Source organism: Lysinibacillus sp. SGAir0095 (assembly GCF_005491425.1).
GTDB lineage: Bacteria > Bacillota > Bacilli > Bacillales_A > Planococcaceae > Ureibacillus.
On record NZ_CP028083.1, the window covers coordinates 1622060 to 1737402 of the forward strand.

The 115343-nt window shown below is 37.4% G+C and carries 109 protein-coding genes and 1 other RNA gene (2 of these 110 running past the window's edge); 105 read left to right on the forward strand and 5 right to left on the reverse strand.

The features are described from left to right. The 33 genes from C1N55_RS07970 to tcuA all read left to right on the forward strand — a co-directional run. Positions 1–19, forward strand: partial view of an MBL fold metallo-hydrolase gene (locus C1N55_RS07970; RefSeq protein ID WP_137728325.1) — the end only. It extends 929 nt beyond the left edge of the window; only the last 19 of its 948 coding nucleotides appear in the window; its start codon lies off the left edge, out of view; the stop codon is at positions 17–19. A gap of 19 nt (positions 20–38) precedes the next feature. Continuing rightward, entirely contained in the window at positions 39–731 is a 693-nt protein-coding gene (locus tag C1N55_RS07975; RefSeq protein ID WP_137728326.1) for a 3-oxoacid CoA-transferase subunit A, read from the forward strand. Then, positions 728–1402, forward strand: coding sequence for a 3-oxoacid CoA-transferase subunit B (locus C1N55_RS07980; protein ID WP_137728327.1), 675 nt, complete (start codon positions 728–730; stop codon positions 1400–1402). Before C1N55_RS07975 ends, C1N55_RS07980 begins: the two co-directional genes overlap by 4 nt. After that, positions 1399–2154, forward strand: a complete 756-nt coding sequence (locus C1N55_RS07985) for a GntR family transcriptional regulator (protein ID WP_137728328.1) — start codon at positions 1399–1401, stop codon at positions 2152–2154. The genes C1N55_RS07980 and C1N55_RS07985 overlap by 4 nt, the downstream gene beginning before the upstream one ends. A 287-nt stretch (positions 2155–2441) precedes the next feature. Next, positions 2442–3548 (forward strand): FAD-dependent oxidoreductase, encoded by a 1107-nt coding sequence (locus C1N55_RS07990; protein WP_137728329.1) that lies wholly within the window; start codon positions 2442–2444, stop codon positions 3546–3548. A 166-nt stretch (positions 3549–3714) separates the two neighbouring features. Further along, complete coding sequence (locus C1N55_RS07995) at positions 3715–4635, forward strand: alpha/beta hydrolase (protein WP_137728330.1); 921 nt, start codon at positions 3715–3717, stop codon at positions 4633–4635. A gap of 228 nt (positions 4636–4863) precedes the next feature. Further along, the gene (locus C1N55_RS08000; protein WP_137728331.1) at positions 4864–5835 is read left to right on the forward strand and encodes a TAXI family TRAP transporter solute-binding subunit; all 972 of its coding nucleotides are present in this window, start codon (positions 4864–4866) and stop codon (positions 5833–5835) included. Next, entirely contained in the window at positions 5822–6292 is a 471-nt protein-coding gene (locus C1N55_RS08005) for a DUF1850 domain-containing protein (RefSeq protein ID WP_137728332.1), read from the forward strand. Before C1N55_RS08000 ends, C1N55_RS08005 begins: the two co-directional genes overlap by 14 nt. Positions 6293–6294: 2 nt before the next feature. Further along, positions 6295–8295, forward strand: coding sequence for a TRAP transporter permease (locus C1N55_RS08010; protein ID WP_137728333.1), 2001 nt, complete (start codon positions 6295–6297; stop codon positions 8293–8295). A gap of 321 nt (positions 8296–8616) precedes the next feature. Next, positions 8617–9591 carry a fumarylacetoacetate hydrolase family protein gene (locus C1N55_RS08015; protein ID WP_137728334.1) on the forward strand — a complete coding sequence of 325 codons (975 nt, stop codon included), beginning with the start codon at positions 8617–8619 and terminating at the stop codon, positions 9589–9591. Between the two features lie 68 nt (positions 9592–9659). Next, positions 9660–10517 (forward strand): alpha/beta fold hydrolase, encoded by an 858-nt coding sequence (locus C1N55_RS08020; protein ID WP_137728335.1) that lies wholly within the window; start codon positions 9660–9662, stop codon positions 10515–10517. Positions 10518–10559: 42 nt separating this feature from the next. Beyond that, entirely contained in the window at positions 10560–11759 is a 1200-nt protein-coding gene (locus C1N55_RS08025) for an acyl-CoA dehydrogenase family protein (protein WP_137728336.1), read from the forward strand. 119 nt (positions 11760–11878) lie between these two features. Continuing rightward, the gene (locus C1N55_RS08030) at positions 11879–12868 is read left to right on the forward strand and encodes a VOC family protein (protein ID WP_137728337.1); all 990 of its coding nucleotides are present in this window, start codon (positions 11879–11881) and stop codon (positions 12866–12868) included. Between the two features lie 41 nt (positions 12869–12909). Further along, positions 12910–13389 carry a flavin reductase family protein gene (locus C1N55_RS08035; RefSeq protein ID WP_137728338.1) on the forward strand — a complete coding sequence of 160 codons (480 nt, stop codon included), beginning with the start codon at positions 12910–12912 and terminating at the stop codon, positions 13387–13389. 17 nt (positions 13390–13406) lie between these two features. Next, positions 13407–14198 carry a 2-keto-4-pentenoate hydratase gene (locus tag C1N55_RS08040; protein ID WP_137728339.1) on the forward strand — a complete coding sequence of 264 codons (792 nt, stop codon included), beginning with the start codon at positions 13407–13409 and terminating at the stop codon, positions 14196–14198. Further along, a complete protein-coding gene (locus C1N55_RS08045; RefSeq protein WP_137728340.1) occupies positions 14195–15073 on the forward strand; it encodes an acetaldehyde dehydrogenase (acetylating) in 879 nt (292 codons plus the stop codon). The genes C1N55_RS08040 and C1N55_RS08045 overlap by 4 nt, the downstream gene beginning before the upstream one ends. 14 nt (positions 15074–15087) lie before the next feature. Beyond that, positions 15088–16095 carry a 4-hydroxy-2-oxovalerate aldolase gene (dmpG, locus tag C1N55_RS08050; RefSeq protein WP_137728341.1) on the forward strand — a complete coding sequence of 336 codons (1008 nt, stop codon included), beginning with the start codon at positions 15088–15090 and terminating at the stop codon, positions 16093–16095. A 487-nt stretch (positions 16096–16582) separates the two neighbouring features. Then, positions 16583–17785 (forward strand): MFS transporter, encoded by a 1203-nt coding sequence (locus tag C1N55_RS08055; RefSeq protein ID WP_137728342.1) that lies wholly within the window; start codon positions 16583–16585, stop codon positions 17783–17785. 16 nt (positions 17786–17801) lie between these two features. Then, positions 17802–18539 carry an SDR family NAD(P)-dependent oxidoreductase gene (locus tag C1N55_RS08060; RefSeq protein WP_137728343.1) on the forward strand — a complete coding sequence of 246 codons (738 nt, stop codon included), beginning with the start codon at positions 17802–17804 and terminating at the stop codon, positions 18537–18539. Between the two features lie 12 nt (positions 18540–18551). Then, entirely contained in the window at positions 18552–19379 is an 828-nt protein-coding gene (locus C1N55_RS08065; RefSeq protein ID WP_137728344.1) for an SDR family NAD(P)-dependent oxidoreductase, read from the forward strand. Positions 19380–19679: 300 nt separating this feature from the next. Next, complete coding sequence (locus C1N55_RS08070) at positions 19680–20636, forward strand: VOC family protein (RefSeq protein ID WP_137728345.1); 957 nt, start codon at positions 19680–19682, stop codon at positions 20634–20636. A 28-nt stretch (positions 20637–20664) separates the two neighbouring features. Beyond that, positions 20665–21465 carry an FAD synthetase family protein gene (locus tag C1N55_RS08075; RefSeq protein WP_137728346.1) on the forward strand — a complete coding sequence of 267 codons (801 nt, stop codon included), beginning with the start codon at positions 20665–20667 and terminating at the stop codon, positions 21463–21465. A gap of 12 nt (positions 21466–21477) precedes the next feature. Then, positions 21478–22371 (forward strand): isocitrate lyase/PEP mutase family protein, encoded by an 894-nt coding sequence (locus tag C1N55_RS08080; protein ID WP_137728347.1) that lies wholly within the window; start codon positions 21478–21480, stop codon positions 22369–22371. Further along, on the forward strand, positions 22368–23789 hold the full coding sequence (locus C1N55_RS08085) for an FAD-binding protein (RefSeq protein ID WP_137728348.1): 1422 nt from the start codon (positions 22368–22370) through the stop codon (positions 23787–23789). Before C1N55_RS08080 ends, C1N55_RS08085 begins: the two co-directional genes overlap by 4 nt. A gap of 17 nt (positions 23790–23806) precedes the next feature. Beyond that, a complete protein-coding gene (locus C1N55_RS08090) occupies positions 23807–24535 on the forward strand; it encodes an SDR family NAD(P)-dependent oxidoreductase (RefSeq protein WP_137728349.1) in 729 nt (242 codons plus the stop codon). 24 nt (positions 24536–24559) lie between these two features. After that, the gene (locus C1N55_RS08095; RefSeq protein ID WP_137728350.1) at positions 24560–24997 is read left to right on the forward strand and encodes a GlcG/HbpS family heme-binding protein; all 438 of its coding nucleotides are present in this window, start codon (positions 24560–24562) and stop codon (positions 24995–24997) included. A gap of 15 nt (positions 24998–25012) precedes the next feature. Beyond that, a complete protein-coding gene (locus tag C1N55_RS08100; RefSeq protein ID WP_137728351.1) occupies positions 25013–26410 on the forward strand; it encodes an FAD-dependent oxidoreductase in 1398 nt (465 codons plus the stop codon). Between the two features lie 27 nt (positions 26411–26437). Further along, entirely contained in the window at positions 26438–27283 is an 846-nt protein-coding gene (locus C1N55_RS08105) for an aspartate/glutamate racemase family protein (RefSeq protein ID WP_137728352.1), read from the forward strand. Between the two features lie 319 nt (positions 27284–27602). After that, positions 27603–29441 (forward strand): XylR N-terminal domain-containing protein, encoded by a 1839-nt coding sequence (locus C1N55_RS08110; protein WP_137728353.1) that lies wholly within the window; start codon positions 27603–27605, stop codon positions 29439–29441. 254 nt (positions 29442–29695) lie between these two features. Beyond that, entirely contained in the window at positions 29696–30889 is a 1194-nt protein-coding gene (locus tag C1N55_RS08115; RefSeq protein ID WP_137728354.1) for an acyl-CoA dehydrogenase family protein, read from the forward strand. A 116-nt stretch (positions 30890–31005) separates the two neighbouring features. Then, complete coding sequence (locus tag C1N55_RS08120) at positions 31006–31968, forward strand: VOC family protein (protein ID WP_137728355.1); 963 nt, start codon at positions 31006–31008, stop codon at positions 31966–31968. A gap of 17 nt (positions 31969–31985) precedes the next feature. Next, positions 31986–32825, forward strand: a complete 840-nt coding sequence (locus tag C1N55_RS08125; RefSeq protein WP_137728356.1) for an alpha/beta fold hydrolase — start codon at positions 31986–31988, stop codon at positions 32823–32825. 24 nt (positions 32826–32849) lie between these two features. Then, a complete protein-coding gene (gene tcuA, locus C1N55_RS08130; RefSeq protein ID WP_240758409.1) occupies positions 32850–34367 on the forward strand; it encodes an FAD-dependent tricarballylate dehydrogenase TcuA in 1518 nt (505 codons plus the stop codon). A 37-nt stretch (positions 34368–34404) separates the two neighbouring features. On the opposite strand, the gene C1N55_RS08135 is transcribed toward tcuA, so the two are convergent. Together C1N55_RS08135 and C1N55_RS08140 are read right to left on the reverse strand one after the other, a co-directional pair. Then, entirely contained in the window at positions 34405–34632 is a 228-nt protein-coding gene (locus C1N55_RS08135; RefSeq protein ID WP_137728357.1) for a hypothetical protein, read from the reverse strand. Positions 34633–34849: 217 nt separating this feature from the next. Continuing rightward, positions 34850–35818: an asparaginase gene (locus tag C1N55_RS08140; protein WP_137728358.1), complete on the reverse strand. Its 969-nt coding sequence runs from the start codon at positions 35816–35818 to the stop codon at positions 34850–34852. 84 nt (positions 35819–35902) lie between these two features. Here C1N55_RS08140 and prsW point away from each other — a divergent pair, with 84 nt between their 5' ends. The 36 genes from prsW to C1N55_RS08320 all read left to right on the forward strand — a co-directional run bounded on the left by prsW (position 35903) and on the right by C1N55_RS08320 (position 69356). After that, a complete protein-coding gene (gene prsW, locus C1N55_RS08145) occupies positions 35903–36577 on the forward strand; it encodes a glutamic-type intramembrane protease PrsW (protein WP_137728359.1) in 675 nt (224 codons plus the stop codon). Between the two features lie 239 nt (positions 36578–36816). Beyond that, positions 36817–37584 carry a spore cortex-lytic enzyme gene (sleB, locus tag C1N55_RS08150; protein ID WP_240758479.1) on the forward strand — a complete coding sequence of 256 codons (768 nt, stop codon included), beginning with the start codon at positions 36817–36819 and terminating at the stop codon, positions 37582–37584. 12 nt (positions 37585–37596) lie between these two features. Next, positions 37597–38886 carry a PepSY1/2 domain-containing protein gene (locus tag C1N55_RS08155; protein WP_137728361.1) on the forward strand — a complete coding sequence of 430 codons (1290 nt, stop codon included), beginning with the start codon at positions 37597–37599 and terminating at the stop codon, positions 38884–38886. A 179-nt stretch (positions 38887–39065) separates the two neighbouring features. Further along, positions 39066–39725 carry a flagellar brake protein gene (locus tag C1N55_RS08160; RefSeq protein WP_137728362.1) on the forward strand — a complete coding sequence of 220 codons (660 nt, stop codon included), beginning with the start codon at positions 39066–39068 and terminating at the stop codon, positions 39723–39725. Positions 39726–39775: 50 nt separating this feature from the next. Beyond that, positions 39776–40039 carry a hypothetical protein gene (locus C1N55_RS08165; RefSeq protein WP_168193823.1) on the forward strand — a complete coding sequence of 88 codons (264 nt, stop codon included), beginning with the start codon at positions 39776–39778 and terminating at the stop codon, positions 40037–40039. Further along, complete coding sequence (gene cmk, locus C1N55_RS08170; RefSeq protein WP_137728364.1) at positions 39979–40653, forward strand: (d)CMP kinase; 675 nt, start codon at positions 39979–39981, stop codon at positions 40651–40653. The genes C1N55_RS08165 and cmk overlap by 61 nt, the downstream gene beginning before the upstream one ends. A gap of 127 nt (positions 40654–40780) precedes the next feature. Then, complete coding sequence (gene rpsA, locus C1N55_RS08175) at positions 40781–41926, forward strand: 30S ribosomal protein S1 (RefSeq protein ID WP_137728365.1); 1146 nt, start codon at positions 40781–40783, stop codon at positions 41924–41926. Positions 41927–42488: 562 nt separating this feature from the next. Next, positions 42489–43799: a ribosome biogenesis GTPase Der gene (gene der, locus C1N55_RS08180; protein ID WP_137728366.1), complete on the forward strand. Its 1311-nt coding sequence runs from the start codon at positions 42489–42491 to the stop codon at positions 43797–43799. 22 nt (positions 43800–43821) lie between these two features. After that, positions 43822–44832, forward strand: a complete 1011-nt coding sequence (locus tag C1N55_RS08185; protein ID WP_137728367.1) for an NAD(P)H-dependent glycerol-3-phosphate dehydrogenase — start codon at positions 43822–43824, stop codon at positions 44830–44832. Between the two features lie 74 nt (positions 44833–44906). After that, on the forward strand, positions 44907–45167 hold the full coding sequence (locus C1N55_RS08190) for a DUF2768 domain-containing protein (RefSeq protein ID WP_240758411.1): 261 nt from the start codon (positions 44907–44909) through the stop codon (positions 45165–45167). 67 nt (positions 45168–45234) lie between these two features. Beyond that, positions 45235–45987 (forward strand): hypothetical protein, encoded by a 753-nt coding sequence (locus C1N55_RS08195; protein WP_137728368.1) that lies wholly within the window; start codon positions 45235–45237, stop codon positions 45985–45987. Positions 45988–46226: 239 nt separating this feature from the next. Next, complete coding sequence (gene spoIVA, locus C1N55_RS08200; protein ID WP_370452616.1) at positions 46227–47693, forward strand: stage IV sporulation protein A; 1467 nt, start codon at positions 46227–46229, stop codon at positions 47691–47693. 402 nt (positions 47694–48095) lie between these two features. Then, a complete protein-coding gene (locus C1N55_RS08205) occupies positions 48096–48368 on the forward strand; it encodes an HU family DNA-binding protein (protein ID WP_004232618.1) in 273 nt (90 codons plus the stop codon). Between the two features lie 218 nt (positions 48369–48586). Further along, positions 48587–49156, forward strand: coding sequence for a GTP cyclohydrolase I FolE (gene folE / locus C1N55_RS08210; protein ID WP_137728370.1), 570 nt, complete (start codon positions 48587–48589; stop codon positions 49154–49156). Positions 49157–49343: 187 nt separating this feature from the next. Then, complete coding sequence (gene mtrB / locus C1N55_RS08215) at positions 49344–49571, forward strand: trp RNA-binding attenuation protein MtrB (protein ID WP_137730587.1); 228 nt, start codon at positions 49344–49346, stop codon at positions 49569–49571. Positions 49572–49697: 126 nt separating this feature from the next. Continuing rightward, positions 49698–50468, forward strand: coding sequence for a heptaprenyl diphosphate synthase component 1 (locus tag C1N55_RS08220; RefSeq protein WP_137728371.1), 771 nt, complete (start codon positions 49698–49700; stop codon positions 50466–50468). Between the two features lie 7 nt (positions 50469–50475). Beyond that, the gene (locus tag C1N55_RS08225; RefSeq protein ID WP_137728372.1) at positions 50476–51180 is read left to right on the forward strand and encodes a demethylmenaquinone methyltransferase; all 705 of its coding nucleotides are present in this window, start codon (positions 50476–50478) and stop codon (positions 51178–51180) included. 18 nt (positions 51181–51198) lie between these two features. Beyond that, on the forward strand, positions 51199–52173 hold the full coding sequence (hepT, locus tag C1N55_RS08230; protein ID WP_137728373.1) for a heptaprenyl diphosphate synthase component II: 975 nt from the start codon (positions 51199–51201) through the stop codon (positions 52171–52173). A gap of 109 nt (positions 52174–52282) precedes the next feature. Then, positions 52283–52699, forward strand: coding sequence for a nucleoside-diphosphate kinase (gene ndk, locus C1N55_RS08235; protein WP_137728374.1), 417 nt, complete (start codon positions 52283–52285; stop codon positions 52697–52699). Between the two features lie 135 nt (positions 52700–52834). Then, a complete protein-coding gene (locus C1N55_RS08240; RefSeq protein ID WP_240758413.1) occupies positions 52835–53092 on the forward strand; it encodes a hypothetical protein in 258 nt (85 codons plus the stop codon). 119 nt (positions 53093–53211) lie between these two features. Beyond that, positions 53212–53982 carry a CheR family methyltransferase gene (locus tag C1N55_RS08245; RefSeq protein ID WP_137728375.1) on the forward strand — a complete coding sequence of 257 codons (771 nt, stop codon included), beginning with the start codon at positions 53212–53214 and terminating at the stop codon, positions 53980–53982. 266 nt (positions 53983–54248) lie between these two features. Further along, positions 54249–55430 carry a chorismate synthase gene (aroC, locus tag C1N55_RS08250; protein WP_137728376.1) on the forward strand — a complete coding sequence of 394 codons (1182 nt, stop codon included), beginning with the start codon at positions 54249–54251 and terminating at the stop codon, positions 55428–55430. A gap of 2 nt (positions 55431–55432) precedes the next feature. Continuing rightward, entirely contained in the window at positions 55433–56524 is a 1092-nt protein-coding gene (gene aroB / locus C1N55_RS08255) for a 3-dehydroquinate synthase (RefSeq protein ID WP_137728377.1), read from the forward strand. Beyond that, complete coding sequence (gene aroH / locus C1N55_RS08260) at positions 56521–56895, forward strand: chorismate mutase (protein ID WP_137728378.1); 375 nt, start codon at positions 56521–56523, stop codon at positions 56893–56895. The genes aroB and aroH overlap by 4 nt, the downstream gene beginning before the upstream one ends. Positions 56896–56911: 16 nt before the next feature. Beyond that, positions 56912–58012: a histidinol-phosphate transaminase gene (gene hisC, locus C1N55_RS08265; protein WP_137728379.1), complete on the forward strand. Its 1101-nt coding sequence runs from the start codon at positions 56912–56914 to the stop codon at positions 58010–58012. Further along, positions 58009–59106: a prephenate dehydrogenase gene (locus C1N55_RS08270; protein ID WP_137728380.1), complete on the forward strand. Its 1098-nt coding sequence runs from the start codon at positions 58009–58011 to the stop codon at positions 59104–59106. The genes hisC and C1N55_RS08270 overlap by 4 nt, the downstream gene beginning before the upstream one ends. Before the next feature lie 36 nt (positions 59107–59142). After that, positions 59143–60438, forward strand: coding sequence for a 3-phosphoshikimate 1-carboxyvinyltransferase (gene aroA, locus C1N55_RS08275; protein ID WP_137728381.1), 1296 nt, complete (start codon positions 59143–59145; stop codon positions 60436–60438). 129 nt (positions 60439–60567) lie between these two features. After that, positions 60568–61824, forward strand: coding sequence for a tetratricopeptide repeat protein (locus C1N55_RS08280; RefSeq protein WP_137728382.1), 1257 nt, complete (start codon positions 60568–60570; stop codon positions 61822–61824). A 16-nt stretch (positions 61825–61840) separates the two neighbouring features. Then, positions 61841–62398 carry a ReoY family proteolytic degradation factor gene (locus tag C1N55_RS08285; protein WP_137728383.1) on the forward strand — a complete coding sequence of 186 codons (558 nt, stop codon included), beginning with the start codon at positions 61841–61843 and terminating at the stop codon, positions 62396–62398. Between the two features lie 240 nt (positions 62399–62638). Beyond that, complete coding sequence (locus C1N55_RS08290) at positions 62639–63088, forward strand: YpiF family protein (protein ID WP_137728384.1); 450 nt, start codon at positions 62639–62641, stop codon at positions 63086–63088. Between the two features lie 156 nt (positions 63089–63244). Next, entirely contained in the window at positions 63245–63748 is a 504-nt protein-coding gene (locus tag C1N55_RS08295; RefSeq protein ID WP_137728385.1) for a QcrA and Rieske domain-containing protein, read from the forward strand. Between the two features lie 20 nt (positions 63749–63768). Next, the gene (qcrB, locus tag C1N55_RS08300) at positions 63769–64443 is read left to right on the forward strand and encodes a menaquinol-cytochrome c reductase cytochrome b subunit (RefSeq protein ID WP_137728386.1); all 675 of its coding nucleotides are present in this window, start codon (positions 63769–63771) and stop codon (positions 64441–64443) included. Between the two features lie 49 nt (positions 64444–64492). Next, entirely contained in the window at positions 64493–65281 is a 789-nt protein-coding gene (locus tag C1N55_RS08305; RefSeq protein WP_137728387.1) for a menaquinol-cytochrome c reductase cytochrome b/c subunit, read from the forward strand. A gap of 133 nt (positions 65282–65414) precedes the next feature. Then, positions 65415–66020, forward strand: coding sequence for a lipoprotein heptaprenylglyceryl N-acetyltransferase LhaT (locus C1N55_RS08310; RefSeq protein ID WP_137728388.1), 606 nt, complete (start codon positions 65415–65417; stop codon positions 66018–66020). 145 nt (positions 66021–66165) lie between these two features. Beyond that, positions 66166–66840: a zinc metallopeptidase gene (locus tag C1N55_RS08315; RefSeq protein WP_137730589.1), complete on the forward strand. Its 675-nt coding sequence runs from the start codon at positions 66166–66168 to the stop codon at positions 66838–66840. 302 nt (positions 66841–67142) lie between these two features. Then, entirely contained in the window at positions 67143–69356 is a 2214-nt protein-coding gene (locus C1N55_RS08320) for an outer membrane protein assembly factor BamB family protein (protein ID WP_137728389.1), read from the forward strand. Positions 69357–69452: 96 nt separating this feature from the next. Here C1N55_RS08320 and C1N55_RS08325 read toward each other — a convergent pair whose 3' ends face one another. Then, positions 69453–70319, reverse strand: coding sequence for a YitT family protein (locus C1N55_RS08325; protein ID WP_168193916.1), 867 nt, complete (start codon positions 70317–70319; stop codon positions 69453–69455). 437 nt (positions 70320–70756) lie between these two features. Here C1N55_RS08325 and dapB point away from each other — a divergent pair, with 437 nt between their 5' ends. The 17 genes from dapB (at position 70757) to C1N55_RS20875 (ending at position 87250) form a co-directional block, all read left to right on the forward strand. After that, the gene (dapB, locus tag C1N55_RS08330; RefSeq protein ID WP_137728391.1) at positions 70757–71554 is read left to right on the forward strand and encodes a 4-hydroxy-tetrahydrodipicolinate reductase; all 798 of its coding nucleotides are present in this window, start codon (positions 70757–70759) and stop codon (positions 71552–71554) included. Between the two features lie 15 nt (positions 71555–71569). Continuing rightward, on the forward strand, positions 71570–71974 hold the full coding sequence (gene mgsA, locus C1N55_RS08335) for a methylglyoxal synthase (RefSeq protein WP_137728392.1): 405 nt from the start codon (positions 71570–71572) through the stop codon (positions 71972–71974). A gap of 192 nt (positions 71975–72166) precedes the next feature. Beyond that, a complete protein-coding gene (gene bshA / locus C1N55_RS08340; protein ID WP_137728393.1) occupies positions 72167–73303 on the forward strand; it encodes an N-acetyl-alpha-D-glucosaminyl L-malate synthase BshA in 1137 nt (378 codons plus the stop codon). Beyond that, complete coding sequence (locus C1N55_RS08345) at positions 73300–74484, forward strand: CCA tRNA nucleotidyltransferase (RefSeq protein ID WP_137728394.1); 1185 nt, start codon at positions 73300–73302, stop codon at positions 74482–74484. Before bshA ends, C1N55_RS08345 begins: the two co-directional genes overlap by 4 nt. Continuing rightward, entirely contained in the window at positions 74462–75448 is a 987-nt protein-coding gene (locus C1N55_RS08350; protein ID WP_137728395.1) for a biotin--[acetyl-CoA-carboxylase] ligase, read from the forward strand. Before C1N55_RS08345 ends, C1N55_RS08350 begins: the two co-directional genes overlap by 23 nt. A gap of 259 nt (positions 75449–75707) precedes the next feature. Continuing rightward, a complete protein-coding gene (locus C1N55_RS20870; RefSeq protein WP_255502509.1) occupies positions 75708–75833 on the forward strand; it encodes a hypothetical protein in 126 nt (41 codons plus the stop codon). Between the two features lie 456 nt (positions 75834–76289). Further along, positions 76290–77126: a 3-methyl-2-oxobutanoate hydroxymethyltransferase gene (gene panB / locus C1N55_RS08355; RefSeq protein ID WP_137730590.1), complete on the forward strand. Its 837-nt coding sequence runs from the start codon at positions 76290–76292 to the stop codon at positions 77124–77126. Beyond that, positions 77123–77986: a pantoate--beta-alanine ligase gene (gene panC / locus C1N55_RS08360; RefSeq protein ID WP_137728396.1), complete on the forward strand. Its 864-nt coding sequence runs from the start codon at positions 77123–77125 to the stop codon at positions 77984–77986. Before panB ends, panC begins: the two co-directional genes overlap by 4 nt. Next, positions 77979–78362, forward strand: coding sequence for an aspartate 1-decarboxylase (panD, locus tag C1N55_RS08365; RefSeq protein WP_137728397.1), 384 nt, complete (start codon positions 77979–77981; stop codon positions 78360–78362). The genes panC and panD overlap by 8 nt, the downstream gene beginning before the upstream one ends. A 526-nt stretch (positions 78363–78888) precedes the next feature. After that, positions 78889–81705, forward strand: coding sequence for an ATP-dependent DNA helicase DinG (gene dinG, locus C1N55_RS08370; protein ID WP_137728398.1), 2817 nt, complete (start codon positions 78889–78891; stop codon positions 81703–81705). Positions 81706–81732: 27 nt separating this feature from the next. Next, positions 81733–82218: a cell wall elongation regulator TseB-like domain-containing protein gene (locus C1N55_RS08375; RefSeq protein WP_137728399.1), complete on the forward strand. Its 486-nt coding sequence runs from the start codon at positions 81733–81735 to the stop codon at positions 82216–82218. Positions 82219–82233: 15 nt separating this feature from the next. Continuing rightward, positions 82234–83427, forward strand: a complete 1194-nt coding sequence (locus tag C1N55_RS08380; protein WP_137728400.1) for a pyridoxal phosphate-dependent aminotransferase — start codon at positions 82234–82236, stop codon at positions 83425–83427. Positions 83428–83626: 199 nt separating this feature from the next. Then, positions 83627–84922 (forward strand): asparagine--tRNA ligase, encoded by a 1296-nt coding sequence (asnS, locus tag C1N55_RS08385; RefSeq protein ID WP_137728401.1) that lies wholly within the window; start codon positions 83627–83629, stop codon positions 84920–84922. Between the two features lie 176 nt (positions 84923–85098). Then, entirely contained in the window at positions 85099–85818 is a 720-nt protein-coding gene (locus tag C1N55_RS08390) for a DnaD domain-containing protein (RefSeq protein ID WP_137728402.1), read from the forward strand. 11 nt (positions 85819–85829) lie between these two features. Next, positions 85830–86489 carry an endonuclease III gene (gene nth / locus C1N55_RS08395; protein ID WP_137728403.1) on the forward strand — a complete coding sequence of 220 codons (660 nt, stop codon included), beginning with the start codon at positions 85830–85832 and terminating at the stop codon, positions 86487–86489. After that, positions 86486–86836 carry a YpoC family protein gene (locus tag C1N55_RS08400; RefSeq protein ID WP_137728404.1) on the forward strand — a complete coding sequence of 117 codons (351 nt, stop codon included), beginning with the start codon at positions 86486–86488 and terminating at the stop codon, positions 86834–86836. Before nth ends, C1N55_RS08400 begins: the two co-directional genes overlap by 4 nt. A 291-nt stretch (positions 86837–87127) precedes the next feature. Next, positions 87128–87250 carry a hypothetical protein gene (locus C1N55_RS20875; protein ID WP_255502511.1) on the forward strand — a complete coding sequence of 41 codons (123 nt, stop codon included), beginning with the start codon at positions 87128–87130 and terminating at the stop codon, positions 87248–87250. A gap of 1196 nt (positions 87251–88446) precedes the next feature. On the opposite strand, the gene C1N55_RS08405 is transcribed toward C1N55_RS20875, so the two are convergent. Then, complete coding sequence (locus tag C1N55_RS08405) at positions 88447–91086, reverse strand: PBP1A family penicillin-binding protein (protein ID WP_137728405.1); 2640 nt, start codon at positions 91084–91086, stop codon at positions 88447–88449. Positions 91087–91112: 26 nt separating this feature from the next. After that, positions 91113–91727 (reverse strand): Holliday junction resolvase RecU, encoded by a 615-nt coding sequence (gene recU / locus C1N55_RS08410; protein ID WP_137728406.1) that lies wholly within the window; start codon positions 91725–91727, stop codon positions 91113–91115. A 149-nt stretch (positions 91728–91876) separates the two neighbouring features. On the opposite strand from recU, the gene C1N55_RS08415 reads away from it, so the two are divergent. The 19 genes from C1N55_RS08415 to C1N55_RS08505 form a co-directional block, all read left to right on the forward strand. Next, a complete protein-coding gene (locus C1N55_RS08415; RefSeq protein ID WP_137728407.1) occupies positions 91877–92104 on the forward strand; it encodes a hypothetical protein in 228 nt (75 codons plus the stop codon). A 21-nt stretch (positions 92105–92125) separates the two neighbouring features. Further along, positions 92126–92494 (forward strand): YppE family protein, encoded by a 369-nt coding sequence (locus C1N55_RS08420; protein WP_137728408.1) that lies wholly within the window; start codon positions 92126–92128, stop codon positions 92492–92494. After that, complete coding sequence (locus C1N55_RS08425) at positions 92484–94760, forward strand: DEAD/DEAH box helicase (protein ID WP_137728409.1); 2277 nt, start codon at positions 92484–92486, stop codon at positions 94758–94760. The genes C1N55_RS08420 and C1N55_RS08425 overlap by 11 nt, the downstream gene beginning before the upstream one ends. Before the next feature lie 6 nt (positions 94761–94766). After that, positions 94767–96032, forward strand: coding sequence for a ribonuclease H-like domain-containing protein (locus C1N55_RS08430; RefSeq protein ID WP_137728410.1), 1266 nt, complete (start codon positions 94767–94769; stop codon positions 96030–96032). A gap of 198 nt (positions 96033–96230) precedes the next feature. Beyond that, the gene (gene gpsB / locus C1N55_RS08435; RefSeq protein ID WP_137728411.1) at positions 96231–96530 is read left to right on the forward strand and encodes a cell division regulator GpsB; all 300 of its coding nucleotides are present in this window, start codon (positions 96231–96233) and stop codon (positions 96528–96530) included. Between the two features lie 122 nt (positions 96531–96652). Continuing rightward, positions 96653–97036: RNase P RNA component class B (gene rnpB, locus C1N55_RS08440), an RNA gene on the forward strand. A 209-nt stretch (positions 97037–97245) separates the two neighbouring features. After that, the gene (locus C1N55_RS08445; protein WP_137728412.1) at positions 97246–98997 is read left to right on the forward strand and encodes a putative bifunctional diguanylate cyclase/phosphodiesterase; all 1752 of its coding nucleotides are present in this window, start codon (positions 97246–97248) and stop codon (positions 98995–98997) included. Then, entirely contained in the window at positions 98994–100133 is a 1140-nt protein-coding gene (locus C1N55_RS08450) for a THUMP domain-containing class I SAM-dependent RNA methyltransferase (RefSeq protein ID WP_137728413.1), read from the forward strand. The genes C1N55_RS08445 and C1N55_RS08450 overlap by 4 nt, the downstream gene beginning before the upstream one ends. A 325-nt stretch (positions 100134–100458) precedes the next feature. Beyond that, the gene (locus C1N55_RS08455) at positions 100459–102363 is read left to right on the forward strand and encodes an ATP-dependent DNA helicase (protein WP_137728414.1); all 1905 of its coding nucleotides are present in this window, start codon (positions 100459–100461) and stop codon (positions 102361–102363) included. 1388 nt (positions 102364–103751) lie between these two features. Next, positions 103752–106937 carry an AfsR/SARP family transcriptional regulator gene (locus C1N55_RS08460; protein WP_168193824.1) on the forward strand — a complete coding sequence of 1062 codons (3186 nt, stop codon included), beginning with the start codon at positions 103752–103754 and terminating at the stop codon, positions 106935–106937. Between the two features lie 332 nt (positions 106938–107269). Continuing rightward, positions 107270–108463 (forward strand): substrate-binding domain-containing protein, encoded by a 1194-nt coding sequence (locus tag C1N55_RS08465; RefSeq protein WP_137730591.1) that lies wholly within the window; start codon positions 107270–107272, stop codon positions 108461–108463. A gap of 243 nt (positions 108464–108706) precedes the next feature. After that, the gene (locus tag C1N55_RS08470; protein ID WP_137728416.1) at positions 108707–109483 is read left to right on the forward strand and encodes an ABC transporter ATP-binding protein; all 777 of its coding nucleotides are present in this window, start codon (positions 108707–108709) and stop codon (positions 109481–109483) included. Further along, on the forward strand, positions 109458–110165 hold the full coding sequence (locus C1N55_RS08475) for an ABC transporter ATP-binding protein (protein WP_137728417.1): 708 nt from the start codon (positions 109458–109460) through the stop codon (positions 110163–110165). Before C1N55_RS08470 ends, C1N55_RS08475 begins: the two co-directional genes overlap by 26 nt. A gap of 12 nt (positions 110166–110177) precedes the next feature. After that, a complete protein-coding gene (locus C1N55_RS08480) occupies positions 110178–111041 on the forward strand; it encodes a branched-chain amino acid ABC transporter permease (protein ID WP_137728418.1) in 864 nt (287 codons plus the stop codon). A 5-nt stretch (positions 111042–111046) separates the two neighbouring features. Next, a complete protein-coding gene (locus C1N55_RS08485; RefSeq protein ID WP_370452604.1) occupies positions 111047–112066 on the forward strand; it encodes a branched-chain amino acid ABC transporter permease in 1020 nt (339 codons plus the stop codon). Continuing rightward, complete coding sequence (locus C1N55_RS08490; RefSeq protein WP_137728419.1) at positions 112063–113079, forward strand: 3-oxoacyl-ACP synthase; 1017 nt, start codon at positions 112063–112065, stop codon at positions 113077–113079. The genes C1N55_RS08485 and C1N55_RS08490 overlap by 4 nt, the downstream gene beginning before the upstream one ends. A gap of 3 nt (positions 113080–113082) precedes the next feature. Next, complete coding sequence (locus tag C1N55_RS08495) at positions 113083–114009, forward strand: intracellular short-chain-length polyhydroxyalkanoate depolymerase (RefSeq protein ID WP_137728420.1); 927 nt, start codon at positions 113083–113085, stop codon at positions 114007–114009. After that, positions 113993–114733, forward strand: coding sequence for a 3-oxoacyl-ACP reductase FabG (gene fabG, locus C1N55_RS08500; protein WP_137730593.1), 741 nt, complete (start codon positions 113993–113995; stop codon positions 114731–114733). Before C1N55_RS08495 ends, fabG begins: the two co-directional genes overlap by 17 nt. Before the next feature lie 17 nt (positions 114734–114750). Continuing rightward, positions 114751–115343 carry the start of a class I adenylate-forming enzyme family protein gene (locus tag C1N55_RS08505; protein WP_205758527.1) on the forward strand. It continues 895 nt past the right edge of the window, so only the first 593 of its 1488 coding nucleotides appear in the window; it begins with the start codon at positions 114751–114753; its stop codon lies beyond the right edge, outside the window.

Below are 115343 nucleotides of genomic sequence, written 5' to 3' on the forward strand. Positions count from 1 at the left end.
ATTTGGTTCATTGAACTAATGAAAGGAGGAGACTCTTAGTGATTCAAAAAAGGTTTGAAAGTGCTCTTCAAGCAGTTAGCGATATGAAAGATGGTGCAACATTATTGGTTGGAGGATTTGGTGGAAGCGGATTACCATCCAGCCTTGTTGCAGCACTTGTAAAGCAGGGAGCAAAAGATTTAACAGTAGTCTCAAACAATATTGGCGCTGTTAGTGATGGGGTAGCCGCTCTAATTAGTAACGACCAGGTTAAAAAGATCATCTGCTCTTTTCCAGTAGGTCCACACGCCGATGATTTAATTGATCGACTTCAAAAAGGGACAATTGACTTAGAAATTGTTCCTCAAGGAACATTAGCTGAACGCATTCGTGCAGGCGGTGCTGGGGTTCCAGCCTTTTATACACCAACAGCTGTAAATACAGAGCTTGGTGATGGGAAGGAAACTCGAGTCTTTAATGGTCGAGAATTCGTACTAGAGCATGCAATTGTCGGTGATTTTGCATTTATCAAAGGACAAAAGGCAGATCGTTGGGGTAATCTCATCTACTATAAAACCCAACGTAACTTTAATCCTGTCATGGCGACAGCCGCACGCGTTACGATTGCTGAGGTAAATGAAATTGTCGAAGTCGGACAGCTTGACCCAGAAAGCATTATCACACCTAGCATTTTCGTTCACCGTTTAGTAAAGGTCGCGTCTTTGCCAGAAAGGATAGGTGTTAGTTCATGAATAACGAAAAGGTAATTGGATGGTCAAAGCATGAATTGGCAGCTCGTGTAGCAATTGATCTAGAAGATGGCTGGTTCGTTAATCTGGGAATCGGAATACCCACACTTGTAGCTGATTTTATCCCTGATGGTAGAGAAATAATCCTCCACAGTGAAAATGGTATCCTTGGGCTAGGTCCAAAGCCGGCACCGGGAGAGGAAGATCCGGATCTTGTGAATGCTGGAAAAGAGCCGATTACACTAAAACCAGGTGGTAGCTTTTTCTCTCAAGCGGATTCTTTTGCAATGATTCGTGGGGGACACCTTGATGCAACGATTCTGGGAGCTTTTCAAGTTTCGCAGTCAGGTGACCTTGCAAGCTGGAAACTGCCAAACGCTACTCTTGGTCGTGTTGGTGGTGCGATGGATTTAACAGCCGGAAGTAAACGAGTTTACCTATGCATGCAGCATACAACAAAAAAGGGTGAAGCAAAAATTGTAGAGGAGTGTACGTATCCACTAACAACGCCTCGTTGTGTTGATCGAATTTACACTGATCTTGCTGTCATTGATGTGACGGAAGAGGGTCTGATAGTTCGTGAACTTGCACCTGGTGTGACATTTGAATATGTACAGAAATACACTGCAGCACCCCTTAAACTTCAATTAGAAGCGATAGGAGCTAGGCAATGACAAAACAAACCAAAAAACATACAATCGATCGAAGTTCTGCAATCCCTCTTTATAAACAAATTAAGGATATTTTAATTCTTGAACTCAGGGCAAGTGAGGGCGATACCGGAAAACCATTTAGCACGGAGCAAGAGCTTGTAGAACGGTTCCGAGTAAGTCGAGCACCTGTACGTCAGGCATTGAAAGAGCTTGCAAACGAAGGATACGTATATCGAGAAAGAGCAAAAGGTACATTTCCTGTTCAAGAACTGCCTGTACGTCCTCTTGGGTTAGAGTTAGGGGGTCTTGTTGGCTTCCTTCGTCAACAAGGGATAGAGTGTAATTCTAAAATTATAGGACTGGATCGTGTTTTTCCACCTGAGAATCTTTGTTCAATCCTTCGCTTAAATCCGAGTGATACGGTTTTAAGAATTTCTCGCTTGATCTTACTTAAAGAGAAGCCTCTTGTATGGACACAAACTTATCTCTTTGTACCAGATGACTTCCATCCAAGTGCTCAAGAACTAGAGGAGTCAGAAAGCGTGTTTGTTCTTCTGCAAAGTGATCAAGGTACCTATGTTGCTAGAGGTGATCACCAAATTTACGCTTCAGGTGCCACTAGTGAAGATGCTGAAATTTTGGATCTTGAAGTTGGGGAACCGGTACTAGTAATGGAGACCAAGTTATACACGCGTAATGATCAAGCGATTGGTTGGCGTAGAGCTGTCCATAGAGCAGATGAATATAAATTATCCTTTACCGTGAACAGATAGGATTGTATGTGTAATTAGACAAAAGTAACTTAGTTTGGAAAGCGATGGAAGCTAGCTATTTTCACCTTCATTTTGCATCTAATCTATTTTGCTAAGATTTTAACTAGTAGAAAAGGGTTCAATTCATTTTATAGTTAAAGAATCCAATTCTACTAGTTAAAATAACTTGTTTAATATTTTTGGAATGTTTATAGAATATTATTTGAAACTGCAGAGATAGACCATCTTTTATTCTTTTAGATTGCCTTTCAAAATAAAAAATACTTAGAGTCTAGGGGGAAATAGTTATGTCAACAAACTCATTAAGAATTGCCGTAATTGGAGGCGGTATTGCAGGTACAGCTGTGGCAAATGCTCTAAAGGTTAGAGGAATTCGTGCGGACGTTTATGAACAAGCTTCAGAATTTGCTGAAGTAGGAGCTGGAATTGGTTTACGTCCACCCAGTGTAAACTGCTTTAAAAAATGGGACTTATACGAAGCGTTGGAAAAAGTAACTTCTCGCAGTGATTTAATGGAAATAATCCAAGGGGATGATCAAGTCTTAATAAGAGAAACTTGGCCTGTTTTAACGGAAGACAAAACAGATGCCTATGCTCGTTTAATTCACCGTGCAGACGTTTTAGATACATTAATTGCCGGAGTTCCAGAAGACCAACTTCATTTAAATCATCGATTGACAGAAATCATAGATCATGGAATGTATTCAGAAGTGAAATTTGCAAACGGTAACAAAATCGAGGCTGATATTGTCATTGCGGCTGATGGTATTCGTTCACCTATTCGTGGGCAGGTTTTAGGACAACATGAGCCTGTGTATTCTGGATATTTGGCTCATCGTGTATTAATCCCATTTGAGGCTGCACTTGGTATGGCATCTGAGGAAAATATTCTGCGCATCTATGTAGATGGCGATAATTCGTTTTATTTATTACCATTAGAAAATCGTAACCAAGTGTCTGTCGATATCACAGTTCCTGGAGAGTTTGCATGGCGTCCAGAACTTACGAAGGAAGAAATTATGGAAAGCATAAAAGGCTTCGGTCCTACACTTCAAAAAATTGTTGAGAATATTAAGTTAGAGGATATTGTATCTCGACCTTTATGTGACCTTGAGCCAATTAGCAAATGGAGTACAAAGACAATCACGTTAATTGGTGACGCTGCTCATGCAATGCTTCATAACCAAGGTCAGGGTGCTAATATGGCTATTCAAGATGCTGAAGTATTAGCAGAAGCAATTTCTGAAGCAGCTGCAGGAACTATTACAGTTGCGCAGAGCTTACAAAAATATGAAGAGCAACGTAAACCAATAACGAAGCTTTACCAGGAATTGTCCCGTCTCTTCCCTACAGATCAAGCGGAGACTGCTTTCCCGGAAAAAGCTCACTTCTAAAAAACAATATGGCTGATTATTTTTGTGAGGAAAATAATCAGCCTCATTTTATCATAGCTACTAAGCTATTTGATAGTAAAATGCTAAAACAAAAAAATAACTAAACATTAGTAGTAAACAAGAATATTTTTCTATACATGAAAAAACAATATAAGGAGGTACGATTATGCCATTACATCCGGAGATTAAGAAGGTTTTAGATTCCATCCCCCCATCTGATGGTACGCTTAAAATCATTCCTGAAGAGTTTCGTAAATATGATGGTCCTGTGTTACCAATAGAGCAGCGTGTACAAGTACATTCAGTTGAAAAACGAACAATTCGAACTAATGAAGCGGACATTGATGTAAGAATTTACACACCGGCAGAAGCTGACTTCTATCCAGTGCTTTTATATTTCCACGGTGGAGCCTTCTTCTCGGGAAGCTTAGAAACGCATGATGAGATTGTCAGACCGATTTGTAAAGAATCCGGCTATAAGGTAATTTCAGTAGGATACCGACTTGCACCTGAGCATCCTTTCCCCAGCGGCTTAAATGATTGCTATAATGTGGCAAAATGGGTAACAGAGCATATGGATGAGTTGAAATGGGATGGGCAGAACCTTGCTGTTGCAGGAGATAGTGCAGGCGGTAATTTGGCTGCTGCAGTATCACTATTGGCACGTGCGAAAAAGGAGTTTACGATTTCAAAGCAAGTTTTATTTTACCCTTCACTAGACCTTGACTTAAGTGAATTGCGTTATCCTTCATTAACTGAAAATGCGAAGGGGTATTTTGTAGAAACAGAGGCCTTACCAGAGTATAATTCTTTCTATCTAGTAGGTGATGTTGATCCAAATAATCCTCTTGTGTCACCAATTCGTGAAGAGAATCTAACAAATTTGCCTAATGCACTTATTATCACAGCAGAATACGATCCAATGAGAGATGAAGGGGAATTGTTTGCTGAAAAACTTAAGAAATCTGGAGTCCTTGTAGAGAGAAAGCGATATGAGGGAGTTACTCACGGATTTTTAGGAAAGTGGACACATTTAAACGAATACAAAGGTGTTTACCAAAGAGCAGGGGAATTTTTAAATAAATAAAGTAAACGTACAATGAAAATAATAGGGCTGTTCAGAAGAAGGATTATTCTGAATAGCCCTTTCTATTGTTTGAACACATTCAATATTCAGAAAATTTAAAATAACTTTAAAACTATTTTTATATTTCAGAAAATTTTATATAATGAATAAAGTTTCATCTTTTGGGTCTTCTTGGCAGTACTTAATCTATAGGATGAATCAAAAATTAATATAATAGGGGGTTATATTATGAAGAAAATTACTCTACTTTCATCTTTAGCGCTAGCAGCATTTTTAGCTGGCTGTAGCTCAGATGATGCGGGTGATACAGCAGAAAAATCAGGGGAAGGTTTAGATACTAACATCGTAACGATTGGTACAGGTGGAGCAAGTGGTCCTTATAACATTTTAGGAACAACACTAGCAGATACATATACATCTGAATTCGATGTTAATTCACGTACACAAACGACTGGCGCATCAGTTGAAAATATTAACTTATTATCTCAAGGGAAAATTGAAATGGCTTTTGTAATGAGTGATGCGTTGTCTCAAGCGTTAGCGGGTGAAGTTTCCTTCACTGAGCCTGTAGAAAATGTTTCACAAATTGCAACAATCTATCCAAATGTTGTTCAAATTATTACAAAAGAAGGTTCAGGAATTAAGACGATTGAAGATTTAAAAGGAAAACGTGTTGCTGTAGGAGATCAAAATTCTGGTGTTGAAGTGAATGCGCGTCAACTTTTAGAAGGGCATGGTATTACTTATGATGATATACAAGTAGATTATCTTGGTTATGCCGAGGCAGCAAGCGGTCTATCTGCGGGGACAATTGATGCAGCTTTCTTAACTAGCGGACTACCAAATGCTTCAGTATTGGAATTATCTGAAACTCTTGGTATTGAACTTGTTTCAGTTGAAGCAGGAAATGTCGAAGAAATTGCTAAGGAACATCCATACTTCATCTCCTATGAAATTCCTGCAAATACTTATGGAAACGCGGAGCCGATTATGACTGCAGCTGTTCCAAATGCTCTAGTTGTAAGAACTGATATGAGTGAAGATGATGTCTACAATTTAACAAAAGGGATTTTCGAAAATCTAGATAAATTAGAAAATTCTCATCAGGCTGCAAAAGAAATTACTTTAGAAGGTGCGCAGGAAAGTCTAATTGCACCGCTTCACCCAGGTGCTAAGAAATTCTACGATGAACAAAAGTAAGAAAAAAAGATGGTATTGGGGTATAAGTCTACTTATACTCCTACTATTCTTTTTTATAAGGGTTCCAGTATTTGCGTTTGAATTTGAGGATAAAACTTACTATCTAAAAAGCGATCACTTCGATTTATCTTGGATTCATTCTGTCGAGAAAGAGGAGTGGATTGAATCTTACAGGCGAAAGGATAGTCAATTGCTCTTAACTAATACTCACTTTAAAACATTTGGTGCAGGAGTTCCTAGCCAATCTAATGATGTTTCATTTGAAGATGGTTATGTGAAAATGGAGATTAACCAATTGTTTAATGAATTAAATTTAACTGTTTCATCCAATGTTAAAACAACGATTATGGTAGATCAAAAAGAAATACCGTTATATCAATATACTGAGGACTATTCTATGGTACATATTTTTATCGAAAAATTGCCTTTATGGCGTTTAGTTAAAGGAGGCTTCTAAAATTGCGTATTATTGAAAAAGATACACCAATTACCGAAGAAACACCCGACGTGAATGTACAAGAAGTCTTGGAGAAATATGATAGTGATTCACAAGTAAGAAAGCCAAAAAATAAATCCCTTGTCTGGTTTATTTCTATTCTCACTATTTTATTTTCAGCTTTTCACTTGTACACAACTTTCTATCCACTCCCGACATTACAGCAACGAGCAGTTCATTTATTATTTGGGATGGCTTTGGTCTATTTGATTTATCCTACATTTAAAAAACAAGACCGTACTAAAATTCCATTTTATGATTGGATATTATTTGCTTTAAGTATTATTTCTTGTGGTTATTTGTTTGTGGAATACAATGACATTATGACAACACGTGGCGGGATTGCGAATCCAACAGATATCGCGATGGCCATCTTAACTGTCCTTTTAGTGCTAGAGACTGCACGCCGTGTTACAGGTTGGGTTTTACCAATTTTAGCTCTAATTTTCTTATCTTATCCTTTTTTCAGTCATTCCGAATGGCTACCAAGAATGCTGATGACACGTCAATTTGACTTAGGAGATATTTTCGGTCAATTATTCTTGAAAACAGAGGGATTATTCTCTACAGCAATCGGTGCTTCTGTACAATTTATCTTCTTATTCATATTATTTGGTGCATTTTTATCAAAATCAGGAATGGGCCAATTCTTCAATGATTTGGCATTAGCCCTTGCTGGTCATAAAAAAGGTGGACCTGCAAAAGTAGCCGTTATTTCCAGTGCATTTATGGGGAGTATTAACGGTTCAGCTGTTGCAAACGTTGTTGGTACGGGTGCATTTACAATTCCCCTAATGAAAAAAATCGGGTATGAAAAGAACTTTGCAGGTGCTGTTGAAGCAAGTGCTTCGATTGGTGGACAAATCTTGCCGCCAGTTATGGGTGCAAGCGCATTTATCATGGCAGAAACTACAGGGATTTCATATGGAACAATAGCTCTAGCGGCCATTCTTCCTGCACTTTTATACTTCATGGGTGTTATTATGCAAGTACATTTCCGTGCTGGTCGAAGTAATTTAAGTGGAATTCCAAAAGCAGATCTTCCGCGTGTGAAAGAGGTAATGAAGGAAGGCGGCCATTTAATCTTACCGCTTGTTGGTCTTGTAGTTTTACTTGGATCAGGTGTTCCTGTTGCCTATTCTGCATTCTATACAATTATCTTAACTGTTATCGTTGCAGCGTTAAAAAAATCAACTCGAATGTCTTTGAAAGATATTATATCTGCTTTAGATGATGGGGCAAGACAATCTTTATCAACGATTATTGCTTGTGGTGTTGTAGGTGTAGTAATTGGCGTTGTTAACCTAACAAGTTTTGGGTCTACTTTGACTTCTGCAATTATGGAGATTGGAGCGGGCAGTTTATTCTTGACATTATTTTTAACCATGATTGCTTCCATCATTTTAGGAATGGGTCTTCCATCGATTCCTGCCTATATTATTACAGCAACTATGGCAGCTCCAGCACTAGCTGAATTTGGTATTCCTATTTTAATTGCTCATATGTTTGTATTCTACTTTGGTATTTTCGCAAACATTACCCCACCAGTAGCACTGGCATCCTTTGCAGGAGCTGGGCTTTCAGGTGGAAGTCCAATGAAAACTGGTTTTATTTCGCTTAGATTGGCCCTTGCTGGTTTCATAGTTCCATATCTATTTGTTTATGAGCCGGCATTATTATTAATTGATCCTACGGGTCTACCGTTAAATGCAGTTGATATTCCTATGGCAGCTCCTCTAGATATTGCAATAGTTGCTTTGACATCTATTGTTGGTGTGATTGGAATCGGTGCAGCAGTAGAGGGATATTTTTCAACACACCTAAATTTGATTACCCGCATTGTGTTGGCAATAGGTTCTTTAATGATGTTAATTCCTGAGCCAATAACAGATATTATCGGTACGATACTTGTTTTATTTATCTTTGCTGTTAATTATTTGCAAAATAGAAAAGTAGCATTATAGTTATTAGACTGTAAATGAAGTCGATTGAAGTCGATTCTTATTTACAGTCTTTTTGTTTTTAACTATACACTACGCTTTCTCTCCATCTATTGAAAGTAGACGATAGAGAACTTTTCCGTAACTTTTTTACAGAAAATAGTACATGTTTAGGAAACAATTTACCGATTTTCCAAAAAATATTGATTATTTAAAATATTGAATATAAAATTCAATTATTAGATGAAAGCGCTATAACAGTTTTAAAAAGTACTGAAATCCATACTTTATAAATCTATACAACATTTTGTTTTATTAAGTATTTCGAGAGAGGTAGGAGTTCATTTGGGCACAAAGTTTGCACGATTTAAAAGAAATGAGGAAGTATTTTTAGGTGTAGTTGAGAAAAATCAAATCTATAAAGTACAAGCCGATCCTGATAGTTTTCGTGATTATTTAGAAGCGGCTGTACTAGAAGCGAAAAATTTTCATGATGAAACTAAACTAGAAGGTATGCAGCTTTGTGATGTAGAGCTACTATCACCAATCCCAACACCATCGCAAATTATTTGCCAGGGAGTGAATTACTCCGTTCATCGACAAGAGACAGGGATGGATGAGCAAAAACCTCCTTTTAATATGATTTTTAGTAAAGCACCAAGTTCGATTTGCGGTCCTAATGATGCCATCATTAGACCACAAAATGTAAAGCTATTAGATTACGAAATTGAGTTGGGTTTAGTCATTCGAAAGAAAATTACACAAGATACGGTTGTTACAGAGGATAACTTTATAGATTATGTAGCAGGTTTGGTGTTAACCAACGATATATCTGCAAGAGATGTTCAATTAACTCAACTGCAATGGCTGAAAGGGAAAAGCTATCGAACATTCTGCCCTGTAGGACCTTACTTCTATTTAATAGAACAAGAGGATGTTGTAAAAATTTCAAATCTGCAGCTGCAATTAAAAGTTAATGGGGAAATTCGTCAATTTGCGAATACAGACCAATTGCTTTACAAGCCAATTGAAACTTTAAATGAATTGGCACAAATCATGGATCTCCAATCAGGGGATTTAGTGTTAACAGGTACACCAGGTGGAGTGGCAATGCAGTTAGCAGCAGATGAAATGAATTGTATGACAAGTCTTGTGGCCCAATTCGGTGAAAAAGTTGAAATCATCGAAAGACAGCATTCATTAGGGAATTATCTGAGGGATGGAGATATTTTAGAAGCAACAATCGTAAGTGCGGATGGTTCCATTGACTTAGGAAAGCAGCGAAATATTGTGAAAAATCTTCAATCTATTAGTGTGTAATAGAGTTTAATGTTAAGTAGTTTTTGAACTATTATTTCAAGGTTCAATTTATATAAGGGGTGTTTTTAATGACGATTATTACACGAAAAGTAAAAACGGGTAATTATGAGACTTTACTACACGAAGGCGGAGCACACAATGAGGAGGTCATCATCTTTATACATGGTAGTGGTCCCGGAGCTAGTGCTAATTCAAACTGGAAAGATGTATTGCCTCATTATATTGATCGGTTTCATATACTTGCCCTTGATTTAGTCGGTTTTGGAGAAACCGATCATCCAACAAAATATCCAGCAAACGGTGTTGAATGGATGAACTGGAGAACTCAGCAAATAGTTGATTTGATGGACGCTCTAGAAATTCAAAAAGCAAACCTGGTTGGAAATTCACTTGGCGGGGTCATTTCATTATTTCTTGTTATGGATAGCCCAGAAAGATTTAACCGTGTTGTTCTCATGGGAGCAGGTGGCGGTTTAACAGAACCAACACCAGAACTTGCCAAACTTGCAAACTTCCATAAAGACCCTACACCAAAAGCTTTAAAGAATCTATTAAGCTGGTTTTTATATGATACAACCGATATGGAAGATAAATTGGATGAAATCGTAGCAACTCGTATGGAGCTATTCAATCGACCAGAAGTGCGCAAATCCTACGAAGAAAATTTCACTAAGTCACATCTTTCCGATATGTTAGTTCCTCCTTCTGCTTTAAAACGAATGAAGAATGAGTTCTTAATGATCCACGGACATCAAGACCGCTTCGTACCACTTGCAAGTAGTTTATACATGCTTGATTATCTGGAAAATGCAGAGCTCCATGTATTTAAGCGTTGTGGCCATTGGGCACAAATTGAACAAAAAGATCAATTCCTGAAACTTACAAGAGACTTTTTTGCGAAATCTAAAGAAGTAAGTCGTGTTTAAATGATAAGTGAGATAGCTAAATTCAGGTAAGGGGTGGGAGAAATGGAACAAACGCTGAATGATACAAGAAAAATGCTAGTAGAACGGGCAAATGGAATGATTCCTATGCTGAGGGAAAACGGGCTGAAAATCGATCAAGCAAGTGAAATGTCACAGGAAATAGTTGAAAAATTAAGAGCTGAAGGTTTGCTAAAAGTTCTACGTCCACAAATGTTTGGTGGACATCAAACAGATATGCGAACGTATATCGAAGTGGTTACGGCTATCTCAAGAGGAAATGGTTCAGCAGGATGGTTTGTTGCCTTAAGTAATATTCGAGACTATATGATTTCCTATGCTTTTGGCAAAAAAGCTCTTGAAGATATTTTTGGTCCAAATCATGATCAAGATGTCATTTTGGCAGGTAATTTTAAACCAATCAAATTTGAAATGAAAAAAGTGGAGAATGGTTTTTTAATAGAAGAGGCTCAATGGCCATTTGTATCTGGTAGCCCTCATGCAGATTGGCTTTACTTCGGATTCCCATTAGCTGATGGGAATGGTGGGGTAGAAATGGCGATTATGGTAGTTCCACGACAAGATGCCATTGTATTAGATGACTGGAATGTAATGGGACTAAAAGGATCAGGTAGTAACAGTGTACGATTAGAAAATGTATTCGTACCTGAGCACCGAGTTTCCCTCGATCGTTTAGCAAATCAAGGGCATTATATGATTGAAGAGTTGCGAGAGGTTCCATTATATCAAACGCCATTTGTTCCTTCACTTACTTTATCCATTGTGGCACCGGCTTTAGGCATTACGAAAGGTGCGATGGATTTACACATGGAAAGAGTAGGGAAAGCGGGTATTGGCAACACATTCTATTCAAAAATGAATGAAGCACCTATAACTCATTTACAAGTAGCAGAGTCACAATTAAAAATTGACCTTGCAGAGCTGCTACTGCATCGAGCAGTTGACTTGTTGGATGAATATTCAGAAAAAGGCAAAAAGCTAACTTTAAATGAAGGTATTAAAGTAAAAGCGGATTTTGGCTATGTAAACCAACTATGTAAAGAAGCAATTGATTTAATGACTGCTGGGGCAGGCTCGGTTTTCTCATACAATAATAATTTATTCCAGTTATTTTATCGAGATTTCCTATCGATACATTTACATGGCTTCATCACACCGTCTAGTTTAGTAGAAACTTATGGACGGGTAATGTGCGGGCTAGAGCCAAATACGTATTTTGTTTAAAATCGACCAGTCAATCGCGGCAAAATCTAATACGAAAAATCAGTCATGAGGCAAAGTATTAACTGTTGAAAAGAAACACTTAGGGGAAAAAAAGATTTATTCACAAAGGGGGATTATCAATGAGTTACGTAAAAGAACCTGAAATCGCAAAGTTAGGACATTTTGGATTAGTATCGACTGACTTAGAAAAATCTTTATGGTTTTTCAAAGAAGTAATTGGTTTAGAAGAAACAGAAGTAAAAGATGGTGTGCATTATTTAAGGGCATGGGGAGATTTTGAGCATCATACAATGACCCTTCGACAAGGAGAAGAATCCCATGTGGATCACATTGCTTGGCGTACGAAACGAGCAGAAGATGTCGATGCATATGCAAAACAATTTGAGGAATCCGGAATTGAAGTTCGCTGGGTAGAAGCTGGTACAGAGGCTGGTCAAGGGCGTGCGTTCCGTTTTGAATTGCCAAGTGGTCACACATTCGAAATTTACTTCGAGATGGAGAAAACATTGGCTTCTCCAGAAACTCGTTCCGTTTTAAAGAATCAATCACATAAATCTTGGTCCCGTGGTGTTTCGCCTAGAAGAATTGACCACGTAAATATATTAACTTCATTACTTGCGAATGAACTATCAGACTTTTTGCAGGATAATCTGGGTTTTAATTTACGTGAGTGTGTTCAAACACCAGATGGAAATTTAGTGGGTGCTTGGTTAAGTGTTACACCATTAGTTCATGATATTGCCGTTAGCCATGATCCATTTGCTGCTTCGACACATGAAATTCACCATGTTGCCTATTGGTTAGATAACTCACAGGATTTATTACGTGCAGCAGATATTTTAAAGGAAAATGGTATTTTCTTCAAGGGGCCAGGTAAACACGGTATTTCTCAAGCTATGTATATTTACGCAGTTGATCCAGGAAGCGGTGTTCGTGTAGAGCTGTTTACAAATGGATACTTAATTTTCGAACCGGATTGGGAGCCAATTGTTTGGGGTGTAGATGAAATGGATTTAGGATTTACTTACTGGGGCGATCAAACAGATACTAAACCAGAAAATAATCCGACAATTAAAGTTTATGATGATAAAAAATTCATTCGAAGCTAGATTGCTCATCTTGCTTCAAAATTATTAAGGAGGTTTTGCAGGTGGAGGATCGTTTATTTAGAGATGCGATGGGGAAGTTTGCAACGGGTGTAACGGTAGTGACGACTCAGTTTGAAAATGAATCCTATGGTATGACGGCAAACGCTTTTATGTCTGTTTCACTAGATCCGAAATTAGTAGTCATTTCGATTGGACACAAAGCTCGTTTCTTGAAAAAAGTTCAGGATAGCAAAAAGTTCGCTGTTAACATTTTAGCTTCTAATCAAAAAGAGCACTCAATGGCATTTGCAGGTCAACTAAAAGATGAAATTACGATCAATTTTGAGGAGTTAGCGGGACTGCCGGTACTACCAGGTGCTCTTGCTCAAGTAAGTTGCGAAGTACTTTCAGAACATGTTGAAGGAGACCATACTTTATTCATTGGAAAAGTGCTTGATATCAAAGTAACAGAAGGGGAGCCTTTAATTTTCTACGGGGGGAAATATCGAGAGTTAGTTGAAGGCGAATTGAAAACAGTTTAAACAAAGGGGAGTATGGGATGAATGTTCAAGCGGCGGCTAATGCACTATTAGAAGCAGAGAAAATGAAAACACCCATTTCCCCTTTCACTTCTCTTCCGGAGCAAATTACCGCTAGAGATGCTTACAGTATTCAACTTCTAGTTATTCAAAGCAAGGTAAATGCTGGAGCAACAGTGAAAGGTATGAAAATCGGGTTAACGAGTAAGGCCATGCAAGAAATGTTAAACGTGTATACACCAGATTACGGACATATTTTAGATTCGATGGTCTTTGAGCAAGATCTACCTGTAGAGTTATTGCAATTTATACACCCAAGAGTGGAGTTTGAAATTGCCTTTGTACTGAAGGAAGATATAAAGGGACCCAATGTGACAGCTGAAGATGTTGTCCGTGCAACGGACTATGTTGTTCCTGCCATCGAAATTATTGACAGTCGTATTAAGGATTGGAAAATTAAGTTTGAAGATACTGTAGCTGATAATGGTTCAAGTGGCGGAGCTGTATTAGGTAAAACGAAAACACCTCTTGATGAAATAGATCTCGCTACAGTTGAAATGAAAGCTTTCAAAAACAATGAACATTATGACACTGCTACAGGTGCTGCTGTATTAGGTAATCCAATTGAGGCAGTAGTATGGCTTGCAAATGAGCTAGGAAGTTACGATATCAGTTTGAAAAAGGGACAGTTTATTTTAGCAGGAGCCTTATCAAAAGCAGTAGATATAGTAGAGGATGTGGAGTACTCTGCAGACTTTGGCCCATTAGGTAAAGTGGCAGTTTCATTTGTGAAAGCAGGTGTTACAAAATGAAAAAATGTAAAATTGGTATCATTGGTTCGGGTAACATCGGCACGGACTTAATGTATAAAATTGAGCGTAGTGAAAATCTTGAGATGAGTGTGATGGTGGGGATTGATCCTGAATCAGATGGTTTAAAACGCGCGGAAGATAGAGGATATAAGGCAATATCTAATGGCATCGAAGGTCTAATGGAGTGTCTTGATTTAGTTGATATCGTATTTGATGCTACTTCTGCTTACGCTCATAGAAAACATAGTGATTTACTGACTGCTGCCGGGAAGAAAGTCATTGATTTAACACCAGCAGCCATTGGTCCATTTACCATTCCATCTGTAAATATGACTGAACATTTCGATAAAAGCAACTTAAATATGGTGACTTGTGGGGGTCAAGCAACAATTCCAATGGTTAATGCCATCTCCAAGGTGATACCTGTTGAATACGCTGAAATCGTTGCAACAGTAGCAAGTAAAAGTGCTGGGCCTGGTACACGTGCAAATATTGATGAATTTACTCGTACAACGTCAAAGGCGATTGAACAAGTGGGTGGAGCTCAGAAGGGGAAGGCGATTATTATCTTAAACCCTGCAGAACCACCAATTATTATGCGAGATACAGTCAATGCACTGGTTGAGGAAGAAGGAAAAGAAGAAGAAATTACCCAGTCCATTTATGAAATGGTGAAAGAAGTCCAAAAGTATGTACCTGGTTATCGTCTAAGAGGGACACCTCAATTTGATGGCCGAAAAGTTTCCATTTTCCTTGAAGTAGAGGGAGCTGGAGATTACTTCCCACCCTATTCTGGCAACTTAGATATAATGACTGCAGCAGCTGCAAGAGTAGCAAATGAACTAGCGAAGCAACTAATTGCTACAGGCGTATAAGGAGGATGCTAGAGATGGAAAGATCTGTTCAAATATTAGACGTCTCACTTCGAGACGGAAGCCACGCAATGAGGCACTCCTTTACCGAAGAACAAGTACGTGCTACTGCTAGAGGACTTGATCAAGCGGGTGTGAGTTATTTTGAAGTGTCACATGGAGATGGTTTAGGTGGCTCTTCATTGCAATATGGTTTGTCCAAAGTAAATGAATTGGAGCTTATAGAAGCTGCAGCTGACGAGTGTCAGAACGCGAAAGTATCCGTATTGTTAATTCCGGGTATTGGCATTAAAGAGGATCTACAGGATGCCGTAAAAGCCGGGGCGAAAATGGTACGGGTAGCAACGCATGTGACAGAAGCTGATGTTGCAGCACAGCATATCGCCTTAGGTCGTGAGCTCGGTTTAAAAACAGTTGGCTTCCTAATGATGGCTCACATGGCACCTCCAGAAAAAGTGGTTGAACAAGCTAAACTTTTTGAAAGCTATGGAGCTGAAATTATTTATGTAACAGACTCGGCAGGTTTTATGCTACCTGATGATGTTACACAACGAATATCTGCATTGAAACAATCCATCGGTTGTGAAATAGGCTTCCATGCCCATAATAACCTTTCCATGGCAATGGCTAATACAGTAGCTGCTGTAAAAGCAGGGGCTACTTATATAGATGGTAGCTTAAGAGCCCTGGGTGCTGGTAGTGGGAACACGCAAACCGAAGTGATAGTAGCGGTAATGGAACGCCTGGGGCTTAACACAGGGATTGACCTATATAAAATTATGGATGTTGCCAACCATGTAGTGGCTCCGTACATGCAACGACCTCAAGAAATTACAGGATCCAGTTTAATAATGGGCTACGCTGGCGTATATTCGAGCTTTTTATTACATACGCAAGCTGCTGCCCAAAAGTTTGGTATTGACGAACGTGACATATTAATTGAGCTAGGTCGCTTAAAAGCTGTAGGTGGTCAAGAAGACCTCATCTATGACGTTGCGCAACAATTGGCTTTGACAAGAGTATGAAACTAGTAGAACTCCTTCATATGTGAAGGAGTTTTTTATTTGATAAATTTGGTCATGTGGATAACGAGTGTAGCAAGTTATAGTTCTGGCTTTTATGTCGAAGCCCCTAAATAGTTGAAAGAGTGGAGAACGGTCAACGAGAGGCAGCTTCCTAGACCGAAAATGGTTGAAAGAGTGGTTAACGGTCAACGAGAAGCATCCTCATTGCCCAATCTGCTTGAAACTGGCGAAAACGATCCACGAGATACATATAACTTTTCTAAAAAAACATATGTAGTAAAAAGTCCTAGATAAATAGATGGAAATAGTAAATTAATTACCGACTTTGTAAATTCTATTGTAAAAGAAATGTTACAAAACTATTATTAAATTAGTATTTGTAAGCGTTTTATTTCTATAAAAAACAGTTATTTAGTAGGGGGTGATATCTCGTTGGGGGCGAGGTAATTGCATTGATGGTCACTAGGAAAATAAGGGGGTTTTTTGGATGGGTAAAGTAATCAATCGGAATTTCTTGAAATTTTTAATTGTTATTATTGCATTCCAAGACGTTGCAGCAGGTGTTGCCGGATCGATTATGGCAGATATTATTGCGGCCTTCCCGGATTATAATCCGACAATTGTGATGCTTGTTGCGACTTTCCCAGGCTTGATTCAAATTGTTCCTGCTCTATTTTATGGAAAGCTAAGCGCTACATTTAAAAAGCGAACTTTATTATTTACAGGCTTAATCTTGTTTATGATTGGTGGGGTAATGCCGTTTTTTATTGACAGTCTACCATTAATTATTGCTTTCCGTGGTCTTTTAGGTCTAGGTGTGGGGATTACAATGCCATTATCAGTTGATATTATCTCTGATTTCTTCGAAGGTAGAGAACGTGATTTTCTTATTGGATTCGGTACATCAACAATTGCATGTATCGGAGCAATTTTCTTCCAATTAGGAGGGGGGATTTTAGCAGATTCTTTTGGCTGGCAATATGGCTTCTTAACTTACTTATTCCCAATTTGGATTTTAGCTCTAACCTTCTTATTCTTGCCTGAGCCTGAGAAACGCAAAATAGCAGAAAATCAACCGAAACAAAAAGTTAAAACTCCCAGAGTTATCTATGGAGTATCATTTGGTCAAATTATTTTCTCTGCATTAGTTTATGGATATGTAACGAATATTTCCGTTGTAATTCAAGCTGAGAACTTAGGTACTGCAACACAGGCAGGGATGGCAATATCCGTATTTACTTTTGGTACATTACTAGCGGGTTTTGTATTTGGACGTATTAAGCATTTATTTTCAGTTTCCTATATTCCACTGGCGATTTTCTTAACAGGACTTGGAATGTTAATTTGCTTCTTCTCACATAGCTTAACAATGATTTTTGTAGGAAGTATTGTTGGTGGAGCGGGAATGGGAATTGGAATACCTGGTGTATTTGCTCGTGTTACAGAGGCAACCCCTAAAAATAGCACAACTTCCTATGTCGGGTTGGTAGTTGCTGCACAAGGTGTTGGAGGCATCATTGGACCGTTTGCTTTTAGTTTAATCCTTGATGTATTAAGTAAAGACATTGGTCGTTTCCCACTTGCTATTAGTGCAGTCGGTTTGTTTGCTTTAGCTATTGTATGGTTTGTTTTGGTGAAGGTTGCAAAGCCCGTAAACAATCCTGAATCAGATATTGAAGTAACAACCTAGCAAAAGGAGGAAAAATATGCGACTACAAAATAAAGTAGCAATTATTACAGGTAGTACCTCAGGGATTGGTGAAGCAACGGCTAAACTATTTGCGAAAGAAGGAGCAAAAGTAATTGTTACAGGTCGGCGTCAGGAGAAGGGACTTAAGGTAGTTGAACATATATTAGAACAAGACGGTAATGCTCATTTTGTTCAAGCAGATATGTTGGATGAAGCTAGTTATGGAATGATTGTAAAAGAAACCCTTTCGAAATACGGTACGATCGATATATTAGTAAATAATGCCGGAAGAATAATTGAGAAGCCTTTCTTGGAATTCTCTAATTCAGATTGGGACTACTTTATTAAACTAGATGCTTTTGCCTATTTCCGAATGATGCAAGAAGTCTTGCCATCCATGATTGAACAAGGAAGTGGAAATGTTATAAATGTAACGTCACTCGCAGCAATTAATGTTATGCCAACTCATGCTCTTTATAGTTTTGTGAAGGCGGGTATTACTCAAATGTCAAAGGTAGTAGCAGCTGAATACGCGTCTAAAAATATTCGGGTAAATAATCTCTTACCGGGCGTAGTTTTTACGGAAATGATAGAAGATAATCCGAATACTGTGCATATGGAGAAAATAATTCCAATAGGGAGAATGTCTACTGTAGAAGAACAAGCTGAAGTTCTTGCTTTTTTAGCATCCGAACAGTCCTCTTATATTACAGGAACTTCAATTGTCGCTGATGGTGGAGTTAGAGGAATATAGGGGGGAAATCCAATGTTACTAAACCAAAGAATAGCAATTGTTACAGGTGGTTCCAATGGGATGGGGGAAGCCATTGTTAAAAAGTTTGCTTCAGAGGGAGCAATAGTAGTAATTGCAGATATCCATGTTGATAGAGCAATTCAAGTAGCAAATGAAATCAACGCAACAGGTGGAACTTGTAAAGTTTTCGGGAAAGTCGATATTACGGATAAAAACCAAGTTCAATACACAGTGCAAGAGACTGTAAAATCATTTGGCCGAATAGACATTTTAATCAACTGTGCAGGCGGGGTACTTAGTGGTAACGGTACTTCGGATAATATAACAATGGACGATTGGAATAAAGTGTTGGACTTAAATTTAAATGGAACGATGAATATGATCTTGGAAGTACTTCCTTTTATGAAAGCGGAAGGGTATGGGAAAATCGTCAATTTTACTTCAATGGGAGCATTTAATCCGTATTCAACTGTTCTGCATTATCATGCTGCAAAAGGTGCTATTGAAAGTGTGACCGCGAACTTAGCCTTTGAATTGGCACCTCAAGGAATTTACGTGAATTCAGTTGCTCCGGGTCCCATCAGAACTACCTTTTGGGATAAATTAATGCCACCTGGTGAAGAAAGAGATCGCTTCATGGAAAACCTCGCTGAAAAGGAAGTTCCTTTAGGGAGAATGGGGACTGCAGAGGATATTGCAGGTGTTGCCTTATTTTTAAGTTCCTCTCTTTCAGATTTTGTTACAGGAGAAAAAATTAATGTCGGTGGTGGAATGGGCAATATCATTTCCCATAACTCAACTTATTTATCCTCCAAAGAAAATAGTATCATCAACAAATGATTCTATAAATGAGACTGCCAAAGTAGGTAGTCTCATTTTATTTTGGAAAATAGTGGATATGTTTTATCGACATTCAGATGCTAATTTCAGTTTTGCTAAAAACCAATAAAAACTTACAGAAAATGCTATGTAAGATAGATAATTTATGCTCTAGAACAGTAAAAATTATTTATGTACTATTTCAGTATATTCAATTTATTTTTTGTGTTTTCAAATAGAGATGGAGTAATAGATTAGATTTCTTTTAATTTAGCAATCAAATTTGAAAACGCATTCAGCAAATCGATTGGGGGAGATCGAATGAGTAAACCGGAACTTTCAAAGCTTGGTTATGTGGCACTGGTTACACCAGACCTTGAAAAATCGTTGTGGTTTTTTAAGGAAGTAATTGGTCTAGAAGAGACGCTAAGCTCCGAGGGTGTACATTATTTAAGAGCATTTGGTGATTTTGGACATCATACCTTATCTCTTGAAGAAGGCGAAAGTGGCTATGTAAAGCATGTAGGATGGCGTACAAAAAGACGGGAAGATGTTGCAGCATTTAAGGAAGCTCTTGAAATACAAGGTGTTAGGGTAGATTCCATAGCATCAGGGACAACAAAAGGTGTCGGGGAGGCTATCCGATTCCAATTACCAAGTGGCCATTCATTTGAGTTATATTACGACATGGAAAAACCGGAAGTGGAGGAAAACCGTCGTTCCGTATTAAAAAATCAGCCCTATAAAGCTTGGGCAAAGGGAGTTTCACCTAGACGTTTCGATCATATCAATATTCATTCAACAGAAAATGTCAAAGAAACTTATGATTTCCTTATTGAACAACTTGGCTTTAATTTGCGTGAGTACGTAGTGGATGATGAAGGAAACACAATTGCCGGCTGGATGAGTGTGACACCGCTTGTCCATGATGTTGCCTTCATAGCCAAACCATCCTTGCCAACGCCTGCAAGACTGCACCACCTATCTTATTGGTCTGATGATTCACAGGATATTTTAAGAGCAGCAGATATTTTAAAAGAAAACGGTCTTCAGTTTATCGGACCAGGAAAGCATGGAATCTCTCAAGCTTTGTATTTATATGTGATGGATCCCGGCAGTGGCTGTCGTGTTGAACTGTTTACTGGGGGATACTTAATTTTTGATCCAGATTGGGAGCCTGTAAAGTGGTCTTTAGAGGAACGTTCCCTAGGTAATACCTACTGGGGTGACTCTGTTCAAGACAAAGAATTAAACAATATGACGATTGAAGCAAAATAGAATTTTTATAGAAGGGGGACTGTTTTCGATGAGGACGATTTTCATCAATCAGGAAGATTTAGTTTATTGGCAAGCAAGGATTCCGGAACACGTCATTGCATTGGGGTTCTTCGACGGACTTCATAAAGGTCATAAAAAGGTCATTTTAGAAGCTAAAAAAGTTGCCAATGAAAAGAATCAACCATTGTCTGTCATGAGCTTTTTCCCACATCCGAAAAGTGTTTTGTCAAAAGGAAAAGTTGAAGTCGAGTACTTAATGCCGCTTGAGGAGAAACAAAAGCAGTTGGCATTATTAGAAGTCGATTATTTTCTAGTAGTTGAATTTACTATGGAATTTGCTGCCCTATCTCCCAAACAATTTATTAAAGATTATGTACTGGGTCTAGGGGCAACCCACGTTGTATGTGGCTATGATTACACATACGGCAAAATGGGGACGGGAAGCCCATCCTCAATAGTAGCGGACAGTATGGGGAAATTAGATGTGTCAATTGTTCCAAAAGTAGATTTGCGGGGAGATAAAATTAGTTCTACTAGAATACGAGAGTTACTTTCTGCAGGGAATGTATCTTTTATATCTGAACTAATCGGGGAGCCATATTCAGTGGAATGGTGTCCGCAAAATGGACTACTCCCTTACTACACGCTTCCAACTGCAGGTGAATATGAAGTAACAATAACAAGTAACCTGATAAATCAAAATGCAACTATACGAGTAATCAACAAGACGAAAATCGACTATGGATCAGTGGAAATACCTTCAAATAATCGATTCACAATAACCTGGCATCAAGAAATTAGGGATGAAAAATACAAGGCAATCAGTTAAAAGGGTGAGAAAATGTCAAAAAATTTGCAATTGAAATCACTATTAAAGCAATCGAATGCATTTATAGTACCTGGAGCTTATGATGGCATGACAGCGAGATTAGTTGAAGAATTTGGGTTTCCTGCAATTTATGCTACAGGAGCAGGTATCTCTAATTCTCAGCTAGGGTGGGCGGATGTTGGGTTAACAACGCTAACTGAAATTGTGGATGTTGTAAGCCGGATGTCTGATGTGACGACAGTTCCTATTATTGTTGATGGCGACACAGGTTTTGGGAATGCCATAAACGTCATTCGAACTGTTAAGTCATTGGAACGAGCTGGAGCTTCGGCAATCCAATTGGAAGATCAAGTTTCACCAAAAAAATGCGGGCATTTTAATGGGAAACAAATTATTTCTAAAACAGAAATGGTCAATAAAATTAAAGCGGCGGTCGATTCAAGAAGAGATGAAAACTTCACGATAATTGCTAGAACGGATGCAACTGCCATTAACGGAATCGAAGATGCAATTGACCGGGCAAATGCTTATAAAGAAGCTGGGGCAGACGTGCTGTTTGTAGAAGCACCAACAACAATTGAACAGTTAAGAGCAATTACCGCAGGCGTGCCAAACATCCCTCATATATTAAATATGGTGGAGGGGGGTAAAACGCCGCTGGTTTCTTTAAAAGAAGCAGAGGACCTTGGTTTCCATATAATGCTTTGTGCAAATACGGTGTTACGGTCGGCAATCAAAGGGATCCGTGACAGTTTAGATGTCCTTAAACGAGAACAGTCCCAAGCTAATATTCATGACCTCATCTGTACGTGGGAAGAAAGGCAAAACTTGTTTAAATTGCACCAAGTTAAAGATTGGGAAGATAAATATTTACAAGACGCAGAGGTAGAGGAGGTTCAGACATGACGTATAATGTAGACTTTGACCTAGCCATCATTGGATGTGGAGCGGCTGGAACAGCGGCTGCACTAGCTGCTGCTGAAAAAGCAAAGGAACAAAACCAGAACTTAAAGATCGCAATATTAGAAAGAACTGCCTACGAACAACGCGGAGGGAACACAAGATGGACAGCAGCCTATATGCGTATGGAAAATATCGATCAGCCCGCACCGAATTTTGTAGAAGATATGATGGCATTTTCTGATAACTATGCCGATAGAAGCTATATTGAAACATTACACCAAAATGCTGGTGCAACCTTAAGATGGGTGAAAGCAAAAGGGGTAGACTTTGATTATTTACCAACGATGTTTCTAACATCTTCAAAACCACGGTTACTTCCTGTTGGTGGGGGACGGGCCATCATTGATACATTGTCTTTACGTGCGCGTGCGCTTGGAGTAGAGATTATTTATAAAGCGACTGCTTGGAATCTCTCATTAGATGAAAGCGGGGCAGTGAACGGTTTGAAGGTACGTATAAAAGGAGGAGAATCCTTGGAGTTAAAGGTGAAGGCAGTTATCTTGGCTGCTGGTGGTTTCCAAGGAAGTCATGAAATGATGGCCCAATATATTGGCCGTGACGCCCATAAAATTCCGCCTGTTTGTGAAGGTGGTTATTTTAATAAGGGAGAAGCAATTCGAATGGCACTATCCTTAGGAGCTAAAGGGGCGGGTCAATGGGATGCATTTCATGCCGAACCGGTTGACCCACGAAGCAAACGTGAGGAAGCAGGCGTGATGCTCTATCCTTATTTCATCTTAGTAAATCAAGATGGAATGCGTTTTACGGATGAGGGCTATACAACAATCGACGAGCAATACGAAGCAGTAGCTCGTAAAATTTTCTATGAATGCCCACAACATATTGCCTACATGATTGCTGATCAGAAAATGTATGACATTCCAAACTATACAGAAGCACTTCAAACAGAACAGCCTCCAATTCTAGCAAACACAATCGAAGAATTAGCTGAAAAATTAAATATGCCAAAAGATAGATTAACGAAAACTGTGAACGATTTTAATAAAGCAATTCAGCCTGGAAAATTTTTATGGAATAAAAAAGATGATAAGAAAGCACTTGGCATAAAGCCTGAGAAATCAAATTGGGCTATCCCTATTGATCAAGGGCCATTTATTGCTTATCCGATTATTTCCTGTAATGTGTTTACAAATGGTGGAATTGCGACAGATACGGATGGTCGTGTGCTTTCAAATGATAATGATCCGATTCCTGGGCTTTATGCAGCTGGGGAAATGACAGGTCTTTACTACGGTAAATACCCGGGAGGTACGTCTGTGCTCCGAAGCTTAGTTTTTGGTAAGCGCGCTGGAGAACATGCAATTAGCTATCTATCTTCAATGGAGAAATCTTATTCATAGATAAGGGAGAGTTGCTTGTGGAGTTAAAGGGAAAAGTGGCTTTAGTTACTGGTGGAGGAAGAGGGATTGGTCGTGAAACCTGCCTATTATTAGCCTCATATGGAGCAGATGTTGCTGTTTGTGCTCGCAGTCAAGCTGAATGTGAGGAAGTAGTACAAACAATTAAAACACAATATGGTACTAATGCAATTTCTGTTATCTGTGATGTAGGAAATCTGGATGAAGTAAAGAAGTGTGTAGCAAAGACAATTAGTGAATTAGGTCAGATTGATATTTTAATTAATAATGCAGGGGTTATGAGCTTAAAGCCTTTTGTTGAGACATCAGTTGAAGAATGGCAATGGGTTCAAGATATTAATGTAAATGGTGCTTTTTACTTATGCAAAGAGGTCATTCCGGAAATGATTACAAGAAAAGATGGAATCATTATTAATATTGCTTCGATTTGGGGGACAAAAGGAGGCCCAAATCGCAGTGCTTATATTACATCAAAACATGCGATTATTGGATTTACAAAAGCACTCGGTGAAGAAATGAAACCTTATGGAATTCGAGTAAATGCTGTTTCTCCAGGACCGGTAGATACTAAAATGATGACCGATATTGCACCTGATTATGATAAATCTGCTTGGCTTAAACCAATTGATATTGCAAATGTCATCGTTGACTTAGCACTGCCAAAATCAGTAGCTGTTACGGCTACGACCATTGAAGCCTTCGGAAAAGGCCAGCCAGTATCCAATTAAAAACAAAAAGGGGTAATGAAAAAAATGACGGAATTTGTTACAGCGATCGAATCAAAAAATATAAGCTTAGAATTTGCCAATAAATTATTAGAAGCAGCAGTAAAAAAGGGCAAAGAGCTGGGTATTCCTTTTAGCATTGCTATTGTTGATAAAGTCGGAAACCTAAAAACATTTGCTGCAATGGATGGTGCTCCGGTACTCTCCTTGGATATTGCCCAAAATAAAGCATTTTCAGCAGCAGCCTATAATCGAGCAACACATGAATGGTATGACCGTTTAAAAGATGATCCACCTCTTTTGCATGGGATTGTTCATACAGAACGATTAGTTATTTTCGGTGGCGGCTATCCGATAAAAATCAACGATGAATTAATTGGTGGGATCGGAGTAAGTGGAGGTCATTATTCTCACGATATGCAAGTATGTGAAGCAGCTCTTGAAGTAGCAAATGAATTTAACTAAAAAGGTTGTGGAACTATGGGGGAGAGTTACAGCGTAATCATTGTCGGTGCAGGAATGGCTGGTCTTTGTGCTGCACTTGAAGCAGCAAATAGTAATGCAAAAGTATTAGTCCTTGAAAAAGAGGAAGCTATTGGAGGAAGCTCGTTACTTAGCGGTAGATTTATGGCCTTTGCCGGCACAGATTTACAAAAGAAGTGTAGTTTTGTTGATAACTCTGAGCTTCTTATTGCAGATATGCTTGAAGTTGGTAAAGGAAAAAATGAAAAGAAACTAGTTGAAGCATATGGTCATCATCAGCTAGAAACCTATCAGTGGCTAGTTGAGAATGGTGTTGAGTTTGATGCAGTTCGAGCTGCTAGTGGGCATAGTGTACCAAGAGGACATACCATTAAGCCCCTTCAAGCCATTACAACTTTGTACAATCAAGCTCTAAAAACAGGAAATGTTACCTTTGAATTAGAAGCTTCGGTTAAAAGATTAAGGAAAAATGCCGATGGCCGAATCTCCGTCGTCATTTATGAAAAGGACGGTCTGGAGTATTTTGCAAAAGCAGAGCAAGGGGTAATTTTAACCTGTGGAGGTTTTTCAAAAAGTGAGGAAATGCTTGAATCCTTTGCACCACAATTACATGCTGCCTTAAGGATTGGTGGAAAAGGGAATGTTGGAGATGGTATTAAGCTTGCCTGGGAGCATGGTGCATGGATAAGAGATTTGCCATATTTACAGGGTACCTATGGCTTCCACCCAGCAGCAAATGGTGAAAGAAAATCCCAAGCCCATGCTTTTTATAAGGGTGCAATCATTGTAAACAAGAAGGGTAAAAGATTTGTGAATGAGTCACATTCTTATAAAATCATCGGCACTGAGGCACTTAAGCAACAAGAAACTGTAAGCTATCAAGTGTGGGATCAGCCCATTATGAATGAAAGTGTTGCAGGTGATGCACTTTATGATTTTGAAAACCTTTATTCTCTAGGATTAATTAATCAAGCCGATTCCATAGAAGAATTAGCAGACATTATAAATGTACCTCTAGAAAGCTTTAAAGAAACCATTGCGAAATATAATGAAGACATTCAAACAGGGGTCGACCAAGATTTTGGACGAACTTCTTTAACACACACGTTTGGAAAGCCAAAACCAATTATTCAAGCTCCTTATTATGCGATGGTTACAACTGTTGCAATGTTAGCTACTTATGCTGGGTTAGCAGTAGATGAAAACGCACAAGTGTTAAATCCTTTTAATGAACCGATTGACGGACTTTATGCAGCTGGTGAGATTGCTGGAGGATTCCACGGTGCTGGTTATATGACTGGAAGCTCTCTTGGAAAAGCTTCTATCTTCGGCAAAATTGCGGCTAAGAAAGTATTATCTATATCTGTTCCACAAAAAGATAACTTATCAATTTAAGTTATAAGACTAAAAGAGGTGAAAGAGATGAAAATTTGGCATCAAAGTCTAACCTCCATAGAGAATGTCCCAGCCTATCGGGATGCAGTCACTGCACATATACAAAAAATAGCACGTCCCGATGTCGAGGTTGTATTACATGGTATGTCAAATGAAACATATCCAACAGAATATCCTGGCCATTTTATCACCTATTCTTATTTGCAAAATTTGCACCGTGAACAATTTATACGAAGTGCATTGATAGCAGAAAGTGCAGGGTATGATTGCATGTTTATTGGAACAATTCCTGATGTAGGGCTACTAGAAGCGCGGACACTTGTTGATATTCCAGTTATTGGGTATGGTCAAGCTTCACTTCATATCGCATCTATGCTAGGAGATCGAATTGGCATAGTTAATTTTTTGGCCCCGCTAGCTGACCAATTAAGATACAATGCAGGTCGTTACGGGTTAAGAGAAAAACTCGGACCAATCGTGCAAACGAAAGTAGGGTTTTTTGATATCCTGGAAGGCTTCAATAATCCACAGCCAATCATTGATTCCTTTGTAGCAACGGCGGAGGAGGCTATAGCACAAGGTGCAGACGTCATTATTCCTGGAGAAGGTCCAATGAATGTATTCCTGGCAACCCATGGGGTAACACGAGTAGGGGATGTACCAATTATAGATTCCTTTGCAGCAGGAATCAAAATGTGTGAAGCCTTAACTGACTTAAAGAAAAATTCTGGTGTAACGATAACTCGAAAAGGCTATTACAATGCCAAACCACCTGAAGATGCTGTCGTAAAACTACGAGAATTCTATAACCATCAAAGCAATATCCATGCTGGCATGGACTTTGGGTTATCTGTGAAGGCAATGCAAGAATAGTACTGTTTTTAGGAACGAATATGTTAAAAAGACAAATCAGTTTTTTTCAGCCAGTATTATATCTATAGAAAACTAGTTTGCACTAAGGCCAGCGTGTTATGAAAAATCACAAAACAAAAATTAAATAGAATCTATTTTAGTATTTAATGTAATATTAATTCTATTTAGCTTGATAGAGGCAACCTATTCTTAGGTTGCCTCGTTATGTTAAATATGATTATTTCTCGAAAACATCTAGTTTTTTCTCGTTAATTATCATATTATGTCGTTAAGGTTAATATATATATTTCATAAGGTTTGTATAGAATAGGGGGATTCTATGGTAAATTCAGAGACATCTAATCATTACGAAGACAAAAAAATATCAACAACCTCCGCAACCTTTGGATTATTAAGAAAAGAGTTAATCAGTAATTTAGGGATGAAGAGAGCCAAGGCCTTTCTATTGAGATATGGCTGGAATCTAGGTGTAGCCAATGCAAAAGAGGTCTTACGGGAACCCTCGAATTTAGAAGATATGCTAAGTAAAGGTGGTCTTCTGCATTTACAAACTGGGCAAATTTCTAAAATGGTTTCTGAAAGAACTTTAGAAACCGATGAGAATGGAGAAGTTGTTTATATCTATGCAACGGGGAAATGGATTGATTCCTTTGAAGTAAAGGAGCATATTAAAAATCATGGTCTTTCAAATTATCCAGTCTGTCATACTCTAGCAGGACTTGGTAGTGGGTTCACTTCGATGATTACGAAAAGGAAGGTCTTTTTAAAGGAAGTCAAATGTCGTGCTATGGGGCATGATGAGTGCTGCTACGAAATGAGATTAGAAGAAGAGTGGCAGGACGATCCAGATATGCAGGAAGAAATTCAATTGTACAAGGAAAGCAGCTTCATCGATGAATTGAATTTTACCTATGAGCAATTACTTGATCAAAAGAACTATATTGAAAAGGTATCTACTTTCCATGATACATTAACCACAAAATTATCAGAGGGACATTCGATTGAAGAGGTCATAAAAACAGTATCCCAAACACTTGATATACCTGTTACTATAGAGGATTTAAATTTTCAGGCGAGACTTTATGTAGGAATTGAACAGGATACTTATGAGACATTGAATACAGACTTTTTAAGTTATATTTCAAGAACGCGAAGTGGAAAAATCCAATCAGCTGCGTATGATAAGACCTTTATTATTCGAGGGAAATTGCACAATCGCCTAGTCACACCAATCGTTGTTCAAAATCAAACGATTGGCTACATGACCTTTATTTATACTGACAAATCAATCAAACTTGAAAAGGACCTAATGTTTTTACAGCGAGCTGCAAGTTCAGCTGCCATTTATTTTTTAACTGAAAAGGCAAGTATAAAGGGAGTAGAAAATATAAAGGGGTATTTTTTAGAGCAATTACTATTAAAACAATATTCTTCGGTGTCCAATATCATATATAGAGGATATTATATGGGAATTGACCTTAAGGAACCATTTTATATTGCCTCCTTACAATTTTCTTCTGACCAGCGAGATACTAATAATATTGACTTTCATGACCAAGTGATTCAGTCAATCACAAGATATCTAGATATGCAAAGCTATCAAATTTTGATTACCCAATTTGAAAACCAAATTGTCATGCTGTTACCGAAAGTGAATGACTTAAATTTTAAGCTTGAAAATATTTTAAGGCACTTAATTAATCAGTTTCGACAAGTGAATTTCCGTATTGGAATTAGTAATGAAAGTGAATTAATTGATAGCATTGCAGAGAATCTAGAAGAATCCCAAATCGTCCTTCGCATTAACAATCAAGATTCAATTGTTTTTTTTGAAGATGCGAACATTATTGGGACATTGATCAACTCAAAAAATATGTCCACAATCCGACGTAAGGCACAAAAAGAATTACAGCCAATCTTACAGTTAAAAGAAGTAAAGAGAGACGAACTATTAAAAACCATGTACGTGTTTTTAATGAATGGAGGGAATCTGCAGCAATCCATCAGTGATCTTTCTTTATCGATGAGTGGCCTGATGTATCGAATTTCAAAGATTGAAAAACTACTAAATAAAGAATTGCGAAATCCAATTGCTGCTTATGAATTATTACTGATGTTAGATGCACTCAAAATTTTAGGGGATATTGATGTGTCTTAATGTCAGGTTAGCTTACTAAAAGAATGTGTAAAATATTATTGAAATTAAGGGTATTTTATCGGGTGAACTCTGCCAGATAAAATGCCCTTTTCTATTTATTTACCTGACTTAAAACGTTTTCACCAATTTTTTAAAAACCAACAAAAATTACCGAAAAATGCCTTCACTCTTGAAAGGTTTTTCACCTTACATTCCCTAACAAAAATCTATAAATTTGTATTAAGTAAATCATATTCTTAAGAGGGGTGTAGCATATGGGTCAAGTATTAAAGCAAAAGAATCCAGTGGAAGTAGCCAAATCACTTGTTACGAAACTAAAAGAGCGTGCTCAGGAAACAGAGGATATTAGAAGAATTCCCGATGAATCAATTATAGAGCTAAAAGAAGGGGGATTATTTACGATGCTGCGTCCTAAACGATATGGCGGCCAGGAGCTTAATTTAAGAACATATAGTGAAGCGGTAGTAGAAATTTCCCGTGGATGTGCTTCTACTGGTTGGATTGTTGCACTTTGCGCTATCCGTGAATTAATGGTAGCAGAGTCATTCACAGAAAAGGCACACGATGAAATATTTGGAGAACATCCAGAAGAAGTATTGTTCGCAGGTGTCTATGAACCTAGAAAATGTATTGTGAAAAAAGTTGCTGACGGTTATTTAATTGAAGAAGGAATTTGGATGTTTTGTTCTGGTTCTCTACATGCAACTTGGGGCTATTTTGGTTTCCCGATTTATAACGAAGAGGGCGTATTGATTGATCAGAAGCTAATGACCGTACCATTTAAAGAGCTAGAAATTCATGATGATTGGCATACGCTGGGTTTAAGAGGAACTGGAAGCAACAGTGTCAAAATGACAAATGTATTTGTACCGGATCATCGAATTACGTCATTTAGCGAGGCATTAAATGGAAACTTTGAATCAACACATTTACGTGATATTCCACTCTATCATTCTGCATTATTCCCAGGTTTAATTTTATCTCTTGGATTACCTGGTTTAGGTGTTTTAAAAAATGCGTTGGAGAGTTTCAAAGAATCTCTTCCATTTAGAAGAGCAGCACATATGGGTGTTGAATTTGTCAAAGATGCGGCAAGTACGCATGCAATTTTAGCTGAAGCTTCCTTAAAAGTTGAAACAGCTGAGCATTATTTCTACGGTTTAGCAGATTTAATCGACGCTTGGGCTAGTAAGAAAAAGTATATGGAACGAGAAGCTCGGGTTAAAGCACTTGCTGATATCGGTTATGCCAACAAATTGTTAAAAGAGGCATTGGATTTATTACTTGCAGGTAGCGGTTCAGGGTTTGTATATGATGGGCATCCAATGCAGCGTACAATTCGTGATTTCTTAACGTTACACTCTCATCGCTCGTTATCCCCAATTATTACTTTGGAAAACTATGGTCGTGAGCTATCAGGCTTACAGACGAATGCAATAAGATATTAACCAATTTTCTGAATGCGATTACAAAAAATATTAAAGGGATTTTGGCATATTTCCTTCGTCCCTTTTTATTTTGCTTTGAACTTAATTCATCGATTCAATAATGCGGGGGTATCTTTATGACAAAGCCTGAAATAGCGAAACTCGGATATATTTCTCTAGTTACACAGGATTTAGAGAAATCATTAGTCTTTTTTAAAGAAGTAATTGGATTAGAGGAAACTCAGGTTGTGGATGGAGTGTATTATTTGCGAGCATGGGGGGATTTTGAGCATCATACCTTATCGCTTCAACAAGGTGAATATGGACATGTCAAGTACATTGGTTGGCGTACGAAAGAAAAAAAAGACGTGGCTGCATTTAAAGACCTATTAGAAAACGAAGGAATGGATGTTGAAACGATTGCTCCTTGGTCAACTCCAGGAATTGGTGAAGCTATTCGTTTTAAGGTTCCGAGTGGCCATACCTTTGAATTATACTATGATGTTCAAAAACCAAAAGCCTCAGAGCACCGGAAATCCGTTTTAAAAAATCAAACCTATAAAGCTTGGGCTAAAGGAATCTCGCCTCGAAGGATTGATCATGTAAATCTTCATACATCCGAGGATTGGCAAGTAACTTATAAATTTTTCCAGGAGATATTAGGATTTAAGCTAAGAGAGTATTTAAAGGTAGATGAAGGTGAACAAATCCTTGCTGGTTGGATGAGTGTCACACCGCTCGTTCATGATGTCGCTCTCGTTACTCGTAAAAAGAATGAAATTCCAACAAATGCTCGCCTGCATCATCTTTCTTACTGGTTGGATGATTCACAGGATGTATTAAGAGCCGCTGATATATGCAAAGAATACAATCTTCCAATTTGTGGTCCTGGGAAACATAGTATTTCACAAGCTTTGTATCTTTATGTTGCAGATCCAGGCAGTGGCTGTACAGTTGAAATCTTTACCGGTGGTTACTTAATATTTGAGCCGGATTGGGAGCCAATTGCATGGAAAGAATCCGAACGAGCACAGGGAAATACCTATTGGGGAGATAGCATTTCTGCTAAAGAGATTGTCAAATATACAATAGAAGCGTAAGTGAGGGAGTGGGAATAATGGTGAGTGTTATAAGCAGTATACTGAAAACTGATAACTTTGAAACATACTTAAACCGTTCTGGGGAAGGAAATAGCGAGACCATCCTATTTTTACATGGCTCTGGTCCTGGGGTTACATCCATTGCAAACTGGAGACCTGCACTTGAAGCTTTGGGTGAAGATTTTCAATGTCTTGCACCTGATCTATATGGATTTGCAAATAGTAGCCATCCAGAGGTGCCATTAAAAAATCGACAAGCCTGGATGGATGAGTGGATTAACCAAACGATTCAATTACTAGATAAACTGAATTTAGAAAAAGTACATCTCGTAGGAAATTCATTAGGCTGTTCAATCGCATTAGAGCTTCTGCTTGAGTACCCGGAACGATTCGATAAAGTTGTACTAATGGGCCCAGGTGGTACACCCAATACAAAGATGAGCTTTGAACTTGCTCGAGCAAAAAGCTTCTATGATAATCCTTCTAAGAAAAAACTACAGCAAATAATGAGTTGGTTTGTCTATGATGTTGAAAAAATGTGGCCGCTTATAGAATCTATAACAGATACTCGTTATGAGAATGCCATGAGACCAGAAGTTAGACGTTCGAACGATTCTATCTTTGCAACAGCTGCAGTACCTATTCCAACTGTCGCCTTAAATCGCATAAATAATAAAGTACTTTTAGTGCATGGCTTGAATGATAAAGTCTGCTCAATTGAATCCAGCTATTATTTAGCAGATCATCTTAAAAATGTACAATTGCATATCTTTGGTCAATGCGGTCACTGGACTCAATTAGAAGAGAAAAATCGTTTTAACCACCTGATTCACACATTCTTTTCAGGAAAATTATAAGTTTGTATCGGTAAGGGAAGTGAGATGGGGGAAATGAATTCGGAGTTTGAATATAAGGCTGATGTGGTGGTAATCGGTGCGGGTAATGCTGCTATGTGTGCGGCAATTGCTGCAAAGGAAAACGGAGCAAAAACAATTGTATTGGAAAAAGCACCTGAAAAGGAAAAGGGTGGCAATACAACGTATACACATGGTTCGATACGTTTTGCTTACAATAACAATCAAGAAATCCAGCAAATTATTCCAGATATAGATGCTGAGGATCTTAAAATATCAGATTTCGGTAGCTACTCTGAAGAACAATATTATGATGATCTTTGTCGAATGACTGATTATAAAACAGATGCAACTCTCGCAAGCCTTCTTACTGGAAATAGCTACGAGACTATGAAATGGTTAACCACACATAATGTTCGCTTTATTCCTATCTATGGAAGGCAAGCCTTTAAAGTCAATGGTATTTTTAAATTTTGGGGCGGGATGGTTTTAGAAGCAGTAGGTGGTGGTCAAGGTCTAGTAGAAACACTTCATCAAGAAGCTAAAAATAATGGGATTTCCATTTTATATGAAACGATGGCTGTCGAGCTCATTCATACAGATGAAGGAATAGCTGGAGTCGTGATTAAAGAAAAAGGAAAGACCAAGCGAATTCAGGCAAAGTCAGTGGTTATAGCTTCAGGAGGTTTTCATGCAAATGTTGAAATGCGTACTCGATATTTAGGGCCAAAATGGGATTTAGTTCATACAAGGGGAAGTAAGTATAATACTGGTGAAGGCATTCAAATGGCACTCGATATTGGAGCTTTGCCTGCTGGAAATTGGTCACAAGCACACTCAGTTACAGGAGATCGCTATTTGCCTGATTTTGAAGAAGGATTCCAAAAACTTAGCTATCCCTTTGGCATTATAGTTAATAGTGAAGGCAAGCGATTTGTCGATGAAGGAGCCGATTTTAGAAACTATACCTATGCGAAGTATGGAAAAATGATTTTAGAACAGACAAATAATTGTGCATGGCAAATTTTTGATGCCAAGGTTTCGCCTTTTTTACGTGAAGAATATAAAGGAAGAAAAGTGACAAAGGTGAAAGCGCATTCTCTTGAAGAATTAGCCGATAAAATCGGAGAAATTGAAAAACAATCCTTCTTAAAGGAAATACAAGCCTACAACAATTCAATTGACGAATCGGTTCCTTTTAATCCGACTATTAAAGATGGGCGAAAAACACAAGACCTGGCAGTGCCAAAAAGTAACTGGGCAAACAAAATTGATACTGCACCGTTCGAAGCCTATGCCGTAACATGCGGCATTACTTTTACTTACGGTGGCGTCAAAATTAATGAAGATGCACAGGTTCAAAGTATATTATATGAAGGTATTAACGGACTTTACGCTGCAGGCGAGGTGGTAGGCGGCCTTTTTTATAAAAACTACCCAGGTGGAGCAGGCTTAATGGCGGGCTCTGTCTTTGGTAAAATAGCCGGTGAAAACGCAGCAAGATCTGCTCTAAATAGACCGGAGTCAACAGTGCAAGCATTATGATTATGAAAGTAGCTACTAAATATGTCAGTAGCTACTTTTATCCGATAAATGTGAAGATTGCCATGAGAATAATTAAGAACGCTCCTATTATAAAATAAGCTCCCCAACCAGTTTTTTTATTTTTTATCTCATCGTATCCTAAAAGCAGGAAAAGAAAGCCTAATAGTAATTGAGCGAAAGCAACGTATGAAAAGTCTTTAGTAGCTAGACCATAAATTGAAATCGCAATGATTCCTAATGAAATAATTAATCTAATTATCTTCAAGAATATCCCTCCTATAACTAGGGTAGCAAATAAGATTTTTAAATAAAACCAAATTTTTTTGTGTTTAAATAATACATATTTATGAGCGATTATTGTTTATAAAGTACTTCACATCAGGTAAACCAGCTAAATAATAAAAGCTCTTCAACCTAATTAAAAAAGGATGAAGAACTTTTTATGTTTTTTATTTTGTAAACGAAGCAACTGCCGTAGCTCTTTAATTAAAAAACTCCTTTAAATCAATTGGCGTATTTTCTTGGTTTAAACCAATCAGCAGTTTTAAGCGGGCTTTTTGTCCATTAATTCCATTAGCGAAGATTACACCCATATTTTCTAAGCTTTTTCCTCCGCCCTCGTAACCATAGACGCCTTCAGCAATACCATTGAAGCAACGAGAGACTAGGATAACCGCGACATTTGCATCGAGTAATTTTTGGATACCTACTGCTACATCTGGAGGGACGTTGCCTTGTCCTAAACCTTCTAGGACAACTCCGTCATAGCGTAAAGTTAGGATAGCTTCGATCAAATCTCGTTCCATTCCAGCATATACTTTTAATAATGCCACTCGTTTTTCGATGGAGTTAACTTCCACATAGCGGCGATTAACAGGTGCTTGGTGAATATGGACCATTTTCTTTGTCACTAAACCAATTGGGCCATATTGCGGACTCTGAAAAGTATTTACGCTAGAGGTAGATGTTTTGGTAATGTTGAATGCTTGGTGGATTTCATCATTCATGACAACGAGAACTCCTTTGTCTCTTGCCTCATCACTACATGCCACGCGGACTGCTTCAACTAAGTTATAAACCCCATCTGCCCCGAGTTCATTGGACGAACGCATCGCACCAGTTAGAACAATCGGAAAATCAAATTGAGTTGTTAAATCCAAGAAATAGGCTGTTTCTTCTAATGTATCCGTTCCGTGGGTGATTACTACACCATCGACAGAATGCTCATTAGCGTATTGTTGTAAAACGTCTCGTAAATAAAGCATCTCCTTTGGGGTAATATGTGGAGATGGATAATTAAATGCTTCCATTTCTACGATGCTTGCGTATTTTGCAAGCTGTTCACTCACACCGAGAAGCGGGTTTTTTTCGTTCGGTAGTACGGAGCCTGTTTCATTCATTTTCATGGAAATTGTTCCACCAGTATGAATTAATAAAATATTTTTCTTCATAGGAAAAACCTCTCTTAACCATCTTTTCTAATGCTACTAATGTTATAATAACATTAATGAGGTTTTATGGAAGGAGTGTAGCCCATGTTAATATTGTTATCCGCTGCAATAGCTCCCGGATTGGCTTTGTTAAGCTATTTTTATTTGCGTAATCAAATGGCGACAGAACCAAGAAAAACGTTATTACAAGCCTTCTTCTTTGGGACATTGATTACTTTCCCAATTATGTTTATTCAATATGTTGTTAAAGAAGAGGAAGCCATTACAAATCCATTTTTGGCAGATGTCTTATTCTCGAGTGGGTTGGAAGAGTTTTTTAAATGGCTTGTCATCTTTACCCTTATTTTCAGGCATATTGAATTTGATGATCCATATGACGGGATTCTCTATGGTGCCAGTGTTTCGCTGGGATTTGCCACGGTAGAAAATGTACTATATTTACTAACTTTTGGCATTGATACTGCGATTGTAAGGGCAATTTTGCCTGTCTCAAGCCATGCCTTATTCGGTGTTGTAATGGGGTATTATTATGGTAAAAGTAAATTTGCAAATAATGATAAACAAGTAGAGTACTTAATTCTTTCTCTTTTCGCACCATTGTCATTACATATAACCTACAATTCCATTTTAACATTTCAAGGTTACTGGGTTTACCTAATTGCACCTTTCATGCTGTTCTTATGGTGGTTTGCTTTGAAGAAGGTCAAATTAGCCCATCAGCATCTCGTTCAACATTTATTTGAACAAAATAAAATCTAAAAGCTCTTATTTTCATTCGAATTATGAAAATAAGGGTTTTTTTATGGGGATAAAACAGGTTTGAGTTGAAGGATACCAACCAACTCGGACTTACTTTAATTTGAGTTGTTTTTATCAAATCGTTTAAAATTTTTTCTAACTTTTAGCTTTATATGATTTTTCTGATTGGAAACGTATAAAAGTGAAACTTTTTTACATGCTATGAGAAAGGAGTGAAATAAATGGTAAGAAGTATTTTTATGACTATCATTTTAATATTTGGCACACTTACGATCATAAAGCCAAATGAACCATTAGCATTTTCGGGACAAACCATTGAACGCGGAGCATTTGGAGATGATGTAATTGAGTTACAGGCTCGATTACAGTATCTAGGATTTTATAAAGGTAAGATTGATGGGATTTTTGGATATGGGACATATTGGGCTCTACGAAATTTCCAAGATCAATATGGTCTTGGTGTTGATGGAGTGGCGGGATCCAAGTCAAAAGATTCATTAGTTAGAGTTTCTGAATACCATAGAGATTGGGTACATGAGCAGATTGAAAAAGGAAATAGATTTACCCACTATGGTGGAATACCATTAGCCCAACAAACGAGTGCAGGTGCTGGGCAATCTGAAAGTACTGATGTTCAGCTTCCGGTGAAATACTCAGAGCGCGACTTACAGTTAATGGCCAATGCTGTATATGGTGAGGCACGCGGCGAACCATATGAAGGACAAGTAGCAGTAGCTGCCGTTATTTTAAATCGATTAGAATCGGCGGATTTTCCAAATTCAATATCTGAAATAATATTCCAACCTGGCGCATTTACAGCTGTTGCCGATGGGCAAATTTGGTTAACTCCAAATGCGAGAGCAAAAGAAGCAGTATTAGATGCTATGAATGGATGGGACCCAACTGAAAATGCACTTTACTATTTCAACCCAAAAACTGCAACGAGTAAGTGGATTTGGTCTAGGCCACAAATTAAGCAAATTGGTGAACATATATTCTGCTATTAAAGGAGGGACAATATGAAGAGTGCTATCTATTTACTTTCCATTGCCGTGTTAGCTTTAGGATTATATTCTTATGAAGTGAGAAGAGATAATACGCATTTACAACAAACCGTACAGGCACAATATACGAATTCTCTAACAAATGCTTCAGAGAAATTATCGAATTTGCAACAATCTGTTTCACAATCACTGTTATTCCAAGACCAAGAAGCACTAGAAATTGAGTTGGATAATATTTGGCGCGTCAGTAACGAATTTCGCTCAACTATCAGTAGCCTTCCATTAAGCAGAGAAGTATCAAATGAATGGCTTCGATATGTTGGCAATATCGGGGAAGAAGCCAAATATGCATCTGAAAATGGCGATTATGAAGCATGGCATAAACGAATGTCCGTGGTAAATCAAAACTTACAAGCCTTAGCAGATGAATGGACTGTTGCAACAGCTAATTTTTATCAAAATGATGCGAGTATTACAGAATGGGCTTCTGTTGCTGAAAAGGAAACAAATGAATCTCCATTCAAGAATGTTGCAGCAAATCTAAAATCTTATGGGGAAACTGATTTCCCATTAACAGCCAGTGAATCTGATTGGTTAAAGAAAAGAGAGCTTCAAAATTTGGATGATAAAGAAATAACAAAAGATCAAGCTATTGAAAAGCTCGAATTATTAATACCTGGCATTAAAGATGCCACTTACACGGTAACAAAGAGTAAGGATGATGCCCCATATCCTTTCTATCACATCCAATTTGTAAAGGGAAGCCGAATTGGATATGCAGATATCACGGAAAAGGGCGGTAATATACTATCATTCTTATCAGAGCGACCAGTTCAAGAGAAAACTGGAGTGACACAACAACAAATTCGCGATCAGGTAACTGAATTTTTAAATCTGGCAGGATATACAGATTTAGAATTGGTTGAAATGCGTGAAAATCATCAGGCTTGGCATTTGTCTTTAGCTCGAGTTGTTGGGGAAGATAAAGCACTTGTTTACCCTGATGGCATTCAAGTAAAAATATCAAAGGATAGTGGAGAACTATTAGGGTTGAACGCAATGGAATATGTTCAAAAAGAAGAGATAAATGAAAATCAGAAAGTAGAACCGATTGATTGGGAAGCATTCTTTAGACCCGGTACTAAGGTTGAAGAAGAAAAGTTAATTTATACTGAAAATGAAGCATTCCAACTTAGAAAATGTTATCAAGTAATTGCACGTTTTGATAATGGTCAAAATGAAACATTCCGCGTTGTTGTCGATGCAGAAAACCATGATGTGTTAAAGGTTGAATATATGAATTAATCTGAGTCTACGAATACAGCACTTCTTCGGCACAAAGTTTAAGCACTTCAATCTCGTGGATGCTTAGTAACAGAACTACAAATACATCCAAGAGATTGAAGTAAAAACTTCTGATGATATAGAAAAAAAGTATTTTTCGTGCAATAATTAAAATATTATAATTGTGCGAGGCGAAGATTATGCAACTAAAGCTAGGGACTGCATTGACATTAGAACCTACTTATACAGATAGAGTCGAAAAATTCCGTTGTAAAATAGTAGAGCAAGAAAATAACATATATTATATTGACTATCCCGTTAACATTGAGACAAATAAAACGGCTTTTTTAGTTGATGGCGCTCAATTTCGAGCAACATTCATGACAGAAGATAAAGTAAGCTATGCATTTAATACAGAAGTTTTAGGCAGAAAATTAGGGAATATACCTACTATCATGCTATCCTGTCCTCCTTCTGAAGAATTTGTAAAAATTCAAAGAAGGGAATTTGTTCGAGTTAATACCCCTGTCGACATTGCAGTTGAGTATAATAATAACTTCTTCCAATTTGTAACGGAGGATATTAGCGCAGGTGGGTTGGCAATCCATTTAAATAAAGACGTTCCGTTTGTGGAAGGCGAGAGCGTTAATCTGACGATTGTTCTTGTCTTTATGAATGGGGAAATTCGTTATGTTAAAACGAGTGCCAATGTTGTTCGAATCATTGTAAAAAATCGTATTACATTAGCTTCCCTTCAATTTACAGATACAGAGAATATTGAAAAGCAATATATAGTCCGTTTTTGTTTCGAGAGACAGCTTTTGAATAGAAGAAAATTAGAAGCAAATACAATGAATTAAAACAATGCTGTCCCAATGGTTTGTGCAGGCAAACTATTGGGGCATTTTCTATGGAAGAAAAAAAGTTCATATTTTTGCTTTATGTCGGAATGAGTTCATTTGAAAAAGAGGATTTGGAATCAGTGGTTGAGAAAGGCTTTTTTCCTTTCAACCAAAGTTCAGTTAGTAACAAAAATATGAAAGAATCACAAGGGTATCAACTAAGTAATTACTTAATGAATATGGTACAATATCGTAGGAAAGTAGGGATTTTATGGATAAACAAATTCAAATTGCAATCGATGGACCAGCTGGAGCTGGAAAAAGCACAATAGCAAAAATTGTAGCAGAAAGCTTAGGTTTTACTTATATCGATACTGGTGCAATGTATAGAGCTGTTACGAATAAAGCAATTTCTCAAAACATAAACTTAAGTGATGCAAACTCACTGGAAAAAATGTTATTAAACACTTCGATTATTCTGGAACCTTCATCAGATGGACAACTTGTTTTTGTGGATGGGGAAAATGTAACCGAAGCAATTCGTTTAAACGAAGTAACAGCTAACGTAAGTGAAGTGGCAGCACATGCTAACATCCGCAAGATTCTTGTAGCAAAACAACAAGAACTTGCAGCACGTGGTGGAATCGTCATGGATGGCAGAGATATTGCAACACATGTACTAAAGGACGCAGAGTTGAAGATTTTCATGTCTGCCTCCGTTGAGGAACGGGCTAAACGCCGATTCCTTGACAATGAAAGAAGGGGAATACCTTCTACAATCGAAAAACTGCAGGAAGAAATTGCCTTACGCGACAAACTTGATAGCCAAAGAGAAGCATCGCCACTAATCCAAGCAAAAGATGCCATTTATCTTGATACAACTGAGCTATCAATAGAAGAAGCTGCAAACGAAATATTAAAATTAGCTAAACAAAAAATGGCATAATATAAATCTGAATTTAGCGCTTTTTTGTAAAAAGTTAATGAAATTTCCGATATTAGAGGAAAATTTTTTGTTTTTATGGACAATTTAGAATAAAATAGAAATTGGAAGATGCGAAGGAGGGTTACATATGTCTGAAGAAATGAACTTAGGATCAAACCAAGAATTTCGAGAAGGAGATATTGTGAAAGGTGTTGCTGCTCAAGTAGATGAAAAAGCAGTAACGATCTCGATTGAAGGTGCTCCTTTCGATGGGATTTTACCAATCAGCGAACTTTCAAGCTTACACATTGAAAAAGCTTCTGACGTAGTATCAGTTGGTGATGAGTTAGAGCTGATGATCACGAAAGTAGAAGAAGAAAACTTTGTATTATCTAAACGCAAAGTGGATGCGTTAAAAGCTTGGGATAAACTTGAAAAACAATTTGCATCAGGAGAAGTGTTCGAAGCAGAAGTAAAGGATGTTGTGAAGGGTGGCCTAGTTGTTGATTTAGGTGTACGTGGCTTCGTTCCTGCATCTCTAGTGGAAGATCATTTCGTAGAAGATTTCGAGGATTATAAAGGCAAAACATTAACTTTTAAAATTACTGAGCTAGATAAAGAAAAAGGACGCCTTATTTTATCTCACCGTGCTGTTCTTGAACAACAAAAAGCGACGAATAAGAAGCGTGTCTTAGACGAAATTAACGCTGGTGATATGATAGAGGGTACTGTTCAACGATTAGCACCATTTGGAGCATTTGTTGATATTGGTGGTGTGGATGGATTAGTTCACATTTCGCAAGTATCCCATGACCATGTTGATGACGTAAGTACAGTATTATCTGAGGGTCAAGCTGTAAAAGTAAAAGTACTATCTGTTGACCCAGAAAATGAACGTATTTCTTTATCAATTAAAGATACTTTACCTGGACCTTGGGCAAATGTAGCACAAAATGTGACAAAAGGTGCTGTATTAACAGGGACGGTAAGACGTTTAGTATCCTTTGGTGCATTTGTTGAGCTATTACCAGGAGTTGAAGGGTTAGTTCACATTTCACAAATTTCACATAAGCATATTAACACGCCACATGAAGCCTTAAAAGAAGGTGACGAGGTTCAAGTGAAAGTGTTAGATGTGAACGCTAATGAAAAACGTCTTTCACTAAGCATCAAAGAACTCCAAAATAATCCTGAAAAAGAAGAAGAATTCGACTATGAATTACCAGAAGAAACAACTGGCTTCTCTCTAAGCGATGTTATTGGAGACAAACTAAAAGGCTTTACTAATAAATAATATGTTTTCTGATACTAGGCGTACCGATTTGGGTGCGTCTTTTTTATTTTGGAAGGGGTGAGTGTTATAGTATTAGGATTTAAGATGATGGATGACTTTTGGTGGAAATATATGTAGTCCTATCTTAAGCTATGTAGGAGTATTCATTTCGGGTTAATCTGAGTCTATAATACAGGTGGGGAGTAAGAAACTAAAATTGACGAAAGTAAGAAGGGCTTACAATTACTGAATCTTAGGTTGAGGATGAAATACTTTGAAGGGAAATAAAATCCAAGGTGCGTTTCAGCTCTCCTTCAACTGGCAAAAGTTCATCTATATGACTTCATCCCCCTAGCAAACTACATTACAATTCTATCAACACTTATCCTACCGTCTCTTCTCCCAACAGCGCCCGCTTTATCGAAAAAGTCTACCCATCTGTTCCACCGCCATTTTACTTCTCCATATACTTCAGCAATCACCTAAGTTTTCCAAGAAAGAATTGCTTAGAATTGAAAAAATGATATAATTTATATTTTCGTGTATAATACTAAAGATAAGAAATTGGAAGGATGAAGTACAGATGACAAAACCAGTAATCGCCATCGTAGGTCGTCCGAACGTTGGAAAATCCACAATATTTAACCGTATTGTTGGTGAACGCGTCTCAATCGTGGAAGATATTCCAGGAGTAACACGTGACCGCATATATAGTTCGGCAGATTGGTTAACACATGAATTTAATATCATTGATACGGGTGGAATTGAAATAGGAGACGAACCTTTCTTAGAACAAATTCGCGGGCAAGCTGAGATTGCTATTCGAGAAGCCGATGTTATTATCTTTATGACAAACGGACGTGAAGGTGTTACATTAGCCGATGAACAAGTAGCTAAAATCTTATATAAAACAAAAAAACCAGTTGTATTAGCAGTAAACAAAATTGATAATCCTGACATGCGTGAAATGATTTACGATTTCTACTCTTTAGGCTTTGGAGAACCATTCCCGATCTCTGGGTCCCACGGTTTAGGGCTTGGAGATTTATTAGATGAGTGTGCGAAACATTTCCCTAAAGAAGATGAAGCACAATATTCAGAAGAAACGATTAAATTTAGTTTAATTGGTCGCCCTAATGTTGGGAAATCGTCACTAGTTAATGCGTTTTTAGGACAAGAACGTGTTATTGTTAGTGATATAGCAGGAACAACACGTGATGCAATCGATACACCTTACTCTTATGATGGACAGGAGTATGTTATCATTGACACTGCTGGGATGCGTAAAAAAGGGAAAGTGTATGAATCGACAGAAAAATATTCTGTATTACGTGCACTGAGAGCAATTGAACGTTCCGACGTTGTTTTAGTTGTATTAAACGGTGAAGAAGGTATCCAGGAACAGGATAAGAAAATTGCAGGTTATGCCCATGAAGCAGGTAAAGCAGTCGTGATCGTGGTAAACAAATGGGATGCAGTGGAAAAAGATGAAAAAACAATGAATCTTTACACTCAACAAATCCGCGAGCACTTCTTATATTTACATTATGCACCGATTATTTTCGTATCAGCTAAAACGAAGCAACGTGTGCATCAAATTTTAAGCATTGTACAACGTGTAAGTGAAAATCATGCAATGAGAATTCAATCTTCAATATTAAATGAGGTTATTGAAGATGCGGTTGCACGAAATCCTGCACCATCAGACAAAGGAAAACGTTTACGTATTTACTACACGACTCAAGTTGCTGTAAAACCACCAACATTCGTTACCTTTGTAAATGAGCCGGAATTAATGCATTTCTCTTATGAACGATTCCTTGAAAACCGAATTCGTGAAACCTTTGATTTTGAAGGAACACCGATTCGATTAATCGCTCGTGCACGCGATTGATTGAATTGAAGGGGGAGAGAGTATGGAAAATGTTACGGTTTTAGGGGCGGGCTCCTGGGGCACGGCACTAGCGCAAGTATTAGCTGAGAATGGTCATCATACGCTTGTCTGGACTCATCGTGAAGAGCAAGCAAATGAAATCAATACACAGCATACAAATCACAAGTATTTACCAGATATTGCATTATCGAAAGAATTGACTGCTACAAGTAATTTAGAAGAGGCTGTTCTTTTTTCTAATATTATTGTCGTAGCAGTTCCAACGAAAGCGATACGTGAAGTGTGCAGCTCAATGGAGTCCTTTTTAAACAACAAAAAATTGTTCGTACACGTATCAAAAGGAATTGAGCCCGATTCCCTCATGCGTATTTCTCAAATGCTGGCTGAGAGCCTCTCGCCAGAGATTGTGAAGGATATTGTTGTCCTTTCTGGTCCAAGCCATGCAGAAGAGGTAGTACTGCATCATCCAACGACAATTACAGCAGCCTGTACTAATCTCGATGCTGCTGAAGAGGTTCAAGATTTATTCATGAATCATTACTTCCGTGTATATACAAACGATGATGTCGTGGGAGTGGAGCTTGGCGGTGCATTAAAAAATGTCATTGCTTTAGCTGCCGGCATATCTGACGGATTGGGTTATGGTGATAACGCGAAGGCAGCTCTTATTACCAGGGGGTTGGCTGAAATCACCCGTCTTGGTGTTAAAATGGGCGGAAATCCATTTACCTTTGGCGGTTTAACGGGAATGGGTGATTTAATTGCAACTTGTACAAGTGTTCACTCTCGAAACTGGAGAGCAGGCAATATGCTTGGTAAAGGCATGAAACTGGCTGAAGTACTTGATAATATTGGCATGGTAGTTGAAGGTGTCAGAACTACAAAAGCAGCCTATCAACTTTCTCAAGAGTATGACGTACCGATGCCAATTACTACGGCACTTTTTGAAATATTATTTAATGATAAAGAACCAAAAGTAGCGGTGGATGAATTAATGATTCGTATGAAAAAACGTGAGATTGATCTTTATTAGAGATTTTTATTGTTATAAATGGGTATGTGGAGGTAATTAGTTACCTCCTCTTCTTGTGAAAGGAGGTTTACAACTTGCAAAACTTGTTATCTTCGATGAATTTTTTAACGCTGCAATCAGCAAGGGGACCCCTTGCGAGTATGCATGCATTAGATGTCATGTGGGTTTCTTTTTATTCAATAGGAGCCATGTTATTATCTGTATTGATTGTGGGACTCACAAGAAAATGGGTAAACAATGGGTGTTTATCTCTAATATTGCGGCTAGTTGCTTTTGTCATCTTTGCAATCGGTTCCATTTTAATGGTGCTTGTAGTCTTGACATGGCCGAATTAAAATTACATACATAGTGTACCTTTTCCATGGTAACTGTCAGTGAAACAATCTATGAGGTGAGTAGAAAATGAAAAGTAAATGGAGCCTGTTTTTTGTACTAGCTCTAACTACAGTTTTATTATCAGGCTGTCTTTTCCCAGAGGAGCAGAAAGCTGAAAATCAGGTGCCAGATGATCTGCAGTTAGCTTCAGTTCAAAAAGCAGTGGAGGAATTTCAAGCTGATACAGGTGTCCTTCCTATTAAAACACGAGATATGGATACAGATCTATTTATAAAATATCCAATCGATTTTGAAAAACTTATACCAAAATATTTAGCCAATCCACCGGCAAATTCGTTTGAAAAGGGTGGTTTATTCCAATATATTATTTGGGATCCAGAAGTAAACCCTACAGTTAAGTTAGTTGATTTACGATCTGCTGAAAGAATTCGTGAATTGAACATTCGATTTATGAGTACCTATTACCCTACGTTTAAGGAAAAAATTACAGATTACGTATATTCAATCGACTTTGAAAAAATCGGTTACAAGGAAGAGCTTACTGTACAAAGCCCATATTCGAATAATCTACTTCCTTTAATCGTGACAACTGAAGGGGACATCTACATCGATTATTCTGTTGATTTAAATATTTTCATCCAAGAAAATAATTTAAAACCAAAACCAGGTGAAGATATTCGAATGCTGCTTACAGATGCTTATCCAGTGGTGCCTGCCTATTCGTTGCCTTACACAGTGGATGAAAACAATGAACCGATTTTTATGTATGACCCAACTGCATCAAATGAAGAGGAACAAGCCCCCACTGGGAACAATTAAGAACAACCGAGCAAATAATAGCTAAGTGTTTAAAAAATATGTACTTTTACATATTTTTTAAACACTTTTTTCATATGTATAAGTATGCGATTTAAGTTTGTGCGATATTTTTCTTCAATAAGCCAAAGACATCGATAAATATTCCCTATTTAAAAATTTTCGTACAAGGCGTTTTCATATTTGAAGAATGTCGTACATAGACTAAATTACGTAAAGGAGGAGCTACAATAGGCGAAGAAATCTTTCATCAAATAGCAGAAAGAACAAATGGGGACGTATATATCGGTGTTGTAGGGCCTGTAAGAGTTGGTAAGTCTACTTTTGTGAAGAAAATGATGGAGTCGGTTGTGCTCCCAAATATCGTAAACGAAGAAGATCGCAAAAGAGCACTGGACGAGCTGCCTCAAAGTTCACCAGGTCCTGTAATCATGACTGCTGAGCCAAAGTTTGTTCCTGCACAAGGAACAGAAATTACAATTGGTGAAAGCGAAATCCCGTTCCGCATTCGTTTTGCAGACTGTGTTGGGTATGTAATTGACGGTGTAAGAGGTTATGAAGATGAAGATGGTCCGAAATATGTTCATACGCCATGGCATTCTGAAGCGATTCCTTTTGAAGAAGCTGCGAAAATCGGCACTGATAAAGTAATTCGCGACCATGCCAATATTGGGGTAGTTGTAACGACTGATGGATCTGTTAATGGGATTAATCGGCATGCTGCAGCAGTTGCCGAAGAACAAATTGTGAGCCAACTAAAAGAAATTGGGAAACCGTTTGTTATTGTGTTGAATTGTCAAATGCCAACACACAATAATACAATGGCACTTCGTCATGAGTTACTTGAAAAATACCAGGTTCCAGTAATTCCGGTTGCCATCGATCAAATGAACACAAAAGATATGGAATATATTCTTCAAGAGGCATTATATGAATTCCCTATTGAAGATATAGAAGTTGAAAAACCGGATTGGTTAGATGTACTAGAATATACACATCCATTAAATGTGACGCTCTCAGATGCGGTTGGCAACGTGTTGAATTCGGTAACAAAGATTCGTGATGTTTCACAAGCTGCTTCAGAGTTACGTGAAATTGATTTTGTAGAAGAAAGTGAAATTGAAAGAGTAGATGCAGGTTTAGGTGTAGCAACTGTACGTATTACATTAAAGCCAGAAATCTATAAAGCAGTGTGCAATGAATGGTTAGATGCTCCTATTGATACGAAGAAGGATTGGCTACTATTCATTAAAGAAGCGGCAGAGGCTAAGCAGGCGCAAAGAAGATTCCGTGAAGCGATTGATGAAGCAAGCGATAATGGCTATGGAATTTCCCTTCCGACATTGGAGGAATTTGAACCAAGCGAACCAGAAATCATTAAACAAAATAACTTCTATGGTGTTCGCATGAAAGCGAGTGCACCTTCTTACCATATTATCCGTGTAGATATGGCGACAGAATTTGCGCCTTTAATTGGTACGGAATTCTATGCAAATCAGTTGCTTAAAGATCTGCAGTATTCTTATAAGCACGACCGCGATCAACTATGGCAAACTCAATTATTTGGCACATCACTTCATGAAGTACTGCAGGAAGGTATTCGTTATAAAATGAATGCCGTACCTCCAAGTGCCAAGAAGAGAATGCGTCAAACAATCGAAAGAATGGTTAACGAGGGTGAACGTGGCTTAGTAACGTTTATTATCTAGTTAAACCACTATGGAAACGTACCTAGTTGAATTATTATGCACTTATATCTTTAGTTACATCATGAAGTAATTTCAATATTAGGGTAATTGAATGGGTAAAATCCAATCGATTACCTTTTTCTTCGTTGTAAATAGGCTGATTTTAAAAAGATTTGGCTTAAAATCTCTTTTAAGATTATTACGTAACTGTGTATATTAAATGTATAAATTCAATAAAAATGGTATAAATTAGGAACAGGACTTTTCATTTTCCAGGTGAAAAGTCCTGTTATTTGTGTTTTTAATGAAAAAAACCGATTTATTGTTTAAAAACATGGATAAATACAGTTGCACAGGGATTTTCTATATGTTACTCTTTTTACATGATTTAGGTTCATGACCCTTTGAGAGGAGGTGAATGGTGTGAATAAAACAGAATTAGTAAACTCTGTTGCTGAAGCTGCAGGTCTTTCTAAAAAAGACGCTTCTAAAGCAGTTGAAGCTGTATTTGATACAATTCAAGATGCTCTTGCAAAGGGTGACAAAGTACAATTAATTGGTTTTGGTAACTTCGAAGTACGTGAACGTGCCGCTCGTAAAGGGCGTAACCCACAAACAGGTAAAGAAATCGAAATCGCTGCTAGCAAAGTTCCTGCGTTTAAACCAGGTAAAGCTCTTAAAGATGCTGTAAAATAATTAAAGCGTCTAGCAGTTACATAGAGCAGTCGTCATGGACAAGCATGATGACTGCTCTTTTTACTTGTTGAATTAACTAACGATTGGTAAAATTAAGTTTTTAATATACATATATAAAACTTTTTAGATAGATGTAAAACCTATTTTGCTTAAAGGGTAAGGATGTGCTACGATTCATTTTGAGTAGCGTCGGTACATCTTGTTTAGGAGGAAGAAAGATGTCGAAAGTAAATTTAGAAAAAATAGAAGAAGCGGTAAAAATGATTTTAGAAGCTGTAGGAGAAGATGTAGAGCGCGAGGGGTTACTGGATACACCAAAGCGTGTTTCTAAAATGTATGCAGAAATGTTTAGTGGAATCGATGAAGATCCAAGGGAATTCTTCAGTACAGTATTCCATGAAAATCACGAAGAGTTAGTATTAGTGAAAGATATCCCGTTTTATTCGATGTGTGAACATCACCTAGTTCCTTTCTATGGAAAAGCCCATGTAGCCTATTTACCACAGGGCGGGCGTGTAGCAGGGTTAAGTAAATTAGGGAGATGTGTCGAATCGGTAGCACGAAGACCCCAATTACAAGAAAGAATTACTTCAACAGTTGCAGATACGATAATGGAAATGCTTGAACCATACGGTGTATATGTGGTTGTTGAAGCTGAGCATATGTGTATGACAATGAGAGGACTTAAAAAACCTGGTTCTAAAACAGTTACTTCTGTTGCACGTGGAGTATATGCAGAGGACGATGTTTTAAGAAGAGAAGTAATTTCATTTATTCAAATGTCTTAAAACTCTAGTTTTATTGTGATATGATGTACAAGTATATATTATTAGGCGAAAGACATGCGATTTCCATTAGGAATTAGTGAGCATGCTCGTGTAAAATCTTGGCGCACATGTTTTGACTGTGACGGAAGCTTTATCGACAGTTACACTTACGCGGGAAGACGAATTTGATTTTGAGGAGACAAATAATATGACTCAACCAGACTATATTATCATTGAAGCTCAAGAGGATGGCGTACATGTAATCGGTTTAACACGTGGTACGGATACTAAGTTTCATCATTCTGAAAAATTAGATACTGGAGAAATAATGATTGCCCAATTTACTGAACATACTTCTGCGATGAAGATACGTGGAAAAGCGAAGATTTTTTCTTCACATGGTGTCGTTGAAAGTGGTTCAAAAAATAATAAATAATAATGCAATAAATGGTCTTAAAAAAGTTATAATACACGATGGTGTATTTCGCTTACATTGGTGAACCAAACGAAATAATGCAATGGGAACCACACATTGCACTTTAAGTAGAATGGAGTAATATCTATGGTCGCAACATACATTCAACAATCAATAGAACAGTTAAAAACAAATATTTTCATGCATGTTCGTCATAGAACTTTGATTCAATATACTGGATCACCATTGCTCGATGAAAATCAATTGTTTTATTTATTATTACCATTTTTAAATGGAGAAAAATGGGATGAACAAATTCAAGAAAGCGCTATTACTGTCGGAATTGTTCATGCTTCACTTAGCGAACATGACAAAATAAGTGAAACGAATGCCACAAGTAAAGAACAGCAGCTTACAGTTCTTTCAGGTGATTATTATAGTGGGCGTTATTATGAAATACTCGCACATTCTGGTAATATCACTTTAATTCGACAGCTTTCTGAGGGTATTGTGACAAGGTGTGAACATCAAATTAAGTTATATGAATCAACACAATATACAATTAACGAGTGGTATCAAATTACCTCTGGCATACAAACAGAGTTAATCAAACGGTTTTATCAAGTATATCAATTTGAACAATATAGTTCATTTATGCATACGGCATTATTGCTGCTTCAATTGCGAAAGGAACTTCGAAACCATCAAAATGATAATCCATCTTCTTTATTTTTGAAGATGAAAGAGAGTGTTTCTGGACAAGGGAATTCAATTGTGTCCATAATTCAAAGTGAAATTGATTCTCTCAATAACTTGCTAAACGAATATCTTCAATCGTCCAGTTATTTAAAAGACGATTTAAAGTTATACATAAAGCAACAAGTTGCGTTTAATGACAAATTAACGCGAGAAAGGTAATGAAAAAATGGCTAAATCGAAAGAAGAACACGTACATGAGGTGTTTGAAAGTATCTCAGGCAACTATGACAAAATGAATTCTGTTATTAGCTTTCAATTACATGTTAAGTGGCGTGATGATACCATGAAAAGAATGGCTGTTAAACCCGGCTCTAAATGTTTGGATGTTTGTTGTGGTACTGCCGATTGGACGGTAGCACTTGCACAGGCAACAGGAGAAACAGGTGTTGTTAAAGGGCTGGATTTCAGTAAGAATATGCTGAAGGTTGGTGCAAACAAGATAAAAGCATATCCTCAAGTAGAGTTGATTCATGGGAATGCAATGGAGCTTCCATTCGAGGATAATACCTTTGACTATGTAACAATTGGTTTCGGACTACGAAATGTACCTGACTATCTGCAAGTATTAAAGGAAATGAATCGTGTGTTAAAGCCTGGTGGGATGGCCGTATGTCTTGAGACGTCACAATCTGAAATCCCTGGCTATAGACAGCTATTCAGATTCTATTTCAAATTTATAATGCCGTTATTCGGCAAGTTGTTTGCTAAAAGTTTTAAAGAATATTCTTGGTTACAGGAGTCGGCGAACGATTTCCCAGGAATGAAAAAATTAGCGAAAATGTTCGAAGAAGCGAACTTTGAAAAAGTGACATATAAGGGATATAGCGGTGGGGCTGCTGCTATGCATATGGGCTTTAAAAAAGAAAACTAGGGGGAGAAGGTTTCGCGCGTGGAAAAGATGAAGTTAAAATTACTCTATTCCGATTTGAAATCGGATATAGACATCATCGAAAAAGAGTTAGAAACTGCGTTAAACTCATCTTCGCACTTGATAAATGAGGCCTCTCTCCATTTGTTACAGGCTGGCGGTAAACGAATTCGCCCTGTTTTTGTATTAATGAGTGCAAAATTTGGGCAATATAATATTGATCAAATTAAAAATATTGCGGTACCGTTAGAGTTAATTCATATGGCATCACTCGTACATGATGATGTTATTGATGATTCAGATTTGAGAAGGGGTAGACATACTGTCAAAGCACAATGGAACAATCGGGTTGCCATGTACACTGGTGACTTTATTTTCGCAAGAGCTTTAGAGTATGTGACATCTATCGAAAACGTCAGGGTTCATCAAATTTTAGCGAAAACAATGGTTGAAATTTGTAATGGCGAAGTTATACAAATTGAAGATAAGTTTCGAAGTCATCAAAATTTAAAAGACTATTTCCGACGAATTAAGCGTAAAACAGCTCTGCTCATAGAGTCAAGCTGTGAATTAGGGGCTGTTGTTGGTGGGCTTAATGATAAAGAGGTAAGACATCTTAAACGATTTGGTTATTTTGTTGGGATGAGCTATCAAATTGTAGATGATATTCTAGATTTTACTGCAACAGATAAAGAGCTAGGTAAACCTGCTGGAAGTGATTTGCTTCAAGGAAATATTACTTTGCCGATTTTATTGTTAAAAGATCATCCTACAATCCAAAGTTTTATAGCGAAATCTTCAAGTGGTGAAGTATCAGAAGAGGATCGATTGGAAATGTTAAAGATTGTGCGCAATTCTGATGCCATTAAGCAAGCAATCACTTTAAGTAATCAGTATCTAAGAAAAGCGTTAAAGGAAGTTGACGCGTTACCAAGTCATCCTATGAAGAGAAAACTGCGAGATTTGGCTCTTTTTATTGGAAAACGTAAATTCTAAGTAAAGTTTTCATGGTTTTCATAGTAAAAGTTGATGTATTTCGCATCTTTTGGTAATATTTATCGGTAGGTGTAACGCCTTATACAAACTTAAGGAGTGTTTTATAATTATGGCAATTGAAAAAACTTTTTTAATGATTAAACCAGACGGAGTAAAACGTCAAGTAATCGGAGACATCGTAGACCGTTTTGAACGTCGCGGATTCGAATTAAAAGGTGCTAAACTTATGGTAGCTTCTCGTGAAGTAGCAGAAGCTCATTACGCAGAACATGCGGACAAACCATTCTTTGGTGAATTAGTTGATTTCATCACTTCAGGTCCAGTATTTGCTATGGTATGGGAAGGCGAAAGCGTAATTTCTTTAGCTCGTATCATGATGGGAGCTACAAAACCATCTGATTCTCAACCAGGGACTATCCGTGGTGACTATGCAGTTACAATTTCTGAGAACGTAATCCACGGTTCGGACTCAGCTGAATCAGCAGAACGCGAAATTAGCTTATGGTTCGGCGGAGAATTAGCTTAATTCTCTCTTAAAAGATTATATTGAATTTTAAATAACTATTGCTTTTAGCAATAGTTATTTTTTTTGAAATAATCGGAACTTTTTGGAAACACTAATGGAAAGTATGATATATAATGGACTTTGGAGGTGATAGAATTGGAAGACTATGTAATTCTAGTATTGGGAATTGTTTTTATAGGAGCAGCAATTCCAATTACGGCAATTTCAACTAGTTATTTAAGTAAACAATCAAAATTGAAATTAGAAGTGCTAAAACAAGAAATTGAACTAGAGAAGGTTAGAAAAGAAGGGTATATCATCGAAACTGAAAAACTTCGGTTAGAAATAGAGCAAACAAGACAACAATTAGCATTAGATCACCCTGCACAACTTCAGATAGAAACTAAATTCTAACGATACAAAACTTTTTACACACTTTTTCGCTATTGACTTAGTCGAAATGATATATATTTCCCATTTTCTACATTTCCTATATAATGAAAATAGGATAGAACGAGGGGAAAGATTAACAAATGTCAGATTATGAACAATTTATTGCTGGTATAAATAAAAAAACAGGTATAAATCTAGCGCTATATAAAGAAGCCCAGATGAAGAGACGTTTAACCTCTTTATATGAAAAAAAGGGCTATCGAAATTTTGTCGACTTCTTGCATGCACTTGAAAAAGATCGTGATTTAATGAATGAGTTTTTGGATCGAATGACCATAAATGTTTCTGAGTTTTATCGAAACGGGAAACGGTGGGAAGTTTTACAAAACAAAATATTCCCATTACTTTTACAATCCAATAAACGTTTGAAAATATGGAGTGCAGCATGTTCAACGGGTGAAGAGCCCTATACCATTTCAATGGTATTATCTCACCACTTGCCACTGTCCCAAATTCAAGTTTTAGCAACAGATCTTGATGAAAATGTCATCCAAAAAGCAAAGCTTGGCTTATATCCGGAACGTTCACTTGCAGAGGTTCCAAATGATTCAAAAACCAAATACTTCATTCAAGAAGGTTCTTTTTACAAAGTAAAAGATGAAATTAAAAGAACAGTCAGTTATAAGAAGCATAATTTACTAAATGATCACTATGATTCAAATTATGATTTAATCGTTTGTCGTAATGTAATGATTTATTTTACTGAGGAAGCGAAGGATCAAATCTATCATAGCTTTAGTAAAGCGTTGCGTCCCGGTGGAATTTTGTTTGTTGGTTCCACAGAACAAATCTTTAATCCTGCTCAATACGGCTTTGAAATCGAAGATACCTTCTTTTATCGAAAGAAATAGTTTATGTACCAGTACTGTTATTTTCATAATAATCTTTATGCATCGCTTTTCGTATTTAACGAAAAGCGTATTTTACTATAAAATGACCTTTTCTTAGGGAACTATGAAAAGGTTAAGGGAAAGTTTATGAAAATAGACTATAATAGAATTTCTGAATATTCGGTACTATTTTTAAGGGATATTAAAAAAATAGCACTGTTTTTTGTTATATTATATGTTATATTAAAAAATACATACTTTAGCGAGTTGAAGGGAGAAAGTGTTTTATGCGTTACCTTACAGCAGGAGAGTCTCATGGACCACAATTAACTACTATCATCGAGGGGCTACCATCCTTATTACCAATTACAGCAGAATCTATAAATTATGATTTAAAACGACGCCAAGGTGGCCATGGTCGTGGAAGAAGAATGCAAATTGAAACAGATACCGTTGAAATCGTTGGCGGTGTACGTCACGGAAAAACATTAGGTTCTCCAGTTGCGTTAGTAGTAAAGAATGATGACTGGAAGCATTGGACGAAAATTATGGGGGCAGACCCACTTCCAGAAGATGTAGATCCAAACGAAATCAAACGGCAAATTTCACGTCCACGTCCAGGACATGCGGATTTAGTCGGTGGCATGAAATATGGTCATCGAGACTTACGTAACGTATTAGAACGCTCAAGTGCACGGGAAACAACAGTTCGAGTGGCAGTTGGATCCGTAGCTAAAACTTTATTGAATGAATTAGGGATATCCATCGTATCCCATGTAACAGAAATTGCCGGGATTAAAGCTGATACAACAAAAACAGAAGGTAAATCTGCAAAAGAAATTCGCGAAATTGTTGAGCAGGATCCATGCTATTGTGTTGACCCGGAAGCATCTAGCCAGATGGTCCAAATGATTGATGATACGAAAAAAGCGGGTGATTCGATAGGTGGTGTTGTAGAAGTAATCGTGGAAGGACTTCCAGCAGGGATTGGCTCCTATGTACATTACGATCGAAAATTAGATGGCAGACTTGCTCAAGCAATGCTATCCATTAATGCATTCAAAGGTGTTGAATTTGGAATCGGGTTTGAGATGGCACGTCGCAAAGGCTCAGAAGTACATGATGAAATTCTTTGGGATGAAGAAAACGGCTATACTCGTGCAACAAATCGTTTGGGTGGTCTTGAGGGCGGCATGTCTACAGGGATGCCAATTGTAGTACGCGGTGTCATGAAACCTATCCCGACTTTATATAAGCCTCTACAAAGTGTTGACATTGAAACAAAAGAGCCATTTAAAGCAAGTGTCGAGCGTTCTGATAGCTGTGCAGTTCCAGCGGCCTCTATCGTTGCGGAGAATGTAATTGCTTGGGAAGTTGCCAATGTACTTATTGAGCAATTCCATAGTGATCAACTGCCACAGCTTAAAGCACAAATTGAAGAAATGCGAAAATACTCAAAGGAGTTTTAAAAATGAGAATTCCAGTGAACACAGCATCACACCAGTATGAAGTTGTGATTGGGAACAACATTTTAACAAGTGCTATTGAATCCTTACACGAACAATTACCAAAAGTAGATAGAATCTTCGTGTTTACAGATAAGAACGTATGGGAGGCAGGAGGGGACTATTTTACCGCTAACTTCCCTTATCCATTTGAAGTAAATGTGATGCCCCCAGGTGAAGAATGTAAAAGCTTTGAAAGCTATAAAGAAGCTCATACGTTTTTAATTGAAAATAAATGCTCCCGAAAATCTCTATTAATAGCCTTTGGTGGGGGAGCGGTAGGGGATTTATCAGGGTTTGTTGCAGCCACATATATGCGAGGGATTCCATTTATTCAAATTCCTACGACTATACTGGCTCATGACTCTGCTGTCGGTGGAAAAACTGCTATTAATCATCCTGAAGGAAAAAATCTAATTGGCGCTTTTTATCAACCAGAGGCAGTAATCTATGATATTCATTTTTTAAGCACGTTAAATGAACGTGAAATCCGCTCTGGCATGGCAGAAGTCATCAAACATGCAATGATTTCGGACGAAGTTTGGTTACAAGAGTTGTTATCGATTCATTCAATAACGAACATACCTAGTGTTCAGCTTGCATCCTACTTAAAATCAGGGATTGAGGTAAAGGCGAAAATTGTAGCAGAAGACGAAACTGAGCAATCTGTACGGAAATACTTAAACTTTGGTCATACGTATGGGCATGCCATAGAAGCAGCAGCGGGATATGGTGGGTTAGCTCATGGGGAAGCAGTTGTAATTGGTATGGTCTATGCACTCATTTTAAGTGAACGTCATGGGAAAATCTCCCGTGAATTTACCAAAACATTTTTACAATTTGCTTATAACAATGGATACCCGTTTGATGCAGTATCAGAATATTCATTTGAAACATTAGAACCGTTTTTAGTAAAAGACAAAAAGGTTGAATATGGTGCAATGCAATTTGTCTTGCTTCATTCGATTGGGAAGCCTTTTATCCAAAGTATAGAAGTAGCTGAATGTAGAGAAGTAGATTTAGAGTATCGTGCGTTACTTATGGAGGTTTGTAAATGATTAGAGGGATAAGAGGAGCGACAACAGTAACAGAGGATAAACCCGAATTAATTTTAACTGAAACGGAAATTTTGGTGAAAGAAATTGCTAGAGTAAATAATATACAACCGGAAGATATTATCTCGGTTTTAATCTCGACAACTACGGACATTCGCTCTGGGTTCCCAGCAAAAGCGGTACGTTCTATTGACGGATGGCAATATGTTCCGACAATGTGTACACATGAAATGAGTGTTCCAAACGCTCTTCCTTCGTGTATTCGTGTATTACTGCATGTTAATACGGAATTAAGTCAAAAAGACGTACGTCATGTTTATTTAAATCAGGCTGTAGTTTTGAGACCAGATTTAGTACAAGAGGCTAACAAGTAAGGAGACGACTTCAGTTATGAAATGGAAACAACAAATAAATGAAATGAAAGCATACCAGCCAGGAAAACCAATGGATGAAGTGAAAAAAGAGTTTGGATTGGAGGAAGTAGTAAAATTAGCTTCAAATGAAAATCCATATGGTTTTTCACCAAAAGTAAAATCATTTTTAGCTAGTGATTTCTCAAACCATGCAATTTATCCTGACGGCTATGCACAGGACTTGCGTACAGCTGTTGCGAATCATTTGAATGTTAGAGAATCGCAATTATTATTTGGGAACGGATCAGATGATTTAATAGCTATTTTAACACGTGCATTACTTTACTCTGGCGTCAATACAGTTATGGCAACGCCATCTTTCTCCCAGTACCGTCATAATGCAGAGATTGAGGGGGCGGAGGTAAGAGAAGTTCCTTTACGTGATGGGAAGCATGATCTAGCTGCTATGTTAGAAGCAATCGATGAAAATACTTCAGTTGTATGGGTTTGTAATCCAAATAATCCAACAGGTACGATTGTAGGTGATGAGGAACTTCAAAACTTCCTTAAAAAAGTACCTGCCGAAGTTTTGGTTGTTTTGGATGAGGCATACTTCGAATATGTAGGTTCTCCAGTTTTTAAGGATACACTTTCATATGTGACTGAATATCCAAATGTAATCATTTTGCGTACATTCTCTAAGGCGTATGGTCTTGCATCATTCCGCGTTGGATATGGTATAGCACAAGAGGAAGTAATTGCAAAATTAGACCCAGTACGAGCACCTTTTAATAATACTATCTTGAGTCAAAAAGTTGCTGCTGTCGCTTTAGCCGATCAAGCCTTTATCGACGAATGCAAAGAAAAAAATGAAACCGGTAAAAAGCAATATGTACAGTTTTGTGAAAAGCATGAATTGAAATACTATCCATCCGAAACGAATTTTATTTTATTTGAAGTAAAAGCTGATAGTGATGTTGTTTTTAAAGAAATGATGAAGCGCGGCTTTATTATTCGAAGTGGAAATGCCTTAGGTGTACCAGGCTACATTCGTGTGACGATTGGGACAGAGGAGCAAAATGATAAATTTTTATCATTACTTGAGGAAGTTCTTACGGAACAGGGAGTTTTTGCATGACACGGAACGTCTTCGTAATAGGATTAGGTCTAATAGGAGGTTCTATTGCCCTTTCTTGTCAAAAAGCACCAAATACGAAGGTTTACGGCTTCGATTTTTACGAGAAAACTCGACAGCAAGCTCGTGAACTGAATATTGTCCATGAAGTGGTAGATGATGTGCTGCAAACAGCAAGTATTGCGGATGTCATTATTTTTGGAACACCTGTGAATGCGACCCTTCAATGGTTGGATAAATTAAAAGAATGGCCACTGAAGAAAAATGTAGTTGTAACAGATACAGGTAGTACCAAAGGTTTAATTATGGAAAAAGGTGCAGAACTAAGTGAAAAAGGCATACATTTTATAGGTGGTCATCCAATGGCTGGATCACATAAGAGTGGCGTGCAAGCTGCAAAAGCCCATCTTTTTGAAAATGCTTATTATCTATTAACGCCCTTAGAAAATGAAAATGAAGAGCAGATTTTAGAGCTTGAAGATCTTTTAAAGTATACGCTAGCAAAAATTGTGCGAATTGATGCTCTTAAGCATGATCATATGACCGCCGTTGTGAGTCATTTTCCACATATTATCGCAGCATCACTTGTACATCAGTTAGATAGTGAACAACAAAATTATCCTATGACTAGTATGCTCGCTGCAGGTGGTTTTCGTGATGTGACGCGTATTGCCTCTTCAAATCCACTAATGTGGAAGGATATTGTCCTGCAAAATCGTGAGGAACTACTTAGCCAATTAAATTCATGGCAAGATGAAATGAATAGAGTTAAATCGCTTCTTCTAAATCCTGAAGAAGAATCAATCGAGCGATATTTTGCAGTAGCAAAAGAAGTTCGGGATAAACTACCGATAAATAAAGGTGCATTCTTTACAACATATGATTTGTATGTTGATATTCCTGACTATCCAGGTGTCATTTCCGAGGTGACAGGTTATTTAGCTGAAGAGCAAATAAGCATCACGAATATCCGAGTGGTGGAAGCGCGGGAAGACGTATTTGGTATCTTGGTCATTAGCTTCCAAAATGCCGATGACCGAGAAAAAGGACAAAAGTGTTTAAACAATAGAACAAAGTATGAAATGTATATGTCATAATACTGGTAAATGGTTATTTTTGAAAGGAGCATATAAATGTCTTCTACTACAAATCTAGATTATAAAAATGCTAGTCTAAAAGGAACGATCACTATTCCCGGCGACAAATCCATTTCTCATCGTTCTGTCATGTTTGGATCAATCGCACAGGGGAAAACAACGGTTAGTGGATTTCTTCTTGGTGAGGATTGTCTAAGTACAATCGATTGTTTCAGAAGGCTTGGTGTAGAAATTCATGTCGAAGGGACTAATGTTACAATTTTGAGTCCAGGAATGGATAATTGGGAAGAACCTAAAGAAATATTGTATACAGGGAACTCAGGTACTACGACTAGATTAATGTTAGGTATTTTATCTGGTACAACACTGCATTCCGTAATGACAGGAGATGCTTCAATTGGCAAACGTCCAATGAGACGAGTATCTGATCCTCTTCGATTAATGGGAGCAAAAATCGCCGGAAGAGAAAATGGGCAATATACACCATTAGCTATTCAAGGGACAAAGCTAAAAGCAATTGATTATACAATGCCTGTGGCAAGTGCCCAAGTGAAATCAGCAATTCTTCTTGCAGGACTACGAGCAGAAGGTACAACGGTTGTTCGAGAAAAAGAGGTTTCTCGTGATCACACTGAACGCATGCTCCAACAATTTGGAGCATCAGTAGAAGTAGAAAACGGTGTCGTATCGTTTAAAGGCGGACAACAACTGCAAGCTACCCATGTGAATGTCCCTGGTGATATCTCTTCAGCAGCATTTTTCTTGGTTGCAGGTGCCATTGTTCCTAACAGTGAAGTTATGATGAAAAATGTCGGAGTAAATAAAACTCGAGCAGGCATTGTTGAAGTGTTAGAGAATATGGGAGCAGACTTGTCAGTTGAAGTAGAAGATGACAAAGGCTTTGAACCTACTGCAACGCTAACAATACGAACTTCTGATCTTAAAGCAACCACAATCGAAGGGAATATAATTCCTCGTTTAATTGATGAAATCCCAATCATTGCACTTTTAGCTACTCAAGCAGAGGGTACTACAATTATTCGGGACGCAGAAGAATTAAAAGTAAAAGAAACAGACCGCATTACAGCTGTTGTAACTGAACTGCAAAAGCTTGGAGCAAATATAGAAGCCACAGATGATGGAATGATTATTCATGGACCTACAAAGCTTCATGGAGCTAATTTGAACTCTTATGGGGATCATAGAATTGGTATGATGTCTGCAATTGCTGCATTAATATCAACTTCTCCGATTGAAATCGATGATACAGATTGCATTGCAGTATCTTACCCAACTTTCTTTGATGATGTAAAACAACTCCTGAATTCTTAAAAATATTCGATGTAAATTATTAAAATAGTTGGACCTTCCCGAAATTTAACGGGTCAGGTCCTTTTTCTTGTTTCTATTAATTAAGTGAAGTAGCATAGTATTGACTAAACATAAAAAAGGTGAGTAAAGTTGACAAATACAGCGAATGAATTGATACAAGCCATTCAAAATGGAGAACTGCAACAAATTAATAATTTATTAGAAACATTTTTATTAAATGAACAAGCTGATGTACAATATGAAATTGCTGATTTACTGCTGCAATATGGATTTTTAAATGAAGCAGATCGCGTGTTTGAACATCTACAATTTTTATTTCCAGATGAACCTCAGGTAGCTATTGACCGTGCCTCAGTCTTAATTGAATTAGGTGAAGAGGATGAGGCACTACAATTACTCATGAGCATTGATTCAGAAGCGCCAGAATATCCTCAAAGTCTACTACTGCTAGCAGATTATTATCAGATGCAAGGGTTATATGAAGTGGCTGAACAACGAATAACAGAAGCGTTAGATTTACTGCCAAATGAGCCATTATTGCAATTTGCCAAAGCTGAGCTGCTATTTGAAACTGGACGCTTTACTGAAGCCGCTCGCATCTATGAAGAATTACATGCCAAAGAAAAAGAAATCGCAGGGATTCTATTATCTTCAAGGCTCGCTGAAGTTTATCGTGCTGGCGGTGGATATGAAACAGCACTAGATTACTATATGGAAGCGTTAGAGGAGTCTGTTACGCCTGATTTATTATTTGGTTCGGCCTATGCTGCTTTCCAATCTGAAAAATATGAATTGGCTACTAAACAACTAGAGGACTTAAAAGAATTAGATCCTGATTATTTTAGTGCTTACTTATTATTAGCGGAAAGCTATGCGATGATGGAGGATAACAAAAGAGCACTAAAGACCATTGAAGAAGGTATTCAACGTGATGAGTATGAAAAGTCATTCTATTTATTTGCAGGCAAGATGGCAATAAAGAACAGTTTACCAGATGAGGCAACGAACTACTTACAACAAGCGATTGCGCTCGACCCTGAGTATATGGAAGCTATTTTAGTGCTGATTTCAATCTATGCAAATCAAGAACGATACGAAGAAATTATCGAGTTGTATGAAAATTTAAAAAATAATGATTTCGACTGGAGCGCTCTATATCCCTTTGTTGCGGATGCATATGCCAAGAATGAGCAGTATGAACGTGCATGCGAAATTTATAAGGTAGCATATAATGATTTTAAAGACGAACCATCGTTTTTAGAAAAATATTGTTATTTCTTGATAGAAGAAGGAAAAAGAGAGGAAGCACGAAGTATCGTTAATCGTTTAATTGCTTTGGAGCCTACAGAGCAACAATGGTTAGATCTTCTCTACACTCTTGAATAAAAGGAGGGATAGCAAAGTGACTTCTTCCATTCCGATTATTGATAAAAAATCATTTGTTCGCTGGTTTCTTAAAAATTATCAATTAAAAAGAAGAGAATGTGTTTGGATACTGAATTATTTATTAAGCAACGACAATCTACTTGAAAATATTCACTTTGTAGAAGAAGCGCATTATTGTCCAAGGGCGATTGTAATGTCCTCTGTCGATTCAACTGGCGTACCATTTCGATTTTATAAAGGGAATATCATGACAAGTGATGCTGAAAAGTCTTTTCACGATTTAAGACTTCATCCAAATGAAAGCATGTATATCCAATTAAACTTTCCTAATATCCCACCTAGTCAGCAGTATTTAGCAGTTTTAGAGGAAAATCCATTCATGCCAAAGTATTTGCATATTAGTGAACGGGACCGACTGATTGCAGAAGAAATGTTAAATAATAGCTTATTAGCATTTCAGGAAGAAAAACTACTAAAAGAAATCGACGATGCTTTAGACAGGGGAGATAAGGAAAAGTTTTATTCGCTCTCCAATTTATTGCAGGCATTGAAACAAACTACCAAAAATGTATAGATATACTATATTTGTGGTGGGAAGTTGGAGATCCAATTTGCGAAGTATAAATTTATCTGGAATATTCTAATGTTAGAAATGCTATAGTCTCATTCAGTCGGGATAGGCTGAATGAGATTTTGTATGTTCCTGATATTTACAATATAATAGAAATACATAAAGTAATATTTTGATTTAAATTAAACTGTTAATTTTATTTGTTTTTGGCAATAGTAATTAATGATATATGGAGGAGAAGCAATGTTTTTTAATGTAAAAGATGTACAACAATTTCAATCACAAAAGGATTTTATTGATACGGCGCTTGTACCACTGCTTTCACTGGATTTTAAAGATGAAAAAATCAGACAGAGTAGTTCTGCGGCAGAGTTTTTAATGTCCCTTACTGCTTTTGTAGAACAGCAATTTAAAGGTAGATTAATGCTTGTCCCTCCATTTTCTTATACCGAACAAACAAAATCTGATTTGGCAGTAAGCTTATTAAAGAAAGAATTGCAAGATGCAGGCTTTAAGCATGTTCTATTTATAACATGCGATCACGCTTGGACAAGTTCCAGTGAACAAATAGATGTAATTTGGTTACCAGCTATTCCTATCGAATCAATGGATCAAGGAGTTAAAAAAACAATACTAGAAGAACAGTTAAAACAGATCATTCCAATTTTAACTTCCAAATGGTTTCAAAGTTAGTAAATTCTTTCATTAAATGTTCACAAAGTTGTCGAAAGTATAGAAAGCCAATATTGACCAACCTATTTTCTTGATATATCATAGATATGTCCTAGTAATTACTATTTGTAAAAGTATGTCCGTTGGACTGACCTTTTAGTTAGAGGGGGGAAAAGGATGAGTAACAATCGAGTTTCTAGACGTCAATTTCTTAACTACACTTTAACTGGTGTTGGTGGATTTATGGCGGCGGGCATTTTAATGCCAATGGTTCGCTTTGCAATTGATCCAGCTTTACAAACAAAAGCTGATGGTGATTTTGTACAAACTAGCCAAAAAGTTGCAGATCTTACTGAGGAGCCTGTAAAAGTTGACTTTTCATATGAACAAGTTGATGCATGGTACACATCTGAAGTTACTGATACTGCTTGGGTTTATAAAAGTGGAGATTCAATCGTCGCATTATCACCAGTTTGTAAACACTTAGGCTGTACTGTTAACTGGAATAGTGATACGGAACACCCGAATCAATTCTTCTGTGCTTGCCATGGTGGACGTTACGAAAAAACTGGTAAAAACGTTCCGGGTACACCACCACTTGGTCCGCTAGATGAGTATGAAGTATCAGAACAAGATGGCTTTTTATTGCTTGGGAAAAAAATCGCAAATACTAGAGGTTAATAGTTAGGGGGTAGACACCAGTGCTAAATAAAATTTATGATTGGGTCGATGAACGACTGGATATCACACCTATCTGGCGTGATATTGCCGACCACGAAGTGCCAGAGCACGTTAACCCTGCACATCACTTCTCAGCATTTGTTTACTGTTTCGGTGGTTTAACATTCTTTATTACAGTTATCCAAATTTTATCGGGTATGTTCTTAACAATGTACTACGTGCCGGACGTAGAAAATGCTTGGAAATCAGTTTATTACTTACAAAACGAAGTAGCTTTTGGTGAAATCGTACGTGGTATGCACCACTGGGGAGCTTCATTAGTAATCGTAATGATGTTCTTACATACGCTTCGTGTGTTCTTCACAGGTTCTTATAAAAAGCCTCGTGAGTTAAACTGGGTTGTAGGAGTTTTAATTTTCTGTGTTATGTTAGGTCTAGGTTTCACAGGATATTTATTACCTTGGGATATGAAAGCGCTGTTCGCTACTAAAGTAGGTATTGAAATTGCAGCTTCTGTTCCGTTTATTGGTGAACTTATTAAAGTATTGCTGGCTGGGGATGCTACAATAATTGGTGCTCAAACGTTAACACGTTTCTTCGCAATTCATGTATTCTTCTTACCTGCAGCATTATTTGCATTACTTGCAGCTCACTTTATTATGATTCGTCGTCAAGGTATTTCCGGACCGCTTTGATTCGTTAAGAATTTTAAAGGGTCTATGATTTTTTAAAGGAGGGGACACTATGCATCGCGGAAAAGGGATGAAATTCGTAGGTGATTCACGCGTTAAAGCGAATAACCGTATGGTGAATATGCCTAAAGATTATTCCGAGTATCCAGGTAAAACAGAAGCTTTCTGGCCTGACTTCTTATTAAAAGAATGGATGGTTGGTGCGGTTTTCTTAATTGGATATTTATTATTAACTGTCGCTCATCCTTCACCACTTGAAGGTCCGGCAGATCCAACTAATGCTTCATATATTCCATTACCAGACTGGTACTTCTTATTCTTGTACCAATTATTAAAATACACATTTGCATCAGGTCCATACAATGTAATCGGTGCGATTATTATGCCTGGTTTAGCGATTGGTGCATTAATGTTAATGCCGTTCTTAGACAAAGGTCCAGAACGTCGTCCATCAAAACGTCCATTACCAACAGCATTTATGTTGTTATCGCTTGCTGCAATGATTTTCTTAACTTGGGAATCTGTTGTAAACCACGACTGGGAAGCGGCAGCTAAACAAGGTGAAATCAAAGAACAAGTGGACGTTGAAATTGATGAAACTGCAGAAGGTTACTTAATCTTCACTGGTGAACAAGGTAAGTCTTGTATCGCATGTCACGGAGCTGATATGCAAGGTGGAGGTGCAGCACCTGCTTTAGTAGGTAACGAATTAACTGCTGAAGAAGTTGCAGAAGTAATTAAAAACGGTCGTGGCGCAATGCCAGCTGGTCAATTTGCAGGTACTGATGAAGAGCTTCAAGTATTGGCTGAATTCATCGCTAGTTTAAAAGCTGAAGAATAATCTTAATATTTTTCTTAAAGAGAGTCGGGAAACTGGCTCTCTTCTCTTTTAGTTATTTCTATTTACATATGCCTAAACTTCAAAATAAATACATAGTTAAAATAAAATTAAGAAATAATAAGGGGATTAGAAAATGAAGTCATTTTTCATGCAAAGTTGGTTTCTATTAACACATCGTTCTTTTTTAACATTATTATTTTTCATTAACTTGTTTGGCACAATTTACGGGTATATTTGGTATGGCTCTCAATTATCCAGAACAGAACCAAAATTCCTTTTATTTGTTCCAGATAGCCCTACTGCAAGTTTATTTTTCTGTATTGCTGTTCTAGGTTGGATATTTGGAAGACATTTTAAATTAATGGAAGCGTTAGCACTAATCACGCTTGTGAAATATGGGGTATGGGCAGTTGTCATGAATCTCTTAACTTTAGCGGAAATTGGCTCAATTGGTGCTTCAGGATGGATGCTTGTCGTTTCCCATGGATTAATGGCTGTTCAAGCAATACTCTACATGGCAAAATATCGATTTGGCATAGTTCACTTAGCTATTGCATCAATTTGGACATTGCATAATGACGTTATTGACTATGTTTTTGGACAGATGCCAACATATAGTGTGCTAAGTGAATATGCTAATCAAATTGGCTATTTTACTTTTTGGTTATCTATTATTTGCATTGCGATTGCCTATTTTGTTTATACTAATAATCGAAATACAATTCGAATGCAATCTTAGTGATTTTAAAATATGTCGATTTCGTCATAAATTAGTTATTCCAACTAGGGCTTATAGATGTGAACATTTGCATAACTTCTAGAGAGCCATTAAAATTAGTAGTATAGTAACTTATTAGAAAGGAAGAGGTTAATTGACAGCAGGTATGTATATTATTTACTTTCTAATTATATTGATTTTGCCGATTTATGCACAAATGAAGGTGAAAAGTACTTACAAGAAATTTTCACAAGTTCATTCTTCGAAACATTTGACAGGTGCTCAAGTTGCACGACAAATTTTAGATGCTCATGGTTTGTTTGATGTACGAGTAGTACCGACTCAAGGTGTGTTATCGGATCATTACAATCCAGCAACCAAAACTGTAGCTCTATCTGAGAAAAATTACTATGAATCATCCATTGCGGGTGTAGCTGTTGCTGCCCATGAGGTAGGGCATGCAATTCAACATAAAGAAGCTTATTCATTTTTAAATGTACGTTCTAAATTAGCACCTGTTGCTAATATTACATCGAATGCATCATGGATTTTTGTAATGATTGGTATTTTTGCATCTAGTTCAGGCTTTTTGCTGCTAGGGATTGTGTTACTTCTTGCTGGAGTTTTATTCCAAGTAGTAACTTTACCAGTTGAATTTGATGCCTCAAAACGTGCCATGAATGAAGTGGTATCCTTAGGCATTATTTCAAACAATGAAGAACGATCAGCGAAAAAGGTACTAAATGCAGCCGCAATGACTTATGTTGCAGCCGCAGCTGTAGCAGTATTAGAACTTTTACGTTTGATTCTTATCTACACAGGTATGAGATCGGACGATTAATAATAAGATTTTTCCCAAAGGTTGCATGTAAACCTTTGGGATTTTTTTTGGATATGGAGATGATAATTGGAAAAAAATGCTCTAACAACTCCATATAATCTCAATATTTTCTACTATGAAAAGAAGTTGCCTCATTAAATTAGTGGGACAGCTTTTTTTGTTTAGCTAATTTAAAGGAACTAAAAATTATTTTTATAAGAATAATAACTAGTACTTTAGATTAATAGAATGTAGAGAAATATTACTCGGTTTATGAAAGCGCAAACACGTGCTTTACATAATGAGATATAGGGGGGAGAGTCATGAAAATCAGTTTTTCCAAGGTGCTGGTGTTCAGTTTTGTGGGGATAATTATTATTGCTGGTCTTGCTTTTTATGCGGGAGTCCTAACAAAAAAGAGTTTGGAAGATAGCTATGCCGATGAAGAGGGGACAGGATTTGTCATAAAGACACCTATTGAAGATCAAGCGGAAAACAATGGAAAAAGCCCTAGTCAGCCTCAAATCAAAGTAGACTATGCAAAAGAAGAATGGATAACACATGGTGGAGATTACTACAATCGTCGATTCTCTGAGCTTGATCAAGTTAACCTTGAGACGATTAAAGATCTGCAACCAGAGTGGGTTACAAGCTTAGGTTCTAGTTTAGATATGAAGTTTTCTGGAGAAGCAACCCCAATTGTAGTGGATGGTGTGATGTATATTGCAACAGCTGAAAATGATATTTTAGCGTTAGATGCAAAAACGGGAGAAAAAGTATGGGAATACCGGCCAGAGATTGAACAAAAGCTGGATACAGTTTGTTGTGGTTGGACTACAAGAGGAGTAGCTGTAGCTGATGGGAAAGTGTTTGCTGGCCTATTAGACGCTAGATTAATAGCATTAGATCAAAAAACAGGAGAGTTACTTTGGGAAACAGAAGTCGCTGATTGGGAAGAAGGCTATACGATTACTAGTGCTCCTCTTTTTTATAATGGGAAAGTATACACGGGTGTAGCTGGAGGAGAGTATGGAATTCGGGGTAGAATTATGGCCTATGATGCTGAATACGGTCATGAGGTATGGCGATGGTATTCAATTCCTGCACCATACGAAGAAAATGGAGATACTTGGCCAGATGATGAAAATAAAAATTGGCTACATGGTGGTGCCCCAATTTGGAACACACCTGCAGTGGACCCAGAGCTAGGATATATTTACTTTGTAACGGGCAATACTTCTCCTGATTTAGATGGAAGTAAGAGGGAAGGGGATAACCTATATGCCAATTCCATTCTTGCATTAAATGCTGAAACCGGCGAGTATGTTTGGCATTTCCAACAAGTTCATCACGATATATGGGACTTGGATCCGACAAATCCAGTAATATTATTTGATGTGGAAATCAACGGTGAAACAAGAAAAGCTCTTGGAGAAGCTGGTAAGACGGGCTGGATCTATTTCTTGGATCGAACAAACGGAGAACCGTTAATCGGCATCGAAGAAAAAGAGGTGCCACAGCTCGCAGAACAAAAGACCTCACCAACACAGCCATTTCCTATTGGTGATTCCTTTGTGCCTCAAGAAGTGACAGAAGAAGATGTAGAACGAGATTTAAGTGAAGATTTTGAAGGAGAAATCGGATCCATTTTCACTCCATTCTGGGAAGAGCCAATTACTTTAAAACCATCTGCATTCGGTGGAGCAAACTGGCCGCCATCAGCTTACTCACCAGAAACAGAGTACTTTTATGTTATAGGAACAGATGGTTATATTGCGTTATCACGTATGGATGAGGATATTTATGAAGAAGGTTCTATGTATATAGGTAGTATTATGGTTCCGGTTTCGGATGCACCAACTAGAGGTACAATTACTGCTATGGATGTAAAAACTAACACAATTGCATGGCAAGTTGTTTGGGATGCTAATGCATATTCAGGTGTTCTAGCAACAGCTGGTGACTTAATATTTGTTGGTCATAACGATGGTCGACTCATTGCATTTAATGCAAAAACTGGTGAAGAAGTTTGGAGCTATAAAACTGATGCAGGGGCAAATGCTCCTTCCGTAACGTATGAAATTAATGGGGAACAATATCTTTCAATTTTTGCTGCAGGTAACTCTTTAGCAGGTTCGGTTCATGGAGATAAAGTGTACACGTTTAAACTTAATGGCAGCTGGGATGGAACACCAATTGATGCTTCAGAAAGTAGTAGTGTTGAAGCCGGTGAGGAAGTCGTAACTACTGAAGAACCAGCAGAATCGGATACAACTGGGGATACAAGTGACCCATATGAAGTTGGGCTTTCCATTTATGAGGGGAACTGCTTATCCTGTCACGGCAGTATGGGTGAAAATGGCCATAATGGACCGAATCTTCAACTAAGTAAGCTTGCTGAAAACCAAGAAGATGTTATTGAAAGAATAAAAAATGGCGGTTCCACAATGCCAGCCTTTGGTCAAATATTAACTGAAGAGGAAATCGAGGAAGTTGCACGTTACGTGAATGAAGTTTTATCGAAAGCAGATGAATGATTAAAGACCACAGCCTCAAAATACCCACAACAAAAGCGCTCGGAATACAATTAAAATCCAAGCGCTTTTATTTCTCTCAAAAGAGTTTACATCTTGCTACTCGTCAATTCTAAATCCTTCGCCAGTGACATCATTTACATCAATTATCGAAACAAATGCATTTGGATCGATGGACCGGATGATTGATTTTAGTCGTACTAACTCATTACGAGCGACAATACAGTAAAGTACATCCTTCGATTGCTTTGTATAATGCCCATATCCATGGAAAACGGTAATCCCGCGTTCCATTCTTTCAGAAATCACATTCGCAATCTCATCTGGATTACTTGAAATGATTAAGGCTGCTTTTGCAGAATATGCACCTTCTTGTACCATATCGATTACTCTAGCCCCAACGAATACAGCCACGAGTGTGTACATCATGGAACGTGCATCCAAGAATGTTAGCCAAGATGCAAAAATAACAAAAGCATCAAATAAGAACATAGTACGGCCCATACTCCAACCAACATGCTTATTTGTTACACGGGCGATAATATCCACCCCACCTGTAGTACCTCCACATCTGAAAATAATTCCAAGTCCAACCCCAACGAAAACACCTGCAAATAAGGCTGCTAAAAATAAGTCGTCTTGAAGATTCAATGATACTTCGTAAACTTGGAATATACGTAAGAAAATTGATACAGCAACTGTTCCAATAATTGTGTAGATAAATTCTTTACGACCGAATTGTTTCCATCCCAAGATAAACATAGGGATATTAAGGACAATATTCATAATTGCCGGGTCCCAATGTAAAGTAAAATATAAAATTAACGTAATTCCGCTGAAGCCACCTTCACCGAGTTCGTTTTGCATATTAAAGTGTACAAAACCAAAACTATAAATGGCTGCACCTAATAATATTCCGATAATATTTTTTACTTTTAAGCCTTTCAAAAAAAAACCTCCAAACATTAACAATAAATATTTTCTTTACTATACATTAATTACCACTAATTATAGGTTCACTATATTATGTTGTATTTTTCTTCTTTTGACAACATAGCCCTTTATTATATACGATGATAGTAGGTGCGTGGTATGATGTCGAGTGAGAGTTGTATGATGTAAAATTACCGAAAAAAGTTGACGAATACATAGTAAATTTCACGAAATTTGTTTTCGCTGTTAACCAAGACATCTGGTAGTTTTGGAGGGAAAATATCAGCATGACTAGCCTTAATAGAATTCTTTCTTATTAAATCAAGAATACAAATTGCACAATTAGGAGATTTTTTCTTCTATCTAGTATGTTATACAAATGCTGAAGGTATCCAACCAGTTGACACATTTCATAGCAAATAAATTATTTTTGTTATAGAGAATAGATTTTGTACACGAAAGGATGAGTAATTATGATACGAGTAGCTATTGCAGGTAGTAGAGGGAAAATGGGGTCTGAAGCAGTAAAAACAGTATGTAATCGTGCTGGTTTAGAGCTTGTGGCAGCATTAGATTACAAGCATGTAGGGGATAGCTTAGCTGAGCTAGAAATGTTTCCTTCCAATTTAGATGTTCCGATTTATACGAACTTAACTCAGTTAATCACTGAAACTAAACCGGATGTACTAATTGACTTAACAAATCCACATTCTGTATATGAGCATACAAAAGAAGCGATGTTACATAATGTAAGAACAGTTGTTGGTACTACAGGTTTTACAGATGAACAACTAGAAGAGCTAAAGAATCTTGCAAAAATCAGTAAGGTAGGATGTATCATAGCACCAAACTTTGCGATAGGTGCTGTATTAATGATGAAGTTTGCAAAAGAAGCTGCGAAATATTTGCCACATGTTGAAATTATTGAATTGCATCATGACCGTAAATTGGATGCTCCTTCAGGAACAGGAAAGAAAACAGCTCAAATGATTGCCGAAGTACGTGAAGCAACGAAACAGGGGCACGAATTTGAAACAGAAACGATGCCTGGTGCAAGAGGTGCAGATTTTGAAGGTATGCGCATTCACTCAGTTCGTTTGCCTGGGTTAGTAGCCCATCAAGAGGTTTTATTTGGTGGTGAAGGGCAAATGCTTACTATTCGTCATGATTCCTATAATCGAGAATCCTTTATGGGTGGAGTAGTATTTTGTGTTGAAAAAGTGATGACAATGGAAGAATTAGTATACGGTTTAGAAAATATCCTATAAGAATGGAGATTTAACATGAAAATTGCTCTAATTGCACATGATCGTAAAAAAGATAGTCTAGTTGAATTTGCAATTGCATATAAAGAGATATTGTCTGAACACGATTTATTTGCAACAGGTACAACTGGACAGCGAATTCACGATGAGGTAGGTTTAAATCTGACAAGATTTCGTTCAGGTCCATTGGGTGGCGATCAGCAAATTGGTTCGATGATAGCTAATAATGATATGGATATGGTTATTTTCTTCCGAGATCCATTAACTGCACAGCCACATGAACCAGATGTGACGGCACTAGTTCGACTATGCGATGTTTACCATATCCCTTTAGCAACGAACATGGGAACTGCCGAGATCTTACTTAAAGGTCTACAAGAAGGATTTGTGGATTGGCGATTAATACAGGAAAGACGAAAATAATATTGATTAAAAATATTTAACTTTTGCATTAAAAATATTTGTTAATTATCTAAATATAAAGAACTTCTGGCGGATGCTTGGTTCAATTATTATGAACAATAAGGCATATATGAATCTACACATATTTGATTAATTAATTTGTTTTCAATGATTAAAGTAATTAATTATTTGGATAGAGAGGATGAACGTCGGATGAGAAAGTTGAAAATAGGAATTACATGTTATCCAACAGTTGGTGGTTCAGGAGTTCTTGCAACCGAGCTAGGAAAAATGCTTGCAGAAAGAGGACATGAAATTCATTTCATAACATCTAGTGTTCCTTTTCGATTAAATAAAATTTACCCTAATGTATTTTTCCATGAAGTCGAAGTAAATAACTACTCCGTGTTTCAATACCCTCCATACGATATTGCTTTGGCAAGTAAGATGGCGGATGTAATAAAAGAAAAGAAATTAGATGTATTACATGTACATTATGCCATCCCACATGCTGTTTGTGCGGTGCTTGCTCGTGAAATGAGCGGAGAGAATATTGGAATTGTTACAACCCTACATGGAACAGACATTTCGGTGTTAGGTCAGGATTCGACAATGACTCAAGCGATAAAATATGGAATTGAGAAGTCCGATATTGTGACGGCTGTTTCTGACGCCTTAAAAGAACAAACGTATCAATTAATTGGTACAAAGAAAGAAATTGATACTGTTTATAATTTCGTTGACGAGTCTGAATTTAAGCCTTTGGATTCTAGTAATTTAAAAGCTCAGTATGGGATTCGTGAAAATGAACGAGTTCTAATCCATGTATCAAACTTCAGAAAAATAAAAAATTTACCGGATATCATCGATACTTTCCTTAAAGTTCGTGAAGAGATGCCTGCAAAACTTCTCCTTGTAGGAGATGGGCCTGAAAAGCAAAGAATGGTGGATTATATAAAGACTTCACCATTTAAAGAAGATATATTATTTTTGGGGAAACAAGAGAATGTGGCAGAGTTATTTGGTTTGAGTGACTTAAAATTATTAATGTCCCAAACCGAGTCATTCGGATTAGTATTATTGGAAGGAATGGCCTGTGGTGTGCCAGGAATAGGTACAAATGTTGGTGGGATTCCCGAAGTAATTCAACATGGTGAAAATGGGTTTATTGTAGAACTTGGTGATACCGAGGGAGCTGCTAAGTACGCAATTGAATTATTAAAGGATGAAGAGAAGTTAATCCAATTCCGACAAGCTGCCCTTTCTTCCATTCAAACGAAATTTCTAGCGAAACCGATAATTGATCATTATGAACAACTTTATGAACGATTGGTGGCTCTGCGAGTATGAAAGTAAGCAACGATTGGCGTGTTGCATTACGCGTAATTGACAGGATTGAAAAAAGTGGTTTTGAAGCGGTCATTGTTGGTGGTGCTGTACGAGATCATCTATTGCAAAGACAAATCAATGATGTTGACGTTGCAACAAGTGCCTTGCCTTCAGAAGTGAAAGAGATATTTTCTTCAACAGTAGATGTCGGTATTGAGCACGGAACTGTTTTAGTGTTGGATGAAGGGGAACCGATTGAAGTAACTACCTATCGAACTGAAGGTACATATAGTGACTATCGTAGACCAGAAGAAGTAGCATTTGTTCGAAACCTTGAGGAAGACTTACAACGAAGAGACTTCACGATAAATGCGATGGCTTTTACAAAAGATGGTCAGATTATTGATTTATTTGGCGGTAAAGAGGATATTGAAAACAAGGTGATTCGCGCAGTAGGTAATCCGAATGTCCGATTTCGTGAGGATGCCCTCCGAATGTTAAGGGCAATCCGTTTTAGTGCACAGCTAGGTTTTTCTATCGAAGAAGAGACTTTAAAAGCAATTCAAATTGATAGTGATTTAATAGATTTTATAGCTAATGAACGAATTGCAATGGAAATAGCGAAGATTTGGAAAAGCAAATACGTTAATTACGGTCTACAGTTATTAATTGAGAGCAACTTGACGAAATATTTAGTCGGAAATTTTGCAGAGCAGCTAGACTATTGGCGCACATTTAAAGCTGAAAAATCTGAGGTCGGATGGGCTTATTTATGTCTGCTCAATCGACAAGAAATACAAAATATAATCGATTTCTATCGTCTGTCGAATAAGGAAAAAAATTATATTCGTAGTGTGCTAAATGCTTTTGATGCACTTCGACAAAAGTGGACAGCGATGGATTACTTTTCATATGAGCTTGAAATTTTAGAAACGGCTTATCATTTTGCGAGATGGCAGAATGTGAAGCTGCCTTTTGAAAAGGAAGACATACAAGTAGTTAAAAATAACTTACCGATTAAATCGATTGAAGAACTAGCTATTAACGGAAATCATTTGATGGCTTGGACCACTAGAAAAAGAGGGCCGTGGATTAAAGTTGCATTAGATGCTGCGATAATTGCTGTTTTAAATGGATATGTAGAAAATGACGTAGACAAATTGAAGGAATGGTTCTTAAATGACTTTATCAATGAAGGATAAAATATTAAAACGTTTCCTTCTAGCTTCAGGGGAGCCTATTTCAGGTCAGCATTTAGCAGATGAATTAGGAATCTCTCGTACAGCAGTCTGGAAACATTTACAGACTTTACAAGAGGATGGGTATACCTTTGATACGATTAAGAAAAAAGGCTATCTATTAACAAATAAACCAGACAGGGTGGATGCGGCGAGTATAGCTTCCTTTTTGTCTTCGGATAGATTTGGTCAGACAATTGAATACTTTGAAGAGTGTGCCTCTACACAAACAATTGCACATGAATTAGCACGAAATGGTGCAAAGGATGGAACAGTTGTCATTGCGGAGACCCAAACGGATGGAAAAGGACGAATGAGCCGGCCGTGGGAATCGACAAAAGGGAAGGGCATCTGGATGACGGTAATTATCAAACCAGATGTATTACCACACCAGGCGCCACAATTTACATTAGTTGCAGCAGTATCAATTGTAAATGCAATTAAATCACTCTACAGCAATTTTACTCCGGTTATTAAATGGCCTAATGATATTTTGATAAATGGTCTGAAATGTACTGGAATTTTAACCGAAATGATTGCAGAAATGGATCGAGTGCAAGCGTTACTGATAGGGATTGGAATCAATGTCAATCAACAGCGAAACGACTTTCCTGACACACTTCATTCGATTGCGACTTCTTTAAGTATTGAGGAAAATAAGTTACTAAACCGTGCTGAGCTTGTGGGAACAATCTTAAACTACCTAGAGAATTATAGCGATTTGTATATATCGGAAGGCTTTAGCCCCATTAAAAAGCTCTGGGAAGAAGCATCAGGAACAATTGGTAAACAAATTAAAGCAACAACACTGACAGAAGTAATTCAAGGAAAAGCAATCGGTATAACTGAATCCGGTGTCCTTGAAATACAACTTGAGAATGGTGAAATTCGAAGTATCTATTCTGCAGATATTGAAGTGAAGGAATAAGTTTAATAATTTTTTAAAATAAAACTCTTTTTCATAGGTGAATTATCACTAATGGAATAGAGTTTTTTTGTTGTTTAGTTGAAAAGTCCCGTGAGGATAAATTATTGGAGTAATTCAATAGAATAAAATGTAAAAATATTCAAATAAATAATTATATTTTTACTATAAATATGGTATTTTCTCTTATAGATAGGAATATAATGGTAAGTAAAAGAGTCGTTAAAGTTATAAAATACTAGATTCGGGGTGGACTAGCTTTATGAAAATGATCAGTTCGATGTTTTGTCGTATGCTTGGCTATCATAAATACAGTTATTTTACAGATCGTTGTGTCCGATGTGGGAAAGTACGCTCTTCAAATTCATCTTCTGCAGAAAATACATAAGCAACAATGAATTTTAACAAAAAATGAATTAGCCCTTCCATTAAGAAATTATTATGGAAGGGTTTTATTATGGAGAAGATTTACTGACCTTTAAACCATATACAATATAAAAATAATCTTTAAAATTCATAGATATATGTGTACGTTTTATTGAAAACTTGTTATAGTAGCGGTATGGACAGTATCATTCCTTGAACTGTACCTTTTTAAATGTTAATAACTAAAAAGATCTGCCTTGATCTAATGAAAGACAGGGACGGAAGAAAACAACTGCGTTATTATTTGAGTTTTAACAACGCAATCCTTCTGTCTATTTTTACAGACAGAGGGATTTTTTTATGCTGAGGAATCCGTTCTAGTACTGGCCCTTAGTATAAGAGAAAAACATCGATTATCGCTGATTTTTCGATAATATGTTCTTCTCATGTTTTCTTCTTAAAAAAGGAGGAGAAAATGATGAAAAGTACGAGTGATTTCTTGAAAATGAAGGTGCAAGGGGAAAAAATAGTCATGATTACAGCCTATGACTACCCTGCTGCAAAATTCTCTGAAGAAGCTGGAGTCGATATGATTTTAGTTGGGGATTCACTGGGAATGGTAGTCCTCGGTTATGATTCAACAATACCTGTTACAGTTGAAGATATGATTCACCATGCCAAGGCTGTTCGACGTGGAGCGAAGGATACATTTGTAGTAGTTGATATGCCTTTTGGTTCATATCATGGCGACGAAAATGAAACATTAAAAACTGCAGTAAGAATGATGCAGGAAACTGGTGCAACCGCTTTAAAAATTGAAGGTGCCGGTGAAGTAGTAAAAACAATTGCAAAGCTTACAAATGCCGGAATTCCGGTTGTTGCTCATTTAGGCTTACAACCACAACAAGCGAATGTTTTAGGTGGTTATAAAGTTCAAGGAAAAACTGCTGAGCAGGCTATGAAGTTAATTCAAGATGCAAAGGAATGTGAAGCAGCAGGTGCTTTTGCGGTCGTCTTAGAATGCATTCCACATCAGCTTACGGAAGCGGTTTCAAAAGAACTAAGCATCCCGACAATAGGAATTGGTGCAGGGGCTGCTGACGGGCAGGTTCTTGTTTATCACGATTTATTGAGATATGGGAGTCATCACATTCCAAAGTTTGTGGAAAGCTTCTCATTTGTTGGTGAAGAGGTTGAACGTGGCATTAAAAAGTATGCTGAAGCTGTGAAAAGTGGTTCTTTTCCGACATTGAAGCATAGCTTTACCATGAAGGATGAAGAACTGACGCAAATTTATGGGGGCGTCGAGAAATGAAGATTATAAACACAATTGCCCAGTTAAAATCAATTGTCCATGAGACAAAAAAAGAAGGGGAATCTATTGGCCTGGTTCCAACAATGGGCTACTTACATGAAGGGCACCTGGCCTTGGCAACAAAAGCACGGGAAGAGAATGATCTTGTTGTGATGAGTATTTTTGTGAACCCTACACAGTTCGGACCCAATGAAGACTTTGAATCTTATCCACGTGACCTGGACCGTGATACTCGATTGGCTGAATCAGTTGGTGTAGATATCATATTTGCTCCAAGTGTTGAAGAGATGTACCCAGAAAATGGTGGGGTTTCAATAAGAGCAGGTAGACAATCTGAAATTTTATGTGGTGCTTCAAGACCGGGTCATTTTGATGGCGTCCTTCAAGTTGTGGCAAAGCTGTTTCATATTGTGGAACCAACCCGAGCATATTTCGGTCAAAAGGATGCTCAGCAAGTGGCTATAATACAAACAATGGTGAGAGATTACAATTTTCCGTTAGACATCAAAACGCTTCCAATAGTACGTGAAACTGATGGGTTAGCGAAGTCTTCACGCAATATTTATTTAACAGAAAAAGAACGTGCTGTTGCTCCATCTATCTATAAAGGGCTTATTCTAGCGAAAAAAGAGTTTTTATTAAATGGCAATGCAAATAGAGCCATTGAGCTTGGTACACGGCATATTACAAATGAGACCTTTGGGAAAATCGACTATCTAGAGCTTTTATCTTATCCAGATTTAAAAGTAGTATCAGAACAAACAGAACATTTTTTATTGGCAACAGCAGTTTATATTGGAAAAACAAGATTGATTGATAATATTATTTTTTCTTTAAAAGGGGAAACAGCAAATGTTTAGAATGATGATGAACAGTAAAATCCATCGTGCACAAGTGACGCAGGCTGATTTAAACTATGTAGGGTCTATTACAATAGATGAAGATATTTTAGATGCAGTCGGGATGTTGCCAAATGAAAAGGTGCATGTTGTAAATAATAATAATGGTGCACGCTTTGAAACGTACATTATTGCAGGTGAACGCGGAAGCGGAGTCATTTGTGTCAACGGAGCGGCAGCAAGACTTGTTCAAAAAGGGGATATTGTCATAATCATCTCTTACGTATACGTTTCAAATGATGAAGCAAAAGTTCATAAACCTACAGTCGCAATTATGGGTGAAAATAATACGATCAAAGAAATGATTTCTTATGAACCTGAGGCTACGATTAAATAATTATAGAGAAATATTTTCCACTTGAGTTTCTAGGAAACTTGTTATAGAATAGTTTCTAGGTGCCAAACCTATGTAAAGTTTATACTTTACAACCAAAGTACTCATTACGACACGGATTTGTCGGAGTACTTTGTTTTTATGAGCAGGGAGATGAGCCCCTGCTCTTTTTAGTTTGTACATATAAAGACTCAAATACATTAAGTAAGAGGCCGGCACAAGCACACAATAGTTTTTAAATTTTAAGTATTTGTAAGCATATGTGGTATGGCACTATATAGTTCGTTAATCTATGCTTTTATGTTTTACAGATGACTGATTTTCTACATAAAAAATAAATTCAATTCCAATTTCCCAAAAGTCCCCTGTGACTTTTGGTTTTTTTTATTTTCTCGTAAGAGTTAAGATGACCGATTGACTGTAGGTATGATAAAATTCGCTTATCTGGTTAGAGAGTTTTGATTGCGATATTAAAAAATACAGTTACGTAATCTTATTGATAATAAATTTAAATTGTGAGTTGAGAAAAATGGTGGAAAGTCAGAAATATGCAATTGTTGATATTGAAACGACTGGTCATTCCCAAGCGAACGGAGACCGAATGATTCAGATTGCAATTGTCATCATGGAGGATTGGTGTATTAAGAAGACTTTTACATCATTCATTCATCCTGGGAAATCAATCCCGCTCTTTATACAGGATTTAACGAACATTACAGATACTGATGTACAAGATGCACTACCATTTGAGGCACATGCAGATTATATATATGAATTATTACAGGATGCAGTTTTTGTAGCACATAATACGGATTTTGACTTATCTTTTTTACAGGGTGAATTTAAGCGAGTCGGCTTACCGAATTGGAGTGGGAAAAAAATTGATACTGTCGAATTGTCAAAGATTTTATTTCCTTCTTCAATAAGCTATAAATTAGGAGATTTGGCGGCTGATTTAAATATTCCTCTAAATAATGCTCATCGCGCAGATGATGATGCTTTGGCATGTGCCCTATTATTAAAGGAATGCTGGAAAGAGCTACTTGCATTGCCACAAGTTACTTTGGAGCAAATGCATAAAAAATCCTTTCGTTTAAAATCGAATATTTCACAACTTTTTTTTGAAGCCTTACAAATTAAGCGAAATAAGGTTGCCAAAGAAGATGACTATGTTTATTACAATAAACTTGCATTAAAGAAGCCTATGAAAATCGAAAAGGTTGTACAAGATACGCTAGTGTATCCGCATACTACATCCGAAAAGGTAGGGCTGTTTAAACAAGCATTGCCTCATTTCGAAGTGCGGCAGGGGCAATTCGAAATGATGGATATCATTTGGGAAAACTTGAAAAGTAAATCTGAGATAATGATTGAAGCTTCAACAGGGATTGGAAAAACAATTGGCTATTTAATGCCATCCATCCTCTATGCCATACAGAGTAACCGTAAAGTATGTATTAGTACGTATACAACAAACTTACTTGAACAACTGTTAACTAATGAAGTTCCAAAGGTAGAAAAGATTATGGGCCGACCAATCAATGTAACTTTGTTAAAAGGCAAGAAAAACTATGTGGATGTAATCCTTTTTGAACAGTTGATGAAAAGTCAGGAATTATCCTATGATGAAACCTTAACAGTTTTACAAGTACTAGTTTGGTTATCCAAAACTGAAACAGGCGATCTATCAGAGCTTAATTGTTCAGGTGGAGGACAATTGTTTGTTGATAAAATACGAAAAAATGGAGAAAGTATCCAACAAAAGCAGGCCTTCGATTACTATGATCGTGCGATTAAGGAGAGTGTAGAGGCAGATCTCATTATAACGAATCACTCGATGTTACTTGCAGATTTGGTTCGTCACGAGCCGATATTTGATGAGATTGGCGGCTGGATTATCGATGAAGCCCATCAATTTGTTCAAGCTGCCGAACAACATGATCAAGCTATATTTACTTTTACTAATTGGAAATATATTTTTGGAAGAATTGGATTATCAACCGACCAGGAATTATTTTCTTCGTTTCAAAAAATCGCAGTAAAAAAACAAAGAGTCCCTCTTAAGATATTCCATCAATTAGAAAAAATATTTATTCGATTGGTCGAATTGTTCGATAAAACCATGCAGGACATTGTTGTGCAAATGAAAGTCTTTTCAAAGAATCCAAAGTCCAATCTCAAACGAATAGAATTTATCCATGAGTTATCCTTGAATCGGGAGTATATTTTAGATTTTTCTAAAGCAATGCAGCACTGGATTGACTTGGCAGAGCAAGTGTCTACGCTTTTCAAAAGGGATATTGAACAGATTGCCCCAGAACATAAATTAGTTCTAGAACAATGGGATTATTGGATTCGTGAGTATAAGATGAAGGCAAGCGAATGGGATGAAATCTTTTTGAAAACAGATGAAGAATATACGACTTGGATTGAAATAGACCGTAGAAATATTCCAGGTAGTATACGTGTCTTAAAGAAACCAATAAGCATTTCTTCTACAATTGAACAGCTCTTTCATCCTATACGACAAAAGAGCGCAGTTATCTGGACTTCGGGAACTTTAGCTGTACCTAACAACGAACGGTTTATCGCCAAGCAATTAGGCATCAATAAAGATGTACCATTAAAAATTTTACAAGCACCAAAACAATATTATAAAGGTGCTAAAGCATATATCGTGAATGATATGCCAGAGATACAAGCTGTTTCACAGTCTGATTATATTGAATCGGTTGCACTTTCGATTACACAAATTGTGCGTTCAACTGAGGGTAGATGTTTTGTTTTATTTACCTCACTGGACATGTTAAGAAAGACCGTTGAATTAATTCAAGAAAGTGAACTTCTGGATGACTATATGATTTTTGCACAAGGTGTCACAAATGGAAGTCGGATGCGATTATTAAAATCCTTTCAAAAGTTCAGCCACTCTGTTCTGTTTGGAACGAATAGTTTCTGGGAAGGGGTAGATGTTCCAGGTGACGGATTATCATCTGTAGTAGTCGTACGGTTGCCATTTTCAGCACCGGACGAACCTTCTTTTAAAGCAAAATCGACAGTTTTACAGCAACAAGGCAAGAATGCCTTCTCTGAGCTTTCTCTACCAGAGGCGATATTAAGATTTAAACAGGGCTTTGGTAGGCTGATTAGATCCTCGGAGGATAAAGGGGTTTTTGTTGTATTAGATCGACGAATTGAAACAAAATCGTATGGCGTAGAATTTTTACGTGCAATACCGCAAATTTCTTTCACTAAACTCCCTCTACAAGATATGGTCTTAGAGATAGAACATTGGTATAATAGTAAGGATGAGGAAAGAAAGCAGGTTGACAATCATGACATATAAAAAGGCAGCACAGATGAAGGTGATTCGATGAAGAACTGGATAATTTTCATTTCCATTTTTATTGTTTCTTTGGCACTTGTCATTTCTGTACTCGTAATTTGGAATTCCGACAAACCATTCAATGAAATTGAAAAAAAGGCAGAAGAACTAGCGCTATCAACGAATTCATTGGCAGTTGTATCGGACTCATATGTTTACAATGGTAATAAACCGTACGTTACTGTTTTCGGGGAAGATGAGGACGGTAATGAAAAAGCAATATTTGTTCCTATCAGTTTAGAAGAAGATTCGATACAGGAAGTGTTTTTGCAAGACGGTATTACTAAGGAACAAGCATTGTCGGTTTTAAATAATGAAGTTGAAGTAGAAGAAATTCTTCATACAAAATTAGGCTATGAGGAAGAAGTTGGTCCCGTTTGGGAAATTACCTATACAAACGGAGAAGAAAAACTCAACTATGTCTATATAATTTTTGAGGACGGACAATGGTGGAAACGTATTTTAAACTTGTAGAGGAGTAGATCATTCATGAGAGAATTATTAGCCAATCGTGTAAAAACATTAACACCATCAGCAACTTTAGCCATTACTGCAAAAGCAAAAGAGTTAAAAGAAAATGGTATTGATGTGATTGGTTTAGGAGCAGGGGAGCCAGATTTTAATACACCAAAAAACATTCTTGAGGCTGCGGCTGAATCGATGTATCAAGGGCATACAAAATATACTCCAGCTGGAGGACTGCCTGCTTTAAAGAAAGCGATTATTGATAAATTGGCTCGTGACAACAGTCTCGAATACAAGCCAAACGAAATTCTCGTGGGAATTGGTGCAAAACACGTACTATATACTTTATTCCAAGTCATTCTAAATGAAGGGGATGAAGTGATTATTCCAATCCCTTATTGGGTTTCATATCCTGAACAAGTAAAACTGGCTGGTGGTGTACCAGTATACGTTGAAAGTACAAGTGAGCAAAACTTCAAAATTACAGCGGATCAATTACGAGATGCAGTGACGCCAAAAACAAAGGCAGTCATTATTAATTCACCAAGTAATCCTTCTGGTATGGTCTACTCTCGAGAAGAGTTAATGTCTTTAGCAGAAGTTGCGGTAGAAAAGGATATTTTAATCGTATCGGATGAAATTTATGAAAAACTTCTATACAATGGATTAGAACATTTTTCTGTTGCATCAATTTCTGAAGAAGTGAAAGCACGTACAATCTTAATAAATGGTGTAGCAAAATCACATTCAATGACTGGATGGCGTATTGGTTATGCAGCAGGCAATAAAGAGATTATTGAATCGATGACAGACCTTGCTTCACATTCAACATCCAATCCAACAACTACATCTCAATATGCTACAATCGAAGCTTATAATGGATCACAAGATTCTGTAGAAGAAATGAGATCGGCTTTTGAATCTCGATTAGAAACAATCTATCCAAAATTAAATGCAATCCCTGGATTTAACGTTATTAAACCTCAAGGTGCATTTTATTTATTGCCAGATGTATCAGAAGCAGCGCTAAAAACTGGGTACGCTTCTGTAGATGAATTCGTAACAGCCCTTCTAACTGAAGCAAATGTTGCGGTAGTACCGGGCTCGGGCTTTGGACTACCTTCTACTATCCGTTTAAGCTATGCTACTTCTTTGGAGAACCTGGAAGAAGCGGTTCGTCGCATGGATAATTTCGTAAAAACAAAATGGCAAGACTAATTTTTGTTAACCTTATCGGAATGCAGGCAAGTCATTAGGTCTAGTCTACATTCTGGCTTTCATCTAAGAGTGAGTGAAATTCAACAAGATTCGTTTATTGACGGATAGGAAAGCATAATGGTTTCCTATCCGTATAAGTGCAACAAAGGCTAACGCTTTGGCTTTTCGATCAGCCAAGTTTTCTAATGGAGGAACAACTATGAAAAAAATCATGATTCAAGACATGCCAGGCGCAATTGGCGAAACTGTAAAATTAGGCGTTTGGTTAGCAAACAAACGTTCAAGTGGTAAAATTGCCTTCCTACAATTACGTGATGGATCAGGTTTTGTGCAAGGTGTAATTGTAAAAGAAGAAGTAGGGGAAGAACTATTTGCTACTGCAAAAGGTTTAACTCAAGAGACATCTATGTACGTTACAGGTGTTGTAAAAGAAGATACACGTTCAAGCTTTGGCTGTGAGCTAGCTATTACTGGTATTGAAGTTTTACATGCAGCAGTAGATTATCCAATTACACCGAAAGAGCATGGTGTAGAGTTTTTAATGGACAACCGTCATTTATGGTTGCGATCTCGTAAACAGCATGCAATTATGAAGGTTCGTAATGAAGTAATTCGTGCAACATACGAATTTTTCAATAATAATGGATTTGTTAAAATTGACCCGCCGATTCTAACAGGCTCAGCTCCTGAAGGAACTTCAGAGCTTTTCCATACAAAATACTTTGATGAAGATGCATATCTTTCTCAATCTGGACAACTATATATGGAAGCAGCGGCAATGGCTTTAGGAAAAGTATTTTCTTTTGGCCCAACATTCCGTGCAGAAAAGTCAAAAACACGTCGCCATTTAATTGAGTTTTGGATGATTGAACCAGAGATGGCTTTCGTGGAATTTGAAGAGAACCTAGAAGTGCAAGAACAATACGTGGCTTACGTAGTTCAATCTGTATTGAAAAACTGTAAGATTGAACTTGAAAGACTTGGACGAGATACTTCCAAATTAGAAAATATTCAAGCACCATTCCCTCGTATCTCTTATGATGATGCGATTAAATTCTTACATGAAAAAGGGTTTGATGATATTCAGTGGGGTGACGATTTCGGTTCACCACATGAAACAGCGATTGCAGAGCATTACGATAAACCTGTATTTATCACATGCTATCCTGTAGGCATCAAGCCATTCTACATGCAGCCACATCCAGAACGCGATGATGTAGTTTTATGTGCAGACTTAATAGCACCGGAAGGCTACGGAGAAATCATCGGTGGTTCTGAGCGTATTCATGATTACGAGTTATTAAAGCAACGTATAGCTGAGCACAATTTAGATGAATCAGCTTATGCTTGGTATTTGGATCTGCGTAAACAAGGCTCGGTACCTCACTCAGGATTTGGTTTAGGATTGGAACGTACTGTTGCCTGGATTAGTGGGGCAGAACACGTTCGTGAAAGTATTCCATTCCCAAGGCTATTGAATCGTTTATACCCATAAGTAGAAACGATGGTTAAGTAAATCAAATTCCATTAGATTAAAGTTAAAGCGCTCGTTTTGTACGGGCGCTTTCCTTAGTATAATAGCAGGCTTCAGAAATGGCTCTAAGTTTAAATCATCAGAAATAGGCGACCAAAACATACCTAGAGTTTTTAATAAAGAAAGGAGTCCTTAATATGAATAAGAAATATCAACGACTCCATATATGGATTGAACAGGGAAATTTATCGATTCCTAAGTTGTTTTTTCAACATTATAAAGCGTTAAAAATAGCAGATGATGAAGCACTTCTATTATTGCATTTATTGGCATTTCATTCAGAGCAAAATGATTTCCCAACACCTAGTGATCTTGCGAAAAGAATCTATTCTAGTGAGAATGAAATTAGCTTAAAGCTACAAAGGCTATTGCAAAAGGGATTATTAGAAATTACTCAGGGAATCGACGGAAATGGGATTGTCTATGAGAAATATTCAGTCTACCCATTATGGGAAAGGATTCTTGATTATATCGAGGCTTCCTCAATGCAGCAAGAAGTGGAGGCTGAGAAAAATGAAGAGGGCGAAATTTTTACGATATTTGAGCAAGAGTTTGGCCGACTCTTGTCCCCAATGGAAATAGAGACGATTTCGATGTGGATTGATACAGATCATCATTCCCCTGCCATTATAAAAGCAGCCCTTAAAGAAGCAGTACTTGCTGGTAAGATATCCTTACGCTATATCGACCGGATTTTATTTGAGTGGAAGAAGAAAAATATAACATCTGTAAAACAAGTCGAAAAACATACGGAGCAATTTCATAGCAAAACAACTTCTGTGCAGCCGAAAGTTACTACTGCAACAGAGAATACGAAAAAAGTATCCTTTTACAATTGGTTAGAGGAAAGAGAATAGGGGGTGTAACGATGCTTACGAAAAAACAGTGGGAGCATTGCTTGGAAGTAATGGACAGAATGTTCCCGGATGCACATTGCGAGCTTGTTCACGATAACCCGTTTGAGTTAACAATTGCAACACTATTATCAGCACAATGTACCGATGTACTTGTCAATAAAGTAACGAAAACTTTATTTCAAAAATATAAATCGCCAGAGGATTATTTGGCTGTTCCATTAGAGGAATTACAAAACGATATTCGGTCAATAGGCCTTTACCGTAATAAAGCAAAAAATATACAACTCTTATGCGAGAAATTATTAACTGAATTTAATGGTGAAGTTCCTCAGAGCCGTGAACAGCTTGTCACGTTACCAGGTGTTGGACGGAAAACGGCAAATGTTGTATTATCCGTCGCCTTTGATATCCCTGCACTTGCAGTGGATACCCATGTAGAACGCGTTTCCAAACGTTTAGGTTTGTGTAGACTTAAGGACACGGTTTTAGAAGTGGAAGAAACTATTATGAAAAAAACGCCAAAAGAGAATTGGTCGAAAACGCATCACCAGCTGATCTTTTTTGGTCGCTATCATTGTAAAGCGCAAAATCCCCAATGTCATATTTGTCCGTTGCTTGATGGTTGCAGGGAAGGGCAAAAACGTTTGAAAAAAGGATTGGTGAAGCAATGATTAAGGTAAATCATCAAACCATTGTAAAAGAATTGGTTGATCCTTATTTTGAACAATGGAATGCACTTAGCAGCCTAATCCATCAAGCACATGATCAGAGAAATGGGGAAGCGAAACCTTTAATGGAAAAAGGCATCCAGCTATATGAGAGTTGTATTTTACATTGCTCAGAAACATCCTCAGCATCTATAATTGAAGCTGAAGAGTATGAAGTCCTCCCAATAAATGGGATGGAACGTCTACAATTTATCAAAGTCCGACCGGGCCAATACGCCTGTTTCCGACAGCTGGATGAACTATTCAAAGAATTAAAGAAAAGATTAGCCCGCTTACGCATTAAATCTTAGATAAAAATATATGGAGTAACCCAAAAGCATTAGTGTAATGCTTTTGGGTTATTTTATGTGGGCAGGTATGGGGGAGTGGTGGCAAAGTAGTGCAGTCGATCGAGTCCACTTTTGGAGGGGAGAGAAGATAGCACGAATAAGAATTACCTTCTTGTGGAAGATGAAGTAGTTTTGGATTGAAGTAGGTGTCCGTATAGGCCTTCATAAGGGAGATGGGGTTTTTAGGTTGTGGATTTTCATTGGTAAAGGTATTCATGAAGGAGATGAAGCACTTTAGGCTGGGGATTCTCATTGGAAAAGGTCATCATGAAGGAGATGAAGCACTTCAGCTTGGGGATTCTCATTGGAAAAGGTCATCATGAAGGAGATGAAGCACTTCAGCTTGGGGATTCTCATTGGAAAAGGTCATCATGAAGGAGATGAAGTACTTCAGCTTGGGTATTCTCATTGGAAAAGGTCATCATGAAGGAGATGAAGCACTTTAGGCTGGGGATGTTCATCGGTAAAGTCCATCATAAGGTGAATGAAGCACTTCAGCTTGGTGATTCTCATTGGAAAAAGTCATCATGAAGGAGATGAAGCACTTCAGCTTGAGGAATCTCATTGGAAAAGGTCTTCATGAAGGAGATGAAGCACTTTAGGCTGGGGATGTTCATCGGTAAAGTCCATCATAAGGTGAATGAAGCACTTCAGCTTGGGGATTCTCATTGGAAAAGGTCATCATGAAGGAGATGAAACACTTCAGCTTGAGGATTCTAATTGGAAAAGGTCGTCATGAAGGAGATGAAACACTTCAGCTTGAGGAATCTCATTGGAAAAGGTCATCATGAAGGAGATGAAGCACTTTAGGCTGGGGATGTTGATTGGTAAAGTCCATCATAAGGTGAATGAAGCACTTCAGTTTGGGGAATCTCATTGGAAAAGGTCATCATGAAGGAGATGAAACACTTCAGTTTGGGGAATCTTATTGGAAAAGGTCATCCTGAAGGAGATGAAGCACTTTAGGCTGGGGATGTTCATCGGTAAAGTCCAACATAAGGTGAAGGAAGCACTTTAGTTTGGGAATTTTCATGGGAAAAGGTCATCATGAAGGAGATGAAGCACTTTAGGCTGGGGATGTTCATCGGTAAAGTCCATCATAAGGTGAAGGAGACACTTCAGAACGGGGATTTTCATAGATAAAGGTCTCCATAAAGGAGATGAAGTACATAGTGGTAGCTCTTTGCTCTGAAATGCATTTCATAAAATTTTCACAACCTCTAACAAGCTACTGTTTAAGTAACAATTGCCAGCAAAGTGTTCCGAAAGCAAGCTCGAATGAGACAGTTCGAGCAGCCATCTCTAGTAAAGAGTCCCGAAACAGGCTCGAATAGACTGTTCAATCCGCAATCTTCAGTCAAGTGTCCCAAAGCAAGCCCTAACAAGATAGTTCAAGCAGAATTCACCCCTGAAGTTTCCCGAAGAATCAGATAATCTTAAGATAGGATTCGTCTTAGTACCCACAGTACACAAATTCTTCTCCTCAAAGTCATAAAAAAATAGCGATGAAAATAAAATTTTTCATCGCTATCGACATTCCAGTCAAAAAGAAGGGGAGTTTCCACCTATTCTTATTCAGTTGTTTCAGTCGGATCTGTTGGTTCGGTAGGCGTTTCTACTTCACCATCTTCACCAGGGCCAAACCAATCTTCAAAATCCTCATTTTCTCCGTTATTATTACCATTGCCGTTACCGTTACCATTTCCATTATTGCCGTTGCCATTGTTTCCATTGCCATTGCCATTCCCGTTATTACCATTTTCATTGTCATCACCATCACCATTTTCAGGATCTTCTGGAGAATCAACTTCTGGTTCTTCAATGGCATTTTCGATATAAATCGAGACGGAAGCCGGTTCGCTTCGGACATCTTTTGAAACGGCAACTACAGAGAACGTATAATTACGGCCAGCTTCTAAATTAGAGATAGTTGCTTTCGTATCTGGAGTTGTTGTTACAGCAACTGGTTTTTCGTTATCCACTGCCATGGTTACTTCGAATGTAATATCCAGATCTTTTTCATCGTCTTCTTCACTTGGAGGATTATAATCCCAAGTTAAGTCTACAAGACTTCCGTCAACGCTGTAATTTGCTTTTAAGTTTGTAGGGGCATTTAATTCCAATTGCTCAAATTCTTCTGAAACCTGAGTTGGTTCTGTCCCTTTAACGAATAGTTCTGTTTGACGTAATTCAGATGGTGTATAATCACTTGCTAACTGAAGTGGACTAGTTCCAACTTCAATTGTTGCTTCTACAACAGAACTTGGTCTCTTAAAGTCCTCTGTCTCAACATCAGCAGATATCTCAGACATAATCGATTTGAATAAGCGTTGTGGTAAGCGTCGTTCATCCCATGTCGTGATTGGTTCAGAACGTTTTGAATAACCACCCCAAATGGCTATTGAATAATTCGTTGTATACCCTGCGAACCATGAATCAGGAACACTACTATCTGGTAGGTCATACTGATCGAATTCCTTTGAATCATAGTTTGTTGTACCAGTTTTACCAGCGATATCTAGACCTGAAACCGCAGCAGCAGTCCCTGAAGCGCCTTGTTTTGAACTTACAACATCACGCAATATATCAGTTACCATATAAGCTGTATAGTCGCTCATAGCAACTTCTTGCTTAGATTTGTATGACTTTTTAGTATCATCTCGATAAACGACTTCTTTTATCGCCGTAGGGTCACTATAAATCCCTTTGTTACCGAATGCAGCATAGGCTGCTGCCATTTCGATAGGGCTCATAGTGATGTCACCGCCACCGATAGCATCTGATTCATACACATTTTCTGTTTCGATTCCAAGTTTGTTAATAAATTCCTCTGCATTTTCAGTACCCACTTCTTGAAGTGTTTTTACTGCTGGGACGTTTCGTGATTGATAAAGTGCTTCACGAACTGTCATCGTACCTAAATATTTATTATCGAAGTTGGTAATCACTTGCTTTGAATTGGAATACGTCATTTTTTCATCTACAGTCGTTTCACCAGTAGACCATTTTAAATTTTCAATTGCTGGACCATAATCTAGTAATGGTTTAATCGTTGAACCCGGTGAACGTGTTGTTAAATCATGGGCAAAGTTGAAGCCGCGGTCAGCCCCATAATTTCTACCGCCACCAATTGCTAAAATTTCGCCTGTTTTTGTGTCCACAACAGAAACACCAGCTTGGATGTCCTCAGTCGGGAAGTTTTCTGGGTTGTTCATGATATCTTCAACAGCAGTTTGAGCATTAGGATCAAGTGTTGTATAAACTTTGATCCCTTCTGCAAGTGCTTCTCCATCGCCGTTTTCTTCGAGCTCACTTAAAACAACATCTAAAAATGCATCATATTTAGTACCAGCGACAGTTTTACGGTCCTCCTCAGCAAGAAGTCGAGAAGTTACATCAATCTCTTTTGCAGCAGCAGCTTCTTCTTCCGTAATCTTTTTATGCTGTACCATTAAATCAAGAACGAGGTCTCTACGTTGTTGAGCACGTTCTGGGTTTTTATATGGATTGTATCTATTAGGACTTTGTGGAATCCCAGCCAACAATGCCATTTCATCGAGCTCTAATTCGCTTGGTTCTTTACCAAAGAAGTATTCAGAAGCAGTCCCAAATCCGTAAATTCGACCTGACATGAGAATTTTGTTGAAATACATTTCGAATATTTCTTCTTTTTCATATTGTCTTTCAAGTTGAATTGCTAGCCAAGCTTCCTGTGCTTTACGTTTTAACTTTTTATCGTTACTTAAAAATGAGTTTTTCACTACCTGTTGAGTGATCGTACTTGCACCTTGGGAACCGAAGCCCTGTGTAACGTTTGCAATAACTGCACTGCCTAATCGCCAAATATCAATACCGAAATGGTCGAAGAAACGAACATCTTCCGTTGCAAGTATCGCATCTACCATTTCCTCTGGTATGTCTTCATAATTTACATATTTTCGACTTTCTGCACCAATTGTTGCAAAAACCTCGCCATTTTTATCATAGAACTCAGAAGAGATAGGATCTTTTAATAATTCTTCATCTAGTTCTGGTGCTGAGCTTGCATAAACAGCGAATAGTCCCGCGCCACCTATTAATCCGGCGATGCCTATAATAACAATGGTTAAAACTATCCGTTTTATCCATGTACCAACTGGTTTTTTATGCTTTTTCTTTTGTAATTCACGCTCGCGCTTTAATTCCTCGCGAGTCCGACGTTTTTCTGCCAAAATAATCTCCTCACTTTAACAAACAATTATTTTTCATTTGTTATCATATTTTTTATTGCGGTCAGGTAGTCAATCCTTGGATTGTAACCGGGTTGGATTTCAATTGTTTTTGATTCAAATACGCTAATTGGAATAGATTTTCTACCACCATTTTCCATTGCAATCCAAGCTTCGTGTAAAACGGTAAATGGGACAAAGAAATAACGATCCAAAGTCGTAAACTTAATGATTGTAAAAGCAATTCCTTTTTGATTTGTCACTTCTTTCATATGGTTAACTTGATGTGGATGGACATTTTTCAATGGGAAGGAAGTTTTACTTTCTGTTTCCTTTGCTTCAAAGTCAATATAATATCCATTCCAAACACCGTTGTAATCGGTTGTCGAGGGTGTTCGGAAGTATGCTTCACGAATAACTGCTGCACTTCGTGATGGATACTCTACTTTGACGATTTGCACCGGAACAGGTTTCTTATGGATAATTGCAATTTGTTGATTTAAGTAGTAAGTATTTGTTTCGTTAATTTCATCTTCTAGCGTTTTCCCTCGATTACTAAAGGAGAAACCTTCCTTTTTCGAAATAGTTTTCGTTTTTGTAGGCTCACTAGGCTTGTACGGTTTGCCATTTGGATAATGAAACATCGAAAAAACACTCCTTCTTAAAATGATACCCTTTTTAACAAAAAACATATCGAAAATCTTCTTGTTTTAGCAACCTATGTCTAGTTTTGACAAGTGGAAAGGGATTTGAATAACTCTAATGAATACTACTTCCTAAAGGAGGAATGACCATGCAACGAATTCAAATGCTTATTTCACAACTTGAGTGTATCGATCATATCATGACTGCGAAAATTGAGAATGAAAGGGCTCAAATTCACAACCAGATTTTCTCTCAATTAGGAACTACTTATCAAAAAGTAAGCTTAGCAGAAAAGCAGTTTCATGTAAAGAATGCCTGTTCCCCTAATACTAGTGTTAATAATAAGATTTTGGTACACTTAAAAGAAGAAATATAAAAATTTTAAGAGGGTACTAAAATGCAGCTAATAGAACTTACAAAGCAATTATTAAATGAGTGTGATGCGTCAATTAGTCGCTTTTTTAAACAGCGTGAACTTGACGCAATACCTCAGTTTTTTGAAGAAGTTAAACCACATGCGGATTTCTATCAGTCCGTTTTAATAGATTGGCAGCAACATGCCATAAACTGGATTCAAGAAAATAATCCAAAATATATGCACAGATCACAAATTGACAATGTCGTTGATGCAATGAATCAGTTTGTCGTTCAATCCTTTTATAAAGAAACGAGTAAGAAACGTTTTGTACAATCTGTACAATCTGTCCACTACACATTATCTTTCTTCTTAAGATATTTAGAGGAGAGTGATCAGGATGTTCAGTAAAAAACGTTCCATTGATGATTTACTTTCGGAATGGCGATTTGACGAAGAGCTCAAGCAGAATATATTGCATTGGCAAACTTTAGAACCAAGACCAGCACAATATGCTGCTTTTCCAAATCGGCTACATCCCTCCATCCAAAAAGCACTTGAAAAAAGAGGGATTGGGCAGCTTTATACACATCAACGCGAAGCATTTGATTATGCAGTAGGAGGTAAATCTTTTACTGCCGTAACGCCAACCGCTTCAGGAAAATCACTTTGCTATCATTTGCCTATACTTCAGCAGATTCTAGAAGACAAGTCAAGTAGAGCAATTTACTTATTCCCTACAAAGGCCCTTGCTCAAGATCAGAAATCGGATATAAATGAGTTAATAGAAGATATGGAAGAAGAAATTTTAAGCTATACCTATGATGGAGATACTGCTCCCGCCATTCGACAAAAAATCAGAAAAGCAGGACACATTGTGATGACAAATCCTGATATGCTCCATTCAGGGATTTTACCCCATCATACAAAGTGGGTCTCTCTCTTTGAAAACTTGAAATATATCGTAATTGATGAATTGCATACATATAAAGGAGTTTTTGGAAGTCATGTTTCACATGTTATTCGTCGTTTAAAAAGAATTTGTGCTTTTTATGGAAGTGATCCGATTTTTATTTGTACATCGGCTACGATTAAAAATCCGAAAGAGCTAGCTGAAAAACTGACGAATACAAAGCATCAGCTGATTGCAAATTCGGGTGCTCCTGTTGGTAAAAAGACCTTTCTTTTTTATAACCCGCCAATTGTGCATCCAACTTTCGGTGTAAGGAGAAGCAGTGTACTAGAAGTTCGTGATTTAGCAACCCGATTATTTGAAGCAGGAATACAAACTATTGTATTTGCGAAATCTCGCGTACGAGTTGAAATGTTAGTTACCTATTTAAAAAGCCTTACTAAAAATAAAATTCAAGATGAATCAATTCGAGGATACAGAGGCGGTTATCTGCCCACTGAGCGTCGCAAGATTGAAAAAGGACTGCGTGACGGCACAATACAAGTTGTTGTCAGTACAAACGCTCTAGAATTAGGTGTTGATATAGGACAATTGCAAGCTTGTATAATGACTGGTTACCCTGGCAATATTGCAAGTGCATGGCAACAGGCTGGGCGAGCAGGAAGAAGACAGGACTCGGCACTAATTATCTATGTAGCAAACTCAACAGCACTAGATCAATATGTCGTGAATCACCCTACATATCTTTTAGGAAGTTCACCAGAAGAAGCATTGATCAATCCAGAAAATATTCTGATTCTGATGGATCACTTAAAATGTGCGGCCTTTGAATTGCCTTTTTCCATGACAGACACATATGGGGAATTCGAAGTGCAGGAACTACTTGAGTTTTTACAAGATGAAGGTGTATTAGTCAAGACGAGTTCAACTTGGTATTGGATGAATGAACGCTTCCCTGCACATGAAGTTAGTTTGCGTTCTGCTTCACAGGAGAATGTTGTTATTATTGACCAAACGATTCCAGCTGGCACGAAAGTCATCGGTGAAATGGATACCTATAGTGCCATGACACTCTTACATGAAGAGGCGATATATCTCCACCAAGGGACGCAATTTCAAGTTGAAATGTTAGATTGGGAAGAGAAAAAAGCGTATGTACGAGAAGTGGATGTTGACTATTTTACAGATGCAAATTTAGCGGTAGAATTAAAAATTTTAAATGAAGATAAAAGTGCAGCATTCAATTCTGCAATGGTAAGCTATGGAGATATAAGCATTTTGGCCATTCCGACTATCTTTAAGAAAATTCGTTTCCAGACTCATGAAAATATTGGCTCAGGAAAAATTCATATTCCACCCCTTGAAATGCATACAAATGCTACGTGGATGTCCTTTAACTTACCTGAAAATTGGTCAGAGGAGATGTTAACCGATGCATTAACAGGGGCTGCGTATGCAATTGGATCATTTATACCGTTATATATTCAATGTGATAGAAGTGATTTATCGGTAGTTCCGCAAGTAAAATCAACACATAATGATAAACCAACATTATTTATTTACGATAGTTACCCTGGTGGTATTGGATTAGCTGAGAGAGTCTATGATATTTTGGGACCGATTTTAGAAGAAACAATCGGGCATGTACAAAATTGTCCATGCAAGAGTGGTTGTCCATCCTGTATTGGAGCACAGGATAGCTTAAATGAAAGCAAAGCAAAAGTGCTTAAAGTACTTTCAATCTTAATGAATGAAATAGGGTGATTTCCCATGTCATATGAAAATAAAATGCTGCAATTAAAACAGAAGCTTGGCAAAAAGATAGAGCAACCAAAAGAAAAGCCTACTTTTCAACGACCAGAGAAACCGTTCTATATTAAAGAATGGGAAGATGCAGGTTTAACATTAGCAGAGAATGATTTTGGCGTTTTATTTAAACGAGAAGTAATTTATCCACTTGATTTTCAGCATGGGTCCTATCAATTAGGGCAATTGTATGATGCGATTGAGAAATGGCAACAAACATCCATTTCACACCCATATGCAATGAATTTTGATGAATCGATTGTTTTTTTCGATACTGAAACAACAGGTTTAAAAGGTGTAGGTACTAATATCTTCTTAATAGGCTTATTAGATGCTTTGGATGATCAATTTGTTTTAACACAATATGTATTGGCGGATCCTGCAAATGAAGCAGCCTTTTTATTCGAATCGAAATTTTGGAAACAATCGAAAACACTTGTTACTTATAATGGGAAAAGTTTTGATTGGCCGCAATTAGAAACAAGATGGACATTGAATCAACAATTTTTGCCGAAATTGCGTTCCCAAAAACAAATTGATTTATTACATAGCTCAAAGCGAATATGGAAAAATAATTTGGAAAGAATGAAACTCACAAAGGTAGAAGAAGAAAAGCTCGGGTTTACACGACAGGGAGATATACCAGGATTTTTGGCACCCATCATCTATACTGATGCTATTAGAAGTGGAAATGCAGATGCTTTAATGAAGGTTTTGCATCATAATGAATGGGATTTATTATCCTTAGTAACTCTCTATATCCACTCTACCAATCTATTGCTTGAGCGTGAACTGAACGAATCAGCTACTACCTATACCAACATAGGGAAATGGTTTGGAGATTTAAAAGATACTGATCAAAGTGAACAAGTATTAACAACTGTCACAAATAATTATGACGGCGAAAATGCTGGGTTAGCCCATTACTATTTGGCACTTCAACAAAAAAGAAACGGATTTTATGATGAAGCGGTAAATTCTTTTGAAAAAGCCTTATTATTTATCGAAAATAGAGAGAAACTAAAGGCATTAGAGCAACTTGCTATTATTTATGAACACCAATTTAAAAACTACGAGAAAGCATTACATCTTACAAACGAAGGTTTAAAGATTATAGATAATCATTTATTTATGAAGAAGGAACAGGCTTTAAAGCTACAGGGTAATTGGTTAAAAAGACTTCGAAGGATTGAAGTGAAGCTGATGAAAAATAATATAACTTCCTCCTAATTATGATTTCGGGAAATTTTTGAAAATTAAAAATATAATTTCCCGGGTAAGCGCATAATTTGACATCGTATAGCATTTGTGTCGATTTTAGTCAAAGGAAGTAAAGATTATTTTCGAAATAGTTACTTTCAATCCCTTTTGCAACATTCATATGATATAATTAGTTTATGTACTGTATGGGATGGAAGGGCGATGTGAATGGATATTAAATTAAATTCAAAAATCATATTAGAAAAAGAATTTAAAAAGGCGATGAAAGGTTACAGTGTTGACCAAGTAGATCAATTTTTAGATCAAATTATGGAAGATTATGATGCATTTGAAAAAACTGTCGAAGAATTACGTGCTGAAAATAAGCGTTTAAAAGAAGAAATTGAAAATAATACAGCAAGAAGACCACAAGTCTCTCCTCCAGCTGCGGGAAATACTAATTTTGATATTTTAAAACGTCTTTCAAATTTAGAGAAACATGTTTTTGGTAGTAAATTATTCGAATAAGTAAAGATGTCATAAGGCGCTAATAGTATAAGCGTTATTAAAAATATATCGAATTTATGCCAAATTATAATAAAATGTTGTTATTTTGATGATTTTTTAGTATAGTAATATCTATCATAGTCAAATTCGAGTAATCGCTGCAATTTATATTGTAGAGGAAAGTCCATGCTCACACGGCTCTGAGATGACCGTAGTGTTCGTGCTTACTGAAAAAATAAGGTAAGGCAAGGCGATAGCCTTGACGGCGGAAGGAAAACCTAAGTCGTTTTCGATATGGTTGACACTTCCTGAAAGTGCCACAGTGACGGAGCTTTATTGGAAACAATAAAGGTGGAACGAGGTAAACCCCACGAGTGAGAAACCCAAATTATGGTAGGGGCACTCTCCAAAAGGAATTGAACGGATGGAGGGACGAGGAGCTGCTTCTCGTAGATAGATGATTACTACCCGATTCGTACGAGGCTTGTCGCCGTTTGAGTACCCGGGAACAAAACATGGCTTATGAATTTCTATGATTTTAGATTTAAACTACTTAGAAATGTATCATAATTTTAACGAAATTCTTATAATAAGTTATAATATGAATCAGATTGATACATCTAATTTCAAATTATAAAATTAAAAGCGTGTAAATTCACATTGAGTTTACGAAAGTCACATAAGAGGCTCTCCATAAAATTGGAGAGCTTTTCTTTTAGTGAATGGGAGAGCCAAAATGAGGGAAATACTTAATAACTTACGATTAAATGAAAAAAATGGGGATTTAATACATACTATTAATCTGTTGTTAAAAGTATTTGAGAACATTCAAGAAGGTATTATGGTGACGGATGACAAAATGAAAATTTTGTTTGTGAATAGTGCCTTTGAGTTAGTTACCGGTTATAAAAGGGAAGAGGTCGTTGAAAAAGGGCCGAATGTTTTACAATCTGGTGTACATAATCAAGAATTTTATCAAGACATGTGGGCAGTTATCAGTAAAGATGGGGTTTGGCAAGGAGAAATTTGGAATAAAAGAAAATCCGGGGAAGTTTACCCTGAATGGCTATCAATTATAGAAATTAAAGATCAGAATTGTAATGTGACCAACTATTGCGGAGTTTTCACTGATTTAACTGAACGAAAAAGAGTAGAAGAACAATTAGAAAAAAGGGCATTAACAGATTCTTTAACGGATGTAAATAATCGTTTTAGCTATTTGGAAAAAATGGATATACTTTTAAATCAATCTTCAAAATTTGACAATGCTCAGCATGCGATCTTCTTCTTGGATTTGGATCGATTTAAACAGGTAAACGATACATTAGGACATGAGTTTGGCGATTTTCTATTAATAGAAGTTGCCAACCGTTTAAAAAAATTATTAAATTCAAGGGATATAGTAGCACGTTATGGTGGAGATGAATTTGTACTTACGCTAACGGATATTCGACATCCACGGGAAGCCGCTAGATTCGCTGAGCTAATTATTCAAGAGATTGAGAAGCCTATTAAGTTAAATAATCAGGAAATTTTCGTATCGACAAGTATAGGAATCAGTATTTATCCGCATGATGGAAATACAACAGAAGAACTGTTAAACAGGTCGGATAAAGCAATGTACTTTGCTAAACAATCAGGAAGAAATGGTTTCTCCTTTTATTTTGATGAATTAAATACGGATGCGAACCGACTCATTCTATTAGATTCTGAAATAAGAAGAGCTATAGAAAACCGCGACTTTGAATTATACTATCAACCAAAAGTAAATGTAAAACAAAACAAGATTATTGGATTTGAAGCATTAGTTCGATGGAAAAGTGAAAAATTGGGGTTTGTTTCCCCAGCTGAATTTATCCCTTATGCTGAAGAAACGGGGCTAATTATTCCAATAAGTGAAATTATATTAGATAAAGCCTGTGAGGAATTGGTGACATTAAACGAAGCAGGATATACCAAATTACCAATATCCATTAATATCTCAAGCATACACTTCCAACAAACAAATTTCTTAGAATCCATTCAGAAAATTTTAGAGAGAAATAATACATCAGCTCAAAATTTTGAAATTGAAGTGACGGAAAGAACGGTTATGAATAATGATATGGACACAATAAGCAAGCTTGTCCGTTTAAAGCAACTTGGCTTTAAAATATCGATTGATGATTTTGGAACAGGCTATTCATCACTAAGTTATTTGGTCCGTTTTCCGGTTGATTATTTGAAAATCGATAAAAGCTTTATTCAGCATATTGTACACCTAGCTGATAAACAGGCAATTGTTGATGCAATTATTCAAATGGCACATCGTTTAAATATGAAGGTAATTGCTGAAGGCGTAGAAAGCATCCAACAGCTGAACCAGTTAAACCAAATGGGCTGTGATTATATACAAGGGTATTATTATAGTAAACCAGTTCCGATGGAGGAACTTATCGATTTCCTTCAATTTTGGGAATATGAACATCAAGGAGAAATTGAATCATGACAAAATTTCAATTAGTGGCAACAGCAGCAATGGGTTTAGAATCAATTGTTGCTCAGGAAGTACAAGATTTAGGTTATGAAACTCGCGTAGAAAACGGAAAAGTATATTTTGAAGGTGACGAAACGGCCATTGCTCGCTGTAATCTTTGGCTGCGTGTAGCAGACCGTGTGAAAATTGTAGTAGCAGAATTTCCTGCCCATACCTTCGACCAGTTATTTGAAAGTACAAAGGCAATTGAATGGGAAAATTATTTAACAGTAGATGCGGCATTCCCTGTTTCCGGGAAGTCTGTAAAATCGAAATTATTCAGTGTTCCGGATTGTCAGGCCATTGTAAAAAAGGCAATTGTAGAGCGCATGAAAAGCCACTACAAACGTTTAGGATTTTTGGATGAATCCGGTGCAACTTATAAAATTGAGATTTCTATCCTCAAAGATGTAGCAACTTTAACAATAGATACATCGGGCTCCGGTTTACATAAGCGTGGCTATCGTCAAACCCAAGGGGAAGCGCCATTAAAAGAGACATTGGCAGCAGCACTTGTAAAAATATCAAAGTGGAGTCCAACTAGACCATTTGTTGACGTTTTTTGTGGTTCAGGAACAATCCCACTTGAAGCAGCGATGATCGGGCAAAATATTGCACCAGGCTATAATCGAGAATTCATATCCGAGGAATGGTCTTGGATGAAAGCAAACATCTGGGATGACGCTCGCAATGAAGCAGATGATTTAGCGAAGTATGATCAACAACTTGAAATTTTCGGTTCTGATATTGACCATCGCATGGTTTCCATTTCTCAGGAGAATGCATTAGAAGCTGGATTTGGCGATATCATTACCTTTAAACAAATGCAAGCAACAGACTTTACAACCAGACTAACAGATGGTGTAATTATCTCAAACCCACCTTATGGAGAACGTATAGGTGAAAAAGAAACTATTGAAAAGGTAATCCGTGATTTTGGTCAGGTTATGAAGGATTATCCTACTTGGTCGGTTTATATGCTTTCTTCAATGGAAAATTTTGAAGAATTATATGGCAAGAAAGCTACAAAGAAGCGTAAACTATTTAATGGGTTTATTCGCACAGATTTATATCAATATTGGGGTCAAAAATCAAAACGTGAAATTTAATATGCAGGACTAACGGAAGGGGGAATACTCCTTCCGTTTCAATGTCTTATCTACATAAGACAAATTACTTAATATTATATGTAAGTGTATAAATTACGAACAGTGACTAGCTGTCGGTGCTAGCTCTCGTCCGCACAACTAGAGTCGCCTGCAAGGATTAGTAAACAACATGGCTGAAGTAACTAGCTTTTATTGATCAGCTAAGTTGTTCTTAAACAGATTAAGAATGTTTTAGTCTAAAAAAAGTGTCCTTTTGTCGATTTCTCCAGTTGTGTTCAGAGATTTGAACAAGTACCTTCCGCTTTTCTTGAAGGAGATAAAATGAATGAGACAGTCTTTACCGTTTGAACTTTCAAAAGATCGGTCCTTTTTCGATTCACTTGGAGATTGGATGGGCGATGTATTATATGATGAACTACCGGAAAAGGGATTTGAATGCCGAGACGAACAAATTTTTATGGCATACCAGATTGAACAGGCATTAAAAGAAAAAAATGTATTATTTGCAGAAGCAGGTGTAGGAACTGGTAAAACAATTGCCTATCTCTTACCTGCAATTTCGTATGCACGTTACACAGGACGTCCTGCACTGATAGCATGTGCTGATGAGACTTTAATTGATCAGCTCGTTAAAGAGGGCGGAGATATTTATAAATTGACAGAGCATCTTGGTTTAACAATTGATGTTCGCTTAGCAAAATCAAGAAACCAGTATTTATGTTTAAAACGCTTCGAAGAAACAGAAAAAGTGGTAACTGAGGAATGGATTGATGATATTGCAATGTCCATCCCAGATGGTGTTTATGCACAAGGATCTATGCTTACAGTAAACCCTTATGGAGCTAGAAGTGATTACTCGGCAGTTAGTGATGAAGATTGGCAGAGAGTCAATTACAATGCCATTATGCAGTGCTCAGTTTGCGATATGCGTAATCGTTGCGGGCAAACTTTGCATCGTTCCCATTATCGCAGTTCGTCCGACTTAATCATTTGCTCTCAGGATTTCCTTATGGAGCATTTAGCAACAAAAGAATCCCGTGAGCGTGAAGGGCAGTTGCCATTACTGCCTGAAGTATCAATGATTGTGCTTGATGAAGGACACTTATTGGAATACGCTGCTCAAAATGCGATGACAGTTAAGGTTCAAGGCTATACAATTGTAAACTTATTGGAGCGTTTAATGGTTGATGGCGTTCGTGAAAAAACGTTGTATGCGATGGAAACATTGCAGGACCATCATGAATTATTCTTTGATCAATTACGTGATGATGTTGTCCCTTCAGAAGAGGAAAGAAAAACGATTAAAAAATCTGATCGACTTCTTGCAATCGGGAAACAGTTAATTGCCGATGTAGAACGATTACTTGAAGAATTTGTCTTCGAATCAGAATTATATATGATTCCAGAATATGAATTAAATATGGCAGAAGAGTTTCTAGAACAATACCAAGCGGCAATTCGTATTTTCATTGCTCAAGGCGATGCAGTTGATTGGCTTGAAGAAACGGATGGGGAAGAAACATTAGTTATCATGCCTCGATTGATTACGGATGTATTAGAGGAAAAACTATTCTCCAAAAAAACGCCAATTGTTTTCTCATCCGCAACTTTATCTGTGGGGAAAGATTTCTCTTATATTGCTTATAGTTTAGGAATTAAGAAGTATCAGTCCTTTAGTGTACCATCACCATTCGATTATGAAGAGGTAATGAAGGTTTACTTGCATGAACTGAAACAAGCAGAAAAAACGTCAAAAGTAGAGCAGTTGTTAAAAGAAGGACAGCAACAAACTTTAATTTTATTTAAATCAAAGCAATCCATGCTCACATTTAAATCAAATTTACCGATGATGTCTAAATTAACAATGGCTTTTGAAGGAGATCGTGAGTTATCGGCAATTGTACGAGATTTCCAAGAGGGAACAGTGAAAACCTTATGCTCGTACCATTTATGGGAAGGATTAGACTTACCAGAAGAAGCCTTAACTCGTGTCATCATTTATGATTTACCATTCCCTCCAAAGGATCCGTTGTTTGATGCAAAAAGAGCATTTTCTGAAAATCCTTTCGAAGAAGTGGAATTACCATTTATGCAACTTCGACTTCAACAAGGAATCGGAAGACTTATTCGAACTTCGAATGACCATGGGGAGATTCATATCTTCTTAAACGAGAACGAAATACAATACAAATCTGAATTTGTTAATATTTTACCTGTTCAGCCAGTATAAAAAGTAGAAGCAAAAGCCTTGATTTCCGGGCTTTTGCTTTTTTTATTCTCATGTGTAAAACTAGAGGAAATATAAAAAGCTGTAAAGAGATTCAATCAGTCGAGTCCAGGAAATGGTAACTTCTAGTAGTTGTGAGAGTAGCTAATAATCCGTGAGCAGAAGTGTCGTGGACAATAGAAGGCAGAAAGCGTAGTTCATAGTCCGAGAGCAGAAGCCGCGTGGACAATAGAAAGCAAAACGAGAAGTTCATAGTCCGAGAGCAGAAGCCGCGTGGACAATAGAGGGCAGAAAGAGAACTTAATAGTCCGAGAGCAGAAGCCTCGAGGACAATAGAAGGCAGAAAGCGAAGTTAATAGTCCGAGAGCAGAAGCCTCGAGGACAATAGAAGGCAGAAAGAGAAGTTAATAGTCCGAGAGCAGAAGCCTCGAGGACAATAGAAGGCAGAAAGAGAAGTTAATAGTCCGTGAGCAAAAGTCTCGTGGACAATAGAAAGCAAAACGAGAAGTTAATAGTACGTGAGCAGAAGCCTCGAGGACAATAGAAGGCAGAAAGAGAACTTAATAGTCCGAGAGCAGAAGCCGCGTGGACAATAGAAGGCAGAAAGCGTAGTTAATAGTCCGAGAGCAGAAGCCGCGTGGACAATAGAAGGCAGAAAGCGTAGTTAATAGTCCGCGAGCAGAAGCCTCGAGGACAATAGAAGGCAGAAAGCGAAGTTCATAGTCCGCGAGCAGAAGCCTCGTGGACAATAGAAGGCAGAAAGCGTAGTTCATAGTCCGAGAGCAGAAGCCTCGTGGACAATAGAAGGCAGAAAGAGAACTTAATAGTCCGTGAGCAGAAGTGTCGTGGACAATAGAAGGTAGAAAGCGTAGTTAATAGTCCGAGAGCAGAAGCCTCGTGGACAATAGAAGGCAGAAAGAGAAGTTAATAGTCCGAGAGCAGAAGCCTCGTGGACAATAGAAGGCAGAAAGCGAAGTTAATAGTCCGTGAGCAAAAGTCTCGTGGACAATAGAAAGCAAAACGAGAAGTTAATAGTACGTGAGCAGAAGCCTCGAGGACAATAGAAGGCAGAAAGAGAACTTAATAGTCCGAGAGCAGAAGCCTCGAGGACAATAGAAGGCAGAAAGCGAAGTTAATAGTCCGAGAGCAGAAGCCTCGAGGACAATAGAAGGCAGTAAGAGAACTTAATAGTCCGAGAGCAGAAGCCTCGTGGTCAATAGAAGAAAAAGCAGAAGTTCATAGTGTAGTAAAACTTTTCTCATGAAAAAATAGATATTTATTGGGTTGACATTTTAAGGTAAAATATCTTAAATAGTTAACCTTTTTTCTGTTTTGATGTCATATTATTCTAGTGTGTGTACATGATCTCTAATGGGGAGGGAGACAGCAAATTGCAGAACATTCTCATGTCAAAGCTTATTCCACCAGATCCATCTATTTACTACTTGAGAAGAAGTAAATTACTAAAAAAACTATCCAAAAGTGAGACTGTGAGATTAACAATTGTTCATAGTGGTGCTGGCTTTGGGAAAACCTCTGCACTTGCCCAGCTGATGGCGGACAGTGAGCATATGTTTTCTTGGTACCAAGTCACAGATGAGGACGACGATACATTACCCTTCTTTAGACATTTATTTTATAGTATTCAACGAATTCATCCACAGTTTGGTCAGGCCATTGTCGGGTGGGACACTTTTTCAAGCTTCTTGAATCTTGAAGAATTAAATAAGCTTGCGTTACTTTTTATCAACGAATTTTATAAAATGAATAAAGATTTATTCATCGTGATTGATGATTTTCATGTAGCCCATCATGTGTTCGAAATAAATTATATCTTAAACAAGATTATCGAAAATCTTCCGCCTAAAATACATGTGATCTTAGCCTCTAGGATCTATCCGAATTGGAATTGTTTATTACCGCTTCGTATGAATGGAAAATTGGTGGAATGTAAAGAGGAAGACTTTATTTTTTCAACGGAAGAAGTCCAAGTATTATTTGAAGATAACTATAATCGAAGTTTGACACAGGAAGAGACAGAGGCAGTACTTGCGGTTACTGAAGGGTGGGCAATCGCTGTATGCTTGTTGGCTTTTCAGTCAAATGATTCACTGCTTCCTATAGAAGAAATTACGAATTTATCTTTACATGATTTTTTTGCCTACCTTTCAGAGGAAGTATTTGAAAATTTACAGGAAACTGAAAAAGAAGCTTTACTAAAGTGCAGTATTTTTCAATCGTTTACTCTTGAGCAAATTAATGCACTCTATGATGAAGAGGTCACTGTAAAAGTAAAGTCGATTGTCAAACAACAATCCTTTATACAACCATTAATCGGATATGAAGAGTTTCGTTTTCATGCACTTTTTCATCAATTTTTAGAAATGAAGCTGATCGAAAGAGAGAATAACGAATATCAGGAGTTGCATAAAAAAGCAACCATTTACTTTACTAAAAATAATAATGCAGTGAAAGCTTTATATCATAGTATGAAATCAAAAGATAACCAGTTAGTTACAGATAGCTTAGTCCAATTTGCTAGCTACTTTATTGAAGCAGGACAGTTTGATTTCTTTTTGGAGCGGCTAAAAGAGCTCTCACTTGAAACGAGGGAAAGTCGATATCTATTGTATTTTTATGAGGGTGAATGTCAACGTTATCGAGCTCAATACGAAAAAGCGAAAAGGGCTTACGAACAATGTTTGAGATTAGCAGAACAAAATCAAGATTCTTTTGCTATGTTCAAAGCGAATGCAGGAATAGCTCATATTTATTTAGATACGATTCAGCCAGCATTAGCAGAGATTTATTTAATTGAAGCATTAGAACTCTCAAAAATTGTTAAGCTGGAACAAGAGGAACTGTATTTACTAGAACGCCAATATGCGGAAAATTTAGTGAATCTAGGTAGAGCTGGTGAAGCAGAAGACCGGGTAAAGCGGCAGGGTCTGCCTGAACATATTTTAGTAAAAGGAAACTTAGATGTGCGAATGCTTCTAAGACAAGGGAAACTACTTGAAGCAAAGCGACTATTTCAAATGAGGGAAGGACGGGAAATTGTTACTTTAGACGCTCATCGTGAATCAGATGTTTTACAAGCGCTAATTTTAACACTGATCGGTAACTCAGAAGAAGCTTTTGAGTCAGCTTTAAAGGGTATTCGAAACAGTGTAAAGGATCATGCCAAGTATGCCGAAGCTGTTGCGTATTTACGTAAAGGACATGCAATGATGCTACTTTCCCCTAAATTTTTAAAAGAGGCTGAAGACTGTTATCTAAAAACAAATGATTTAATGGATGGAATACATGTAACAAGAGCAAAAGCCGAAAGTTATATGGGATTAGCACTAGTAAAATCAAGGCAAGGATACCTGCAAGAAGCAATATTCTTTGCGAATCAGGGGCTATATGAAACGGAGAGAGTACAGGATCAGTGGGTTTCTGCCCTTCTATTAACGGCGTTTACGATTATATATGTAGAAAATAATGAATTCGATATGGCAAAGGAATGTGCTCAAAAAGCAAACACACTCTATAAAAAAAGCCCTGACCATTTTGGCGAGATGGTGACAAATTTTTGGCTTGCCTACATTGCCTATAGACAAAGTAGTCATACAGATTTCAACAATTATTTTCTTCAGTTTATTGCCCTGTGCCATGAGTATCATTATTATTTTTTCTTACAAAAAACCACTTTATTAGGACCTAAATTAAATATAATCTTGGAACTTGCAACCGCATGGGTAAATCAAAACGAAAAAGAAGAAAGCCATTCTATCTTGTCTAAATTGCAAGTTAAAAAAGGTTCACCGATTCCAAAGCATACTTTCGAGCTGTTATTATTTGGACCTTTCACAATGTTCAGAGATGGATTTGAAATAATCGATAAAGAATGGAAGAGGGAAAAAGCGAAGGAGTTATTTTTATTTTTATATCTCAATCGGTACCGGTACGTATCAAAAGAAGAAATTATGAGCAACTTGTGGCCAAATAGTGATGAACAATCGACAAATCGAGATTTTAAAGTAGCATATAATGCTTGCCTAAAAGTAATTGAACCAGATCGGCCTGCACGTGACGACAGTGCATATATCGTGAGAAAGCAGTCCATGTACCAACTACACCAAACCCTTGCTTTTTCAAGTGATGTGGATGTTTTTAAGAAATGTGCACATAGAGGCTTGGACGAAAAGGATCCAACTTTAGCTCTAGAATGGCTGCAACAAGCTGCTACACTGTATAGGGGTGATTTACTAGAAGATTCGGCGTCGGTCGAGTGGCTGAATCACCATCGAGAGGAATTAAAAAATCTCTATATTATTGTCATTGAACGAATTGCCCAAAACTATACGAGATCAAAGGATTTTCAAAAAACAATTGAGTGGGCAGAAAAATTGGTACAGCTGGACCAAGCCTGGGAAGAGGGTTACAGACTTTTAATGCTTGCTTATTATTATCAAGACAATCGCCCACAAGCTGTAAAATGGTACGAAAAATGTGTGGAAATTTTAGAAGTTGAATTTAATATTGAACCAATGGAAACGACAACACAAATATTTGAAATGATTATACGCTGATTGTATACGAGACAGTAAGTTCTTGTATGCAGTTAGCGCTTTTTTTATGTAGAGGAAGCAAATAATATGCCTCTTTTTTTGCCCTTTTCTAAGTGGGAATGAAAAGAAGCTTTCAATTCATGACTGCCTGCTGCTTGTTGGTACTAAGATGGCAAATCCTGTTTTGTGCATCGAAGAAAAAAACAGTTTTTTTTAATGTAACTGATTTGTAACTCCAGTAGTTTATTTTATAAATAAAGCAGGATGTGTAAGCGCTTTAAATAGAAAAGGGGGGTATTAACTTGAAACGATTTTGGTCTTTATTTTTAGTGATAGGGTTTGTTCTATTATTAATGGTTGCTTGTAGTCAAGATGAGACAACATCAGATGAAGCGGCACAAACAGAAGAAGAAACGACAACAGAAGAATCAACTGAATCTGGAGGGACGGTCAAAGTCGGTGTGCTTGCTTCTTTGACAGGTGCATTAGAATCTTATGGAAAACAAACACAAAAGGGATTTGAACTTGGATTAGAATATGCAACAAATGGGACGATGGAGGTTGCTGGTAAAAAAATCGAAGTTGTCTGGGAGGACACAGAAACGAAGCCTGAAGTCGCTGTGCAAAAAGCAACAAAACTGCTAGAGGATGATGGTGTGGATTTCCTAGTTGGATCCTCAAGTTCAGGTGACACATTAGCTGTTCTTCCGCTTGCTGAGGAATATGAGAAAATCATGATTGTTGAACCAGCAGTTGCCGACAGTATTACAGGCTCAGAATTTAACCCATTTATATTCCGTACTGCACGAAATTCATCGCAAGATGCTTATGCAGCAGCGGCAGCAATTGCAGATGAAGGTGTTAAAATCGCAACGTTTGCACCGGACTATTCTTTTGGTTGGGACGGCGTATCAGCATTTAAAACAGCGGCCGAAAAATTAGGAGCCGAAATCGTTGCCGAGGAATATGCAGACCCGGCAGCCACTGATTTTACTTCAAATCTACAAAAGATTATTGAATCAAAACCGGACTATTTATTTGTTGTTTGGGCCGGTGCAAACTCTCCATGGAATCAAATTGCTGATTTAAAGCTGCAAGAAAAAGGAATTAAAATTTCGACTGGTGCACCTGATATTGTTGCACTTCAAATGATGGGATCATTAGTGGGAATGGAAGGTTTCTCAGTGTATTATCACACTCTTCCAGACAATGAAGTAAATGATTGGTTAGTAGAAGAGCATAAGGCGCGGTACAACGGTGAAGTGCCAGATTTATTTACGCCAGGTGGATTCTCAGCGGCAGTAGCAATTGTAACTGCATTGGAAAAATCAGGTGGGGATGCAGATGGCAATACTTTAATCCCATTAATGGAAGGCATGTCCTTCGAAACACCAAAGGGTACAATGACTTTCCGAGAAGAAGATCATCAGGCATTGCAAACGATGTATTCGGTACGTTTAGAAACAGTAGATGGCTTCGACTATCCAGTACCAGTTTTAATTCGTGAATTGGGCCCTGAGGAAACAGAGCCCCCAATCATGAACTAAGACAGTTTTGCAAAAGAACAGACCAACTCGTTTGGTCTGTTTCTCTTAAAATTTTTTAAAATCTATGAATGATGAGTTTATAAACAAATTATTACTATTCTCTTCCATTCTTTTGTTGCGAGATGATTAGTGAAAGTCAAAATTTACTCAAGTGCAGGCACATCAAAAACCAAAATCTAACTAATAAACTCGCAAATATTCCTTTCATAAACGATTTTAAGAGGAACAGAAAGGGGAATCAAAATGGAGCCTATTATTCGCACAGAAAATCTATCCATACAATTCGGAGGTCATAAAGCGGTGGACCGGGTGAATTTTGAAATGCCTGAAAAACATTTTAAATCGATTATTGGTCCGAATGGTGCTGGGAAAACGACCTTTTTTAATTTGCTTAGTGGAGAACTAAAGGCGACTGAAGGAGATGTATTTTTTAAGGGGGAGTCATTAGCAAAATACTCCTCTGTGGAAAGGACTCGCAAAGGTCTTGGCAGGTCGTTTCAAATCACAAATGTTTTTCCTAACCTAACCGTTCTTGAAAATGTTCGGTTGGCGGTGCAGTCAAAGGAAAAAATACGATTTCATTTTTTGAAATCCTATAAATCCTATAAAAAATTAACAGAAAAAGCAAAGCTAATCTTAGATCAAGTCCTGTTGCTCAATAAGAGCGAGGCGATCGCCAGTCAATTATCTCATGGGGAGAAACGTAAACTTGAAATTGCCATGCTTCTTGCTCTGGATACGGAAGTTTTGTTGTTAGACGAACCAACTGCGGGCATGTCCTTAGAAGAAGTTCCAACCATCCTGGAGGTTATTCGAGGGATAAAGATGCGTGGAGATAAAACAATCCTATTAATTGAACACAAGATGGATATGATTTTGGATTTTTCAGACTCTATTATGGTTTTGTTTAATGGAAAACTACTTGCAGATGGAACACCAACTGAAATTATGAATAATGAAACAGTTCAAAACGCTTATTTAGGAGGTCTTTACGATGGAGAGCTTGTTGAAACTTCATAATATCCAGACTCATATCGGACAATATCATATTTTGCAGGGCATCCAATTCGAAGCAAAAGAAGGAGAGGTTTCTGTTCTACTTGGTCGGAATGGGGCTGGGAAAACAACTACTTTAAAAACAATAATGGGGTTAACACCTGCTACAAGTGGTTCTATTACATTTCAAAACCAAGCAATTGAGAATAAACCCACATATGAAATTGCCAAGCACGGAATGGGCTATGTACCGGAGGATCAAGGCATTTTTGCACAGTTAACTGTTGAGGAGAACATGAAGGTTGCCATGCGTAAAGAAACCACTGAAGCGCTTGAAAGACAGGAATATGTACTGAACCTTTTTCCGGACTTAAAAAAGTTTTGGAAAAAAGCCGGGGGAAACTTATCTGGAGGTCAAAAGCAAATGCTCGCAATGGCAAGGGCGTTTGTTAATGACAGCAAGCTACTGCTAATTGATGAGCCTTCAAAAGGTTTAGCACCTATTGTTGTTGAGAAAGTAATGGAAGCCATTATGGAAATGAAAAAAAGAACGACTATTGTCCTTGTTGAGCAAAACTTTTTTATGGCTAGCAAAATTGGCGACACATTTACACTAATTGATGATGGTCGAACGGTTCATACTGGTTCCATGAATCAACTAATTTCCGATGATGAATTGAAACATAAGTATTTAGGTATTGGGTAAGGGGGGATATAAATGGATTTACTTATAAGTCTGGTAATAAATGGTTTAGCAACCGGAATGCTTATTTTCTTACTTGCAGCTGGACTTACATTAATTTTTGGATTAATGGACGTACTAAACTTTGCCCATGGTGGGCTCTTTGTATGGGGTGCCTACACTGGCGTATTTACCTATGCCTATACGGAAAGTTTCATAGTTGGAATTCTTGTTGCGATTATAACGGGTATAGTGCTGGGATTCCTAATGGAAAAGCTAATTATTACACCTGTTTATGGAAACCATGTACAGCAGATTTTAATTACTCTTGGGTTTATGCTGGTTTTACAAGAAATGATTAAAGTAGTCTTCGGTCCAAACGCGATACCTGTGAAAGTACCTGACTATTTTGCAGGAAGCTGGGAATTAGGTGATGTCATTATTATAAAGTATCGCATTTTCATTATTATCGTTGGATTTATCGTCTTTGGTATATTCCATTTCATTTTAACTCGTACAAAAATTGGGCTGATTGTCCGTGCAGGAGTTATGAATAAAGAAATGGTTCAGGCACTTGGTATCAATATTAAGAAAGTATTTTTGTTCGTTTTTATGACAGGAGCGTCTCTTGCAGCAATTGGCGGCATGTTAATGGCGCCATATTCAGGATCAATCTATGCAGAAATGGGAATGGAGTTTGCGATATTAGGTTTTATAGTTGTAGTTATTGGTGGAATGGGGAGTTTTTCGGGTTCCTTGCTAGCAGCGATACTAGTAGGACTAGCAGGAAGTTTTATGGCCTATTATGTTCCGTTTTTATCTTTGGCAGTGAATATGATTTTGATGGCTGTGGTGTTAATCTTCCGTCCGCAAGGCTTATTTAGGATCGCAAAGGAGTGAGTATAGTGAAAACATTAAACTTAGTATCTAAATATAATATTTTAATTTCCATCCTATTAATATTCCTCATCACCTTTCCTTTTGTAGCTGATTCGCGGACTTTAACTATTCTATTTACACAAATTTTCATCTTTTCAATTTTAGCAATGAGTTACGATATTTTGCTGGGGTATACGGGAATTGTTTCTTTTGGGCATGCAATGTTTTTCGGTATCGGTGCTTATGCGACAGCTATCTTGCTGAATACCTTTGAACCAACAGTCGGGATATTTGTAGGATCCATTGTGGTAGGTATTCTACTTTCTGCAGTCGTTAGTTTCCTAGTCGGGCTGTTAACCTTGAGATTAAAGAGTCACTTTTTTGCGATGCTAACCTTGGCTATATCAGGATTACTATTAGTCGTAGCTGAAAAATGGCGGACGATTACGAAAGGGAACGACGGATTCACCTTTCGAGCACCCGATATCTTTAAAGACCGGATTGTCTTTTACTTTTGCGTACTTGCTTGCTTGGTAATTGTATTTTTGCTTTTAAGACGCTTTGTTCAATCTCCCCTCGGAAGAGTATTAATAGCTGTTCGTGAGAATGAACAAAGAACACGTTCACTAGGTTTTAAAACATTGCATTATAAAGTCATTTCCTCTGTTGTGGCTGGGGTCGTTGCAAGCTTGGCAGGATCGCTGTATGCCGTTTCCCTACGCTTTGTTAATACGAGTGTAATGACTATGGATATCACGCTAGACGCCCTTCTTATGACAATTATTGGAGGAGTGGGAACATTAGTTGGTCCAATTGTAGGATCTGTAGTGATTGAATTTGCACAGCATTATCTATCTGGTCTTGCAAGAGAATTTCCTATTTTCGAGCGATGGATAATTTTCTTTGGAATTATTTATATATTAGCTGTGGTCTTTTTCCCAAAAGGAATTGTTGGCACGTTAAGTCAGTCATTATTGAAATTGAAAACAAAAAAAGAAGCTGGTAAAACTTTCGCTTTACACAAAGACAAGGAGCGATCGTCATGAATGTTGGAATTATAGGAATTGGTGTCTATTTACCTAACAAAAGAATGACAGCAGAAGAAATAGCCGAAAAAGGGAATCTACCAATTGAAGTGGTTAAAACGAAAATGGGTTTAACAGAAAAAACAATAGCAGGAGAAAATGATCATACTGTACAGATGGCTATTCGAGCGGCAAGGGAAGCGATTGAAAATGCACAAATTGATGCAAAAGAAATCGATGTAATCATCTATTTTGGTGAAGAACATAAAGAATACCCTTTATGGACAGCGGGGATTAAGATTCAAGAAGAGGTTGGTGCGACAAGTGCTTGGGCATTTGATATTCAACTGAGATGTGGGACGGCAATACTAGCCATGAAACTTGCCAAAAGCTTAATGGTTTCAGATGGAAACATTCGAACGGTGTTACTTGCTGGAGGTTACCGTAATCACGATTTTATCGATTATAAAAATGAACGTACGCGTTTTATGTTTAATTTAGGTGCAGGAGGCGCGGCACTTATTCTTAAACGTGACGTATTAGAAAACTTAATTTACGAATCAGACATTATTACAGATGGTACTTTTTCAGAGGATGTACTTGTGCCGGTAGGTGGAACTAAACAGCCACTTACTCCGGACCTTTTACTGCAAGGATACTATCGCTTAGATGTAACAGATCCTCAAGGAATGAAGAGGAGGCTAGAACAAAAATCCCTTGATAACTTTATTAAGGTCATTCGCAATTCCTTAAATAAGAGTGGTTTTGATGAAATGGAACTTGCCTATATTGGAATGCTCCATATGAAAAAGTCAGCCCATGATTTTGTGTTAAAGGCATTCAATCTAAAAGAGGAAAACTCGATCTATTTATCGAACTACGGTCATATTGGTCAAATTGATCAAATATTATCATTAAAACTCGCCTTAACAGAAAATAAAATTCAAAATGGTGATGTTTTAGCATTGGTCAGTGCAGGGATTGGGTATGCATGGGGAGCAATAACAATACAATGGGGAAACAAAGGGGGATAAGAGATGACAGTCTCTGAACATTTAAAAAAGGTAGATTTACCAAATGGGGAAACTATTTCGTATCGTGAAAGACCTGGAGGAAAAAAACTGATACTTTTAATTCATGGGAATATGACTTCCTCAAAGCATTGGGATGTGCTGATGGAATCATTTAGTCATGAATATACGATTATTGCACCTGATTTAAGAGGTTTTGGGCAATCTACTTATTATAAAAGAGTTCAGCATATAAGAGATTTTAGTAACGATATTAAAAGCTTTGTGGATTTACTTAACTTAGAAGAGTTCAGTTTGGCTGGCTGGTCGACAGGAGGGGCAATCGCCATGCAGTTTTGCATTGATCATCCTGGATACTGTACTAAATTGATTCTATTAGCCTCAGCCTCGACACGCGGATATCCCTTCTACAAAACGGATGATGATGGATCGGAAAATTTATCACGTCGATTAACTACTATTGAGGAAATCGAAAACGACAAAGGCAAAACGATACCAATGCAAGCTCTCTACGATACAAAAAATAGAGAAGGTTTAAGGGCAGTTTGGAATGCTGCCATTTATACCCATAATCAACCCGTTGCGAAACTATATGAAGAATATATAGACGATATGTTGACTCAACGAAATCTTGCGGACATTTATCATGTCCTAAATACATTCAATATTAGCCATTCGGATAACGACGCAGCAAAAGGAACTGGGGAAGTAAATAAAATAAATGTCCCTGTTCTAATTCTTTATGGAGAACGTGACTATGTTGTACCTGTTCATATGACGGATGAAATCATAGAAGACATAGGAGATAGTGCGATAGCAGTTCAGCTTATAAACTGTGGACATTCTCCACTTATAGATGATTTAGAACAATTACAAAATAAAATTGAAACGTTTCTAAAGGAAGGAATTGAAAACAGTGCGATTACAGGATAAGGTAGCCATTATTACAGGAGGAGCCAATGGCATAGGAAAAGCAGCGTGTGAATTATTTTTAAACCAAGGCGCAAAGGTTGTAATTGCAGACTTTGATGAAGATAGTGGAAAAGAACTAGAAATCAACTTCCGACAACAGGGAAAAGAAGTACTATTTGTACAGGTAGATGTGGCAACAAATGAGAGTGTCAAGGATATGGTTGCGCAAGTTCTTGCAAATTATGAAAAGATAGATATTTTGATTAATAATGCGGGAATTACCCGGGATGCCATGCTCGTAAAGATGACTGAGCAAGACTTTGACCGTGTATTAGATGTAAATTTGAAAGGTGTATTTAATTGTACACAAGCTGTTGTACCCTACATGGTTGAACGAGGTTATGGCAAGGTTATTAATACCTCTTCAGTTAGTGGGGTTTATGGAAATGTAGGACAAACAAACTATGCTGCAACCAAAGCGGCTGTGGTCGGTATGACTAAAACATGGGCTAAAGAATTAGGAAGAAAAGGTATTAACGTAAACGCAGTTGCACCTGGGTTTACGAAAACGGCCATGGTAGAAAAAATGCCGGAAAAAGTAATTCAACATATGGAATCAATTGTTAGTCTACAAAGATTGGGTGAAGTGCAAGATATTGCAAATGCATATCTCTTCCTTGCTTCTGATGAATCAAGCTATATAACTGGCCATGTATTACACGTTGATGGCGGCATTATGATGTGATGTGGGAGGGGAACCTGTTGCAAAATGAACAATCTTGGATATTAAATAGAGCAAGGCTAACCCCCTCTAAATTAGCTCTAATTGATATCCTAACAGATAGAAAATGGAGTTATGAAGAACTGGCAAATGAGTCTTTAAGATGGTGGAGCTATTTAAAGAACGAAGGTTTAAATAAAGGAGATCGTGTAGCTTTACTTGCAGAAAATAGTATTGATTTATTTCCTATTTTATTTGCTTGCGGATTAGGTGGATATATATATGTCCCATTAAATTGGCGTCTGAGTAAAGTTGAACTCATTTCAATTTTAGAAGATTGTACACCAAATATTCTTATTACAGATAGAAAATTCTCTAATTTAGGGAAGGAAATATTCGCAAATAAACAAGTTCAATTTGAGACCAATCTAAAAAGTAAATCCATTGAATACCAGTTTAATAGTGAATGGCAGGAGTCTGATCCTTGGTTAATGATTTATACAGGAGGAACAATGGGGAAGCCAAAAGGAGTTATCTTGTCTTTTGATGCCGTCAATTGCAACGCCATTAATACGATTTTAAGTTGGAATTTGGTCTCCGAAGATTGCACCGTCAATTATATGCCTTTATTTCA

Coding starts and splice junctions, on each gene's coding strand:
- nth (WP_137728403.1), top strand. CDS start 85,830: ATGCTTACGAAAAAACAGTGGGAGCATTGCTTGGAAGTAATGGACAGA.
- dinG (WP_137728398.1), top strand. CDS start 78,889: ATGGTGGAAAGTCAGAAATATGCAATTGTTGATATTGAAACGACTGGT.
- panC (WP_137728396.1), top strand. CDS start 77,123: ATGAAGATTATAAACACAATTGCCCAGTTAAAATCAATTGTCCATGAG.
- sleB (WP_240758479.1), top strand. CDS start 36,817: ATGACTATCATTTTAATATTTGGCACACTTACGATCATAAAGCCAAAT.
- folE (WP_137728370.1), top strand. CDS start 48,587: ATGTCGAAAGTAAATTTAGAAAAAATAGAAGAAGCGGTAAAAATGATT.
- panD (WP_137728397.1), top strand. CDS start 77,979: ATGTTTAGAATGATGATGAACAGTAAAATCCATCGTGCACAAGTGACG.
- C1N55_RS08055 (WP_137728342.1), top strand. CDS start 16,583: ATGGGTAAAGTAATCAATCGGAATTTCTTGAAATTTTTAATTGTTATT.
- C1N55_RS08480 (WP_137728418.1), top strand. CDS start 110,178: ATGGATTTACTTATAAGTCTGGTAATAAATGGTTTAGCAACCGGAATG.
- C1N55_RS08155 (WP_137728361.1), top strand. CDS start 37,597: ATGAAGAGTGCTATCTATTTACTTTCCATTGCCGTGTTAGCTTTAGGA.
- C1N55_RS08030 (WP_137728337.1), top strand. CDS start 11,879: ATGAGTTACGTAAAAGAACCTGAAATCGCAAAGTTAGGACATTTTGGA.
- C1N55_RS08445 (WP_137728412.1), top strand. CDS start 97,246: ATGAGGGAAATACTTAATAACTTACGATTAAATGAAAAAAATGGGGAT.
- C1N55_RS08375 (WP_137728399.1), top strand. CDS start 81,733: ATGAAGAACTGGATAATTTTCATTTCCATTTTTATTGTTTCTTTGGCA.
- C1N55_RS08450 (WP_137728413.1), top strand. CDS start 98,994: ATGACAAAATTTCAATTAGTGGCAACAGCAGCAATGGGTTTAGAATCA.
- rpsA (WP_137728365.1), top strand. CDS start 40,781: ATGTCTGAAGAAATGAACTTAGGATCAAACCAAGAATTTCGAGAAGGA.
- C1N55_RS08400 (WP_137728404.1), top strand. CDS start 86,486: ATGATTAAGGTAAATCATCAAACCATTGTAAAAGAATTGGTTGATCCT.
- mgsA (WP_137728392.1), top strand. CDS start 71,570: ATGAAAATTGCTCTAATTGCACATGATCGTAAAAAAGATAGTCTAGTT.
- C1N55_RS08310 (WP_137728388.1), top strand. CDS start 65,415: ATGAAGTCATTTTTCATGCAAAGTTGGTTTCTATTAACACATCGTTCT.
- C1N55_RS08295 (WP_137728385.1), top strand. CDS start 63,245: ATGAGTAACAATCGAGTTTCTAGACGTCAATTTCTTAACTACACTTTA.
- asnS (WP_137728401.1), top strand. CDS start 83,627: ATGAAAAAAATCATGATTCAAGACATGCCAGGCGCAATTGGCGAAACT.
- C1N55_RS08080 (WP_137728347.1), top strand. CDS start 21,478: ATGTCAAAAAATTTGCAATTGAAATCACTATTAAAGCAATCGAATGCA.
- C1N55_RS08225 (WP_137728372.1), top strand. CDS start 50,476: ATGGCTAAATCGAAAGAAGAACACGTACATGAGGTGTTTGAAAGTATC.
- cmk (WP_137728364.1), top strand. CDS start 39,979: ATGGATAAACAAATTCAAATTGCAATCGATGGACCAGCTGGAGCTGGA.
- C1N55_RS08120 (WP_137728355.1), top strand. CDS start 31,006: ATGACAAAGCCTGAAATAGCGAAACTCGGATATATTTCTCTAGTTACA.
- C1N55_RS08105 (WP_137728352.1), top strand. CDS start 26,438: ATGAAAATTTGGCATCAAAGTCTAACCTCCATAGAGAATGTCCCAGCC.
- C1N55_RS08195 (WP_137728368.1), top strand. CDS start 45,235: ATGAAAAGTAAATGGAGCCTGTTTTTTGTACTAGCTCTAACTACAGTT.
- C1N55_RS08100 (WP_137728351.1), top strand. CDS start 25,013: ATGGGGGAGAGTTACAGCGTAATCATTGTCGGTGCAGGAATGGCTGGT.
- C1N55_RS07990 (WP_137728329.1), top strand. CDS start 2,442: ATGTCAACAAACTCATTAAGAATTGCCGTAATTGGAGGCGGTATTGCA.
- C1N55_RS08025 (WP_137728336.1), top strand. CDS start 10,560: ATGGAACAAACGCTGAATGATACAAGAAAAATGCTAGTAGAACGGGCA.
- C1N55_RS08305 (WP_137728387.1), top strand. CDS start 64,493: ATGCATCGCGGAAAAGGGATGAAATTCGTAGGTGATTCACGCGTTAAA.
- C1N55_RS08160 (WP_137728362.1), top strand. CDS start 39,066: ATGCAACTAAAGCTAGGGACTGCATTGACATTAGAACCTACTTATACA.
- C1N55_RS20870 (WP_255502509.1), top strand. CDS start 75,708: ATGAAAATGATCAGTTCGATGTTTTGTCGTATGCTTGGCTATCATAAA.
- C1N55_RS08270 (WP_137728380.1), top strand. CDS start 58,009: ATGACACGGAACGTCTTCGTAATAGGATTAGGTCTAATAGGAGGTTCT.
- tcuA (WP_240758409.1), top strand. CDS start 32,850: ATGGGGGAAATGAATTCGGAGTTTGAATATAAGGCTGATGTGGTGGTA.
- C1N55_RS08470 (WP_137728416.1), top strand. CDS start 108,707: ATGGAGCCTATTATTCGCACAGAAAATCTATCCATACAATTCGGAGGT.
- C1N55_RS08315 (WP_137730589.1), top strand. CDS start 66,166: ATGTATATTATTTACTTTCTAATTATATTGATTTTGCCGATTTATGCA.
- C1N55_RS08420 (WP_137728408.1), top strand. CDS start 92,126: ATGCAGCTAATAGAACTTACAAAGCAATTATTAAATGAGTGTGATGCG.
- C1N55_RS08115 (WP_137728354.1), top strand. CDS start 29,696: ATGGGTCAAGTATTAAAGCAAAAGAATCCAGTGGAAGTAGCCAAATCA.
- C1N55_RS08020 (WP_137728335.1), top strand. CDS start 9,660: ATGACGATTATTACACGAAAAGTAAAAACGGGTAATTATGAGACTTTA.
- C1N55_RS08380 (WP_137728400.1), top strand. CDS start 82,234: ATGAGAGAATTATTAGCCAATCGTGTAAAAACATTAACACCATCAGCA.
- C1N55_RS08075 (WP_137728346.1), top strand. CDS start 20,665: ATGAGGACGATTTTCATCAATCAGGAAGATTTAGTTTATTGGCAAGCA.
- C1N55_RS08060 (WP_137728343.1), top strand. CDS start 17,802: ATGCGACTACAAAATAAAGTAGCAATTATTACAGGTAGTACCTCAGGG.
- C1N55_RS08000 (WP_137728331.1), top strand. CDS start 4,864: ATGAAGAAAATTACTCTACTTTCATCTTTAGCGCTAGCAGCATTTTTA.
- C1N55_RS08350 (WP_137728395.1), top strand. CDS start 74,462: ATGACTTTATCAATGAAGGATAAAATATTAAAACGTTTCCTTCTAGCT.
- panB (WP_137730590.1), top strand. CDS start 76,290: ATGAAAAGTACGAGTGATTTCTTGAAAATGAAGGTGCAAGGGGAAAAA.
- mtrB (WP_137730587.1), top strand. CDS start 49,344: ATGACTCAACCAGACTATATTATCATTGAAGCTCAAGAGGATGGCGTA.
- C1N55_RS08005 (WP_137728332.1), top strand. CDS start 5,822: ATGAACAAAAGTAAGAAAAAAAGATGGTATTGGGGTATAAGTCTACTT.
- C1N55_RS08290 (WP_137728384.1), top strand. CDS start 62,639: ATGTTTTTTAATGTAAAAGATGTACAACAATTTCAATCACAAAAGGAT.
- C1N55_RS08325 (WP_168193916.1), bottom strand. CDS start 70,319: ATGTTTGGAGGTTTTTTTTTGAAAGGCTTAAAAGTAAAAAATATTATC.
- aroC (WP_137728376.1), top strand. CDS start 54,249: ATGCGTTACCTTACAGCAGGAGAGTCTCATGGACCACAATTAACTACT.
- gpsB (WP_137728411.1), top strand. CDS start 96,231: ATGGATATTAAATTAAATTCAAAAATCATATTAGAAAAAGAATTTAAA.
- C1N55_RS08415 (WP_137728407.1), top strand. CDS start 91,877: ATGCAACGAATTCAAATGCTTATTTCACAACTTGAGTGTATCGATCAT.
- C1N55_RS08125 (WP_137728356.1), top strand. CDS start 31,986: ATGGTGAGTGTTATAAGCAGTATACTGAAAACTGATAACTTTGAAACA.
- C1N55_RS08085 (WP_137728348.1), top strand. CDS start 22,368: ATGACGTATAATGTAGACTTTGACCTAGCCATCATTGGATGTGGAGCG.
- C1N55_RS08430 (WP_137728410.1), top strand. CDS start 94,767: ATGTCATATGAAAATAAAATGCTGCAATTAAAACAGAAGCTTGGCAAA.
- dmpG (WP_137728341.1), top strand. CDS start 15,088: ATGGAAAGATCTGTTCAAATATTAGACGTCTCACTTCGAGACGGAAGC.
- C1N55_RS08390 (WP_137728402.1), top strand. CDS start 85,099: ATGAATAAGAAATATCAACGACTCCATATATGGATTGAACAGGGAAAT.
- C1N55_RS08065 (WP_137728344.1), top strand. CDS start 18,552: ATGTTACTAAACCAAAGAATAGCAATTGTTACAGGTGGTTCCAATGGG.
- C1N55_RS08140 (WP_137728358.1), bottom strand. CDS start 35,818: ATGAAGAAAAATATTTTATTAATTCATACTGGTGGAACAATTTCCATG.
- C1N55_RS08185 (WP_137728367.1), top strand. CDS start 43,822: ATGGAAAATGTTACGGTTTTAGGGGCGGGCTCCTGGGGCACGGCACTA.
- C1N55_RS07985 (WP_137728328.1), top strand. CDS start 1,399: ATGACAAAACAAACCAAAAAACATACAATCGATCGAAGTTCTGCAATC.
- C1N55_RS07995 (WP_137728330.1), top strand. CDS start 3,715: ATGCCATTACATCCGGAGATTAAGAAGGTTTTAGATTCCATCCCCCCA.
- C1N55_RS08045 (WP_137728340.1), top strand. CDS start 14,195: ATGAAAAAATGTAAAATTGGTATCATTGGTTCGGGTAACATCGGCACG.
- C1N55_RS08070 (WP_137728345.1), top strand. CDS start 19,680: ATGAGTAAACCGGAACTTTCAAAGCTTGGTTATGTGGCACTGGTTACA.
- C1N55_RS08320 (WP_137728389.1), top strand. CDS start 67,143: ATGAAAATCAGTTTTTCCAAGGTGCTGGTGTTCAGTTTTGTGGGGATA.
- C1N55_RS08220 (WP_137728371.1), top strand. CDS start 49,698: ATGGTCGCAACATACATTCAACAATCAATAGAACAGTTAAAAACAAAT.
- der (WP_137728366.1), top strand. CDS start 42,489: ATGACAAAACCAGTAATCGCCATCGTAGGTCGTCCGAACGTTGGAAAA.
- C1N55_RS08165 (WP_168193823.1), top strand. CDS start 39,776: ATGGAAGAAAAAAAGTTCATATTTTTGCTTTATGTCGGAATGAGTTCA.
- aroB (WP_137728377.1), top strand. CDS start 55,433: ATGAGAATTCCAGTGAACACAGCATCACACCAGTATGAAGTTGTGATT.
- aroA (WP_137728381.1), top strand. CDS start 59,143: ATGTCTTCTACTACAAATCTAGATTATAAAAATGCTAGTCTAAAAGGA.
- prsW (WP_137728359.1), top strand. CDS start 35,903: ATGTTAATATTGTTATCCGCTGCAATAGCTCCCGGATTGGCTTTGTTA.
- hisC (WP_137728379.1), top strand. CDS start 56,912: ATGAAATGGAAACAACAAATAAATGAAATGAAAGCATACCAGCCAGGA.
- C1N55_RS08490 (WP_137728419.1), top strand. CDS start 112,063: ATGAATGTTGGAATTATAGGAATTGGTGTCTATTTACCTAACAAAAGA.
- C1N55_RS08245 (WP_137728375.1), top strand. CDS start 53,212: ATGTCAGATTATGAACAATTTATTGCTGGTATAAATAAAAAAACAGGT.
- C1N55_RS08495 (WP_137728420.1), top strand. CDS start 113,083: ATGACAGTCTCTGAACATTTAAAAAAGGTAGATTTACCAAATGGGGAA.
- C1N55_RS08425 (WP_137728409.1), top strand. CDS start 92,484: ATGTTCAGTAAAAAACGTTCCATTGATGATTTACTTTCGGAATGGCGA.
- C1N55_RS08455 (WP_137728414.1), top strand. CDS start 100,459: ATGAGACAGTCTTTACCGTTTGAACTTTCAAAAGATCGGTCCTTTTTC.
- C1N55_RS08110 (WP_137728353.1), top strand. CDS start 27,603: ATGGTAAATTCAGAGACATCTAATCATTACGAAGACAAAAAAATATCA.
- C1N55_RS08465 (WP_137730591.1), top strand. CDS start 107,270: ATGGTTGCTTGTAGTCAAGATGAGACAACATCAGATGAAGCGGCACAA.
- bshA (WP_137728393.1), top strand. CDS start 72,167: ATGAGAAAGTTGAAAATAGGAATTACATGTTATCCAACAGTTGGTGGT.
- C1N55_RS08095 (WP_137728350.1), top strand. CDS start 24,560: ATGACGGAATTTGTTACAGCGATCGAATCAAAAAATATAAGCTTAGAA.
- C1N55_RS08345 (WP_137728394.1), top strand. CDS start 73,300: ATGAAAGTAAGCAACGATTGGCGTGTTGCATTACGCGTAATTGACAGG.
- aroH (WP_137728378.1), top strand. CDS start 56,521: ATGATTAGAGGGATAAGAGGAGCGACAACAGTAACAGAGGATAAACCC.
- ndk (WP_137728374.1), top strand. CDS start 52,283: ATGGCAATTGAAAAAACTTTTTTAATGATTAAACCAGACGGAGTAAAA.
- C1N55_RS08475 (WP_137728417.1), top strand. CDS start 109,458: ATGGAGAGCTTGTTGAAACTTCATAATATCCAGACTCATATCGGACAA.
- recU (WP_137728406.1), bottom strand. CDS start 91,727: ATGTTTCATTATCCAAATGGCAAACCGTACAAGCCTAGTGAGCCTACA.
- C1N55_RS08040 (WP_137728339.1), top strand. CDS start 13,407: ATGAATGTTCAAGCGGCGGCTAATGCACTATTAGAAGCAGAGAAAATG.
- C1N55_RS07980 (WP_137728327.1), top strand. CDS start 728: ATGAATAACGAAAAGGTAATTGGATGGTCAAAGCATGAATTGGCAGCT.